At 38.1% G+C, this 115,343-nt stretch carries 108 protein-coding genes and 1 tRNA gene (1 of these 109 only partly in view); 48 read left to right on the top strand and 61 right to left on the bottom strand.

All coding sequences use genetic code 11. From position 1 onward, the window contains the following. Positions 1-87 precede the first annotated feature (87 nt). Complete coding sequence (locus HUS24_RS11790; protein ID WP_173912188.1) at positions 88-882, bottom strand: thioesterase family protein; 795 nt, start codon at positions 880-882, stop codon at positions 88-90. Between the two features lie 333 nt (positions 883-1,215). Continuing rightward, positions 1,216-3,015, bottom strand: a complete 1,800-nt coding sequence (uvrC, locus tag HUS24_RS11785) for an excinuclease ABC subunit UvrC (RefSeq protein WP_173912187.1) — start codon at positions 3,013-3,015, stop codon at positions 1,216-1,218. A 184-nt stretch (positions 3,016-3,199) separates the two neighbouring features. Between uvrC and HUS24_RS11780 the strand changes: the two genes are divergently transcribed. Together HUS24_RS11780 and HUS24_RS11775 are read left to right on the top strand one after the other, a co-directional pair. Further along, a complete protein-coding gene (locus HUS24_RS11780) occupies positions 3,200-4,246 on the top strand; it encodes an AAA family ATPase (RefSeq protein ID WP_173912186.1) in 1,047 nt (348 codons plus the stop codon). Positions 4,247-4,294: 48 nt separating this feature from the next. Then, positions 4,295-5,035, top strand: coding sequence for an AAA family ATPase (locus HUS24_RS11775; protein WP_173912185.1), 741 nt, complete (start codon positions 4,295-4,297; stop codon positions 5,033-5,035). Positions 5,036-5,219: 184 nt separating this feature from the next. Here HUS24_RS11775 and HUS24_RS11770 read toward each other — a convergent pair whose 3' ends face one another. The 5 genes from HUS24_RS11770 to HUS24_RS11750 all read right to left on the bottom strand — a co-directional run bounded on the left by HUS24_RS11770 (position 5,220) and on the right by HUS24_RS11750 (position 9,802). Further along, entirely contained in the window at positions 5,220-6,116 is an 897-nt protein-coding gene (locus tag HUS24_RS11770; protein ID WP_173912184.1) for an NADP-dependent oxidoreductase, read from the bottom strand. Between the two features lie 212 nt (positions 6,117-6,328). Continuing rightward, complete coding sequence (locus HUS24_RS11765) at positions 6,329-6,760, bottom strand: PH domain-containing protein (protein WP_173912183.1); 432 nt, start codon at positions 6,758-6,760, stop codon at positions 6,329-6,331. 151 nt (positions 6,761-6,911) lie between these two features. Beyond that, positions 6,912-7,535 carry a PH domain-containing protein gene (locus HUS24_RS11760; protein WP_173912182.1) on the bottom strand — a complete coding sequence of 208 codons (624 nt, stop codon included), beginning with the start codon at positions 7,533-7,535 and terminating at the stop codon, positions 6,912-6,914. Positions 7,536-7,686: 151 nt separating this feature from the next. Next, complete coding sequence (lpxO, locus tag HUS24_RS11755) at positions 7,687-8,604, bottom strand: lipid A hydroxylase LpxO (protein WP_173912181.1); 918 nt, start codon at positions 8,602-8,604, stop codon at positions 7,687-7,689. Positions 8,605-8,821: 217 nt separating this feature from the next. Next, positions 8,822-9,802: a hypothetical protein gene (locus HUS24_RS11750; RefSeq protein ID WP_173912180.1), complete on the bottom strand. Its 981-nt coding sequence runs from the start codon at positions 9,800-9,802 to the stop codon at positions 8,822-8,824. 439 nt (positions 9,803-10,241) lie between these two features. On the opposite strand from HUS24_RS11750, the gene fadB reads away from it, so the two are divergent. Both fadB and fadA read left to right on the top strand, forming a co-directional pair. After that, a complete protein-coding gene (gene fadB / locus HUS24_RS11745) occupies positions 10,242-12,395 on the top strand; it encodes a fatty acid oxidation complex subunit alpha FadB (RefSeq protein ID WP_173912179.1) in 2,154 nt (717 codons plus the stop codon). A 12-nt stretch (positions 12,396-12,407) separates the two neighbouring features. Beyond that, positions 12,408-13,580, top strand: a complete 1,173-nt coding sequence (gene fadA, locus HUS24_RS11740) for an acetyl-CoA C-acyltransferase FadA (protein ID WP_173912178.1) — start codon at positions 12,408-12,410, stop codon at positions 13,578-13,580. A 133-nt stretch (positions 13,581-13,713) separates the two neighbouring features. Here the strand turns inward: fadA and HUS24_RS17165 are convergent, their stop codons facing one another. From HUS24_RS17165 to HUS24_RS11720, 4 genes are all read right to left on the bottom strand, one after another. After that, a complete protein-coding gene (locus HUS24_RS17165; RefSeq protein ID WP_368033925.1) occupies positions 13,714-13,812 on the bottom strand; it encodes a KTSC domain-containing protein in 99 nt (32 codons plus the stop codon). 244 nt (positions 13,813-14,056) lie between these two features. Next, complete coding sequence (locus HUS24_RS11730) at positions 14,057-14,554, bottom strand: hypothetical protein (protein WP_173912176.1); 498 nt, start codon at positions 14,552-14,554, stop codon at positions 14,057-14,059. Between the two features lie 11 nt (positions 14,555-14,565). After that, complete coding sequence (locus HUS24_RS11725) at positions 14,566-15,699, bottom strand: XRE family transcriptional regulator (RefSeq protein WP_173912175.1); 1,134 nt, start codon at positions 15,697-15,699, stop codon at positions 14,566-14,568. 110 nt (positions 15,700-15,809) lie between these two features. Continuing rightward, positions 15,810-16,472, bottom strand: a complete 663-nt coding sequence (locus HUS24_RS11720) for an alpha/beta hydrolase (RefSeq protein WP_254433854.1) — start codon at positions 16,470-16,472, stop codon at positions 15,810-15,812. A 77-nt stretch (positions 16,473-16,549) separates the two neighbouring features. Between HUS24_RS11720 and HUS24_RS11715 the strand changes: the two genes are divergently transcribed. Beyond that, entirely contained in the window at positions 16,550-16,909 is a 360-nt protein-coding gene (locus tag HUS24_RS11715) for a MerR family transcriptional regulator (protein WP_173912174.1), read from the top strand. Positions 16,910-16,973: 64 nt separating this feature from the next. On the opposite strand, the gene HUS24_RS11710 is transcribed toward HUS24_RS11715, so the two are convergent. Beyond that, the gene (locus HUS24_RS11710; RefSeq protein WP_173912173.1) at positions 16,974-17,723 is read right to left on the bottom strand and encodes a hypothetical protein; all 750 of its coding nucleotides are present in this window, start codon (positions 17,721-17,723) and stop codon (positions 16,974-16,976) included. 186 nt (positions 17,724-17,909) lie between these two features. On the opposite strand from HUS24_RS11710, the gene HUS24_RS11705 reads away from it, so the two are divergent. After that, positions 17,910-18,614, top strand: coding sequence for a DsbA family oxidoreductase (locus HUS24_RS11705; RefSeq protein ID WP_173912172.1), 705 nt, complete (start codon positions 17,910-17,912; stop codon positions 18,612-18,614). 74 nt (positions 18,615-18,688) lie between these two features. On the opposite strand, the gene HUS24_RS11700 is transcribed toward HUS24_RS11705, so the two are convergent. Then, entirely contained in the window at positions 18,689-18,889 is a 201-nt protein-coding gene (locus HUS24_RS11700; protein ID WP_065993330.1) for a dodecin family protein, read from the bottom strand. 745 nt (positions 18,890-19,634) lie between these two features. Here HUS24_RS11700 and HUS24_RS11695 point away from each other — a divergent pair. Both HUS24_RS11695 and HUS24_RS11690 read left to right on the top strand, forming a co-directional pair. After that, positions 19,635-19,868, top strand: coding sequence for a hypothetical protein (locus HUS24_RS11695; protein ID WP_254433853.1), 234 nt, complete (start codon positions 19,635-19,637; stop codon positions 19,866-19,868). A 222-nt stretch (positions 19,869-20,090) separates the two neighbouring features. After that, on the top strand, positions 20,091-21,230 hold the full coding sequence (locus HUS24_RS11690; RefSeq protein ID WP_173912171.1) for a hypothetical protein: 1,140 nt from the start codon (positions 20,091-20,093) through the stop codon (positions 21,228-21,230). A 159-nt stretch (positions 21,231-21,389) separates the two neighbouring features. Here HUS24_RS11690 and htpG read toward each other — a convergent pair whose 3' ends face one another. From htpG to HUS24_RS11665, 5 genes are all read right to left on the bottom strand, one after another. Continuing rightward, complete coding sequence (htpG, locus tag HUS24_RS11685) at positions 21,390-23,315, bottom strand: molecular chaperone HtpG (protein ID WP_173912170.1); 1,926 nt, start codon at positions 23,313-23,315, stop codon at positions 21,390-21,392. A 91-nt stretch (positions 23,316-23,406) separates the two neighbouring features. Then, positions 23,407-23,736 (bottom strand): lysozyme inhibitor LprI family protein, encoded by a 330-nt coding sequence (locus HUS24_RS11680; protein WP_173912559.1) that lies wholly within the window; start codon positions 23,734-23,736, stop codon positions 23,407-23,409. Between the two features lie 194 nt (positions 23,737-23,930). Continuing rightward, positions 23,931-24,518: an OmpW family protein gene (locus HUS24_RS11675; RefSeq protein ID WP_173912169.1), complete on the bottom strand. Its 588-nt coding sequence runs from the start codon at positions 24,516-24,518 to the stop codon at positions 23,931-23,933. Between the two features lie 311 nt (positions 24,519-24,829). Next, positions 24,830-26,245, bottom strand: a complete 1,416-nt coding sequence (locus HUS24_RS11670) for a Na+/H+ antiporter family protein (protein WP_173912168.1) — start codon at positions 26,243-26,245, stop codon at positions 24,830-24,832. Between the two features lie 137 nt (positions 26,246-26,382). Beyond that, complete coding sequence (locus tag HUS24_RS11665) at positions 26,383-27,249, bottom strand: alpha/beta fold hydrolase (RefSeq protein ID WP_173912167.1); 867 nt, start codon at positions 27,247-27,249, stop codon at positions 26,383-26,385. Positions 27,250-27,368: 119 nt separating this feature from the next. Between HUS24_RS11665 and HUS24_RS11660 the strand changes: the two genes are divergently transcribed. The 9 genes from HUS24_RS11660 (at position 27,369) to HUS24_RS11620 (ending at position 37,557) form a co-directional block, all read left to right on the top strand. Beyond that, the gene (locus tag HUS24_RS11660) at positions 27,369-27,857 is read left to right on the top strand and encodes a PaaI family thioesterase (protein ID WP_173912558.1); all 489 of its coding nucleotides are present in this window, start codon (positions 27,369-27,371) and stop codon (positions 27,855-27,857) included. A gap of 143 nt (positions 27,858-28,000) precedes the next feature. Then, positions 28,001-29,500, top strand: coding sequence for a UvrD-helicase domain-containing protein (locus tag HUS24_RS11655; protein WP_173912166.1), 1,500 nt, complete (start codon positions 28,001-28,003; stop codon positions 29,498-29,500). A 36-nt stretch (positions 29,501-29,536) separates the two neighbouring features. After that, positions 29,537-30,925, top strand: a complete 1,389-nt coding sequence (locus tag HUS24_RS11650; protein WP_173912165.1) for an AAA family ATPase — start codon at positions 29,537-29,539, stop codon at positions 30,923-30,925. Between the two features lie 424 nt (positions 30,926-31,349). Continuing rightward, the gene (locus HUS24_RS11645) at positions 31,350-34,187 is read left to right on the top strand and encodes a monovalent cation/H+ antiporter subunit A (RefSeq protein WP_173912164.1); all 2,838 of its coding nucleotides are present in this window, start codon (positions 31,350-31,352) and stop codon (positions 34,185-34,187) included. Positions 34,188-34,190: 3 nt separating this feature from the next. Beyond that, positions 34,191-34,556: a Na+/H+ antiporter subunit C gene (locus HUS24_RS11640; RefSeq protein WP_173912163.1), complete on the top strand. Its 366-nt coding sequence runs from the start codon at positions 34,191-34,193 to the stop codon at positions 34,554-34,556. Then, the gene (locus HUS24_RS11635; protein WP_173912557.1) at positions 34,553-36,358 is read left to right on the top strand and encodes a monovalent cation/H+ antiporter subunit D; all 1,806 of its coding nucleotides are present in this window, start codon (positions 34,553-34,555) and stop codon (positions 36,356-36,358) included. Before HUS24_RS11640 ends, HUS24_RS11635 begins: the two co-directional genes overlap by 4 nt. After that, positions 36,359-36,883, top strand: a complete 525-nt coding sequence (locus HUS24_RS11630; protein ID WP_173912162.1) for a Na+/H+ antiporter subunit E — start codon at positions 36,359-36,361, stop codon at positions 36,881-36,883. It abuts the gene before it with no gap. Beyond that, a complete protein-coding gene (locus tag HUS24_RS11625) occupies positions 36,880-37,155 on the top strand; it encodes a monovalent cation/H+ antiporter subunit F (RefSeq protein WP_173912161.1) in 276 nt (91 codons plus the stop codon). The genes HUS24_RS11630 and HUS24_RS11625 overlap by 4 nt, the downstream gene beginning before the upstream one ends. 18 nt (positions 37,156-37,173) lie before the next feature. Further along, complete coding sequence (locus tag HUS24_RS11620) at positions 37,174-37,557, top strand: Na+/H+ antiporter subunit G (RefSeq protein ID WP_173912556.1); 384 nt, start codon at positions 37,174-37,176, stop codon at positions 37,555-37,557. A gap of 85 nt (positions 37,558-37,642) precedes the next feature. Here HUS24_RS11620 and HUS24_RS11615 read toward each other — a convergent pair whose 3' ends face one another. The 11 genes from HUS24_RS11615 to HUS24_RS11565 form a co-directional block, all read right to left on the bottom strand. Further along, positions 37,643-38,533, bottom strand: coding sequence for a metal-dependent hydrolase (locus HUS24_RS11615; protein WP_173912160.1), 891 nt, complete (start codon positions 38,531-38,533; stop codon positions 37,643-37,645). A gap of 295 nt (positions 38,534-38,828) precedes the next feature. Continuing rightward, complete coding sequence (locus tag HUS24_RS11610; protein ID WP_173912159.1) at positions 38,829-40,250, bottom strand: FAD-dependent oxidoreductase; 1,422 nt, start codon at positions 40,248-40,250, stop codon at positions 38,829-38,831. Positions 40,251-40,314: 64 nt separating this feature from the next. After that, a complete protein-coding gene (gltB, locus tag HUS24_RS11605) occupies positions 40,315-44,790 on the bottom strand; it encodes a glutamate synthase large subunit (protein ID WP_173912158.1) in 4,476 nt (1,491 codons plus the stop codon). 421 nt (positions 44,791-45,211) lie between these two features. After that, the gene (locus HUS24_RS11600; RefSeq protein ID WP_173912157.1) at positions 45,212-46,090 is read right to left on the bottom strand and encodes a hypothetical protein; all 879 of its coding nucleotides are present in this window, start codon (positions 46,088-46,090) and stop codon (positions 45,212-45,214) included. Positions 46,091-46,102: 12 nt separating this feature from the next. Then, a complete protein-coding gene (gene aroB / locus HUS24_RS11595; RefSeq protein ID WP_173912156.1) occupies positions 46,103-47,182 on the bottom strand; it encodes a 3-dehydroquinate synthase in 1,080 nt (359 codons plus the stop codon). Positions 47,183-47,207: 25 nt separating this feature from the next. Further along, positions 47,208-47,750, bottom strand: coding sequence for a shikimate kinase AroK (aroK, locus tag HUS24_RS11590; RefSeq protein ID WP_173912155.1), 543 nt, complete (start codon positions 47,748-47,750; stop codon positions 47,208-47,210). A gap of 36 nt (positions 47,751-47,786) precedes the next feature. After that, on the bottom strand, positions 47,787-49,955 hold the full coding sequence (gene pilQ, locus HUS24_RS11585) for a type IV pilus secretin PilQ (protein ID WP_173912154.1): 2,169 nt from the start codon (positions 49,953-49,955) through the stop codon (positions 47,787-47,789). A 20-nt stretch (positions 49,956-49,975) separates the two neighbouring features. Beyond that, positions 49,976-50,503 carry a pilus assembly protein PilP gene (locus HUS24_RS11580; RefSeq protein WP_173912153.1) on the bottom strand — a complete coding sequence of 176 codons (528 nt, stop codon included), beginning with the start codon at positions 50,501-50,503 and terminating at the stop codon, positions 49,976-49,978. Between the two features lie 2 nt (positions 50,504-50,505). Continuing rightward, positions 50,506-51,297, bottom strand: a complete 792-nt coding sequence (locus tag HUS24_RS11575) for a type 4a pilus biogenesis protein PilO (RefSeq protein WP_173912152.1) — start codon at positions 51,295-51,297, stop codon at positions 50,506-50,508. Further along, positions 51,294-51,926, bottom strand: coding sequence for a PilN domain-containing protein (locus tag HUS24_RS11570; RefSeq protein ID WP_173912151.1), 633 nt, complete (start codon positions 51,924-51,926; stop codon positions 51,294-51,296). Before HUS24_RS11570 ends, HUS24_RS11575 begins: the two co-directional genes overlap by 4 nt. Continuing rightward, positions 51,926-52,984 carry a pilus assembly protein PilM gene (locus HUS24_RS11565; RefSeq protein ID WP_173912150.1) on the bottom strand — a complete coding sequence of 353 codons (1,059 nt, stop codon included), beginning with the start codon at positions 52,982-52,984 and terminating at the stop codon, positions 51,926-51,928. The genes HUS24_RS11570 and HUS24_RS11565 overlap by 1 nt, the downstream gene beginning before the upstream one ends. Before the next feature lie 162 nt (positions 52,985-53,146). On the opposite strand from HUS24_RS11565, the gene ponA reads away from it, so the two are divergent. Continuing rightward, positions 53,147-55,729: a penicillin-binding protein PBP1a gene (ponA, locus tag HUS24_RS11560; protein ID WP_173912149.1), complete on the top strand. Its 2,583-nt coding sequence runs from the start codon at positions 53,147-53,149 to the stop codon at positions 55,727-55,729. 277 nt (positions 55,730-56,006) lie between these two features. Here ponA and HUS24_RS11555 read toward each other — a convergent pair whose 3' ends face one another. Next, positions 56,007-57,596, bottom strand: coding sequence for a TerC family protein (locus HUS24_RS11555; RefSeq protein ID WP_173912148.1), 1,590 nt, complete (start codon positions 57,594-57,596; stop codon positions 56,007-56,009). Between the two features lie 359 nt (positions 57,597-57,955). On the opposite strand from HUS24_RS11555, the gene HUS24_RS11550 reads away from it, so the two are divergent. Continuing rightward, the gene (locus HUS24_RS11550; RefSeq protein WP_254433852.1) at positions 57,956-58,579 is read left to right on the top strand and encodes a TIGR00730 family Rossman fold protein; all 624 of its coding nucleotides are present in this window, start codon (positions 57,956-57,958) and stop codon (positions 58,577-58,579) included. A 67-nt stretch (positions 58,580-58,646) separates the two neighbouring features. On the opposite strand, the gene HUS24_RS11545 is transcribed toward HUS24_RS11550, so the two are convergent. Further along, positions 58,647-60,494, bottom strand: a complete 1,848-nt coding sequence (locus HUS24_RS11545; RefSeq protein WP_173912147.1) for a choice-of-anchor I family protein — start codon at positions 60,492-60,494, stop codon at positions 58,647-58,649. Positions 60,495-60,671: 177 nt separating this feature from the next. Between HUS24_RS11545 and mdtD the strand changes: the two genes are divergently transcribed. The 9 genes from mdtD (at position 60,672) to HUS24_RS11500 (ending at position 69,287) form a co-directional block, all read left to right on the top strand. Beyond that, the gene (gene mdtD / locus HUS24_RS11540) at positions 60,672-62,063 is read left to right on the top strand and encodes a multidrug transporter subunit MdtD (protein WP_173912146.1); all 1,392 of its coding nucleotides are present in this window, start codon (positions 60,672-60,674) and stop codon (positions 62,061-62,063) included. Positions 62,064-62,138: 75 nt separating this feature from the next. Further along, positions 62,139-62,876 (top strand): GH25 family lysozyme, encoded by a 738-nt coding sequence (locus tag HUS24_RS11535; RefSeq protein ID WP_173912554.1) that lies wholly within the window; start codon positions 62,139-62,141, stop codon positions 62,874-62,876. Positions 62,877-63,010: 134 nt separating this feature from the next. Continuing rightward, positions 63,011-64,066, top strand: a complete 1,056-nt coding sequence (gene dinB, locus HUS24_RS11530; RefSeq protein WP_173912145.1) for a DNA polymerase IV — start codon at positions 63,011-63,013, stop codon at positions 64,064-64,066. Between the two features lie 365 nt (positions 64,067-64,431). Next, entirely contained in the window at positions 64,432-65,154 is a 723-nt protein-coding gene (creB, locus tag HUS24_RS11525; RefSeq protein WP_173912144.1) for a two-component system response regulator CreB, read from the top strand. 25 nt (positions 65,155-65,179) lie between these two features. Further along, a complete protein-coding gene (locus HUS24_RS11520; protein ID WP_173912143.1) occupies positions 65,180-65,488 on the top strand; it encodes a hypothetical protein in 309 nt (102 codons plus the stop codon). A 52-nt stretch (positions 65,489-65,540) separates the two neighbouring features. Then, a complete protein-coding gene (creC, locus tag HUS24_RS11515; RefSeq protein ID WP_173912142.1) occupies positions 65,541-67,019 on the top strand; it encodes a two-component system sensor histidine kinase CreC in 1,479 nt (492 codons plus the stop codon). Between the two features lie 144 nt (positions 67,020-67,163). Then, positions 67,164-68,594 carry a cell envelope integrity protein CreD gene (creD, locus tag HUS24_RS11510; protein WP_173912553.1) on the top strand — a complete coding sequence of 477 codons (1,431 nt, stop codon included), beginning with the start codon at positions 67,164-67,166 and terminating at the stop codon, positions 68,592-68,594. 59 nt (positions 68,595-68,653) lie between these two features. Then, entirely contained in the window at positions 68,654-68,869 is a 216-nt protein-coding gene (locus HUS24_RS11505; protein ID WP_173912141.1) for a hypothetical protein, read from the top strand. Between the two features lie 64 nt (positions 68,870-68,933). Then, a complete protein-coding gene (locus HUS24_RS11500) occupies positions 68,934-69,287 on the top strand; it encodes a RidA family protein (protein WP_173912140.1) in 354 nt (117 codons plus the stop codon). 92 nt (positions 69,288-69,379) lie between these two features. Here HUS24_RS11500 and HUS24_RS11495 read toward each other — a convergent pair whose 3' ends face one another. Together HUS24_RS11495 and HUS24_RS11490 are read right to left on the bottom strand one after the other, a co-directional pair. Then, entirely contained in the window at positions 69,380-69,913 is a 534-nt protein-coding gene (locus HUS24_RS11495) for a DUF2726 domain-containing protein (RefSeq protein WP_173912139.1), read from the bottom strand. Between the two features lie 393 nt (positions 69,914-70,306). After that, positions 70,307-71,659, bottom strand: a complete 1,353-nt coding sequence (locus HUS24_RS11490; protein ID WP_173912138.1) for an MFS transporter — start codon at positions 71,657-71,659, stop codon at positions 70,307-70,309. 110 nt (positions 71,660-71,769) lie between these two features. Between HUS24_RS11490 and HUS24_RS11485 the strand changes: the two genes are divergently transcribed. The 3 genes from HUS24_RS11485 to HUS24_RS11475 all read left to right on the top strand — a co-directional run bounded on the left by HUS24_RS11485 (position 71,770) and on the right by HUS24_RS11475 (position 73,566). Then, positions 71,770-72,669, top strand: a complete 900-nt coding sequence (locus tag HUS24_RS11485; protein WP_173912137.1) for a LysR family transcriptional regulator — start codon at positions 71,770-71,772, stop codon at positions 72,667-72,669. Between the two features lie 332 nt (positions 72,670-73,001). Further along, a complete protein-coding gene (locus HUS24_RS11480; RefSeq protein WP_065993358.1) occupies positions 73,002-73,229 on the top strand; it encodes a hypothetical protein in 228 nt (75 codons plus the stop codon). Positions 73,230-73,490: 261 nt separating this feature from the next. Beyond that, positions 73,491-73,566 (top strand) — tRNA-Thr (locus HUS24_RS11475). Positions 73,567-73,624: 58 nt separating this feature from the next. Here the strand turns inward: HUS24_RS11475 and HUS24_RS11470 are convergent. The 4 genes from HUS24_RS11470 to HUS24_RS11455 form a co-directional block, all read right to left on the bottom strand. After that, a complete protein-coding gene (locus HUS24_RS11470) occupies positions 73,625-74,044 on the bottom strand; it encodes a GFA family protein (RefSeq protein WP_173912136.1) in 420 nt (139 codons plus the stop codon). 19 nt (positions 74,045-74,063) lie between these two features. Beyond that, positions 74,064-74,897: a cyclopropane-fatty-acyl-phospholipid synthase family protein gene (locus HUS24_RS11465; RefSeq protein ID WP_173912135.1), complete on the bottom strand. Its 834-nt coding sequence runs from the start codon at positions 74,895-74,897 to the stop codon at positions 74,064-74,066. A gap of 6 nt (positions 74,898-74,903) precedes the next feature. Continuing rightward, on the bottom strand, positions 74,904-76,202 hold the full coding sequence (locus tag HUS24_RS11460) for an FAD-dependent oxidoreductase (protein ID WP_173912134.1): 1,299 nt from the start codon (positions 76,200-76,202) through the stop codon (positions 74,904-74,906). 468 nt (positions 76,203-76,670) lie between these two features. After that, complete coding sequence (locus HUS24_RS11455) at positions 76,671-77,546, bottom strand: pirin family protein (protein WP_173912133.1); 876 nt, start codon at positions 77,544-77,546, stop codon at positions 76,671-76,673. Positions 77,547-77,842: 296 nt separating this feature from the next. Between HUS24_RS11455 and ycaC the strand changes: the two genes are divergently transcribed. Further along, positions 77,843-78,469 (top strand): isochorismate family cysteine hydrolase YcaC, encoded by a 627-nt coding sequence (gene ycaC, locus HUS24_RS11450; RefSeq protein ID WP_173912132.1) that lies wholly within the window; start codon positions 77,843-77,845, stop codon positions 78,467-78,469. Between the two features lie 134 nt (positions 78,470-78,603). Continuing rightward, positions 78,604-79,527 (top strand): LysR substrate-binding domain-containing protein, encoded by a 924-nt coding sequence (locus HUS24_RS11445; protein ID WP_173912131.1) that lies wholly within the window; start codon positions 78,604-78,606, stop codon positions 79,525-79,527. Positions 79,528-79,611: 84 nt separating this feature from the next. Here HUS24_RS11445 and ahpC read toward each other — a convergent pair whose 3' ends face one another. Together ahpC and HUS24_RS11435 are read right to left on the bottom strand one after the other, a co-directional pair. Next, positions 79,612-80,175 (bottom strand): alkyl hydroperoxide reductase subunit C, encoded by a 564-nt coding sequence (ahpC, locus tag HUS24_RS11440; RefSeq protein WP_173912130.1) that lies wholly within the window; start codon positions 80,173-80,175, stop codon positions 79,612-79,614. A 143-nt stretch (positions 80,176-80,318) separates the two neighbouring features. Continuing rightward, positions 80,319-80,942, bottom strand: coding sequence for a TetR/AcrR family transcriptional regulator (locus HUS24_RS11435; RefSeq protein ID WP_173912129.1), 624 nt, complete (start codon positions 80,940-80,942; stop codon positions 80,319-80,321). 120 nt (positions 80,943-81,062) lie between these two features. Between HUS24_RS11435 and HUS24_RS11430 the strand changes: the two genes are divergently transcribed. Continuing rightward, the gene (locus HUS24_RS11430; protein WP_173912128.1) at positions 81,063-81,527 is read left to right on the top strand and encodes a hotdog fold domain-containing protein; all 465 of its coding nucleotides are present in this window, start codon (positions 81,063-81,065) and stop codon (positions 81,525-81,527) included. Positions 81,528-81,595: 68 nt separating this feature from the next. On the opposite strand, the gene ssb is transcribed toward HUS24_RS11430, so the two are convergent. The 3 genes from ssb to HUS24_RS11415 all read right to left on the bottom strand — a co-directional run bounded on the left by ssb (position 81,596) and on the right by HUS24_RS11415 (position 84,813). After that, entirely contained in the window at positions 81,596-82,177 is a 582-nt protein-coding gene (ssb, locus tag HUS24_RS11425; RefSeq protein WP_173912127.1) for a single-stranded DNA-binding protein, read from the bottom strand. Positions 82,178-82,228: 51 nt separating this feature from the next. Next, positions 82,229-83,593 carry an MFS transporter gene (locus tag HUS24_RS11420; protein WP_173912126.1) on the bottom strand — a complete coding sequence of 455 codons (1,365 nt, stop codon included), beginning with the start codon at positions 83,591-83,593 and terminating at the stop codon, positions 82,229-82,231. Positions 83,594-83,730: 137 nt separating this feature from the next. Beyond that, on the bottom strand, positions 83,731-84,813 hold the full coding sequence (locus HUS24_RS11415; protein ID WP_173912125.1) for a DUF475 domain-containing protein: 1,083 nt from the start codon (positions 84,811-84,813) through the stop codon (positions 83,731-83,733). 225 nt (positions 84,814-85,038) lie between these two features. Between HUS24_RS11415 and tenA the strand changes: the two genes are divergently transcribed. Beyond that, entirely contained in the window at positions 85,039-85,713 is a 675-nt protein-coding gene (tenA, locus tag HUS24_RS11410) for a thiaminase II (protein ID WP_173912124.1), read from the top strand. A 126-nt stretch (positions 85,714-85,839) separates the two neighbouring features. Here the strand turns inward: tenA and HUS24_RS11405 are convergent, their stop codons facing one another. Further along, entirely contained in the window at positions 85,840-86,181 is a 342-nt protein-coding gene (locus HUS24_RS11405) for a GlpM family protein (RefSeq protein ID WP_173912123.1), read from the bottom strand. Between the two features lie 186 nt (positions 86,182-86,367). On the opposite strand from HUS24_RS11405, the gene HUS24_RS11400 reads away from it, so the two are divergent. Then, a complete protein-coding gene (locus tag HUS24_RS11400; RefSeq protein ID WP_173912122.1) occupies positions 86,368-86,742 on the top strand; it encodes a hypothetical protein in 375 nt (124 codons plus the stop codon). Between the two features lie 78 nt (positions 86,743-86,820). Here the strand turns inward: HUS24_RS11400 and HUS24_RS11395 are convergent, their stop codons facing one another. Next, entirely contained in the window at positions 86,821-87,555 is a 735-nt protein-coding gene (locus HUS24_RS11395; RefSeq protein ID WP_173912121.1) for a hypothetical protein, read from the bottom strand. A 335-nt stretch (positions 87,556-87,890) separates the two neighbouring features. On the opposite strand from HUS24_RS11395, the gene uvrA reads away from it, so the two are divergent. Further along, positions 87,891-90,722, top strand: a complete 2,832-nt coding sequence (uvrA, locus tag HUS24_RS11390; RefSeq protein WP_173912120.1) for an excinuclease ABC subunit UvrA — start codon at positions 87,891-87,893, stop codon at positions 90,720-90,722. Between the two features lie 166 nt (positions 90,723-90,888). Further along, the gene (locus HUS24_RS11385) at positions 90,889-91,671 is read left to right on the top strand and encodes an AbiJ-NTD4 domain-containing protein (protein WP_254433851.1); all 783 of its coding nucleotides are present in this window, start codon (positions 90,889-90,891) and stop codon (positions 91,669-91,671) included. A gap of 47 nt (positions 91,672-91,718) precedes the next feature. Here the strand turns inward: HUS24_RS11385 and HUS24_RS11380 are convergent, their stop codons facing one another. Together HUS24_RS11380 and blaOXA are read right to left on the bottom strand one after the other, a co-directional pair. After that, positions 91,719-93,422 (bottom strand): GGDEF domain-containing protein, encoded by a 1,704-nt coding sequence (locus HUS24_RS11380; RefSeq protein WP_173912119.1) that lies wholly within the window; start codon positions 93,420-93,422, stop codon positions 91,719-91,721. Positions 93,423-93,775: 353 nt separating this feature from the next. Then, positions 93,776-94,627: a class D beta-lactamase gene (gene blaOXA, locus HUS24_RS11375; protein ID WP_173912552.1), complete on the bottom strand. Its 852-nt coding sequence runs from the start codon at positions 94,625-94,627 to the stop codon at positions 93,776-93,778. 991 nt (positions 94,628-95,618) lie between these two features. Here blaOXA and omp33-36 point away from each other — a divergent pair. From omp33-36 to HUS24_RS11360, 3 genes are all read left to right on the top strand, one after another. Continuing rightward, a complete protein-coding gene (gene omp33-36, locus HUS24_RS11370; protein WP_173912118.1) occupies positions 95,619-96,491 on the top strand; it encodes a porin Omp33-36 in 873 nt (290 codons plus the stop codon). A gap of 160 nt (positions 96,492-96,651) precedes the next feature. Next, positions 96,652-97,200: a glutathione peroxidase gene (locus HUS24_RS11365; protein WP_173912117.1), complete on the top strand. Its 549-nt coding sequence runs from the start codon at positions 96,652-96,654 to the stop codon at positions 97,198-97,200. Between the two features lie 164 nt (positions 97,201-97,364). Next, positions 97,365-97,988 (top strand): hypothetical protein, encoded by a 624-nt coding sequence (locus HUS24_RS11360; RefSeq protein WP_173912116.1) that lies wholly within the window; start codon positions 97,365-97,367, stop codon positions 97,986-97,988. A gap of 92 nt (positions 97,989-98,080) precedes the next feature. On the opposite strand, the gene HUS24_RS11355 is transcribed toward HUS24_RS11360, so the two are convergent. Continuing rightward, complete coding sequence (locus tag HUS24_RS11355) at positions 98,081-98,368, bottom strand: hypothetical protein (protein ID WP_173912115.1); 288 nt, start codon at positions 98,366-98,368, stop codon at positions 98,081-98,083. A 161-nt stretch (positions 98,369-98,529) separates the two neighbouring features. Here HUS24_RS11355 and HUS24_RS11350 point away from each other — a divergent pair, with 161 nt between their 5' ends. Continuing rightward, positions 98,530-98,982 (top strand): ATP-binding protein, encoded by a 453-nt coding sequence (locus HUS24_RS11350; protein WP_173912114.1) that lies wholly within the window; start codon positions 98,530-98,532, stop codon positions 98,980-98,982. 1 nt (position 98,983) lies between these two features. Then, a complete protein-coding gene (locus HUS24_RS11345; protein WP_173912113.1) occupies positions 98,984-99,739 on the top strand; it encodes a tRNA(His) guanylyltransferase Thg1 family protein in 756 nt (251 codons plus the stop codon). A gap of 71 nt (positions 99,740-99,810) precedes the next feature. Here the strand turns inward: HUS24_RS11345 and HUS24_RS11340 are convergent, their stop codons facing one another. From HUS24_RS11340 to HUS24_RS11295, 10 genes are all read right to left on the bottom strand, one after another. After that, positions 99,811-100,230, bottom strand: coding sequence for a F0F1 ATP synthase subunit epsilon (locus HUS24_RS11340; protein ID WP_065993272.1), 420 nt, complete (start codon positions 100,228-100,230; stop codon positions 99,811-99,813). A gap of 26 nt (positions 100,231-100,256) precedes the next feature. Continuing rightward, positions 100,257-101,651, bottom strand: a complete 1,395-nt coding sequence (atpD, locus tag HUS24_RS11335; protein WP_065993271.1) for a F0F1 ATP synthase subunit beta — start codon at positions 101,649-101,651, stop codon at positions 100,257-100,259. A gap of 26 nt (positions 101,652-101,677) precedes the next feature. Then, a complete protein-coding gene (atpG, locus tag HUS24_RS11330; protein ID WP_173912112.1) occupies positions 101,678-102,547 on the bottom strand; it encodes a F0F1 ATP synthase subunit gamma in 870 nt (289 codons plus the stop codon). Positions 102,548-102,635: 88 nt separating this feature from the next. Beyond that, complete coding sequence (gene atpA / locus HUS24_RS11325) at positions 102,636-104,180, bottom strand: F0F1 ATP synthase subunit alpha (RefSeq protein ID WP_173912111.1); 1,545 nt, start codon at positions 104,178-104,180, stop codon at positions 102,636-102,638. A 63-nt stretch (positions 104,181-104,243) separates the two neighbouring features. Then, on the bottom strand, positions 104,244-104,780 hold the full coding sequence (locus HUS24_RS11320; protein WP_065993268.1) for a F0F1 ATP synthase subunit delta: 537 nt from the start codon (positions 104,778-104,780) through the stop codon (positions 104,244-104,246). Between the two features lie 11 nt (positions 104,781-104,791). Further along, complete coding sequence (locus HUS24_RS11315; RefSeq protein WP_065993267.1) at positions 104,792-105,262, bottom strand: F0F1 ATP synthase subunit B; 471 nt, start codon at positions 105,260-105,262, stop codon at positions 104,792-104,794. A gap of 39 nt (positions 105,263-105,301) precedes the next feature. Continuing rightward, the gene (gene atpE / locus HUS24_RS11310) at positions 105,302-105,547 is read right to left on the bottom strand and encodes a F0F1 ATP synthase subunit C (RefSeq protein WP_000424060.1); all 246 of its coding nucleotides are present in this window, start codon (positions 105,545-105,547) and stop codon (positions 105,302-105,304) included. A gap of 83 nt (positions 105,548-105,630) precedes the next feature. Continuing rightward, positions 105,631-106,506, bottom strand: a complete 876-nt coding sequence (gene atpB / locus HUS24_RS11305; RefSeq protein ID WP_173912110.1) for a F0F1 ATP synthase subunit A — start codon at positions 106,504-106,506, stop codon at positions 105,631-105,633. 110 nt (positions 106,507-106,616) lie between these two features. Further along, entirely contained in the window at positions 106,617-107,009 is a 393-nt protein-coding gene (locus HUS24_RS11300) for an ATP synthase subunit I (RefSeq protein WP_173912109.1), read from the bottom strand. 171 nt (positions 107,010-107,180) lie between these two features. Further along, positions 107,181-108,023 (bottom strand): metal ABC transporter solute-binding protein, Zn/Mn family, encoded by an 843-nt coding sequence (locus HUS24_RS11295; protein ID WP_173912108.1) that lies wholly within the window; start codon positions 108,021-108,023, stop codon positions 107,181-107,183. A 139-nt stretch (positions 108,024-108,162) separates the two neighbouring features. Here HUS24_RS11295 and HUS24_RS11290 point away from each other — a divergent pair, with 139 nt between their 5' ends. From HUS24_RS11290 to HUS24_RS11275, 4 genes are read left to right on the top strand one after another with little or no spacing between them, the layout of a single operon-like run. Then, the gene (locus HUS24_RS11290) at positions 108,163-108,660 is read left to right on the top strand and encodes a transcriptional repressor (RefSeq protein WP_173912107.1); all 498 of its coding nucleotides are present in this window, start codon (positions 108,163-108,165) and stop codon (positions 108,658-108,660) included. Further along, positions 108,633-109,421: a zinc ABC transporter ATP-binding protein ZnuC gene (gene znuC, locus HUS24_RS11285; protein WP_173912106.1), complete on the top strand. Its 789-nt coding sequence runs from the start codon at positions 108,633-108,635 to the stop codon at positions 109,419-109,421. Before HUS24_RS11290 ends, znuC begins: the two co-directional genes overlap by 28 nt. 3 nt (positions 109,422-109,424) lie before the next feature. After that, complete coding sequence (znuB, locus tag HUS24_RS11280; protein WP_173912105.1) at positions 109,425-110,225, top strand: zinc ABC transporter permease subunit ZnuB; 801 nt, start codon at positions 109,425-109,427, stop codon at positions 110,223-110,225. A 52-nt stretch (positions 110,226-110,277) separates the two neighbouring features. Next, positions 110,278-110,586: a hypothetical protein gene (locus HUS24_RS11275; RefSeq protein ID WP_173912104.1), complete on the top strand. Its 309-nt coding sequence runs from the start codon at positions 110,278-110,280 to the stop codon at positions 110,584-110,586. 289 nt (positions 110,587-110,875) lie between these two features. Here HUS24_RS11275 and HUS24_RS11270 read toward each other — a convergent pair whose 3' ends face one another. Next, entirely contained in the window at positions 110,876-111,496 is a 621-nt protein-coding gene (locus tag HUS24_RS11270; protein WP_173912103.1) for a LysE family transporter, read from the bottom strand. A 163-nt stretch (positions 111,497-111,659) separates the two neighbouring features. On the opposite strand from HUS24_RS11270, the gene HUS24_RS11265 reads away from it, so the two are divergent. Further along, positions 111,660-112,583 (top strand): Dyp-type peroxidase, encoded by a 924-nt coding sequence (locus HUS24_RS11265; RefSeq protein ID WP_173912102.1) that lies wholly within the window; start codon positions 111,660-111,662, stop codon positions 112,581-112,583. Between the two features lie 142 nt (positions 112,584-112,725). Here HUS24_RS11265 and HUS24_RS11260 read toward each other — a convergent pair whose 3' ends face one another. The 3 genes from HUS24_RS11260 to HUS24_RS11250 form a co-directional block, all read right to left on the bottom strand. Beyond that, positions 112,726-113,259: a hypothetical protein gene (locus HUS24_RS11260; RefSeq protein WP_173912101.1), complete on the bottom strand. Its 534-nt coding sequence runs from the start codon at positions 113,257-113,259 to the stop codon at positions 112,726-112,728. Positions 113,260-113,345: 86 nt separating this feature from the next. After that, positions 113,346-115,046, bottom strand: a complete 1,701-nt coding sequence (locus tag HUS24_RS11255; RefSeq protein ID WP_173912100.1) for an NAD-dependent malic enzyme — start codon at positions 115,044-115,046, stop codon at positions 113,346-113,348. 173 nt (positions 115,047-115,219) lie between these two features. Continuing rightward, on the bottom strand, positions 115,220-115,343 hold the 3' end of the coding sequence (locus HUS24_RS11250) for a DUF2798 domain-containing protein (protein WP_173912551.1). It continues 161 nt past the right edge of the window; the window shows 124 of its 285 coding nt (coding positions 162-285); its start codon lies off the right edge, out of view; the stop codon is at positions 115,220-115,222.

The following is a 115,343-nucleotide window of genomic DNA, read 5'->3' as shown; positions in this document are numbered from 1 at the left end:
CTATTTACCTATGAACAAGGCAAACGATCATGTAGAGTGAAGCTCTATTTGTACTCATACTTTAAACGATTCACATGAAACTGTCGACTAGACAAAGACAGTAACAGTTTGTCTTGCAATCGCAATCAGGCGATTTTCTTGATCCCATAAGTAACTGTGTTCAGTCGCATAACCATGCTCTGCATGATCTGTGATCACTTGATATTTAAACCAATCATGCAATTGATGTTGCAACGGTTCAATAAACGTTAGGTGCCAAGTTAAACTACTTGCTGGTGCAGGTTGTTTAAACATAGGCAATACTCCCGGTGGCCATACATCCATTAAATTGACAATATCGGCAAGGGTCATGCTGCGTTGTGAATGTCGTTCAGGATCAAAACGACACCAGCCCGCAAAATCAGGTTGTTTACTGGCAGTAATCGGATAATTACCATGTGTCCAAGCCAATTGAAAATTTTGCACACATTCAGGAAAGGGTAAGTATTTCGGTACAATATTAATCTGATCTAATGCCGGAAAATCAGGTATTTGTGGCTCTAAAGCCACATGAATTTGTGACTCTCGCTGACTGCCGAAACTGGCAATTAAAATACTTTGTACCGCATCATTTTGCCAAAGTCGAACTTCAATGCTGGTGACAGATTTACCTTGTCGTAAAATTTCAGCGCTTAATTTTACAGGCGCTTGTTCCACAGGCCCAACAAAAGTGATGCTACAACTCAATAGTTTTTTCAATGGATCATTGATCGTGACTGTGGCTTTATGAATCAGCATGCCTGCAACCAAACCACCAAAAATAGTACGCCCTTGTAACCATCCTGTTGGCAATTCAATCCATTCTTGCTGTTCGATCTGAGTAAATAAATCCTTTAACTGCATGACCATTCTCATTGCATTTTTATTGCTAGACATCTTGCCTATTTAAACTTTACTTGTGAATGATCAATGACTGCTGAGTCAATGCACTTTATGGCAAATCATTTTTACAATCGGTCTAAATTTAAAGCTAAACATGGTGCTAACTAATAGGATGAATCAACACAGTAAATTTTACACAATAAAACCTTATCGCAATTTGGGAAATTAACTTAATGAAAAATTGCTTTAAATAAAACTCTCTCACCAGCATTACGATTATGTAAGTCGATATGGCGGAGAATTTACTACTATTAGCTTCTTAAATGCATCTAATGATCGATAATTATGACAGCTTTACTCATGTAAAACCTTATAAATCGTTCTCGCCATGACATCACCTAAGCCCGGAACAAGTTTCAGATCATTTTCAGAGGCTTTTAACACCCCCTGAATCCCACCAAAATGGGTCAACAAATCTCGACGACGCTTTGGCCCCAATCCGGGAATCGCTTCCAACACTGACCCACCACGACGTTTGTCGCGTTTTGCCCGATGACGTGTGATAGCAAAACGATGCGCTTCATCACGGACTTGTTGAATCAAATGCAAGGCTTTGTTGTCCTCAGGTAATTGAATCTTTGTACCATCAGTAAAATGTAATGTTTCTAGACCGGGTTTACGTCCTTCACCTTTGGAAACTCCAAGCATAAAAGCATCTAAACCAAGATCTTGCATGACTTCCATTGCCATGTGTAACTGTCCTTTACCACCATCAATTAAAAGCAAGTCAGGCAACATGGCTTTCTTATAACGTCGGGTTAAGGCTTGACGCATTGCCGCATAATCATCACCTGCGGTAATGTCATTGATTGCAAACTGACGATAATCCCGCTTCCTTGCACCCCCTGCATCAAAGACCACACAAGACGCAATCGTCGCCTCACCCATGGTATGGGAAATGTCAAAACACTCAATGCTGTCAATTGGACGGGCACAGACTTTTTCAAGTTGATGAAAGCGTTCATTCAGCTCTAAGTGATTGGCTAATTTACCTTTAATGGCATGCTGAACATTCATTTCAGCAAGTTCTAACCATTCTGCACGTGTTTCTCGGACATTGGGTTTGATTTGAATTTTCTTCTCAAATTGTTGCTGAAATGCCGCTTCCATTTCTTTTCTGTTGGGCAAATCAACATTAATAATCAATTCATTAGGCACTTCATCGGCGACTTGGAAATAAAAATTCGCCATAAAATCAGACAACATTTGCCCAAGATCATCGCCCAGCATATCTGGAAAATAACTTTTCCCACCCAACATTTTTCCGTTACGCACATGCATGATCTGGACGCAAGTTACTCCAGCTTGATAGGCTATCGCCAAAATATCTGCTTCGCCTTTGACTTTATAAATCGCTTGTTGTGCCTGTACATCTCGCAATAAAGCCATACGGTCACGATAAAATACTGCTTTTTCAAACTCTAGTTTTTCAGCAGCTTGCTCCATTTTCTGAATTAATTCTTGGTTCAGCTCTTTGGTATCACCATTTAAAAAACGAATCGAATTTTTTACATCTTCCTGATACTCTTCAGGGCTGATGAATCCGACACAAGGTGCAGTACAACGTTTGATTTGGTACTGTAAACATGGGCGTTTACGCTGCGAAAAATAGCTATTTTCACACTGGCGTACATTAAATAATTTTTGTAAAACCAGTAAGGTATCTCGAGCATTATAAGCACTCGGATAAGGTCCAAAAAATTTACCGGTTTGATGTTTGCCTTTGCCACGTCCTGATGCGATGCGTGGATAAGGCTGATCCGCCGAAACGAAAATATAAACGTAAGACTTATCGTCTCGAAGCATAATATTGTAAGGTGGGCGATGCAGTTTAATTAGATTTTGTTCAAGTAATAATGCTTCGGTTTCAGAACGCACCACCAAAGTTTCAATATCATAAATTCGAGCAACCAAAGCCTGTGTTTTGGGATGCTCAATCGTTTTGACAAAATAACTGGACACACGATTTTTGAGGTTTTTGGCTTTGCCAACATATAACAACTCGCCCTCTTTGCCCAGCATTTTATAAACGCCCGGCAAAGTAGTCATATTGGCTAAAATCTTTTCGATATTTTCTCGTGCGTTTTCGTTCACTGTCGACCTATTCTTTTCAATTCCATCTCATGATGTGATGTTTTTCAATCCAATTTCAAGCGCTTTATTGATAAACGCTGTAGAGTCAAACTATTTAGCAATGATCTGATTGTTACAAGCTATTAGTATCAAAAAATAATTTTGCTATGCTGAGCATGTCGATTGCTCCTAGGTTCAACGCTGAATGACCATTGAAAATGCTGCTATTCATTTCGTCAAATCACCCCCCTCAAACCAAACTCAGTCTGAAAAAAATCATTTGATGGGACAACCGCGTTTTCATTTTGAACCACAGAAGGTCATGCAACAGTTACGTCAAAAAATTATTGGACAAGATGCAGTACTGAATGAAATAGAAAAAATGTTACACGTGGTCAAAGCAGACTTTTCTGCACCAGACAAACCACTTTCAGTGACGCTGCTACTTGGACCTACAGGCGTAGGAAAAACCGAAACGGTGCGCTTAATTGCCGAAGCAATCTATGGTCGCCCTGATGCTTTTTGCCGAATCGACATGAACACTTTAGCACAAGAGCATTATGCAGCAGCAATCACAGGCGCACCTCCGGGTTATGTCGGCTCCAAAGAAGGTCATAGTTTATTTGATGAAACTGCCATTGCGGGTTCACATACCCGCCCCGGTATTATGTTATTCGATGAACTTGAAAAAGCATCCACTGAAGTGATTCGTGGCTTGATGAACATTTTAGATACAGGAAAACTGACTTTAACTGCAGGGACAAAAAGCATTGATTTTCGTAATTGTATGATCTTTATGACCAGCAATGTTGGAGCACACGCAGCACAACACTATTTAGAAAAATTGCAGTTTTTACCGAAGAAATTACAAGATATTTGCTTAAAACGAATACCGACCCAAACGGTGATTGAAAAGGTTATGTATCGTAAATTTGATCCTGAGTTTCTAAATCGGATTGATCGCATTTTACATTACCAAGCCGTGCAGGCGGATGCTTTACCTCAGCTCGTTGAGATTGAACTCGCAAAATTGAATCAACGCTTGCAACATCAAAAACGCAGTGTCATTTTGACAGACTCAGCAAAAGCCTATTTTTATCAAGATCATGATATTCGTTTTGGCGCACGGCATTTAGCTCGAAAAATGCGTATTGAGCTTGAACCGATTTTAGCGCTTTATTTTTTAAAGCATCCTGAAAAAATGCTTCTTCGCATAGACGCCGATACAGAAAAATTACTGTTGAAAGACTAAGTAGCTGATAATTTAAAATCGCTTTTTGTATATTTTACAGACAATCCTATGCTACAAAACTCTCCATTATTGATGAAAGTTGAATTGCTTCAGTCTATTCCAAATGATTTTCCTTTTTTACACCTCTACCCACTACACTTTAAGAAAAATATTACGATTATTATTGGTGAAAATGGTGTCGGTAAATCAACCATCCTCGAAGCACTTGCTGTTAAATTTGGCTGTCCAGCAGAAGGAGGATCGGTCAATTTTAACTTTAGTACAGAGAATACTCATTTAGACTATACCCAGCATTTACGTATCGCTAAAAATGGTAAAAAAATTAAAGATATTTTTTTCTATCGTTCAGAAACTTTTTATACATTTTTAAGTGAAATGCGTCGTTTAGATAATGAACCCTTTGGAGGAAGTAAAATAAACACCTATTATGGTGGGCGTGATTTACATACAGTTTCGCATGGTGAATCAATGATTGCGCTTTATTCTCATCGTTTTAAAGATCAAAGTTTGTATTTTTTAGATGAGCCAGAAGCGTCTCTTTCTATTGCGAATCAAATAAACTTTGCAGAACGCGTTTTACAACTTAGCCAGCAAGGTAGCCAATTTATTATAGCAACGCATTCCCCAATCATTATGGCAATACCAGAAGCAACATTACTGCAAATCACGTCAAACTCGAAATATGAAACCACTTTTGCAGACACCAATCAATATTATTTACTCAAAGAGTTGATTGATTCAAAAGGCGATTTTTTAAAAAATATCCTAAACAGTTCACACGAAATATAAAAATAAAAAGCATAAGTTAATTATTTTTTATAGATAAATAATTATTAACAATCAAAAGCTTAATTATTTTAATTTAATAATTCCACATGTAATAAAGCCCAACAACAAAGATGTGTTGAGCTTTAAAGTTTTAGCTAAGCTATTGTTGAATTAAAATAATGGCGAGTTTAATACAAGCAAGCGATTAAAATATCAACACGCTTTTACCTTGTGTATGTCCTTGTAAAATATCTGTATATGCTTGTGCTGCTTGTTCAAATGGATACTCACGACTTACTTTCCAACTTAGTCGTTGATCAGCAACACCTTTAACCACATAAGCTAAGTTTTCAGGATTACGCTTAACCCAGATCGGTTGAATCAATGCTGAGGATAATTTACGTCCTGCAATTGTTCCCATAAATCCGCCTGCCTTTACTGTCGCCAAACTTGCTTGGGTTGCTTCCTCACTTCCCACCATATCAATAGATGCATCAAATAGATTTGGATGTACAGCTTTTAAACGCTCTATCAGCCCATCGCCATAAACAACAGGAGTTGCACCTAATTTTCTGAGATAGTCCTGATTTTTTTCTGATGCAGTGGCATAAACATCCATTCCTTTTTCTTTGGCTAACTGCACTGTGACAGAACCAACACCACCAGCACCACCATGAATTAATAATGATTTGGCTTCACCCATTTCATTTAAAATCGTCATTGCAGTTTGAGCAACACCTGCAAATGATCCTGCTACTGCCCATGAAATATTGTTAGGTTTTTTAATCAAGTTAGCAATCGGCACATCAATCACTGTGGCATGAGTAAAAGCACCGCCTGAGCCTAATACCTCATCACCGATAGACCATTGAGAGTTCTCTTCAACTTCAATAATCACACCGCTAAACTCAGTACCGAAAGTTTGTGGCAATGCCGAATGTTTAAACTCGCCTGTCATACGACGTGCATCAATAGGATTAATACCCGCAGCTTTCACTTGAATACGTGCCATTCCTGTTGCAAGTTCAGGTAATTCAACTTGCTGAAACTCAAGCACATCTGATGAGCCATATTCATGTGCAACTAATATCGTACTTTTCATTTTTAAAATCCTAAATAATCATTTTGATTCAATATGAAAAATTTAGATGCTTTATCAAGGCTTGAACAGACTCATTGCTAGATCACACTTTTCTATTTTGGATACCAATCCAGTATTTTTTAAAACAGCTCTTAAAATATTCGGAGCTTATAAAGCTAAATTTAGCGCTTAAATAAGCTGTATTATTACAAAATGTTGATTTAGAAAATCTTTTATACAGTCGCTTCTATCTTGGAATTTTTCTGCTGTAATGCTTGGCAAAAGCCTTGCTGGTTTCGAGGAGAAACTAAAATATATTTGGATTTACCCTCTTTTAAATATTCAATTTTTAAACGATTTAAAGACAACGCAGGAGAGGAAATCGAATGATTAGTTTTAGTTATTTTTTCAATACTTACGACAGGAATCACCCATTTAAACAACAGACAATGGATGATTAAAGTATCTTCTTGCACGACATAACGTGTATTTAATATAGGCCACCACAGTACAGCAATGGTTAGGATATACACTGCGGTATGTTCGGTATATTCCTGCATCGTCCCCTTAGCATACATGGTCACCAAAAGCTGTAGTAACAACCCCGTCATGGCAATAATAAAACCTAAAACCCACCAATCAATTTTACTTCGAAATGTCTGCATGTTGTTTTGCTCTATTGGCATCATCAAATATTCAATACCTCTATTCTACCCAAATCCCTTAATATTTTCATGGGTTTATTTAAGTCCGTATCTACCATTTAAAATATAAAAAATGCCCTTTCGGGCATCTTCATTAGGTTCTATTGAATACTTAATTTTTTAAATAACGCTCAAAAATTTCAGAGAAATCGTAATTTTCAATTTCTTTAATACGTTGATTGGCATAGTCTTCAACTTGATGTGAAGTCTGATTGATAATTTCAGGTAAATTTAAAATCACCTGTTCACTCAGTTCACGTAGATTAAACATTTTCTGCACATTTTCATTGCTTTGCAGCAAAATATTACGCTTACGATTGATCTCTCGACAGGTTTCACCGATGGTAAATAAAGCCTTGTACAAATCACGTATTTTTTCAATTTGTTTTTTATCAATATCAATCGAGAAAGTTTGCTCACCCAATTGAAATTTGATTTCTGCATCCAAATCGACTGTACCCGCTGTTTCAAGCAGTACATTTTTGATTGGATGATGCTTATATAAATAACGATACAACATCCGTTTTTTACTCATGGCACTTTTACCATCTAGATGCATAAACGCAACATTGGTAAAACAATATTCATCCGTTTTACTTTTGATCACAAAGAAAATCTTTTCGTTATCTTCATGAAAAATATAATCATCAATATCGGTTTTATTAAACTCATGTGGTTCAACAATGACCCCAATATCACTTGTTCCCATGACTTCAGAGGCTAAATTTTTAAACATGTACAGATTCCATCTTATTGCTTTGTCTTAAAAATTTAGCAGTTTTTTAGGCGCACTCAAGTGGATAATTGTTATTCATTTATGTGGGTTTTAAAGTGATAAAAATTCATAAAAAAACGCCCCGAAAGGCGTTTCAATGATAAAGATCAATTTAGTCAAATACATAAGGGCGAATAAAAATGAGGAAGAATAAACCCAACATCAAAAACCATTTTAAAAAGTAGTACAGTTGACGATTGGCTTTTTTCAATGCTTTGGCTTTAATCCGAATTTGATAAACATAACCAAAAACTTTATTTAAACCACCTGTTTGATCACCAGCCTCATTGGGCGAACTTGCCGCAGTCATAACTTTTTTACCAAACCAATGATTAAAAGCTTCCATCCAACGCGCAGTTAATGGACGCTCAACATCTGCAAAGAAAATGATACGATTTTGATCGGTTTTATTTTCGGCATAGTGAATATAAGTTTCATCAAATACCACACTTTCACCATCTCGCCACGAGTACTTTTGACCATCCACATCAATAAAACAACGATCATCGTTCGGGGTCATTAAACCTAAATGGTAACGTAATGAGCCTGCATATGGATCACGATGACGTACTAAACGACTGTCTGGTGCCAGTTCAGTAAACATAGCCGCTTTGATTGACGGTAAGGTTTTTAATAGTGCAGTGGTTTTAGGGCAGAGTTCTGCTGCTGATGGATGTGCCGAGTCATACCATTTCAGATAAAAACGCTTCCAACCTGTTTTAAAAAATGAGTTAAAACCTAGATCGTCATAGCTACTTGAAGCTTTAATTCCACCTTGCGCATACAAAGCTTGAGCTTCATCTCGAATCATTTCCCAGTTATCATCAAGTACTTTTAAGTCTTTAAAATATTGTGTTTCGATATAGGGTTGGTTCGGTACTTTCGAAAACATATACATTAAGAAGTTAATTGGTGCGAGGAGCGTAGAATGGTCAAAAAATTGACGATAAAACGAATGACGCACTTTTCCGCGATTTTGAATATACAGCGCTGAAATCACAAAAATCGCCAATATGATCCATTTAATCATAACGTACTCTTTTCAAATATTCAGGGGGTGTCTTTCATCATAAACGAAGACAAGAGTTCAAAATATTAAACCCAAAGTATACAAATTTTAGCAAAACTAAAAAATTAAAACTTAGTTATTTTCTCACCCAGAGAGAATAAATTTAAAAATCCTCATTTCTAGGCTTAGAAATGAGGATTTTATTTCAAAATTTCATCATAATTTAATGATTAAAATATTACCAATCTAAGGCTTTTAAGCTAACCAAAGATTTTGCTGCAGTTTCATTATAGATGTAGCAACCTGATTGGATACTTGCCATACGTAATTGAATCTCACGTTTTTTCTGTTTATCCATATTTGTAGTAAGCAATTCACCTAAAATCTTATACTCTTGGGCTGATTTCTTTTCAATATTTGGTGTAAATTCAGCTTGATACAGTTTATTTTGAAATTCAACTGCAGTACCTTCATTCGGGTTAATTCCAAAATCAAGATCATAAATTGTTGACCAAGGAATTGACTGCCAGATTCCACTTGCGTAGCGATAACTTAGACCATTATTTTCGGCATTTAAACCGTCAACATACATCATATTGTCATCATCAAAATCTTCGAAAGACTGATTAATTTCATAATCAGCACCGACATCAAAACTTAACGAATCTACAAGATTTTTTTGTGACACAATTCGATAACAACTACTACCATTTGGAAATTTTTCTTTTCCATAGGCATTTAAGAAAACTCGAGCATTAGCATAAGTATTTTCTTGATCAAAACCGAGCTGACGATAACCAGGTAATACCGTATCAAACATATTGCGACCAGATAAATTAACCTTTTCTAACCGCCAATCTGATTTAACATTACCAATCAAATTTAGTGTCCAATGTGTTAAACCATCTAAGTCAATCGTTCTTTGTGCAATATCATTCGGCGTATAGAGCTTCGTTTCAGTCAATATGTAATGATTTAATGCTTTATTACTGAGTAAGTCTTTAAACTGTTTATTTTGAACTTCAACATACGAGACCTTGAATTTATCCGTTATGTGAGAAGTAGAATAATTTACATAATAGTAGCGTGTACCATTTGCAAGAGAATCTTTTGATTCTGATGAATAATGATCATCTGAGTCACTTCCACCGCCGCCCCCGCAGCCTGTTAAAATTAATGAGGTAGCGACCATAGAAAGCAATAATTTTTTTACTGGCATTTTCATTCAACATAATTCTCGTTATTGAGCATAAAATAATATATATGTCACAAAAAAAGTACAATTTAATTTTTAGATTTTCTTAATAAAAAGACATTATTTTTGTATCTGATATTGACCTAAATGACTGGCACAAGATAAATAAATATCCAGTATTGCATGTAGAAAAAACCTTAAATTCATTTTTAAAACCCATAAATTTGCAATAAAAATAAGCTATTAAAACTAGAAAGCTATTCCACAACTTAACCATAATTTCAACTACAATTAAAAAGTATAAAAAAATTCATGACCCTTGCGTCACGGCTTGATACAACTTGTTAGGTTATTTTTGGATATAGTTATCGTAAGATTAGAGAAGTCGAAATGTGTGTAGAAAAAACACACACGCACTTCAAAACATCAACTTAGAAGTCCTCCAAAAAAAGGAGATCAGGGCATGATCCACGCTGGCAATGCCATTACCGTCCAAATGCTTTCGGACGGAATTGCAGAATTCCGCTTTGACTTACAAGGTGAGTCGGTTAACAAATTCAACCGTGCAACGCTTGAAGACTTTAAAGCTGCTATCGAAGCTGTAAAAAATAACAGCGAAATAAAAGGCTTAATCGTAACAAGTGGCAAATCTACATTTATCGTGGGTGCAGACATCACTGAATTTGGTGAAAACTTTGCACAAGGCGAACAAGCCATTGTCGATTGGGCGATGCCTGTACACGACATTTTCAATGCTTTTGAAGATTTAGAAATTCCTAAAGTTGCTGCAATCAATGGCATCGCATTAGGCGGTGGTTTTGAAATGTGTTTAGTTTGTGACTATCGTGTGATGTCAGAAGCTGCAACCGTAGGCTTACCTGAAGTTAAACTCGGGATCATTCCTGGTTTCGGTGGTACTGTTCGTTTAAGCCGTGTGATCGGTATCGACAATGCAGTTGAGTGGATTGCAACATCTGCCAACAAACGTCCTGATGCTGCATTAAAAGATGGTGCTGTAGATGCTGTTGTTGCTGCTGATAAATTACAAGAAGCTGCGATTGATCTTGTAAAACAAGCTATCTCTGGCCGTTTAGACTGGAAAGCAAAACGTCAAGAAAAATTAGAGCCTGTTAAACTCGACATGCTTGAACAAATGATGGCGTTTAATTCATCTAAAGGTGTGGTACTGGCAAAAGCAAATCCTGCACAATACCCTGCACCAAAACTTCTTCTTGATTCACTTCAAGCGGGTGTTAGCCAAAAACGTGATGAAGCGTTAAAAGTTGAAGCTGAAGCATTTGCTAAAGCTGCAGTAACGCCACAAGCAGGCGCATTGATTGGTTTATTCATCAATGACCAAGTTGTGAAAAAAGCATCGAAAAAACATGAAAAAGGTGCACATCCTGTAAACCAAGCGGCTGTTCTTGGTGCGGGCATCATGGGTGGTGGTATTGCTTACCAAGCGGCAAGCAAAGGCACACCGATCATCATGAAAGACATCGGTAACCCACAACTTGCATTGGGTATGTCTGAAGCGAACAAATTGTTGACTAAACAAGTTGAACGTAAAAAGATGACACCTGCAAAAATGGGTGAAACCCTTGCACGTATCCGTCCAACTTTAAGCTACGATGAGTTTAAAGAAGTGGACATCGTGATTGAAGCAGTGACTGAAAATCCAAAAATTAAAGAAGCTGTATTAAAAGACACAGAAGCAAAAGTACGTGAAAACACGATCATTGCATCAAATACGTCGACGATTTCAATTACACGTCTTGCAAATGCATTGGCTCGTCCTGAAAACTTCGTAGGTATGCACTTCTTTAACCCTGTTCACATGATGCCTTTGGTGGAAGTGATCCGTGGTGAGAAAACTTCTGAAGAAGCCATTGCAACGACTGTTGTTTTAGCGCAAAAAATGGGTAAAACACCGATCGTGGTGAATGACTGCCCAGGTTTCCTTGTTAACCGTGTATTGTTCCCTTACTTTGGTGCATTTGACCTTCTTCTGAAAGATGGTGCTGACTTCCAACAAGTCGACAAAGTGATGGAAAAATTCGGCTGGCCAATGGGTCCTGCTTACTTGATCGATGTTGTCGGTATCGATACAGGTGTGCATGGTGCAGAAGTAATGGCAGAAGGTTTCCCTGACCGTATGAAGCCAGACTTCAAAGGTGCGATCGAAATCATGTATGAAAACAAACGTCTTGGTCAAAAAAATGACGTTGGTTTCTACAAATATGAGTTAGATCGTAAAGGCAAAAAAGCCAAAACTGTTGATCCAACGGCATATGAACTTGTTGCAACAATGGCAACAACTGAAAAGCATGAGTTTGATCCACAAGAAATCGTTGACCGCATGATGCTTGCATTCTGTAACGAAACAGTACGTTGCCTAGAAGACAACATCGTAGCAACGGCTTCTGAAGCAGATATGGCGATGATCATGGGTGTAGGTTTCCCTCCATTCCGTGGTGGTCCATGCCGTTATATCGACCAAACAGGTGTTGCTGAATACGTTGCGCTTTGCGACAAATATGCACACTTAGGTAAAGCTTATGAAGCGCCACAAATGTTGCGCGACATGGCTGCTAACAACAAAAAATTCTACGGTTAAGGAGCAACGTGAATGGCTACTTTAAATCCACGTGACGTTGTCATCGTTGATGGCGTACGTTCTGCAATGGGTAAAACCAAAAACGGTATGTTCCGTAATGTACGTGCTGACAGCTTATCTGCTGAATTAGTACGTGCTTTAGTTGCTCGTAACCAGTTTGATGTGAATGAAGTTGAAGATGTCGTTTGGGGCTGTGTAAACCAAACTTTAGAGCAAGGTATGAACATTGCTCGTAACATCGTGCTTTTAGCTGATCTTCCTAAAACTGTTGGTGGTCAAACGGTTAACCGTCTATGCGGTTCATCTATGCAAGCAATCCACACTGCTGCTGCTCAGATCGCAACGAATCAAGGTGATATCTTCATCATCGGTGGTGTAGAGCATATGGGTCACGTAGGCATGATGCACGGCATCGACCTCAACCCTGAAGCATCTAAACACTATGCAAAAGCATCTAATATGATGGGCTTAACTGCTGAAATGTTAGGTCGTATGAATGGCATTAGCCGTGAAGAGCAAGACAAGTTTGGTGTTGAATCTCACGTACGTGCTTGGACTGCAACACAAGAAGGGCGTTTCAAAAACGAAATCGTTGGTATTGAAGGTCATGATGCAAATGGCTTCAAAATCCTTTGTGATGTCGATGAAGTGATTCGTCCAGATGCAAACTTAGCTGCATTTGAAGCGTTACGTCCTGTGTTTGATCCTAAAGGCGGTACAGTAACGGCTGCGACTTCTTCTGCATTGTCTGATGGTGCATCTGCGATGTTACTTATGTCTGCTGAACGTGCGCAAGCTTTAGGTCTTAAGCCTCGTGCTGTGATTCGCTCTATGGCGATTGCAGGTTGTGATGCTGCGATCATGGGTTATGGCCCTGTTCCTGCAACGCAAAAAGCGCTTAAACGTGCTGGCTTGAGTATGGGTGACATCCAAACCATCGAGTTGAACGAAGCTTTTGCTGCGCAAGGTCTTGCAGTTATGAAGGGCTTGAACATTTATAATAAGCAAGACATCATCAACCACAATGGTGGTGCGATTGCGCTTGGTCACCCATTAGGTTGTTCTGGTGCACGTATCACAACGACATTATTAAACGTGATGGAACAACAAGATACGCAAATCGGTCTTGCGACCATGTGTATCGGTCTTGGTCAAGGCATCGCGACAATTATCGAACGTGTTTAAGATTTAAATACGTGAGAAAAAGAACCCCGCTTATTGCGGGGTTTTTTATTGTAATCAAGTGATTTTTATGCATCCTATATCCTGCCTTTTTAATATATCTTTCAAAAAATTTGCCGTGTGAGGATGCACTCATTTACTCTAAAAAAAGATTTTTAGATATATTAAAATACTGATATAGACTGCCATTCAGAAATTGGATTTCCAACACCCAACACTGAAGATTCAACTTCATATCCTATAGAAAAAATATTACTAGATAACACTTTTTGTCTGTTCATATTAGACCTGATAGTATTCTAAGTTAAAAAATTAACCGTAAAAAACTATTTGCACACACATACGAGCGTACAAGTACTAATTATGAGATTGAAAGAATTCTCAGAAAATTATAGGATATAGGTTCTCAAGCTTTATCTTTAAAGTTCTGGAATTTTTAATTCTCAGGCTTTGACCATGAAAACCGATATAAAAATATTTTATATCGGTTTTTCATTTCCAGTTTGTTGCTTTAAGGGTACAGTTGCATTCTTTCTCTCTTCAACGTCTTCAGTAAAATCTAAAGGAATATTAATTGGTTCTTCAGTTGGATTAATACTATTCCAGTGATCTAGATCAAGTGATAGTTGGTAAGCATCGCCAATAATTTGATCACGCCTCTTAATTAATGATTTATGCATAAGTTTCCTTGGTGCTTCATCAATATCAATCCAAAGAGACTGCTGAGATCCTTCTTTTTGGACAGCATGATTTGCTCTATAAGTTCTACCTGTCTTTTTATCAGTACGCATTTCTTCACGAGCAGCGATACTAATTTTTTTCGCTAGTACATCAAAGGGATCAGTCGGTTCAGGTAACTTAAACCCTAAATGATCAACCATAAATTTAGCGACTTTTTTTAGGTCAACTTCTGTTTCACCAGTTTTAGCCTTATATAATCTAATGGCTTGTTGAAAAGCCTCATTTTGTGTAACCATCCATACTCCTTTTAATCATCAAGTGGATATACATTACCCCATCCATCACTCATCGCACTTGGTATCACGATGTTCCGAATCGAGACTAAATGTTTACGAAATAAATTGTATTTTTGTGTGTAGTGTTGTAGTTTTCCAGCCAAAATGCCAGGATGGATTCTATGAGTGTTTGAAAATCCAATAATGTCAATTTCAGCGAAGAACGGAGATTTTCTTGCAATAAAACTATTTAACTTTTGTTCAGATATAGCAAATGTTGATGCAGCAAGATTTGCAATTTTTTCTTCTTCATCATCCATATCTAACTGCTTTAAATCATAATCAATTTTAATATGAGATTTACCGTGTCCTTGCAGGACATGCTCTAGCTCATGTCTTAATACAAACCAAAAATTGTCGATTCTATCAAATCTTAAAGACATACCAATGACTGGATAAGTTTGATCAAGCCACATGCATACGCCATCCATTTTTGAACCTTTTAAAGGTTCGACTAATACAAATCGAATACCATTCTCAGCCAAAATCCTAGGAACTTTTCTAATTTCTTCAGCTGACCAAAGTAATGATTTCAATTCATCAATTGCCTTCTGAGCCGAACTTGCCAAGTACGGAGCAACTATCATCTCTTCAGCTATTCTTTTTACTCTATTAACCCAAGCTAATTGAATTTGAGTAGGTTTATCCAATTCATTGGTCTTTTTAGCTGAATGCAATAAATTGGTTTCAATATCGTCTAAAGAATTCACTTTGAAAAACTTTAATAACTCTTTTTCAATTTTTTGAAAATCTTTTTTATTTTCAACATCTAACCAACCCCTATTGATCATTTCAGCTATAGGTAAATTACCAAAAAGTTTTACTCTCGATTGTCTTTCAGGATCAGGTATATCTTTTATTCTTGCCTTTGCTAAATCATATTTCATTTGTAATGTCAGAAAATTTTCAGCAGGTATTCCAAAAATATCTTCGAGAACTATTGCTAACTGCGCATTTACACTTTTTTTATCCTGAAGCAACCTATTTACACCAGACTCATCAATTTTGAGAATTCCTGATAAAACTCTTCCGTTCCAGCCTTTATCTTCTAGAAGAGAATGAATTAATTGCCCAGGAGAGCGGTATTGTTCAATATTTATACTCATAAGATAAAAGATACTTCAGTTTGCGCAATTCTGCAAGTTTATTAATATTTAGTTAAGTACTCAATTATTATTTGAAAAATCAATTAATATCTAAAGGTATTAATTTTTTACTATAGTCTACCATTGATTTTAATATTTAGCTTCTGCATTAACAGCCGTTCTACCTGTGGAAACTCCACATACCCATCACTTGCTAAAAAATGCCCTGCATCAGGAATCACGGTATAGGCAGAATTTAACTGCTGTGCCAATTCCACACTATAAGACATCGGTACAATACTATCATTACTCGATATAAATACATGTTTATGTTTAATTTTCGAGAGCTTAGAAACATCTACCTGACTCTTGACAATAAATTCATCTAAAGTATCAAAACCTTGAATCGGTTTAGAAAAACCTGAAACCAAAATCACGCCGCCAATCTCAGTGGTTTCATGTCGTTCCAAGAATTTTAATAAAGTGATGACTCCCAAACTATGTGCAATGAAATAACTATTTTGATCAATTTTGGAAATAGATTGATCCAAAGTTCTTTGCCATTTTTCCATATCAGGATATTTTGAATCAGGGAAAGCAATCAAAGTAACATGTGTACGATCATCCTCCTCTAACTGTTGTTTTAAATACTGAAACCAATGATCATCTACCGATGCTGAATAACCATGTAAAACATAAACTTGACGAATATTTTCTGTATTTTCCGCATAAGATTTGGAAAGAAAAAATGCCAAACTACTGATCGCAATCAAAGCAAATATTGTTTTTTTCATTTTCTAGCCATTGCATACTGATTAAATTATCATCATGCTAAGCTATGACAGTACTGTTAAGGTCAATAGGTATCCTGATGTATCTTGCAAAAGTTGCCAAACTCACACAGATCAGCCCTCGTATGCTCCGTTACTACGAAGAACAAGGCTTAATTTTTCCCAAAAGAACTGCCAAAAACTATCGAATTTATAACACATCAGATGTACAAACCATCTTAAAAATTAAGGTGTTAAATGATGCTGGAATCACATTAGATGATATCCGTGTATTATTGCCTTGTTTTGATATAGAACAACAAAACTTTTTATTGTGTCCTGTAGTAAAAGCAAAATTAGAACAAGAAATTGAAAAACTCACTCAACAATTAGCACGATTAACACATTCACATACTCTACTTATTTCATTTTTAGAAAAAAGTAATCCTCTTTCATCTTAATCCGTGATCTTATTTCATAGAAATGATAAATTGGATCAACAACTGAATTAAAAATTCTATATTTTTACAACTCCCCTTCTATCTCTGCTGCATTCTGTTTTTTCTTCTGCTCAATCTCTTTATTTAACTTTAAAACGTCCTGATACAACGCGTTAAACTGCTTTACCTCTGCATCCTTTTGAAACATGATTTTGCCATTTTCCTTATGCCAATCATTTTCTTTCAATAACGCAAACATCTGCTCCGCTTTATCCAAGATTTGTAACTCTAACAAAATTAAAGCACTTTCCTGATCCACTTTTAAATTTTGCTCTAACTTTTCCTGCATAGACTGCTGCAAATCATTATCAATATCTAAAGTTTTTACTTTTGCCAAAGCTTCTTGCTTATCTAATTGATTTTGTTTCTGATACTGCGTGGTAATTCTGCGTACTACCTCTAACATCTGCTCAGTTTCAACAAATTTTTGCTTACGGTCCTTATCCAGACGATTTACATCTAAAAAATGATTCCACTTTGCAGCCTCGAGATCACGCAAATAAATATTACGTGTTTCAATATTTTTTAGCCAATAATTTAAAACAAACTCAGACAAAATCTTATAATCACCACTTAAACGTGGATCATGCACATCCATGCTGACAGGTTTTGACCAATCCTGAGCTTTATCATACAACTGTTGCATTTTTTCAGTCATCACAACATCAAACATTTGACGTTGCGCCTCATGCTTTTTTAGCTGGGTCTGCTCATAAAAAAAATACGCAGCAATACCGAACAAAATCACAATAACAAGCAAAATGACTCGACGCATAAATGACTCTACAACAATGGATTAGCATTAGATTAACTGATATTTTCTTTTATTTGTATAATATTTATGCACTTTTTTATTTTCATATTATTTATTCTTAATAATACCCAGCTAACCAAAAAAGGCTTTAAATATAAAGATAATAACGCTACCCTCAAAGCCAAGACAAAAATACGAGGAACTCCCATGCGTGTAGATATTTGGTCAGATGTGGTCTGTCCTTTTTGTTATATTGGTAAAAAACGCCTTGAACATGTTGCCAACGATGCAGGCATAGATTTAGACATTATTTGGCACAGTTTTGAACTTGATCCTGATGCACCTATCAAACATGATAGTAGCAATACCGAGCGTTTAGCGAAAAAATACGGACGTACGATTGAGCAAACCGTAGAAACACAAAAAAATATTGCAGAGATTGCAGCAAGTGAAGGGATTGAGTTTAATTGGGAAAAAGCCAATTCAGGCAATACCTTTAATGCGCATCGTATTATCCACTTGGCGCAAAGTAAAGGTTTAGGAAACGAAGCAGAAGAAGCTTTTTTTCATGCTTATATGACTGAAGGTTTAGCGATCGGTGAGCGTGAAATTATCGAAGATATTGCCTCACGTATTGGTTTAGATCATAACGAAGTCGATTACGTGCTAGACTCAGAAGAATTTGCAGATTTTGTTCGTCATGATGAAAAAATCGCACATGAGCAACTCAAAGTCACAGGTGTTCCCTTTTTTGTATTTGATCAACGCTTAGCATTATCAGGGGCTCAACCTCCTGAGGTTTTTCTACAAGTTTTACAACAAGCACTCTCCACTGCGCCAAAACAAGAGATTGAAAACGCACAAGGCGCTGTTTGCAATGATGACAGTTGTGAGATACCAGATCAAAAATAATCTAACTGCGTATAATCAAAAAAGCCCACAAAATTGTGGGCTTGATGTTCAAAATCATTTTGGTATTTATTTGATTATTCAACCAAGAAACTTACTTTTAAATTCACACGATATTCAGTGATTTTATCCTCTCTCACGATGACTTTTTGTTCGTTGATCCAAGCACCTTGGACATTTTTTACAGTTTCAGTGACTTTTTGAATACCTGTTTGAATAGCATCTTCAAAACTTTTATTACTACTTGAATTTACTTCAACAACTTTTGCTATTGCCATGATTTATACTCACTTTTTTTATTGATAAAAACTTATCATAATCGATTGTTTTGCTATTTTTATTTTGTTTAAAAAATAAACACTTTTTAGCAACAAGACTGTCACATAAACTCAAATATGCCATCTTTATGTAAAGTTAAACGACCAAATTGTACATTTAGTATGCAATTGATTTTTTTATAAATGTGCTTTTTTTGGTCAGATTGCAACAAAATTTTGTTAAATAACAATAACTTTTAAAATAGAGTTTTATAAAAAAACATCGTTAAATCAACTATATTTTTATAATATATATCTAAAATACATTTTCCTATTGTGCCAAAAATTGCTGAAATTTGTCAGTTCTCGCCATTTATTCAACATTGATGAACATTTTTAAGACTGTTCATCACATGCAAGTTGATATATTCTATGCAACAGAATTTAGTTAACCAAATTCATGCGCTGTAAGTTTTCTTTTATTTTTTTCTTATTTTATAAGACTATGAATCCTCCTTTATGGAGGATTTTTAGTTTCTACGCTTTTAAAATAAAAATCATCACTTGCTTTATTTATAGTATTCATGATCTTTACAGCTTTATATATCTTGTTTACGCAATGCAATTTAGCTTAACCAAAAGGCGGAATAACTTACAGCTAAACTACAGCTTAGTAAGTCCATTTCATCTTATGCTGATTACATCGGTTCATGTGAATAACAATCTCAGCATGAAATTTTTTCATCCATTAACGAAGAGAGATATTATGACTGATGTAAATCCAAATTCAGATCTATTGACCACAGATTCAACTCATACTTCCAACTCAGAAAGCACACAGCCCAATAAGAAATCACGTTTTTCACCAACAGTTAAAGGTGCATTAATTGGCGCAGTTGCGGGGAGTGTTCTTCCTGTATTTGGCACATTTAGTGGTGCATTGGTGGGAGGTATTGCAGGCAAAGTTTATGAAAAGAAATATTGCCCTCATTCCGCTTAGCTTTTAAAAGTTGTTGGTTCGACCAAACCTCTTATATTTAAAACATAAGAGGTTTTTTATAGACTAAATCCCAACGAAGGTTCTAGTTTTGTAACCAACAGGCAAATTGTAAGGAATTATTCAATACTTGGTTGAAAAATCAACTATAATTTCTGTATTCATTCTAATTCTTGGATTGAACCCATATTTATTTTTAAATCAAAGCGTTGAATACAGAACATTATGGAAAAAATTATATATTCGGTTCCATTTTATAAAAGCTCTATCCTTTTACTTGCTTGTATAGCGAGCACATACGGTTACGCGGAAAATACAAGCTCAACGGCGGCAAGTAACACTGCACCGATTTATATCCCTTCTCCACAGTTTGAACGTGATTTTAATGTATTAGAATATATTCCAAAGCTATTAGATGCTACGCCTACCCTGCTGCCTGAACAATCAGATGAACCTATCGTCCCTTCTACACAAGAAACAGAAAATGCCACATGGGTGGATCAAAAGCAAAAAGGTATTCGAAATTGGGCTGATCGAACAGCAGATCGAATGAATAATTGGTTTGGTGAAACCGATCCAAGTGATCCAGCATCAGCCACTTTACGAATTTTGCTCGATAATCGTTGGAATGAGCATGATGGTTATGAAATCAAACCTCGTATTCGAGGAAAAATAAAACTACCTGCATTAGAAAATCGTCTGAGTTTGGTATTTGGTGATGACTCATTAGACAATGAAATGACGAACAATATTGCCATTACCAATGAAAACCCTAGTGGCAATCCAGATAAATCTGTGGACGGTAAACGCATCCGTGATGACAACAGTTCTATTGCATTACGTTGGTCGCAGCTATCGAAAAGATTACCTTTTGATCTCGATGCCGATCTTGGTATCCGCTCTGGTGATGACGTTTACGCACGCTTAAAAGCAGAAAAAGACTGGCAATTAAGTCATGATTTTACTTTTCATGCTGAACAAATTTATCGCTATGGCATCGACAGTGAAAATTATCTGCGTACCAATTTAGAATTAACTCATGCACGTCCCAATCAGGCGTTTTTATCTAATCAGTTTTATATTACTTATGCCGATGAACAAGATGATGATTTGACTTGGGATAATCGTACGTATCGCCAACATCAATTTTTTAAAGGCAATCGTTTTAACTACGGGATTTATACAGGTGGTTTTTATAATAATGACGATTTACGTTTAAATAGTTGGGGACCATTTGTTTCTTGGCGCCAACCTTTAGGGCGTGAATGGTTTTATATCCAAGGTGATTTAAACTATTTCAATGAGCATCGTGAAGACAAAAGCCATTATTTAAGCACTTTAGTCCGTTTAGAAGCATTATTTTAAAAGCTATTTTGAGCAGCTGTGGATAAGTGAAGACTTATCCACTGATCTTTTTATGTTATCCACAATTGCATTTTTTTGCTTAAATTTTCAACATAAATTAATGGAAACACATAAAAAAAGCCCATCGCTCACGACAGGCTTTCTTTCAGTATAACTCGTTTATTTTAACAATAAGTTATTAATACGTTTTACATATTCCGCAGGGTCATCAGGTAAACCACCTTCTGCTATTACTGCTTGATCAAAGATCACATTGGCAAGATCATCAAACTGTGCTGAACCTTTCAATTTCTTCACCAATGGATGCTCTGGATTGATTTCAAGAATCGGTTTTGACTCAGGAACAGCTTGACCTGCTTGTTTCAACATACGAATCAATTGTGGAGAAAGCTCACCCTCACTGGTCACCAAGCATGCTGGTGAGTCAACCAAACGTGTCGTAACACGCACTTCTTTGGTTTTTGCTTTAAGCGAATCAGACAATTTTTCAACGACAGGTTTAAATTGCTCTGCTGCTGCTTCAAGCGCTTTTTTCTCTTCTGCATCTTGTAAATCACCTAAGTCCACCGCACCTTTTGCCACATTTTGCATTGGCGTGCCGTCAAACTCATGTACAAACTCCATTGCCCATTCATCTACACGATCTGCCATGAGCAAGACTTCAATGTCTTTTTTACGGAACAATTCAAGCTGTGGAGAATTCTTCGCTGCAGCCAAACTATCTGCTGTCACGTAATAAATGGCTTTTTGCCCTTCTTTCATACGTGATTTATAGGCTTCTAATGAAGTCGAAACCTCATCATTGCTTGATGTTGCAAAACGTAATAATTTTAAAATACGTTCACGATTGGTAAAGTCCTCACCCAAACCTTCTTTAATTACCGAACCAAACTCAGCATAGAAGGTTTTGAATTTTTCTTGGTCTTTTTCATCGTCTGATTTTGCCAAGCTATCCAACATGGTAAGAATACGACGAGTATTTCCCTCACGAATGGTTTTAACATCACGACTTTCTTGTAAAAGTTCACGGCTGACGTTAAGCGGAAGATCAGCACTGTCCACCACGCCTTGTACAAAACGTAAATAATTTGGAATCAGATTATCCGCATCATCCATAATAAATACACGTTTTACATAGAGTTTAATCCCTGCTTTGGCTTCACGCGTGAAAAGATTACCTGGTGCTTTGCTCGGCACATACAGCAATTGTGTATATTCCGTGCTGCCTTCGACACGGTTATGCGCCCATGCCAATGGTGCTTCAAAGTCATGCGTTAAATTTTTGTAGAACTCGACATATTGTTCTTCACTGATCTCATTTTTATTCCGTGTCCACAATGCACTTGCAGAGTTAATCGCTTCCCACTCATCAGTTTTTACATACTGACCGCCGCTTGTAGCATTATCCTCCTCACCCTCGGTAACTTCTTCCTGCCAAACTTCTTTTTGCATTTCGATTGGCAAGCTGATGTGATCAGAATATTTATTGATGATTTGTTTAACCTTATAAGATTCTAAATATTCAAGTGCATCATCACGTAAATGTAAAATAATGTCTGTACCACGGCTCTCTTTGTTGATTTGCTCAACTTCAAAATCACCTGTTCCTGTGCTGATCCAACGCACACCATCAGTCGCTGGCTCACCTGCACGGCGTGACTCTACTGTGATTTTCTCAGCAACGATAAAACCTGAATAAAAACCTACCCCAAACTGACCAATCAACTGCGCATCAGATTTCTGATCACCAGTAAGTTTTGACATAAAGTCTTTGGTACCCGATTTTGCAATGGTTCCTAAGTTATCAATCGCTTCTTGTTGAGTTAAACCAATCCCATTATCAGAAATGGTAATGGTCTTTGCCTCTTTATCTAAGCTGACACGGACATGCAAATTTGGATCATTTTCATAATAATCAGGATGATTAATACCTTCAAAACGCAATTTGTCACATGCATCTGAAGCATTTGAAATCAATTCACGTAGAAAAATTTCAGGGTTTGAATAAAGTGAATGCGTCACTAAATGTAAAAGCTGTGCAACCTCAGCTTGGAAACTATGCTTTTGTGCGCTTTGCTCACTCATAAATCACTCCTTAAATTCATAACACTTTTTTATTGAATGCTTTAGAAATGGAGTGACTTAAGAATATTTCAATAGCACAAGCTAAAAAAAATTAAAATGGTCCTTGTTGATAGACACGTTCCATGTATATATCGAGTTTTTGTTGACGCATTTTATAGACATCACTTAAGCAGGTCACATTGTCTTGGCACTGATCACGTAAACGTAACCATTTGACTTGCTGATCCTGAATCACACCACGCGTTCCCATCGGCACTAAACGTTTAATGATGTTATAGGTTGTTGCCATTTTTACATCAGCATCATTTAAAGTACGATGTTCACAAATGGCATGTTCTGTTTTGGTATGTGCATTTTCACATTTAAAACTTGCGGCTTGTGTATTGGAAAATAAAAATAAGCCACTTAATAGCACAGTCATACCTAAAAATTTATTCATCATTTTCACAGTGCTCTTTTCAAAAATTATTGAATTTAGCATAAGAAAATTCATTGTTTTTGAATATGATTTTTTGTTTCATTCTAGTAGTTTTAACTCAATTGCTTAAATTTCCTTTCATAAAAAAAACCCCAGAAAAATCTGAGGTTTTTTGAGAAGCAGCTTAATTCTAAGACTTAGAATCTGTAGCTATAACCTAATGTATATACCATTGGGTCGATGTCTAAATCAAATTTACCACCACCTAACTCATCAATTAAAGTCACTTCTGGACTTAATTGTGCATAACGGGCATCAAAGAATACACCCCAGTTTTTCGCATCAGCAGGTTTAAAGTTCACACCAATTTGACCTGCAAAACCAAAGTCTTCTTTTACTTTCTTCGCAGCACCAGACTCATCCCATGCAATAAAAGCAGTACCACCTACACCAACATAAGGTGTGAATGGAGTAGAGTTCTTCAAGTTATATTTGAAAGTCACTGTTGGTGGAAGATGTTTAATTTTCGCAGCTTTATTACCATCTAATAAAACATCATGACCAATTGGTGCTGCCAATAACACTTCAGCAGAGAATGGAGTTTCACCAAAGATATATTCCACTGAAGGCGTAAATGCAAACTCATGATCAGCTTTCACTACACCTAAAGCTGTATTCGTATCTTGAGTAGGAGAAATAACAGAGCCACCCACTTTTACTTGCCAATCAGCAAAAGATAAAGTTGAAATTCCCATTAAAGAAACTAGAGCAATTTGTTTTAACATTTTTAAACACCCCAAGAAAAAAATAACCCTTAGCATTATTAAACACAGCATTTAGTCATGTTGCAAGCAACATTTTAAAATAAATTGAAATAATATTTTCAAGATATTGAAAAATATAAAATTATATTTAATTCATAGCTTAAAGGTTGGTTTTTAATTCCTAGTGTTTTAATAAACTTTATTATTATATTTTGAAAGCTAATTAAGTATGATTATATTAATTGAGATGACTTCCTCTATAAATATTTTTCAATATCTTATATCAAAAAATAATAAAAAAGTCATCTCCTATTCTCATAGTATTTCTAGGCTTATAGCACCATGGCTGCAATCCAGCCAAAAATCAACAATGGAATATTGAAATGGATAAAAGTTGGCACCACAGTATCCCAAATATGATCGTGCTGACCATCCACACCTAGACCTGCTGTTGGTCCTAAAGTTGAATCAGAGGCTGGTGAGCCTGCATCGCCTAAAGCTGCGGCTGTACCAATCAAAGCCACCGTTGCCAAAGGTGAAAAACCGAATTGCACACATAAAGGTACATAAATCACGGCAAGCACAGGTACACTGGAGAAAGATGAACCTATTCCAATCGTTACAAACAGACCAATAAATAGCATTAAAAAGGCAGCTAAGGCACGATTATCGCCAATGATATTTACAACGCCATTGACTAAACTATTAATATCCCCTGTATGGGTCATCACTGATGCAAAACCTGCGGCTGAGATCATAATAAATCCAACCAATGCCATCATGCGCATGCCCTGTACAAAGACATCATCTGCGTCTTGCCATTTAAAAATACCTGATGCAGAAAGAACAGCAAACCCAACTAAGCCACCCAAAATCATCGAACCTGAATAAAGCTGTGCTGCTAGGGTTAAGCCAATTGCAAGTACTGCCATAAAAATAGTTTTTGGTGCAACACTAGGTGCTTGCTTAGCTTCATGTTGCAGTTCAATGGCATCTGCTTTTAATTCATCAGCATTCACTGCACGTAATGGTTTATCTAAGTCAATATTTTGTACAGTTTTAACTTGGCGATCGACATATATTCTTGGTTTGCGATAACTGATAAATACTGCCACCAATGTACCAATAACCATACCTAAAACAGGAATCGCCATACCCATTGGCATCATCCAACGGTCTACATGCAAATGATATGCTGCACCAATTTTGTTAATATTTCCCATCAAAATTTGTTCAAGGAAAATCGCACCAAAACCGACAGGTAAAAAGATATAGGTTCCAACCAAACCAAGTGTTAACACACATGCTGCTGCACGACGATCTAGTTTTAAATGATTCATCACTTTTAAAAGTGGTGGCACTAAAACAGGAATAAAGGCAATATGTACAGGAATTAAGTTTTGCGAAAAAATCGCAGAAATCAGCAAGATAAATAACAATAAATATTTTACTTTTCGTGCTTTACTATGGGTCGCTTCCCCACCCAATAAGCCAATTAACTTATGTGCTAATAAGTCAGGCAACCCAGACTTTGATAGAGCCAAAGCAAATGCCCCTAATACAGCATAAGCAAGTGCAACTTCAGCACCATCCCCCAAGCCTGCATTAAAAGCTTCTACAGTTTCTTTTAAACTCAGACCTGCAACCAAACCACCTACAATTGCTGAAATAACTAAAGTCAAAACAACAGAAACGCGTGCCAGTGACAGTATAAACATCACGGCAATTGCAATAACAACAGCATTCATGGGAAAAATTTCAGAATTTTCGAAGCGGCTATTTTAACAGATTAGAGATATTCCGAGTTGAATTTAGCTGAATTATCAGTTTGGTTTGTAAAGCACATTTAAATTAAATACTTACAAACCAAACTATAGATTTAATTTTAATTTTTTTGTGCAAAATTACGAATATAATTCGCAATCTCTTGTGGACGACTCAGTACAGCCCAGTGGTTAGCATCGACTTCTACACGTTCAAATTGACTTGCCCATTTTGGCATTTCATCAATCAGCTCAGGACTCACAAATTTATCACGCTTTAACACCACTGCTTGCACAGGACATACTGCATGACGTTGACGAGGCTTAAGTAAACGTGGCGCAAAATTAGCACGATAAAGCGCAATGCCGTGTTCACCATCTTTGGAAATATTTGGATTGAGTGGTAGATCTTTAGTTTTCTCTAATTGGCTCAGCACCATGCCCCAACGCTCAGGATTAAAGAAATGCCAAACGGTTGGTGCGAGTACAGGTAGTTGAAAAGCCACAATATACCAAGATTTAAATAATTGTTTGAAAAATTTACTTTTTTCATTTAAAAATTGATCACGCATCCAAAATGCAGCATGGTCTAAACACGGCCCAGAAATAGTGGTATAGGATAAGATGCGATCTTTAAATTTTGCTTCAGTCACTGATTCCCATGACTGAATCGAACCCCAGTCATGCGCTGCCAAGTGAAAACTACGATTTGGTAATAATTCATTGACCACACATTCTAAGTCTAAAGATAAACGTGGCAAAGCATAATCACGGATGCGTTTTGCCACTGAAGACTGTCCTGCACCACGCACATCATAAGTCACAATGTAAAAATCTGTTATTAATTGTTCAATAATTGGTTCCCATACTTCTTGATTATCTGGATAACCATGCACCAAAACCAAAGCAGGGTTTTCAGGCTTACCCCATGTTTTTGCAAAAAGTTTTTGTTGATCCTGAGTCGAAATCCAGTGAGTTTGTGCTTGCATTTAAAAATACCTTTTTATTTTCACATTGACTGAGCAATAACAATATGGTGCATTTTGATCAATGTCACATCAGCATTGATTATTTATTATGGTCTAAAAATATTAAACTAGAATTGACCATGATCAACGTTATCAAGAAACTACAGACAATCCCACTGGTTGCTAAATTTTTTCTCAATCATTATTCACCTTATAAAGGTGCAGGGATTGAGATCGAAAAGATTGATCTTAAAAATTATTATGTTCGGGTCAAAATGCCGTTAACGCATAAAAATCAAAACATTGTCGGTACACATTTTGGTGGTAGTTTGTATTCGATGATCGATCCATTTTATATGCTGATCTTGATGCATCACTTGGGTGATAAATATATTGTTTGGGACAAGTCTGCGACTATTCAATTTTTACTGCCGGGACGCAGCACCGTTTTTGCAGATATTCGCTTAGATTTTGCTGAGATTGAACACGTTAAATCTTTGGCTGAAAATTTTGCACCTGTGCATCGTACTTATGTATTGAATATTTTTGATGAATCAGGCTCAAGAATCGCTGAAGTGCATAAAACCATTTATATCCGTAGAAAGAAACCACGTGCCTTTCAGCGATAACTGATCTTAGCCTAAATTTAAGAACTATTATTTTTGTTTAAATCTGGGGGTACTGCACTCATCAAATTTAAGCATTCTTCTTGGTTAATTTTTGCTATGATGGTGTATTCCATTTTTGCATCATTCAAAGAATTTTTAATACTGTGCCTGATATTTTCAAACCCACCTCTGAACAAAATTTTGCAATCGCAGAAGCTCAAAAAGGTCAATCTTTTAAAGTGATTGCTTATGCAGGCACAGGGAAAACCACCACTTTAAAACTGATCAGTGATGCCATGCCACAGCGTCGTGGTATGTATTTGGCGTTTAACAAAGCCATTGCCAGTGAAGCGCAACATAAATTTCATCGCAATGTCGACTGTCGTACTTTTCACTCTTTGGCTTTTCGTAGCGTTCCACGTGGAGTCACCGATAAACTACGCTTACCTCGTTTGAGTCCAAGTTTTATTGCCAAAGAATATCGTTTAGAGCCGATTACATTACGCAGAATGATGGGTGGACGTTATGAAAAATATGTTCTGATGCCGAGCCGTTTGGCGAGTCTGGTTGCCAATGCCGTTAGCTATTTCTGTTCGACCAGTTCACAGTACCCCGCTCCTCGACATATTCAAGCACCGAGTTGGTTGCATCCTGATGATGTGGAAAGCTTGCAAAAGCATTTGTATCCTGCTGTTGAACGTCGTTGGTTGGAATCGATTGATCAAAATCATCAAGCAGGTATTGGACATGACATTTATTTAAAATTATGGGCGTTGTCTGATCCTGTTATTCCTGCGGATTATGTGTTGTTTGATGAAGCGCAAGATGCAGACCCTCTTATGCTCGGTATTTTATTGCGTCAGCGCAGTACCCAAGTGATTTACGTGGGCGATGCCCATCAACAAATCTATGCGTGGCGTGGTGCTGTAAATGCCATGCAGCAAATGCCTTTACCTGCATCTCGCTTAACCACCTCATTTCGTTTTGGTGAATCGGTTGCCGACGTTGCCAATAGTTTACTGGGTGCATTGAATGAAACTGTCCCGTTGTTGGGCAATCCAGATTTAAAATCGGCTGTGGTCAATAAACCACATACGAAAATGCGTGATGCAATTTTATGTCGCACCAATGCCCGTGCGATGGAGTTGTTATTGTCAGGTTTGGTACAAGGTGACAAAGTCAGCTTACAAGCCGATCATGCACGCCTAAATCGTTTTGTGGATGCAGCAAGTTTGCTCAAACAAGGCAAACGTGTTACCGATGTACCTGAATTGGCGTGGTTTAATTCTTGGCATGATGTACATGAATATTGTGAAACCAACGATGGCAGTGATATCAAGCCCTTAGTGAAATTGGTTGATGATCATGGTACAGACCCACTCAAAAAAGCACTTGCCAAAATCACCCCGATAGAGCAAGCTGATTATGTCATTTCGACTGCCCATAAAGCCAAAGGTTTGGAATGGAATCGGGTACATCTTGAAGATGATTACCAGTTTAAAATCAATGGACTTGAACATAAAATCAGTGATGAAGAGCTGCGTTTATTGTACGTTGCCTGTACGCGTGCCAAAATGAGTTTGAATATTCATCACATTTATGACCTGATTCAACAGTTAAAAATCAAAAGTCCGTTAATTTTAAGAAATCAAGCGACTGCATAGCCTTTAAAAACGCTCATTGATATTTGCAGGTATAGTATGAAACTTCTCTCCATTCATCTGCGTCACGTTTATCATTTTGCAGATCTAAAATTAGAGTTGCGCCCAGCACAGCAACCACTTACTGTCATTTTAGGTGCGCAGGCTTCGGGTAAGACAGCCATTTTAAAAAATATCTACCAATCTTTAACATGGTTTGCAGCTCGTTTTAAAGATTTACGCACACCCGGCGTAGTCATGTTAGATCAAGACATTATGCAAAACCGCTTACAGGCTAAAATCGATATTGCGATCCAAATTCCGCATGAATTAGGCAGATTGCCTGAAAGTAGTGATTCAAACGCACAAGATCATTCGATTTGCTCATGGCAACTGTATAAAACCTTAAATGCCAATGGCGTAGGTGTCAGTCGCACGGAAATTACTCAGCTTGAACAATTGGTCGCTTTATATTTAAAAGCTATTCAGCAAGACCCTTTGCAGGGTTTACCCATGATTGCCTATTATCCTGTAGATCGTTTTATTAATGAGGTTAATTTACTCAATAAAAACAATCCTGCAGTGATGCAAAGTAGCGCAGCCTATGAATTAACAGCGATTCCATTTACCACTTTTGCACGTTTTTTTGAGTGGTTTCGAGAAATCAGCGATATTGAAAATGCACAAGCAGCACAGTTATTTCAGCAAATTTTAAATAAAAGTGAGCGTTCAACGCTGCCAAGTGATTCAGTTAAAACCGACTCAAATTTTCAAAGCGCTTTGTTGCAAGCACGTAGTCATTTACACAGCCCAAACCTGCAAGCACTTAAACAAAGTTTAAATACCGTTCTGCCTGAACTCACTGATATTTTTATAGAATATCAACCAAAACTGCAATTAATGGTGACTTATCAACATAAAAACCAACCTTTTCAGCAACTTTCGAACAGTATTAAAAACTGGATCGCTTTAGTCGGTGATATTGTACGGCGCTTATGTTTGCTTAATCCTTTGAGTTTATATCCATGTTTAGAAGGTGATGGGATTTTATTGATTGACCAGATTGACATTGGTTTAGATCAAGATCATGCGCAACTGATTTTGCCTCGCTTGCATCAAGCTTTTCCACAGCTTCAAATTATTACGAGTACCCTGCATGAATATTTATTTGAATCTGGTGAAAATATACAGTGCTTGCAACTTCAACAACAAAAAATTCAAGAACTTCAACTGGAACAATATCAGGCAGATTTAGAACAGCTTTATGTCAGTTTACAAGACCAAGCTTCTGAAGATAATGAAGCAGAAACTATTATTGAAGAAGAAACCGTATCAGCCGTAGATCAACTTTTTGCTCAATTCCAAAAACTGTCAGCCCAAGAGCAGCAACAATTGCGTGCATTATTGCACATTGATGATGACCAGACTTCGCCAAAGTCAGTGTTGTAATTGATATATTCTAATGAAAGAAATAGGCTTATTTCTCAAATCATGAATATCGCCTGAGAGACAGTTGCGCTAAGTAAAAATCAACTTTTGGCAACAGCACATTAAAACTTTACGCTTGTTGAATAATTTTTAAACAAATTTATTGTTGCATAAGACGTATAATCATACGTGTTTGTGCAAAAACTAACAAAATAAATTGATGTTGAACTGCTCATGTAATAAGATGAAAAAATCAATATGAATTAGATTTTTCAATTCATATCGATTTTTCAATCGTTTTATCAAGTTGTGCAATACAACTTATTTTTTTGTTTTTCTAACATATTTTTCGGCTTTCAAGATTTAAGTCATTGGATAGTTCTTTGCTTTCCTCAAATCCTTGAAAGATAAAATTCACTATAGGTTTCATCACCTATTCAAGACAATGGACATACGTGTGCTACCGATTATCATCTTGCTACCGTTAATACTCGGCACTACCCTTGTCTCATGGCTGAAGCGCTTTTCTCGTGGGCTAACAGCTTTAGGGGCAATAGGAGTCAGTTTAACCAGTTTCATCTTGTTACTGACTCAAGCAAAGCAAGTCTTTCAGGGTTCTGTGATTTCACAAAGTTGGCAATGGTTGCCGCAAGTAGGGATTGATTTAAGTTTCCGTCTTGATGCGCTCGGTTTGATTTTTGCGCTGCTGATCACTGGGATTGGCACACTGATTTATATTTATGCTTATTATTATTTAAGTCCTAAAAATTCTTTAAGTAAACTTTATTTTTTACTCATGCTGTTTATGGCAGCCATGTTGGGTATTTCATTATCAAATAACTTAATTATTTTATTGGTGTTTTGGGAGCTTACCAGTATTTCTTCATTTTTATTGGTTGGGTACTGGAGTAATTATGAAGCAGCGCAACGTGGTTCACGTATGGCGCTGACCATTACAGGCATGGGCGGTCTTGCCATGTTAGGTGGTTTTGTTCTGCTCGGTCAAGTTACACAAACCTATCAGATTGACCAAATTTTAACGATGACTGATACCGTTCAAAATAGTCATCTATTTGTTCCTATTTTATTGCTAATTTTGCTTGGCGCATTTACCAAAAGTGCGCAATTTCCCTTTCATTTTTGGTTGCCAAATGCCATGGCAGCACCTACTCCTGTTTCGGCTTATTTGCATTCTGCAACGATGGTCAAAGCAGGGATTTTCTTATTAGCTCGTTTATTACCGATCTTTGTTGGTTCGGCACTGTTTCATAATATCGTGACTAGCATTGGTTTATTTACTCTGTGTATGGCAGCATTTTTTGCCATTTTCAAAGAAGATTTAAAAGGTTTATTGGCTTACTCGACCATCAGCCATTTAGGTTTAATTGTTTGCTTGCTTGGAATCGGTTCACCGCTTGCAGTTGCCGCAGCTATTTTCCATATCATTAACCACGCAACATTTAAAGCTGCGTTATTCATGATCGCAGGCATTATTGACCATGAATCAGGTACTCGTGATTTAAGAAAGCTCAGTGGCTTGTGGCAGTTGTTACCTTTTACAGGCACATTGACCATGATTACCGCTGCCGCAATGGCAGGTGTACCTCTGACCAATGGTTTCTTGTCTAAAGAAATGTTCTTTACTGAACTTTTAGCCAATCTTTCTGGGGCTTATGTGGTATTGGCAGCCATCGTTGCAACCTTAGCAGGTTTATTTGCCGTCGCCTATTCAACACGTTTAGTACATGGCGTATTTTTTGATGGCGGTCTAGGCAAAGATGTTCCCAATAAAGATGCACATGAGCCTGCATTTGGTATGCGCGCACCTGCAACACTTTTAGCAATTTTATGTATTGCAGTGGGTTTATTACCTGCGTTATTGGTTGAAAATATTGTCAATGCTGGCACACGTGCTAGCACCCAAGCAACTGATTTTGCGGGGGTGCATTTAGCAATTTGGCATGGTTTTAATTTACCTTTACTGATGAGTGCGATCGCCTTAGTCGGTGGAGTGATTTTCTATTTTGCTTTGGCAAAAGGCAGTCGTATCCGTGAAATTGACCTTGATCCAAAACTTGGCCCACTACAAGGTGCTTTTATCTTTGAAAATTTCCTAAAGCATTTATTGCTTTATGCTCGAAAAATCAAACGTGTTACCGAAACAGGTTCGCTACAAACATATTTATTTTGGATTGTGGCATTTAGTATTGTTTCAGTTGCAACACCGATGCTAAATCAAGGCTTAAGCACAGGAACACGAGAGCTGACCCATGCACCATTTGTTGCAATTGTATTGTGGTTAGTGTTGTTCTCGGGTTGCTGGATGATGTTGTGGTTTCACCATGAGCGCATCAAAGCTGTTTTGATCAGTGGTGCAGTCGGTTTAGTGGTGACACTCGTCTTTGTCACGATGTCTGCACCTGATTTGGCTTTGACGCAGATCACAGTTGATGTCGTGACCACAGTGCTTTTATTAATGAGCTTATCGTTATTGCCACAGCTCACGCCTTATGAATCAAGCCGTACACGTCGTTGGCGAGATGCTATTTTAGCCATCGGTGGTGGTTTAGGAGTGGGTTGGATTGCGTGGTTACTTTTAACCCGTGACCATAATTCGATCTCTTGGTTCTTTGCACAACAATCGATTCCATTGGGCGGTGGTTCAAATATCGTCAATGTCATTTTGGTCGATTTCCGTGGTTTCGATACCTTCGGTGAAATAACAGTACTGGGCATCGCTGCGATTGGTGCATTGTGTTTGATGGATGGTATGCGTGCACACGGAACAACCATGACCCAAGGCTTAACTTTCCGCTTTAATCCTTCACCGTTAATGTTTCGTATGACTGCATCATGGGTATTGCCGCTGGCTTTGGTTGTAAGTCTATATATTTTTCTACGTGGACATAACTTACCAGGTGGTGGATTTATTGCAGGCTTGATTACTTCGATGGCATTGGTGATTCAATATATCGGTTTGGGGCAAGACAAAGCTGAGCAATTATTGCGCGCTAAGTCAGGTCGTTTATATGAAATCTGGATTGGTACAGGCTTAGTGATTGCAGGTTTAACAGGACTTGCCGCATGGCTTTGGGGACGTCCATTTCTCACCAGTGCGCATATTTATGTTGAAACCAGTATTTTCGGTAAATTCCATCTCGCTTCCGCAGCAGCATTTGACTTAGGGGTCTACATCTGTGTAGTAGGTGCAACAATGTTGCTTATCTCAGTTCTTGGCGACTCTCGACATTCAAGCATGTCTGGCCCTGTACCTAAGGAGTAAATCATGATCAGTTTAGAATTTTTACTCGCTTCTTCTATCGGTTTACTGGTCGCCACTGGTATTTATTTACTGTTACGTGCGCGTACCTTTCCTGTGGTTTTAGGTCTAGCCATGATTGGTTATGCTGTGAACTTATTTTTGTTTGCCATGGGCAGAGTACATATCAATGCACCTGCGGTTTTAACAGACCCATCAAAAATCACAGACCCTTTACCACAAGCTTTAGTTTTAACTGCAATTGTGATTGGTTTTGCCACGACTGCTTATATCGTGCAACTTGCTTTACGTAGTCGTTATGAATCAGGAACAGATCATGTGGACTCCAAAGATGAACCGAGTAACTTTGACCCACGTGAGGATACGCCATAATGAGTTTTCTTGATTTTTGGCTGTCTCATACTCCTATTTTCAGCATTTTAATTCCTGCATTTACAGGCTTTATCCTGATTTTATTAGGCAATCCTGGTTCTGGCTCTTTAGCCCATGATTGGCGACAACCTTGGCGACGCAGTATCAGTTTAATTTCTGCAGTGTTGGGTTTTGCCACCGCACTGTACTATCTCTATCAAGCAAATACTGGACAAATCTTTGTTTATCAGCTCAGTGAGTGGTCTGCGCCATTTGGGATTGTGTTGGTCTTAGACCGTTTATCCGCTTTAATGCTGGTGTTAACTTATGCACTTGCTACCCCACTCCTCTGGTTTGCAAGTAAGGAATGGGATGAGCGTGGACGTTATTTCCATGCCATGTCACATCTGTTACTTATGGGGGTGTGTGGGGCGTTCTTAACAGGCGATTTATTTAACTTATTCGTCTTTTTTGAAATTTTGCTCATGGCATCTTATGTCTTATTGTTACATGGGCAAGGGAAAGCACGTTTCCAACTTGGTATTCATTACGTCACCATTAACCTTTTGGCTTCAGCACTGTTTCTGATTGGTTTAGGCGTGATTTATGGCAGCGTGGGTAGCCTAAATATGGCAGATGTTGCTCGTATTATTCCAACACTGGAAAATGACCAACATACACTGGCTGTTGCAGGTGGTTTACTACTGTTTGTGGTCTTTGGTATCAAAGCAGCGATGTTGCCTGTCGGTTTTTGGTTGCCTAAAACCTATGCTGTTGCTGCAACACCTGTTGCCGCATTATTTACCATCATGACCAAAGTTGGAATTTATTCGATCTTAAGGGTAAATGGTACAGTTTTTCAGGATGCGTGGGCACAACAAATTTTCAGTAATTATTTACTGCCTATCGGACTGATTACCTCGTTATATGGTGCAATTGCAGCCATTGGTGCGGAACGCTTAAGACGCTTTGTTGGTTTTATGATTTTGTCTTCAGTGGGGACGATTCTCGTTGCAGTTTCATTGTTAAATGAAGCAGCATGGTCAGCAGGCTTATACTACATGGTACACAGTACCATCATTGCCGCTTCTTTTTATCTGCTTTGTGGCTGGATCACCTCACAACGCGGCTCATTCAAAGATCATTTGAAAGTTGCGCCTAAAATGAAGCAAGAAAAAGTGCTGTCTATTAGCTTCTTTATCATTGCACTGATGATGGCAGGCTTACCGCCTTTTAGTGGCTTTTTAGGTAAGGTATTTATTTTACAAGCGACTATGGATTCTGCTTATCAAATCTGGATTATTGTGATTATTCTTTTGGTAAGTTTATTCAGTATCATAGCTTTTACCCGTGTCGGTTTTATCTTGTTTTGGCGAGCAACCACACCTGAAAATAACCCCAAAGAAGAAGCCTTTGCAGCCTATCAACAATTACCTGAAAAAGCGCCAGCACGAAATGATAAAACCATTTATCTTTTATTGTTGGGTTTGATCTTGTATGTGGCATGTGCGCAGCCGATTGTGCACTATTTAGAGTTAACTGCAAAACAGCTAAAAGATGCAGAGTTATATCAACATAGCATCTTAAAAACGGATGAAAAAAATCAAGTTATTAGCGTACAGCCATTTGATCCGAATTATTTACCAGAAACCAAATATGGTGGCGAAAGCCCTGATGCCAATGCTCACGTTATACCGCATATCGTTTCACCGAATACATTAGAAGGTGAGCATATTTCTGAGTATAAAAAACGTCAAATTCAGCACCAAGCGCAAGAAGAAACACCACTTGGTGACAGCAAACTACAGCCAATGGAGCAATAAATGGAAAATAAAGTTTCATTCCTTGACCGTTGTTTTCCCCATCCTTTTGTTTCATTGGTGGTGGCTTTAAGTTGGCTCATGCTTGGACATAGTTTTGAGCTGTTTGATATTTTCTGTGCACTAGTTTTAGGGGTGATTATTCCTAAATTGGTACAGCCTTTTATTGTACGCACACCTAATATTCACTGGGTTTTAGCTACAAAACTGTTTTTCGTCGTACTGTGGGATATTATTATTTCTAATATTCGTGTAGCGAAACAGGTGCTTGGCCCAACCAAAAATCTGCATCCAAAATGGTACCGTGTGCCTTTAGACACAGATCATGAACATGTCAATACTTTGCTGGCGATGATCATTACCACAACGCCAGGCACAGTGACTGCAGGAATTGATCAAGAACGTGGTGATATTCTGGTTCATTCATTAAGCTCAGATGATCCTGATGCTGAAATCCATGATATTAAAACACGTTATGAAATGCCTTTAATTGCCATTTTCAATGCAAATCAAGGAGATAATTCATGACTATTTTGCCATTTGCGTTGGGAATTAGTTTATTGGCATTGACCATTTCCATGTTATTTTGTCTGTATCGCTTAATTATTGGGCCATCTATTGTTGATCGCTTGTTAGCCTTGGATACTTTATTTTTAAATGCAACCTGTTTGGTGGTACTTTTAGGTATTTACTGGGCAAGTACCAATTTATTTGAAGGTGCGTTATTGGTGGCGATGCTTGGTTTTGTTTCAACCGCAGCATTGGCACGCTATTTTACCATTGGTCATGTGATCGATTAGGAGCAAATGATGATGAATATGCAACTAATCATGGAAATTATCGTATCGTTCTTCTTAATTGTAGGCGCATTCTTCCTCTTGGTTGGAGGAATCGGTATGGTTAAATTACCCGACTTATTTATGCGACTGCATGCCCCGACCAAATCCAGTACTTTAGGATTAGGGAGTTTCTTATTGGCAGCGATGATTTATGCTGCTTTTCAAGGGCGTTTTGGTTTTGCGGAGTTATTGATTACCTTATTTGCTTTTATTACCGCACCCGTATCTGCAAATTTAATTGCGCAAGCAGCGATTCATTTACGCTTACGTTCAACTTCGGGGGACGTTCCTGAAGCGCTTGATCGCCCTCTACCTTGGCAACGTCAACGTAAAATCAAACAGTTTAAGGATGATGAGCTTTAACTCATTCCATCGAATTTTAAACTTTCAAACAAAAAAGCCAATGAACAACATTGGCTTTTTTTAAATCAATATTTATATCAAAATCTTAGCTGTACAAAGGTGGATGAACTTCTTCTTGGAAACTTTCCATATGATATTCATCTGCTAATTTTTCCTTCCAATATGCCACAATCTTGCTGTAATCAATCTCTGAAGGATGAAAATCTGCTTTGTAATAAGACAAATACTCAGGAATCAATGAAATCAACATTTTTGAAATCATATAAAATCCATATGCGTTTTGTGTCACTTTCGGCAAACTCTTACGCCAATCCTGCATAAACAAACGTGTTGCAGAATAGAAAGTTAAACTTGCAAAACCTGTTGTCACATTACGCATGACCACTCGACGCGTTTTATCATCATGATAAACAGATTGATAAACATCAAAAGCGACTGCACGATGTTCAATTTCTTCAATCGCATGCCACACCCAAAGTTTAATCGCATCTTCATCTAAGCTTTGCAACACTTCAGGATGACGTAAAATATAACCACCTAATAATGCAGTAAAATGCTCAAAAGCACAGGTCACGGCTAACTGTAGTTTCGGATGAACACTTTTGATAAATGCATCACGACGACCTAACCATGCTTGGAAACTATCTAGATTATAATCATCACGACGCCAAGCATCATTAAACTCGGCATGTGCTTTAGAGTGCATCGCCTCTTGTCCAATAAAAGCCGCAATTTCAGCTTGCAACTTTTCATCAGTGATTTTGTCACGTACATTACGCACGCTATGCACAAAAAACTGCTCACCAATCGGAAATGTTGAGGAAAGTGCAGTCAATAAATGCGACATCACTGGAGAGTTCGCAAAGAAATGTCTACGAATGTTTTTAGGGTTAAAGCTAGGCTTGCGTACTTTAATCCCAATCGCTTTTGGGCGGTTTAAATATGATTTTTCTTTCGCCACTTGTGCAACTGTCATCGGGATAATCCTACATTTGTTGGAATTTAAACCTATACTGACAGATCAATTAAAATTGTATATTGCCGAAATGATCACACAATTGACCAAAATGTTAATTTTGTCATTTCAGCCAATTTAGTATTATTTACTCTCTTAGAATTAAAAATATAAGCCATTGAAAATAAAAATCATTTATAAAATATTCAGGTGCAAATATTTTTACATTTTACCTGACCTTTTATCGTAAAAAACAAAACCCGCATTACTGCGGGTCTTGGAAATGGGTCTTTGGAATTTAAACGTTATCTTCCAATCAAACGTCAAGGTAATCCAAAATACCTTCTGCTGCTTGGCGGCCTTCCCAGATAGCAGTCACTACCAAGTCCGAGCCACGCACCATATCACCACCCGCAAAAATTTTCGGGTTTGAAGTCTGGAATTTATACTGTTGCTGTTCAGCAGCAATCACACGACCTGAACCATCAAGATTGATATTTGAAGTGGTAAACCAATCTGCTGGCGAAGTACGGAAACCAAAAGCCAGTAACACAGCATCAGCAGGCAAAATTTCCTCTGAACCCGGTACAGGCTCTGGACTACGACGACCACGACTATCAGGCTGACCGAGTTGGGTTGTGACAAATTTCACACCTGTGACTTTGCCGTTTTCACCCACGATCTCGATAGGTTGACGATTGAATTGGAACTCAACCCCTTCTTCACGCGCATTGGTTACTTCACGACGTGAACCCGGCATGTTCTCTTCATCACGGCGGTAAGCACAAACAACTGACTCAGCACCTTGACGGATTGAAGTACGGTTACAGTCCATCGCAGTATCACCACCACCCAGTACAATCACCTTTTTGCCTTCAACACTGATGTATTCTGATGGGTCTTTTTCCCAACCTTGACAACGGTTAACGTTAGCAATCAGGAAATCCAGTGCATCGACCACACCATCCAAATCTTCACCAGCAAAACCGCCTTTCATGTAGGTGTATGTTCCCATTCCCATGAATACAGCATCATAGTCTGCAAGTAGTTGATCAATGGTGATATCTGTACCAATTTCAGTATTTAAGCGGAACTCTACGCCCATTCCTGAGAAAATCTCACGGCGACGTTTCATTACATCTTTTTCCATTTTAAATTCTGGAATACCAAAAGTCAGCAGGCCACCGATTTCAGGACGTTTATCAAATACAACTGGCTTAACACCATTACGCACAAGGATATCTGCACAACCTAAGCCCGCAGGTCCTGCACCAATGATCGCTACTTTTCTGTTGGTCCATTTCACATGTGACATGTCTGGACGCCAACCTAAAGCAAAGGCCGTATCGTTGATATATTTTTCTGCATTACCAATCGTGACTGCACCAAAACCATCATTTAAGGTACATGCACCTTCACATAGGCGGTCTTGCGGACAAACACGACCACACACTTCTGGTAAAGTGTTGGTTTGATGGCAAAGTTCTGCTGCTTGGAAAATACGTCCTTCAGCGATCAATTTTAGCCAGTTTGGAATGTAATTATGTACTGGACATTTCCATTCACAATACGGATTACCACAACCTAAACAGCGATGTGTCTGATTTGCAGCCACTTCTGCAGTAAAAGGTTTATAAATTTCCACAAATTCTGCTTTGCGGACAGTTAGATCTTTTTTCTCTGGATCTTGGCGTGCTACATCCAGAAATTGAAAGTCATTGTTTAGGCGCTCTGCCATGTCTCTCTCCGTGGGTAGGCGCAGTGTTGATGCTGCACCTGCCTAGTTGTCTGCAGTCGTAGAATTATTGTGGATCAGCTTTGGTTGTTTTTAACAAAGTCTGCAAATTAGCAGCTTTTGGTTTCACAAGCCAGAATTTACGGCTATAGAAATCAAACTCATTGCGGATCTTATACGCCCAAGCACTGCCTGTTTCAGCAATATGTTCATCTAAAATACGAGTTAAGAATTCTTGATGTTCTTCCATCGCTTCAGTTGAAATACGATTTAATTCAATCAATTCATGATTGTAATGGTCAACAAAGTCATTATCCAAGTCAAGCACATAAGCGAAACCGCCTGTCATCCCTGCACCGAAGTTATGTCCGACTTTGCCTAGTACAGTCACGATACCGCCTGTCATGTATTCACAGCAGTGGTCACCTGCACCTTCAATTACCGCAAATGCGCCTGAGTTACGAACCGCAAAACGCTCACCCGCTGTACCCGCAGCAAATAATTTACCGCCTGTTGCACCATATAAGCAGGTATTACCGATGATTGCAGTTTCTTGTGTTTGGAATGGCGAACCTTTTGGTGGGAAGATCGACACACGACCACCTGCCATACCTTTACCGACATAGTCGTTGGCATCACCTTCAAGTTTGATATGCAAACCACCTGCATTCCATACACCTAAAGACTGACCTGCTGTACCTGTTAATTTGACTTTAACTGGGTGATTTTCCATGCTCAAATTGCCATAGCGTTTGGCAATTTCACCTGAAATACGCGCACCAATTGAACGGTCACAGTTACCAATTGTGAAACTATATTCACCACCTGTACCTGCTTCAATCGCTGGTAGCATTTCTTCTACCATTTTTTCAGCAAGAATACCTTTGTCAAACGGTGCATTGCCTTGTACTTGGCAATATTGTGCTTTGCCGTCTGCGGCTGGATGAGATTCTAATAATGCACTTAAATCAAGATGTGCATGTTTCTCAGTTTCGCCCGGTAAAACTTCAAGTAAATCTGTGCGACCAATCAAATCTTTTAAACTTGCCACACCCAATGCTGCTAACCATTCACGGGTTTCTTCCGCGATAAAATGGAAGAAGTTGATCAACATTTCAGGCTCACCGATGTAGTGCTCCTGACGTAAATGATCTTGTTGAGTTGCAACACCGGTTGCACAGTTATTTAAATGGCAAATACGCAGGTATTTACAACCCAAAGCAATCATTGGTGTAGAACCAAAACCAAAGCTTTCTGCACCTAAAATCGCTGCTTTAACGACATCTAAACCTGTTTTTAAACCGCCATCAGTTTGGACACGAACTTTACCACGTAGATCATTGACTCGAAGCGCTTGGTGGGCTTCTGAAAGACCCAACTCCCAAGGTGAGCCTGCATGGTGAATCGATGATAATGGAGATGCCGCTGTACCACCGTCATAACCCGAAATGGTAATGAAGTCCGCATAAGCTTTCGCAACACCCGCAGCAATTGTGCCCACGCCCGGCTCAGAAACCAATTTTACTGAAACCATCGCTTGAGGATTGACTTGTTTTAAGTCAAAGATCAATTGTGATAAATCTTCAATTGAATAAATATCATGATGCGGCGGTGGAGAAATCAAGGTTACGCCCGGAACAGAGTAACGTAAACGCGCAATTAAGCCATTCACTTTACCACCCGGTAACTGACCACCCTCACCCGGTTTTGCACCTTGTGCCACTTTAATTTGCAATACTTCAGCAGAAGTTAAATACGCAGGTGTTACACCAAAACGACCTGATGCAATTTGCTTAATTTTTGAGTTACGAATCGTACCATAACGTGCAGGATCCTCACCGCCCTCGCCTGAGTTTGAACGACCACCGATGGTATTCATAGCAATCGCAATCGCTTCATGTGCTTCAGGAGATAAAGCACCCAAAGACATTCCTGCTGAGTCAAAACGTGGCAGAATTTCTTCAACTGATTCAACCGCTTCCAAAGGAATAGAATTGTCTGTTTTTAATTTAAATAAATCACGAATAGTCGCAATCGGACGTTGATTCACAAGTTCTGCATATTCTTTAAAGTCAGCATAGTTACCTGAACGTACAGATTTATGCAAAGCATTGATCACGTCAGGGTTAAACGCATGATATTCTTTGTCAAATACGAATTTTAGCAAACCACCCTGATCGATTGGTTTACGTGATTTCCACGCAGTTTCAGCGAGTTTTTTCAAATCATTTTCAAGGTCAACAAATGTCGCACCTTTGATACGGCTTGGCACGCCTGTGAAGCATTTCGCAACCACTTCATCAGATAAACCGACTGCTTCAAATAACTGACCACCACGATAAGAAGCAACGGTTGAAATGCCCATTTTAGACAGGACTTTCAATAAACCTTTTTCAATGCCTTTACGGAAATTTGCTTGGGCATGGATTGGATCACCTAACAATTCGCCTTTGGCAATCAAATCATTAATCACATCATAAGCAAGGTAAGGGTAAATCGCAGTTGCACCAAAACCTAAGATCACCGCAAATTGGTGTGGGTCGCGTGCAAGCGCAGTTTCTACAATGATATTGGCATCTGTACGCAAGCCGACACTGATCAGATAATGATGGATCGCACCTGTCACCATTGCTGCATTGGCAGGTAAGAAACCTTCACGGATTTTCTTATCGGAAATCACCAATAAAGTTTTGCCATCACGAATGGCTTGTGCTGCCTCTTCACAAATACGTGTAATTGCAGCTTCCAAGCCTTCATTTTCAGCATAGTTCAAATCAATGTCTGCAATTTCGTAACCTTTACGACCAAGAGTACGAATTTGGTGCATTTTTGAATTTGACAATACAGGGCTTGAAATAATCAAACGGTCTGCATGTTCAGGGCCTTGCTCAAAGACATTTTGCTCACGACCTAAACAAGTTTCCAATGACATTACGATTGATTCGCGTAATGGATCGATTGGTGGATTGGTTACCTGAGCAAACTGCTGACGGAAATAATCAGTGACATGACGTACTTGACGAGACAATACTGCCATAGGTGTATCATCACCCATTGAGCCAACGGCTTCCTGACCGCTTTCAGCGATTGGACGAAGTAATTGATCACGTTCCTCAAAGGTCACCATGAACATTTTTTGTGCCGCTTTTAAAGCATCGCCTTTTAAGCCTTGGTCACATAAATATTCTTCTAACTCTGGGCTACCTTGTACACGTACAGAGTTTTCACGCAACCATTCACGATATGGACGCATTTTTTTCAGATGATTGCTGACGTCTTTGGTATCCAGCATTTTGCCTGTAAAAGTATCAACAACTAAAATTTGACCTGGTCCCACACGACCTTTAGACACCACATCTTCAGGCTCATAACCCCATACACCAATTTCTGATGCAAGTGTGATATAGCCATTTTTAGTAATCACCCAACGTGCAGGACGTAAGCCATTACGATCCAGCATACAGATTGCATGACGACCATCCTGAATCACAAGACCCGCTGGACCATCCCAAGCTTCCATATGTTTTGAGTTAAACTCATAAAACGCACGTAAGTCAGCATCCAAAGTTTCTACGTTTTGCCAAGCAGGCGGCACTAACATACGCAGCGCACGGAACAAGTCCATGCCCCCACCAACTAAGATTTCAAGCATATTATCCATACTTGAAGAGTCTGAGCCTGTACGGTTAACGATTGGATTAAGCTCTGTCAAACCTGGTAATAATGGATTTTCAAATTTTGGCGTACGCGCTGCTGCCCAATTACGGTTGGCAGTGATGGTATTGATTTCACCATTGTGTGCCAAATAACGGAATGGCTGTGCCAATGGCCAACGTGGTAAGGTATTGGTCGAGAAACGTTGATGGAATACCACAATATGTGAATCCAAACGTTCATCTGCAAGGTCTGTATAGAAGTCTGCAATATATGCAGGCATCATCAAACCTTTATAACTGATCACTGTTGAACATAAAGTAGTCACATAAAAATATGGATCATTACTAATTTGCTGTTCAGCACGACGACGTGCCATAAATAACTTACGGTTGAATTCAACTTCATTTACGCCCATTGGGCAGTTCACGAAAATTTGCTCAAATGCAGGTAAAGACTGCATCGCAATTGAACCTAAGGCATCATTATTGGTTGGAACAACACGCCAACCGATGACACGACAACCTTCTTCTTCGATTTCTTTGGTTAATACTTGTTTTGCGTGTGCAGCAAGTGCTGGATCTAAATTTAAAAATACTGTGCCTACAGCAAAGATTTCCGTTAGGGTAATGTCGCTGATTTTTTTTGCTTCTTCACGGAAGAATGCTTTTGGCATAGCCAATAACAAACCGCATCCATCGCCAGTCTTACCATCTGCAGCAATACCACCACGATGCGTCATACAACTTAAACTATGAATTGCGGTCTTAACTAAGTCATGACTTGCATCACCCTGCATATGGGCGATCAAACCGAAACCACAGTTATCTTTAAACTCATCAGGTTGGTATAAACCTTGAGCGGGAGCTACAGTATTAGGCGATGGCATGTGCATAGCGTACCCTTCTTTTAACAGAGGCCCATCAGGGCAAATTTCTAATATCTAAAACCAGTGAGAGTATTGGCTAATCATTAGTCATACACTTTCGGTTATTACTACGTCCAGTCTGTTTTAAATTTAATTGCAAAGCGTTTCTATGATATGACTTTTGCACTTATTTAAAGCAATACAACTGGTTTATATCAAACACTAATTCAACTCTTTTGCGCCAAAACAGGGACAATTCACTCAATTAGCGCACCAATAAAGCAATAAATATGCCAAAACTTATTTCATTCACTAAATAAAGTAAATCTTATAAAAATAAAGCATCTTTAAAAAATTCTTTTTAAATCGGTTTATACAATATCGCACCAATGCTGTGCAAATATTTTTATTTCACTTCAATTTCGCTCTATTTTAGTACCATTTAGTTAAATGGGTCACTAATTTCATTATTACTCGGTTTTCTTTCTGTCGTTGGTGTTGGATTCGTGGTAGCAGGTGCTGTTGTTGTATTGGTCGTTGGTGCTTTTGTGGTTGCAGGACGTTTTGGTTCTGTTGTTGTACCACCTGACGCTACTGGAGTGGTCGCAGTCGAAGAACTTGGTTGAGTTATGGTTTGTGGTTGTTGCACCACTGGTTTAGGCTGTACAAGTAGTGTTTCATCTATAATAGGCAAAGCTGCTGGTTTTAAATTAATCCCATAAAGCTTATTGCCACCTAGCATTTCTTCTGAACCTAAGTCATTCACTAAACTTGCATATTTCTCTAAGTGAATCACTTGAGGTTGAATGGTATTTGGTAATTTTAATGTATTCAGTTGTTGTAACGCAGCTTTCGCAAGATCGGCATTTTTATAAACACCATAAGCCATCACATATTGCTCTGCTTGATCTTCTTCACTTAAACGGAAATAAATCAAATTCTTACGGTCTGCTTGTTTGACTAAAAAACCACGAATTACGTCTTCATTCGATGATTTGAATAATTCAACAATATAGTTTTTCTTATTTTCTTCAAAAAATTTAGTGCCTCGAAATTCAGGCTCATGATTACCTGATGCAACCACACGTGTTGTCATTTCAAGCGGTCGGACTTCATCCATTAATGCACCAAGATGGGTCGTTGCTGCCACTTTTTCAGGCTGAATCTGTACTTGAGTTTCTTCAATAGGATTACTGACCTCAACCAACTCTTTGGTGTCTGTCATTGCCCAAAAAATGACTGCTGCAAGAAAGCACAGCAATCCTAGAATTAACCAAATATATTGTTGAATATTTTGCCAATTTGAACGAATTGCTGCCATTACTTTAACCTTTTACGCTTGGTTAGCAAGAATTGCTTGTTTCATCAATTCCACATCGAAATCTTTAGTAATTACCGCTTGCCCAAGTTGCTTCATCAACACCAAACGCAACTGACCATTCAGCACTTTTTTGTCATGAGACATATATGCTAAAAACTCATCAAGTGGAATTTGAGGACATACTATAGGTAATTTTGCACGTTGTATGATTTTTTTTGTACGTTCTAAATCATCCAGCGAAATCCACCCCATACGCTGTGATAAATCAGCAGCCATCACCATACCTGTTGCGACCGCTTCCCCATGCAACCATTCCCCATAACCTAAATATGACTCAATCGCATGACCAAAAGTATGACCTAGATTCAATAATGCACGCTCGCCTTGTTCTTTTTCATCATTGGCCACAATACGTGCTTTATGCGCACATGAGCGATAAACTGCTTCTGCCAATAATGTAGCATTTTGCGCAAGTAAAGCCTCCATATGCTGTTCAAGCCATAGTAGAAACTCTGCATCACCTAACAAGGCATACTTAATTACTTCCGCTAAACCTGCTGATAACTCACGCGGAGCTAAAGTACGCAGTTGTGCCATATCTGCTAAAACGACTTGCGGTTGCTGAAAAGCCCCGATCATATTTTTTCCAAGCGGATGATTAATCCCTGTTTTACCGCCCACACTCGAATCAACTTGTGACAATAATGTGGTTGGCACTTGGATAAAATAGACACCGCGTTGGAAACATGCGGAAGCAAAGCCCGCCATATCCCCGATGACACCACCACCCAATGCCAACACAGTTGCATCGCGGTTAAATCCATTTTCCAGCAAAGCATCAAAAATTAAATTTAAGTGTTCAATATTTTTGTACTTTTCACCATCTGGTAAAATACACGTCGCAACTTTTTTACCTAATTTTTCAATTGACTCAACATAATACTGCAAATACAAAGCCTGTACAGTTGTATTGGTTACCAACATCACTTGCTGTCCTTTAATATAAGGTGCGAGTAATTCTTGAGGTTTTAAATAACTCCCAATAAAAATAGGATAACGACGATCACCAAGTTCAACATGTAAAGTTTGCATGAATACCTATACCTAACCAGCAGTATTAAATAATTTCTTTAGACATAATCAATTGTAAAATGCGTTGCGCTAAATCTCGTGCTGCACCTTGATTGGTTTCAATAATATAATGTGCAACTTCACGATATAAAGGGTCGCGAATATTTAGAAGATCTCTTAATTTTTGCTCAGGATTTTCAACTTGCAATAGAGGACGGTTTTTATCTCGATATGTGCGTTGTAATTGAAGTTCAACAGGGGTATATAAATAAATAACAATTCCACGTTGCTTTAAATATTCTCGATTTACTGCTTGTGTGACTGCACCACCACCTGTAGCAAGTACCAAATTTTTCTTAGTGGTTAACTCATTAATAACAACGGATTCACGGGTACGAAATCCTTGCTCACCTTCTTTTTCAAAGATCCAAGGAATCGTTGCACCTGTTTTACGCTCAATCTCATGATCACTGTCTAAAAATTCACGACCTAACAGATCAGCTAAATGTCGACCAACAGTGGTTTTTCCTGCTCCCATGGGCCCTACCAAATATAAATTTGGTAGGGAATCAAACTCTTTGCTTGGCAAGGAGTCACCTATTGAATTGCTTTCATTAAAAGTATATTAATGATTTCTCGCACTGCTGTCATTAATAATTCGAGGTGTTACAAAGATTAACAGCTCTCGTTTATTTTCAACTTTGGCATCATTACGGAATAAACGCCCGATATATGGCAAATCACCAAAGAATGGAACTTTGGTTGTTGTATTTTGGGTTTCTTGCTCAAAAATACCACCAAGTACCACAGTTTCACCATTATCAACCAAGACATTGGTATTGATTTCGTTTTTATTCAAAATCACTTCACCATTGGGTGCAGTATCCCCGCGAGAGTCGCTACTAATATTCAATTGCATTTGTACTTTACCATCAGGTGTGATGCTTGGTGTTACATCCAAACTTAACAATGCATCTTTAAATTCAGTAGTTGCTGTTGAACCAGCTGCAGAGTTTGTGGTAGTGGTATAGGGAATCTGTTGACCTGAAGATACTTTGGCTTTTTGTTTATCTGCAGTCATCACTTTTGGTGTCGAAATTACCTCACCATAACCATCTGCTTGTAATGCAGATAACTCAAGGTCTAACATAAAATCAGATAAACTGATGAGACCAAAAGCGATTTTACCTGCAGCATTGGCCACACCTAAGTCAACGTTTAGGTTATCTGGACGAGTAACGGTAATTTTTCCATCATCATCAGGGGTTTTTAAATCCCAAAGCGATTGGTCACTCCCACCAACCAACAAATCATTATTACGAGGTACGCCTTGCGATAAAATCCCCCATTTTACGCCCATTTCTTTAGAAAAACCTGTGGAAGCTCGAACAATACGTGCCTCAATCATGACTTGCTTGACTGAAACATCGAGTAAATCCACCATTTTTCGAACTTTATCAATATTCTTTGCAGTATCGTTAACAATTAAAGTATTGGTTCGAATATCAGCCACTGCACTACCACGTGAGCTGAGTAAGCTTTCTAGAGCCAGTGAATCTGTGTTGGCAGTTCTATTACCTTCGGCACCTTTTGCATCTCGGGAATCTTCCAAAAGCTTCAATACATCAGCCACTTTGGCATAACTTAACTGGATGTACTCCGTTTGAATTGGTGCAAGTTTAACGCTTTGCGCAATCGCTTTGGCTTCATCTTCTTCAGATTTAATCAACTCTGGAACGGGTGCTATCCAGATCACATCACCATTACGACGTTTATCCAAATTTTTCGTTTTAAGAATAATATCCAGTGCCTGATCCCAAGGAACATCTTTTAAACGTAAGGTAATATTGCCTTGTACCGAATCGGCAGCAACCATATTTACTCCAGTAAAATCAGCCAATAACTGTAATACTCGGCGCACTTCAATATCTTGGAAATCTAGTGAGATTTTTTTGCCCGTATAAGATTGACTTGATGCAGGTTTATTTGGACGAGTATCTTCTGGGCGTTTTAAACTAATCGTTAACTTATCTTCAGCTTGATAAGCCATGTATTCATAGCTACCTGTAGACTGAATGGTAATCACACCGTTATTGCCATCATTATGCGCATCAATCGTTGCAACTGGTGTAGCAAAATCATTGACATTTAAACGACGAATAAGATGTGTTGGAATTTTATTACCCAATACACGCACCACAACTTTACTGCCTTGTTGTTGTACATCCACAGGAGTGTTCACACCTGCTAGATTAATACTCACCTGACCTTCACCTTTGCTGCCACGCTGGAAGCCAATATCTGCTACACCTTGAGCAGGTTTAGCAACCGTAGTTGGTCCTAAGTTTTCAAGGCTACCATTTTGGTTTGCATTATTTATTTTTAAAATAAATGTATTGCCTTCTACGCGAGTAGTAAAAGCACCACTATTATTTAAATTTACCGTCAAGCGTGAGCGCTGTGCATCCGAAGCGACATTGATTGAAGACGCTTCTGAGCTTGACACTGGAATTGAGGTTTGTGTTAGACCTAGTTTTGTATCGTTAAAATCCAGCACCAAACGAGAAGGCGATTCTAATTGATACGCTTGTGGTTGTGGAGGTAAACCATTGAACATGACACGCACCTCAGTACCTTGTCCTGCTAATTGCATTGGTACCACATTGGTCATTGTCACTTGTGCAGCTGCGGCTTGCATCACCGCAATCGATACTGCCGCCATTGAAAATTGACGTAAATAAGTGTTCATAAAGATGCCGTCCCCACCCCAAAAGTTTTTAATGCTCTTTTTCATTTTTATTCCTTCATTCATTCTCAATCTAATTGACCGATCAATACTAGACTTCGTGGTCTTTCGATATACCCGTCTCGTCCATCTGGTACGATCTCTAAAAGATCAATTCGAGTTGGAGTGATTGAAATAATCCGCCCTTGATTCATCCCCAAATAGTTGCCTGTTTGCACACGCTCAACTTCTTTATCTGGCGTCTGAATCAGACCAACAATTTGCCCATTGTTTGATTTCATGCTGCCTTTAAAACTCAAAGTTTCAAGCGCATAATTTTCTAAAGGTTGTTGCTGTCTAGAGAAGTTTGGATAAACACGTTTCCCTGACATAATTCTCAACTCATTTGCCAATGAACTTGGTAAAAATGGGCTACGTAATTGCTGTGCTGAATAATTAAAACTTGGCACAGGATCAAATGTCGGTGCAGGTTCAATCGGTAAAGGCGGCTGACTACGGATTGTTGCCATTTCCTGATTGACTGCATCAATCCTTGAATCGCATCCGACCAGTAAAACAACAAGAGAGATTCCGCTCATTAATTTAAGTAAATTCATGCTTATCTTCTCCCCTTTTTACTAGTTGTTTGTGAAGAGTTATTTGAGCTTGAAGCTGTACCTGTAGCCACTGCATTGGTATTTTGTGAAGTATTTTCAGCTGTTGCTGTTTCTGCTGTTTCAACATCTGTACCGATATAACGGTAGGTTTTTGCGTTTAAAGTATAATTTACCAAAGGTACATCAGATTTGGCATCTTTTGGTGCTTCAGCTGTAATAGTAAAATCATGCAAAGTAACAATTCGTGGTAAAGCTGCAATTCCACTCACAAAACCACCAAATGAGTGATAATCCCCTGTTGCTTCTATTGAAATGGGTTGCTCAATAAAGAATTCTTGCTGTACTTCATTTTCTAGTTTGATATTTTTAAATTTCAAACCTGAACTTACACCAGTCACGTTAATGTCTTCAACCAAACCTGGAATTTCAGTTTCTTTTGGCAACTGTTCCAATTGTTGTGTAAAGTCCATTTGCATTTGTTGTAACTGTGCTTGATATTGCTGAAGATTTCTAAGTTTCGAATCTTTTTCCTTAAACTCATTCAGCAAAGTTTGCTCTTGTGCACGTGCTGAATCTATGGCATCCAGCTTTGGTTTAATGACAAGAAAATAACCGATTGCACCCACTACGAATAAGATAAATAACCAACAGGTAATCTTGACCGATATTGGCCAACTCCCATAGTTATTCATATCTAAGGTATTAAATTGCTGGAAGAATTTATCTACCGTCATTTTTTTCTTTGGTGGTGCATCTTTGACTGAATCTGCTTTTTCAAGATCTAGACGACTCATTTAGCACCCCCATTCGCTTGCGCTTGATCTGCCTCAGGTTTCGCTGCCTGTGCAATTTCCCCAATATCAACGCTCACAACAAAACTTCCATAAGACTCTTCAGCACGTGGTACCACTGAAGTTGCTGGTTTATTTTTATTTTCTTCTGCTGCCAAGAACGAATTCATGAACGCATTTCTATACCATTCTGATGCTTCTAAACCACGCAATAAATCTGCAACAGTGTTTGGACTCTCCGCTTTCCCTTCAATGGTAAATTTATCTCCAGTGCGGCTAAATTTAGTGATATACATTGCTGGCGGAACCACGCGTACCAACTCATCCACTAAACGTACAGTCACAGGTCGCTGACCTTGTAAACCTTGAATTAACTTCATACGTTCAATAATGGCATTACGCTGTTCTTGTAACCCATCTAGTGTTTTCAGTTGTGTGTCTAAATTTTGATTGGTACTTACAACCAACTGATTTGCTTGTTCTTGGTCTTCTAATCGTTGATTAAAATACATCCAAGCCAATAATACAATGATAAACCCCAATACAGCGATGCCAATACTAATCGCAACAAATTGTTTTTTTCGTTGTTCTCTTAGTTCTTCACGCCATGGGAGTAAATTAATCTTTGCCATTAATCAAAACTCCTCATTGCTAAGCCACACGCAATCATTAACGATGGTGCATCATTTTCTATTTTTTTCAGGTCGATTTGTGGTGAAAAGCCCATTTGTAAAAATGGATTTGCCACAGTCACACGATAACCTAGTTTTTGTTGTAATAATTTTGCAAGTCCTGGAATATTAGCATTTCCTCCTGCCAGCAAAATATGATCAATTTCATTAAACTGCGAAGAGGAGAAAAAGAATTGTAGGGAGCGAGCTGCTTGTTGAACGACAGCATCCAAGAATGGCATGAGGACTTCAGTTTCATAATCATCAGGCAAGGTCCGATCTTTTTTCGCACGACCCGCTTCTTCATAAGACAAACCATAACGGCTTTGTACATCCTGAGTGAGCTGTTTGCCACCAAAGACTTGTTCGCGCGTATAGATGATTTTGCCGTTTTGCATGACCGAAAGCGTGGTCATAGTATGACCGATATCTAAGATCCCTACCATATTGGCACCGATTGGTAGCGTATCTGAGAACACTTCAAAAGCACGTTCAATACAATAACTTTCTGTGTCAGCAACTTTTGCGGTCAAACCTGTCATCTCAAGCACTTCAACCCGTGAATCTACATTCTCGGTTCGCGTTGCGACAAGTACAACATTGACTCGATTTGGATTAGGCAGTTTGTCAGGTAAAACTTCAAAATCTAGACTCACCTCATCCAATGGAAATGGAATATATTGCTCTGCATCCATACGAATTTGAACTTCACGTTCCTCATCGTTCATGTCTGCATCCATCTCGATGACTTTTTGAATCACCATAGAGTTGGTTACTGCAACAGCCGCATTCATAGATTGGGGATTAGCAATATTAATCGCACGCTCTAAAGCATCCGATACTGCTTCTGGGTTGAGAATATTCTTCTCTACCACACTTCCGTCTAACAATGGACTTAATCCATAGCTTTCCACCCAATAACGACCGTTTTTAACAGAGAGTTCTAATATCTTTACAGAGGTCGAACTAATATCTACCCCTATAAGCCCCTTAGCTTGCTTACGACTGATTCTAAGCACGATTAAATTCCTATTATTTTTATCCCCAAAAAACGTCACAAACTGATTGCAATTGGTCTAAATTTTTTATAGATACAATAAGTCATCTAACAATCTGCTAAATGAAAAGCTATACTGACCGTCAATTAGTTTGCTATTAGCTCTTATTAAAACTTACTTGTTATGAAAAAGCTATCTCGTTCAGGGTATGTTCACCCATTTTTTTTGCTGATTATCATTATTTTAATAGCAATACCGATGGGTTTTTATGGAATGTACCTCTATATTGCACCATCTTTACCAGAAATGAGCTCCTTAAAAAAGGCGCCATTACTTAAGCCTTTGCAAGTATATACTGCGGATAATCAATTAATTGCGGAATATGGAGGCAAACTTTCTGTCCCTGTTGAGTACAACCAAATACCCAAAAATTTTATTCATGCATTCTTAGCAGCGGAAGATTCATCTTTTTTTGAACATAGTGGTGTAAGTTTTAAAGGTTTAGGACGTGCAGTAAGTGAGTCTGTAACTGGTGGTGCACAAACTGGTGGATCAACCATCACCATGCAGGTTGCAAAAAACTATTACTTAACCCCTGAACGAACATTAAAGAGAAAATTAACAGAAGTTTTTTTAGCAAGAAAAATTGAACAAAATTTATCCAAAGAAGAAATTATGACACTCTATGTCAATAAAATCTTTTTAGGTAAAAATGCTTATGGTATTGCGGCGGCTGCAAAAATTTATTATGACAAAAGCTTAGACCAGCTTAGCATTGCCCAAATGGCAATGATTGCAGGCTTACCCAAAGCACCTTCAAAATACAACCCTGTCGCCAACCCTGAACGTGCCTTAGAACGCCGTAACTGGATTTTGGGTCGTATGCTACAACTGGGTTATATCAACCAAGTACAATACAATAAAGCCGTTGCTGAACCTGTCAGTTTAAGTATGCCTGACCGTGGTATAAGCAATAAATTTCCTTATGTGGGCGAAATGGTTCGCTCTGAACTGGTAGAAAAATTTGGCGAGCTTGCAATAGACTCAGGTTATAAGGTTTATACGACGATTGACAGTAAACGCCAGCAATATGCAGAAGATGCTGTACAAAAAGGCTTAGAGGATTATGACCGCCGTCACGGTTGGCGTGGCCCTGAAGCGCATGACAAACCGCTGAAAGATTTTCTACCTTATGCCAACACCTATCCTGCAGAAGTCGTAAAAGTTTATGCAAATAGCTTTGATGCCTTAATGCAAGATGGCTCTAAGGTTACTGTACCGTGGTCAGGTATGTCATGGGTTCGTCCATACCATAATGCTAATAGTGTCGGTGGTGGTTTTAGTCGTGCTTCACAAATTGTCAAAGTCAAAGATATTATCCGTTTGCGACCAAATGCTGAAAAAACCGCTTGGTCACTGGTTCAAGTACCTAAAGTTCAAGGACAATTGATTGCGATTAATCCAAACGACGGTGCAATTGAAGCTGTTGTGGGTGGTTATAATTTTTATCAGTCTAAATTTAACCGAGCATTACAAGGTTGGCGTCAACCGGGTTCAACCATTAAACCATTTATCTATGCGCTAGCGCTTGAACGTGGTATGACACCTTATAGCATGGTCAATGACAATCCAATCACGATTGGACGTTGGACACCTAAAAACTCTGATGGTCGTTATTTGGGTATGATTCCACTACGCCGAGCTTTGTATTTGTCACGAAATACCGTTTCAGTACGTTTATTGCAAAGCGTGGGTGTAGAACGTGCACGTCAATTGCTAATGGACTTTGGTCTACAAGAAGATCAAATTCCTCGTAACTTCACGATTGCACTCGGTACACCGCAAGTTTTACCTGTACAAATGGCCACAGGTTATGCAGCAATCGCCAATGGTGGATATCGTGTACAACCGCATTTCATCAGTCGTATTGAAGATGCATATGGCAAAACTATCTATGAAGCAAAACCTGAGTATGCTTGTATTTCATGTATTAATGAAAAAGATGATGTAGCAGATACCGAAGCAACCACACCAGATGATGAAGTTATTGAAATGACCAATCAAACACTGGAACAAGAAGCTGAACCAACAAACACCAAAGCGTTAAGCAAAGAAGAACAAAGCCAGTACCGCCAAGCACAACGTATTTTAAAATCACAATCTGCTTATGATATGGCTAATATTCTACGTGACGTAATTGTACATGGTACTGGTCGTGCGGCTTTGAAAATTGGTCGTAGTGACATCGGTGGTAAAACAGGAACAACCAATGATGCCAAAGATGCATGGTTTGCAGGCTTTAATGGTAAATTGGTGACGATTGCTTGGGTTGGCTTTGATAAACCTTCAACGCTTGGTCGTCGTGAATATGGGGGGATTGCAGCCTTACCAATTTGGACAAACTTTATGGGTAAAGCGCTTGAAGGGACACCATCAGCTTGGGTACATTTTGATAAAAATGCCAAAGATCCTATTTCACGAGAACAACGTGGTCATGTTGCAACAGAAGACACATCTCAAGCGAAGAAAGATGAATATCGCACCTCACCACCATTGGCACGACCAATTTATCGTCCTGCGCCAGTTGCACCTGCACGCAATCCATCGAATGACTTTGATGATTTGCCTGGTGAAAGCAATGATGTGGAAAAAATCCTGAATCCAACCCGTCAGGCACCACCAGCAATGAATAACCGTCCTCAAGCAACGACACCTCGACAAGAACCTCATGATTCTTTAGAAAGTTTGATTAATGAAGTGCAATAAAGCTTTTTAAAATAATCCGCAAAAAGAGCGTATTTGATATACGCTCTTTTTATTTCTCCGCCTTTTTCTGTAAGAGGATTTGTAAATAGGCTAATTTACGCTTAGAAATTATTTAATGTAGCTATCTCATTTAATTTAACCAAATAAGTTAAAAGATGAAGCTTTCTCATTAATTCCCTAAGAAAAATAAGAATGGATAAAACATTTTCCATCGACAAAAAATAAGCTGCATAATGCAGCTTATTTAATCAATCCTATTTTTTAAACAGTATGCCTGTTAGTCATCATCTTGTGGTTTTTGCAAAGCAACAATATGGACTTTATCAATCTTATGCCCATCCATCGTGACGACTTCAAACAGATAACCATCTGCTTCAAACTTTACACCATTTTCAGGCAAACGACCTAAGTGAAATAAGATATAACCTGAAAGTGTTGAGTATTGTTCAGACTCATCGACTAAATCACACCCTAAAAGTAAAGAAACATGACGAATATCTGTTGAGCCTTCAAGCATCAATGAACCATCTTCCAAGCTTTCAGCAGCAGCTTCCATTTCATCTTCGTCAGGGAACTCACCTGCGATCGCTTCTAATACATCAATCGGGGTTGCAATCCCTTCAATTGAGCCATATTCATTCAGTACAATCGCCATTTGTAGTGGGGCTTGACGGAGTTGCTCCATCACCATGAGTACTTGCGCATTTTCATGCACAATCACGGGTTCACGAAGATGTTTGTCAAAATCCAACACACCTGTTTCAATATAGTCATTCAACACTTTATGTGTCGGTACAATCCCTGCGATATTGTCCAACTCACCATGCGCTAAAATTAAACGCGAATGCGCCATCGACATTAAATTTTCTTTTATTGTCGCTTCATCTTCATCTAAATCTAACCATTCCAATTCTGGACGAGGGGTCATCACCGATTTTACAGGACGTTCCGATAACCCTAAAACACCCTGTACCATCACACTATGATATGCACTATTTTCAGAGTCAAAAATCTCATCTGCCAAAGCTTGTGTCGCCAAAACATCTTCAGACTTGCTGTTTTGACTATCAGAACTTGCAGCACTTTTGCCACCTAACATCCGCATCACAGCCGATGCAGTACGGAAACGCAAGTCTGTGGTGGTAACTGTTTTTTCTTGGTTTTTACGCATGGTTTGGTTAAAGAACTCAATCATGACTGAGAAACCAATCGCTGCGTATAAATAACCTTTCGGAATATGATAACCAAAGCCCTCAACAATGAGTGAGAAACCAATCATCATCAAGAAACATAGACATAAAATCACGATGGTTGGATGTTTGTTTACAAACTCCATCAATGGTTTAGATGCCCACAGCATGATCCCCACTGCAATCACCACAGCGATCATCATGACTGACAGTTCTTTGACCATCCCCACAGCAGTGATCACACTGTCCAAAGAGAATACGGCATCAAGCACCACAATTTGAACGATGACCATCCAAAAAGCTGCATGCACAGGGTTTTCTTCTTTAATCGGACCATGCCCTTCCAACTGTTCACGCAACTCCATCGTGCCTTTGAACAATAAGAAAATACCACCAAACAACAGGATCAAATCTCGTCCTGAAAATGGATGTTCCAAAATATGAAAAAGAGGTTTTGTGAGTGTAATCACCCATGCAATAGATGCTAACAGCACCATACGCATACAGAGTGCCAACATTAAACCGATAATACGTGCTTTATTTCGTTGTTCAGGCGGTAATTTTTCCGCAAGAATGGCAATAAAAACGAGGTTATCAATCCCAAGAACGATTTCTAGAATTACCAGTGTTGCCAAGCCCACCCATGCCGATGGGTCAGACATCCATTCTAAAATCATGATTGCGCCTCCCTATTCAAGAGAGACAAGCGACTGTTGAATAAAATAGACGTGAGCTTCAATTGATAGAATGCTTTTGTTATATGAGAAAAATGTATTATTTCGGAGCGACGACAACCACTACCCATGTTGATTCATTTGTTTGTTGTAAAACAGATTTCAATTATATCAAGACTATTTGGGAATTCATCCTTTTTTTCAAAATCAATAAAAATCTCAGCAAATCGCAGGTATTGCAGCCTTTTACATTACAAAACATTGCAAACAAAACATAACCATATCTCACCTTGTCATATTTATGCCGTAGAATCATAATGAAAAATAAAGATTTAATGATCATGAAGGTGAAAGAATAATTTATGAATAATGCATTTATGAATCCGTTAGAAACTATTTTAACCACAGAAAATAAAGCAACTCAGGTTCTCATTGCCCTATATTGTGGCTCTCGTTTTGGCAATAATCCCATTTATCAAGAAACAGCGATTCAATTGGCACAAGGGATTGCTGAACATGGTTTTGGGATTGTGTATGGTGGTGCGAGTATTGGCTTAATGGGACAAGTCGCTGATACCGTAACCGAGCATGGCGGTGAAGTGGTTGGTGTCATTCCTGAGTTTATGTTGGACTATGAAGTTGCCCATAAAAATTTAACTGAGCTGCACATTGTCACCAATATGCACGCAAGAAAAGCCATGATGGCGGAACGTGCCAGTGCTTTTGTTGCGCTTCCTGGTGGTTTAGGTACTTTTGAAGAAATTCTTGAGATTGCCACTTGGGGACAGCTGAATCAGCATCAAAAACCAATGATGCTTTATAATGTAAATGGCTTTTATAACCATATGATCGCCCAACTTGATCATGCGGTTCAGGAAGGTTTTTTACCTCCGCAGCATCGGGCAAAATTAATCGTATGTGAAACGGAAGATGAGATTTTCTCTGCTATTCGAAATTTACATACACCTAAAAGATTTGTGATCTAAAACGACACATCATAAAAAATCGAGCATTTAGCTCGATTTTTATTTTATGAATGTTTCTTTAATCAGCTTATTTTAGATTGATTTGGTACACCGCAGTAGAACCACTGACTTCATTGCCCACAATCAACATTGGCTTAGCATTTGGTGAATCTTTGGCTGCGACAAAAGTTAAACCTTCTGGTCCCAAGTCACCTTTTTCAATCAAAATCTGTTTGCCTTTCTTATCTAAAATCGGTTGACCTTTGCTGTCTTTGAGTACTTGATCTTGCTTAAAGCTACGATCATTAAAGTATTGTACAAACATTGGTTTTTGCGGATTGCTGATGTCATACACCATAATGCCACTTTGACGCTCTAAGCCAATAAAAGCAAAAGTCTTTTTGCCAATTTTACCAATAGTCAAACCTTCTGGTTCAGGCCCTTTATTGTCACTACGATCATCAAATGCCACAGCAGCATGATCAGTATTAAAAGTATTTGGGAAAAGTTCAGCTACTTTACGCTCAAACTCGCTCCCCGAATCCCAAACCAATTGACCTTGTGCATCCCAAATGCTGAATGAGCGTGCGCCATAGGCATAAAGCTTTTTATAGGTTAATAATCCATTTGCATCTAATTTTGGCGAACCATCCGCATTGGTTTCATACCCCATATTCCATGCGATATTTAAACGTCCAAGTTGCTCATCATCACGGCATTTACCTGCTTCATTTGCTGTTGCACCACAATATGCAAAAATCGTTGGATCGAGTTTTGCACCTTTTGCCCCCTTGGCGATTTGTGCGAGATGTGCAGGATAATCCCCTTCAGCATTGAAACCTTTTTTGTTAAATAAGTGCTTCATACGAATGGATTCAACATAGCCTTTGCTCGCATCTCCTGCAAAATAGGCAGCTTCATCACTGAGCCATTCACGGGCATCGCCTTCATTGGCCGTAACTAAATAGGTTTGATTATTTGCAGTATATTGTGCAATTGCGTCAGGCTGATACATGCCGACCAAACCTTGCCACGCTTGGATATTTATTTTCTTGTCTTTATCACTAACATCTAAAGCATTTGCCGTCAGCCCATGATCTTTAAAACCCAGTGGATAAATGTTTGTCACTTTTTTTGCTGCAATATCAATTTTTGCAATCGCATTATTTTCTTGCAAACTTGCCCAAGCTGTTTTGCCATCATCACTAATGGTAATGTATTCAGGCTCTAAATCTTGTGCAACAGTTGCATTGGGTCCAAAAATGCGGACGCCTGATTGGATCAATTCTGCTTTTTTGGTATTCCACGCTTTAAAGTCAGCAGTGCTCGCCACAGGTTTATTGATATTTGAAACATCAATAATGCTCACCGAACCTTCTGGATCAATACTATAGTCATCATTCGGTTCCGCTTCATTTGCAACCAATACCGTTTTACCATCTGGGCTAAATGTCAACATATCGGGCAATGCCCCAACATTGACTTTACTAATAAACTTCAAATCCTTAGCACTAAAAAATGCCACGATGCCTGTATCAGTTTTCTTTTCAGCCTGTACTGCCAGCGCTACAATGCCATTTTTAACAGAAACAGAATTCACTTCAGAATTTGCCAAATGTTCACGTGCTGATAATTCACCGATATGTACTGGCTGTTCAGGTTTAGATGCATCTAAAACATCAATTACACCTTTTTTAGCATTCACAACAAAAATGCGTTTTGATGCAGCATCGTATGCAGGAATTTCTGCAGCGCTTTCTTCAAACACACCCGTTTCATAATGACCTAAACGGCTTAAACTGATGGTTTCAGGTGTTACTTCTTCAACGACAGGCGGCTTGGTATTGTCATGGGTTGAATTGTCTTTATCATCATTACATGCCACCAACCCCATCGAAAGCATTGCCAAACACAATGCTGAAATTTTAAATTTCATTTAATTTTTTCCATTCTTCGTTTAAATTTTCAGTAATTTATGCAACTTGAATGAAATTCTTATGACAGATCAGTGACAAAATGATTGCAGTTTATTGACCAACAACAAAACAAGCTTTTTACAGATTTAAAATGACGATTACTTTAGAATATTGAAAAATTAAACTTTTGAAGAGACATGACAGCCACGCCATTACATCAAAAATTACAACCCGAGTTTTACCTATTGGTCTTTTTGGTGTCCATTGGCTTTTTCATGCAAGGTTTAGATACCACCATTATCAATACTGCCCTACCTGCAATGGCGGCCAGTCTGCAAGAACATCCTTTGCGTATGCATGGTGTGGTGATCAGTTATGTACTTTCTGTAGCCGCATGTATTCCTTTAAGTGGTTGGCTCGCCGATCGTTTTGGGGTAAGAAATACCTTTTTTGCTGCCATCGTGATTTTTACCCTTGCCTCTCTTGGCTGTGCTTTATCCAATGATTTCAATCTATTAATTGCATTTCGCGTATTACAAGGTATTGGTGGTGCATTGTTACTGCCTGTCGGGCGGTTGGCGATGCTACGCATTATTCCACGTGAACAATTTTTGTCCGCAATGAGTTTAATGAGTTTGGCGGGTTTAATGGGACCTTTAATGGGACCAACATTGGGTGGCTGGTTGGTTGAGTATGCCTCATGGCATTGGATTTTTTTGATCAATCTCCCCATTGGGCTATTGGGAATGTTTGTGACCTTTAAAGCCATGCCAAATACCACCGAACCCTCAGTGAAAAAGTTTGACTTGAGTGGTTTTATTTTACTGGTGATTGCGATGGTCGGGATGGCGTTGGGCATCGAAAATATTGCCAGTCGAGAGGTATCCAGAAGCTTTAGTCTTAGTTTATTTATCACAGGCTTTATTGCTGCGCTGATCTATGCCTATCATGCACATACTCATCAAAATGCTTTGTTTCGTAGTAAGTTATTTAGAAACAGAATCTATGCCATTGGGATTTTAGGTAACTTTTTTGCCCGTTTCGGAAGTAATGCTATTCCGTTTATTTTGCCTTTGATGTTGCAAGTTGCCTTTCAGATGGAGCCGTTCATGACAGGCATCATGCTAACGCCTATGGTGTTAGGTTCATTATTTTCAAAACCCATTATCCGCCCGATTATTTCCAAAGTCGGCTATCGTAGACTGTTACTGATCAATACGTTTTTGGTCGGGGCATGTATTGCAAGTTTTGCGCTGACTACAGCAGATACCCCAACGTGGCTTAGGGCTCTGCATTTCTTTGTATTTGGAACATTAAACTCCTTACAGTTTGTTGCGATGAATACATTAACGCTCAAAGACCTACCACAACAAGATGCCAGTAGTGGCAACAGCTTTTTGTCGATGATTATGATGCTGTCGATGAGTATTGGAATTGCATTGGCAGGGACTTTACTGAATGTATTTACAAACCATTTAGGTGAAGCACAAATCACGCAAGCATTTCATTACACCTTGATTTGTTTAGGTTTAATTAACATTATTACTGCGATTATTTTCTATCAGATTCCCAAAGACCAAGAGATTTAAAATATACACATATCTCGCATAGTCTTGCGATGAAGTTCACATTAAAATGATTACTTCTCTCTATTTAAAATGATGATGCCAAAACATTTAACCAAGATTTCAGCAAATTTTAGTCGCAATCGTGTCGCGTTGACGATTGCGATCGTTGGCTGCCTGATCAGTTTGGCTTTGGCAATTGTTCATTATAATGCGGCTTCTGCTGAACCTTATCCAATCAAAGGTTTTGATGTGTCACATCATCAAGGTCAAATCAACTGGAAACAAATTTCTCCGCAGCGATATCAATTTGTCTATCTGAAAGCCACTGAAGGTGGGGATTTTAAAGATACGTTATTTCAAAATTATTGGCTCGAAGCACGTGAACGTGGTATGCGTGTAGGTGCTTATCATTTTTTTCGTTTATGTCGTGAAGGCGACATCCAAGCGCAAAATTTTATCAATACTGTGCCAAATAAACCCGATGCACTACCGCCTGTGATGGATTTAGAATATGACAGCAAGTGCATTAATACCTTTACCAAAGAACAATTACTGAAACAAATCAAAATCATGCATGATCGTTTGCAAGCTCATTATGGCAAACAACCAATTTTTTATACCTCAAAAAATTTTTATAACATTATTTTGCTTGGTGAGTTTAAAAATACGCCAATTTGGATTCGTGAATATTACGATCAGCCAGATTTGAAAGACCAACGGGCTTGGACATTTTGGCAACAGACCAATCAAGCTAAGATTTCAGGGATACATAAAAATGTCGATTTAAATGTATTTTATGGTGATGAAAAACAATGGCAGAAATTTTTGCAGTAAAATCATCTGCAACCTTGAGATGAAGATCTAAAGTCGTATTTTGTCGCAGAAATTTTTTTAAATCAGATTTAAAGATGAGTCCGCTCTCCAATTCAGTTAAGATAAAAATGATCTGGTCAATTTGACTCGAAAATATGAGAAAAATCATTCATATCGACATGGATGCTTTCTACGCTTCAGTAGAACTACGCGAACGTCCTGACTTAAAACATTTACCTGTGGTGATTGCCTCGCATCATCCACGCGCAGTGATTGCGGCTGCATCTTATCCTGCACGTGAGTTTGGTTTACGCTCTGCCATGTCTATGTCACAAGCCAAAAAATTGTGTCCCCACGTGATCGTGATCGAACCAAATTTTGATAAATATCGGGAAGTTTCTGCACAGATTCACCATATTTTCCAACATTACACGCCTGTGATTGAACCGTTGTCCCTAGATGAAGCTTATTTAGATGTCACTGAAAATTTACAAAATATCCCAAGTGCAACTGAAGTTGCTGAACGCATTCGGACAGATATTTTTACCCATACAGGACTGACCGCCTCCGCAGGTGTTGCACCCAACAAATTCCTTGCTAAAATTGCCTCAGATTGGCATAAACCCAATGGTATTTGCATCATAAAACCCAGCCAAGTCCAACATTTTATTCGCGATCTTCCACTCAAAAAAATCCCAGGTGTGGGTAAAATTACCCAAGAAAAACTGAAAAGTTTGAATTTAGAAACATTGGGAGATTTACAACAAATTGATGAATTTTTTTTGATTCAGCATTTTGGAAAATATGGCAAGCAACTGTTTTTATATGCGCAAGGCATTGATGAACGTCCTGTACAAGCAGAACGACAACGCCAACAAATTTCAAAAGAAATCACCTTTGATGATGATTTTACGTTGATGCAATGTACGCCCTATTGGGAGGGTTTAATTGCACGTGTTTGGCAAAGTTTAACCAAAAAGCAAATTCAAGCACGTGGAGTTACGGTCAAATTAAAATTAAAAAATTTCCAAGTTCTTCAACACAGTAAAAGCTTTAAACATGCATTAAATTCACAACAAGATATGCAAAAAGTGGTACACATCCTTTTATCAGAAATGCAAATACCTGAACATTTTCAATTTCGTCTAATCGGTGTAGGGCTGTACCAACTCTCCGAACAGCAAGATGAGTCACAACTCTCATTGTGGTGAACTATCTATAAATATTGAAGTGAAAAGAATTCGTTTATTTTTCAAACAAAAGAATTAATTTTAATCAAATATTCTCCCACCTTCGCCAAAATTAGAGTACTCTATTTCCCGCAATACATTATCCATGTATCTGCTGAGTGAGTAAAAGTCACCAATACTTTTGCCCTGCTGTCCTGTGATTGGCGTGACGATCAAATCCGAATATTACAGGGCGCTCAGAATGTCACATGAATAATTGCCCTCATCTTTTTTCAAACGCTGCACAATCCCTCTCTCAAAGTTCACATAAACTTCACTTAAATTTCATTCGCCTAAAAGTCTGATTTTCAGTACACTCAAAACGATGCCGTGAAATTTGAAATCCGATGAATAATAAAAAACATATTTTGTGTGTTGAAGATGATGCCGCAATTTTAATGCCTTTACGCTATGCGCTTGAGCGTGAGGATTGGCAAGTGACTTGGGCAAATACAGGTACACAGGCGATTGACTATGTTCAAGAAAAAAACTTTGATTTTATTATTTTAGATGTGGGTTTACCCGATCTCAATGGCTTTGACGTCTGTAAAAAAATTCGCCATTTTAACCATACGCCTTTGCTTTTTTTAACAGCACATGATGATGAAATTGACCGAATTATAGGCTTAGAAATTGGTGCTGACGATTACTGCGCTAAGCCTTTTAGTTCTCGAGAAATTGTGTCAAGGATCAAAGCCATTTGGCGCAGAATGGAAATTCAAAATCAATTAAAAAACTCTCAAGCCAATGAGATAAAAGACAATCCAAAACAAATATCTCAAGTTTGGCAATGTCAGGAAGAGTGCTTACAAATTCATTATTTTAGTACGTTGCTGCAACTGACCCGTTATGAATATCGTTTGTTAAAATTGTTAATTGATCATCCTGAACACGTGTTTAGCCGTCAACAATTGATGGATCATATTTGGGAACATCCTGAGCATAGTTTGGAACGTACTGTAGATACACATATCAAAAGTTTAAGACAAAAACTCAAACACATTTCAAGTGAACACGACCCGATTCAAACCCATCGAGGCTTTGGTTATAGCTTAAAGAGAATGGATTAAAATATTCGTCAAAGGATAGATAAAAGTGGCTATTGATTTGATGAATCTTGGATTATGTATTTTAGTTCCTGCACTTTCTAGCCTTTTCATTTGCTTATTATTTTTTATCTCGCAAGTGTATAACGAGGATTGGTATTTTGAGGATGATGAAGAACCACCTCAAACCAAAATGGAAAAGTTCATGGATAAAGCTTTTAAATTTAGTCTTGTGGCGTGTTGTTTAAGTGCTTTTATTTTTTCTTTAGCCATGTATTTCAAGGCATTTTATTTACTGTCAATTTTTCTGATACTTGCACCACTATGGATATTGTGGGGATATTTCAAAAGTGAATAAATATATCCGATGTTTATTTGAATTATTTATCAAATTAAATGGGTAATGCGCGATGTCCATTTTTATACGCATCTGGTTTTTCTTTGGTTTAATCATTCTGCTCGGACTGTGGTTTATGTCCTACACTTTTAACCAGCAAGTAAAACCCAATGTGCGCCAAGTGGTTGAAGATACACTCGCTGAAAATGCCAATATTATTGCGATGTTGGTGGCTGAAGATGTGCATGAAAATAAAGTCGGTACGCCCCAATTTGATCAAAAAATTCAACAAGCTTTAAATCGCAAACTGAATGCCACGATTTGGCAACATAATAAAAAGGAAATTAACCAACAAATCTATATTACTGATGCAAAAGGCATTGTCATTTATGATTCACAAGGGATTGCCACGGGGCAGGATTATTCACAATGGAATGATATTTATCTGACTTTAAAAGGAAAATACGGTGTACGTTCTACACGTAGTTATGACTTGAAAGGCAATGATTTGGGGAGCAATCACAGCACTATGTTTATTGCAGCACCTATTTATTATCAGGTCAATCAACAGCAGCAACTGATCGGTGTGGTGAGCATCGGCAAGCCCAATCGTTCTGTACAACCTTATATTCAACGTTCAGAAAATCAGCTTTTTCGTCAAGCAGCTTGGATCGCATTATTGAGTTTGTTTCTTGCCAGTTTGGTGGCGTATTGGCTAAAACACAGTATTGACCGTGTCCGTAAATATGCCCAAGCACTCGCACCGGTCAATCAAGCGCCACACTTTCGTTCTGCGCAAGAGCTTAATCTGGTTTCACAAGCGATTGAAACCATGCGAGAAAAACTTGAAGATCGTGCCTATGTTGAACACTATGTCAACACGTTGACCCATGAACTGAAAAGCCCGCTCACCGCCATTCAAGCCAGTGCCGAATTGCTCAAAGAAGACTTACCTTTAGCAGATCAACAACAATTTGCCACACATATTCATGAACAAAGCCAACGCTTAAAAACCTTGATTGATCGGATGTTACTATTGACACGTTTAGAAAAATCCAAACATCAACTTGAGCTACAAAATTTTGATCTTTCACAACTGATCAAACACGTTTTAGACCAATATGCCAGTCAAATTCAAAATAAAAAAATCCAGTGTTTACTGGATATTGAAAATGAATGCTTGATTCAGGCTGATCGTTTTTGGCTACAACAAACTTTTGCAAACTTACTGGATAATGCCTTGGATTTCACTCCACATTCAGGCAAAATTTTGCTTCAATTGCATAAAAATCAGCAACAAACTATTGAATTTAAAATCTTTAATGAAGGTGAATGGATTCCTGAATATGCCCTCAAACAAGTTTTTGATACTTATTTTTCCTTGCCCCGCCCTGTTTCACAACAACGCAGTTCAGGTATTGGCTTAAGCATCGTGAAACAAGTGATTGAACAACATCATGGACAAATTAAGATTGAAAATATTGATGAAAATCAAATTGATTTAATCCAGCCCCATCAGCAAGGTGTTTGTGTCACCATCCGACTAACTTGATTTTGTAATGTCTTTCTAAGCTCATGCCTACATGCATCATTTTCAACTTCACCTAGACTTCACATAAAACTCAAAAGCAACTCAAATAAAAAACATCTACTTTTTACACACTATTGAGATCTACATATATTTAAGGAAATTATGATGAGATCTCATTTTCTTACATTTAAAATCATTGCCATTTTTATATTGATTGGCATATTTGGCATTGGTTTACTTTTTATCCAAAACCTCGTTTCCGAACGTCAAAGTTATCAACAAGACTTCATTCGAGATATTTCCAGCACTCAAATTAGACCACAAACCATTATTGCGCCCTATGTGCAAGTTCCCTATACAGAACAAAAAACCTGCCTGGATGATCAAAAAAAGCCATTTCCATGTACCGAACAATATTTTATGTATTTAGGTGCTGACAGTACCGATTGGACAGCTAATTTTAATGTATCGGATAGCAATTACAGACGAACGATTTATCGTGCGATTGATTATCAAGCAAATTTGTCGGCGAAAGGTGCTTTTTATAAACCTGAACTGGATCAAAAAAATTATGAATGGAATAAAGCACAAATCATTTTTCCTATACATGATCCACGTGGCTTAGAAAAACAGCCTTCCATTAAAATTAACAATCAAAATTACACATTTCAAATAAACGAACAAGCGAAGGATCAATCAGGCTTTGATTTTATGACAGTTTCTGTGCAAAAACATCCTGAAATCTTGCAAGCGATTCAAAATGGTTTTGAATTTAACTTACAACTTCAAACGAAGGGTTTAAGTAAATTCAACTTGATTCCAACCAGTCATCACGTCACTTATAACGCAAAAGGTAATTGGGCAGATACCAAATATGATGGACAAAGCCTACCTTACGCAAAAATGAGTCAAACTGAACAATTTAGCGCACAGTGGAAAAATATCGCACTGGGACAACAAAATCTCAATAAAATCGCCAATTGTGAAAATAGTGATTGTATGCGCCAACTCAGTCACGCTTACTTAACTCGCAGTAGTAATGAAGCAGTTGCAGCCTATGAAAGTGGACAAAATATAGAAAAAATTGGACTTTCAACCGAGTTTCTAGAATCTGTCAATGTCTACACCCAAACTGACCGTGCAATTAAATACGGTATCGTTATTATCATCATTACTTTTGGCTGTTTCTTCTTATTTGAAGTCATGAAAGGCTTGCGAATCCACCCAATTCAATATGCTTTAGTGGCAATGGCACAAGGCATTTTCTTTGTGCTATTACTCTCAATTAGTGAATATTATGCCTTTGCTTGGGCTTATATAGTCGCAGCAATCGCCTGTGTAGGTTTGATGACATGGTATCTATTCTTCGTGATGCGAGGAATCAAAGCTGCTGCAATCTTTAGCCTGATTTTAAGTACGCTTTATGCAGTAATGTACTTATTATTGCAATCATCAGGAAAAACCTTCCTCATCGGCTCAGTGATTTCCTTCATTGTGCTTGCTGCTGTGATGTTCATCACCCGACATATCGACTGGTATCAAGTCGGTACAAAACCCAAATCTGAGCTTAAAAATTACACCCCTTCACAGTACTAAAAACAGTTAAAGATGGATGCGTTTTCGCATCCATTTCCATTTCATTTGTAGGTGAGAACATGAAAAATATACCTTTAAATAGCACCAATACAGCAGTACTTCCTCAACTTTGTCCTATTCAAAGTTCCATTGCATTTTGCTTAAATCAGCTTCGCCAAGCCCAAATTTCCTTTTTAAATTTAGGTAATATTGTGGTGTGCCCAGAACAACGCTTGATCCTCATTTTTCAAGCAAAATACCTTAAGCAAATACAACCACTACATGAATTTGCATAAAAAACCATATTCATGCGGAGCATGTTCACGTAAACTTTAACAATAAAAATTTGTGAGAATCCGCATGACTGTACAACGTATGCACGTTAGCCCACGCTTTTCAGAAATTGCAATTTCGGGAAATTTAGTTCATTTAGCAGGTCAATTGGCCACTGATCTGAGCCTCGATATCCGAGGGCAAACACAACAAACTTTAGCTGCAATTGATTCTTTTCTTGCAGATGCAGGCACAGATAAAAGTCACATCCTGTCTGTGATGATTTTTTTAAAAGACATCGAAAATGATTATGCGGATATGAATGAGATTTGGGATGCTTGGTGTTCTGATATCCAAACACTTCCACGTACTTGCGTTGAAGCAAAAATGTATAAACCTGAAGTTTTAGTTGAAATGACAGTAGTTGCGGTTAAACCTTAGTTGAAGCACTGTATTTAAAATAATTTTATTTTCTGAGTTTGCTCACTAATCACCCACTTACTTAGCGCATGATGAACATGCGCTATCTACAATTAACCATAAACACGTGAGCGTGCTAAACGCTCTGCATAAGCTTCTAGATTGACTGCAGCTTGGGTGGTTAATGTATCGTGAATATTTGCATAATCTTGCATAAAATCTTCACGTAATTGTTGATACTCTGGCACACCTTGATAGCGAATCACACGATAACCTGCCATTTCTAGCAGAGTGTCTTGATTTCGATCGGTATTTATCCATTTCATCGCATTTGGATCATCTAAAGTAATCACTGCGATCACTTTAAACTCTTGATCTAAGACTACAAAATCTGCAAACATTTTTTGATATTTACGACGGGTATGCAAATATTTTGTGGTGAGCAATGCATCGAAAGATACATGCGCTAAAATATTTGCAGTCGGTAAAATTTCTTTAATACGCGCATAAGTTATTAATTCATTTGAATTAAAAACCGCACGTTGTCTTAAAGCACTATCTAGTTTCTGCTTATTTTTCAGTCCCTTATAAGCAATCATACTGACTACTGCAAGTATGGCGAGTGTCGCAAGAAACATTAAATCCATGAGTTGCCTTCCTTATCTATTTTTATAATTTGTCTCTTTTTATACCGCTTTTTATTTCACTTTTCCACAAATAAGTTGAATTATTCAGCTAAACTAGCAAAGTTTATCATCGCTTTTAAATTAGACGATTGACTTATTGTGAATAAGAATTTTGTTTCGCTATTTCACAAGTATATTTCCCAAGCTAAAAATACTCATTTCTTATGACAAAGAGATGACTATTTCTTCTACCATTTATAACGATAATTATAAAAAGATTCAACTTTTACCGATAAAAGATGTTCGATTTTGTCTGACAATTTATACCTTTAGTTTTAAAAGGAGGCTATCTATCACATTAGAAGACACTGATAAAAAGACATTTCTCCTCATCGACGTCTAATATAGAAAATTCTATTCCTGATCATTCTCCAAATTAAATTTACGATAAAAACTTACAACTGCTGCCAATAAAGCAAGCAGCGCAGCAAGCCATAACATCATACTGTCACTTTTTTCAGTGAACTGAATAGATACAGCAACTAGTGCCGCGCCTACAGCCTGTCCTGTAGTGCGAGCAATATTCAGCATTCCACCAGCGACCCCACTTCGTTGTATTGGTGAGCTTGCCATTAACATGCGTTGATTAGGTGTTAAAAACACACCAAAACCTATGCCACAACACGCCATACATAACATGATTAGTCCATGTGTAAGATTTGCCTGAAAATAAATCAATACAACAATCGCCCCACTTAAAATCACCAATCCAATTGCCCCCAAATATGCAGATGAAATTCGATTAGATAATATCCCTGCAACAGGTGCCATAATTGCTCCCATGACAGGCCAAGGGGCGATCAAAAAACCTATTTTAGCGACTGAATATCCAGATCGAAATAAAATATAAGGCACAGCAATTAACATCAGTCCTTGTACAATAAAAGCAAGAAATGCAGTTAAAATTGAAAGTGAAAAAATAGAATGCTGAAATAAATCAAAAGGAAAAATTACATAGTTTTGTTTAGTTTCACGAATGTATAAGACAACTGCAGATAAGGCCCCCAGCCCCATAAATAAGCAAAATAATAAAACCGAACCAGATAATGCAAACGCTGCAAGTGCATAAATAATACTTGCAAACATCACCATACTTAAAAGCGCTGAAATAAAATTAAAAGCTTGGTTTTTCTGTTTGTTAGAGATTGGCAATGCGTATGCAGCGACCAAAGCCAATACACCCACTGGAACATTAATGAAAAATAACCAATGCCAAGTTAGCTTAGACAAAATAACTGACGCAATCATCGGGCCACCCGCCAAACCAAGCGCAACGATAAGTGCATTTATGCCTAAGCCCACACCTAAATTTTTAGCTGTATAAATTAATCGCACTAAGGCAATATTAGTCCCCAAGATTGCGGCTGCACCTACGCCCTGCAAAGCTCTTGCGAAAATTAACTGATCGATTGAACTTGCTAAACCACAGCACCACGATGCCACTATAAAAATCACTAAGCCATTTAAAAAGATCTTTTTATGACCAACTTGGTCGGCAAGTGCTGCCAATGGTAATATGAGCGCCACCATCACCAATTGGTAACTGTTTACGATCCAAATTGCATCAGTAAAAACAATGTGCAAGGCTTGGCTGATTTGTGGTAACGCAGTATTGGTAATTGAGCTATCCAGACTGGCAATAAATACCGCCAAACTTAGACCTAAAACAGAATAAATAACGGAAAATGATTTTTCAGATGAAGACATGGCGAGACACCATTTCAATCAGTGTTGATTTAAATTAGCATGTTGGCTATGTTGTGATAATAGGCAAAATTGAATGATACTTTTGCAAATATGCAAAAATAGATAGAGCTATGAATAATAAAATCGATGCTATTGAATTATTTACTCAAATTGTAGAAACAGGCAGCCTATCTGCAGCTGCCAAGCGAAGTGGCTTATCTATCTCAACCATTAGCCGTCAGATTACTGCCCTAGAACAACGGCTAGGTTTAAAATTACTGATTCGTTCCACGCGTAAAATCGTTTTAACCGAAGATGGCAGTGCTTACTATGCCGCAGTCAAAGAGATTTTAAATGAATTAAATCAAGTTGAAAGCCAACTCAAAGAGCATCATCAAGAGCCTTCAGGTAATTTACATATCAGTGCACCCACACTATTTGGACGTCACTACCTCGTCCCAATTTTGACTGAATTTATGTTGCGCTATCCTAAAATTAATTTAGAAATCACTTTATTAGATCGACCTGTAGATATGTTAAATGAAGGCATCGACCTCGCTATACGGATTGGAGAACTTGAAGATTCTTCATTACTATGTCGACAATTAGGACAGATTCAATGGGTTTTATGCGCTTCACCCCTGTATCTTGCTAACAATGGAATACCTGAACATCCGCTAGATTTATCAAAACACCAATGTTTAATTTATAGTCAAAGTAAAATTGCCAATGAATGGGAATTTCTCGATCATCAAACAAAACTTAAAGTTAAAGTCCCTGTAAAAATGAGATCCAATACCTTGGACACGGTGGTTGCAGCAGCGCTCAAAGGTATTGGGCTAACCATGACACCACAATGGTTCATTCAAGAAAATATCGAAAAAGGTGAACTTATACCGCTCATGCCCACTTATCAGCGTCCAGCCAGACCAATTTATGCGCTATTTACTCACCATCATTTTCTAGCGCATAAAGTTCGGCTGTTATTAGACTATTTAGTTGAGCAACTTGCAGCACAAAAATTTAGATAATGTATTTTAAAGTTTAATTTTTGATCACTCACTCAATTTCTTTATTTTTATACAGATACCTATGCCTTACTTACTTAAAAAATGTATTAAATATATAGATACAAATCATCCTATGCCTTAACTGCTTAAAAAGACAATCATTTTTATAAAAACTAATGTTATCCAGTTGATTAAAATAAATATTTTGGTATTAGTATGAACTACAGCCTTTAGGAGAAAAATCGAATTAAATATCATTTAGATGCAATGTTTCATGACTACTATCAAAGATGCGGTACCAACAAGCGAAAAAAGCAGACTCAACACATAGATTCTGGTATTCGGGAGTTAGAATGAATAACAGCGCAAATTATGTAAAACAAATCAAAAATGCTAAACGTGGTGGATACACCCCAACCATCGCAAAGGACATCAATAAACATAAAGTACAAAAAGCCATCCGCTTAATTGAACAATGGAGAAAACTGGCAAATGAGCTGAAGCCACAAATGCAAATAGACATGGCACTCACCCTAGAAGAATGCGCTCAAGACCTAGACCAAGTTTTAAGGAGCAAATAAATGCCGAATTTAATGATTTTGACAACTGACTTTATTTTTAAAGCATCCTTGACTATTTTTTGATTAAACAGTTTAAAATGACTTAAATATCAACATAGCTCTTATGAAAATAAGGGCTATTTTATTTCATGTAGTTTTAATCATGCATTCAATGATTTTAGCTTTTAAAATACATAGTCAAAAATAAATCATTCACATCATTCAAGTGCTTATTTTTTGGCTTGCAATATCGTCATTTTTCTGTAAAATTCTCGCCACATTGCCGGCATAGCTCAGTTGGTAGAGCAACTGACTTGTAATCAGTAGGTCCACAGTTCGAATCCGTGTGCCGGCACCATTTTACTTAACCTTACTTTTTAGTGAGGTTTTGTTGTTTTTGAAGACTGGTTTTTATTTTACTTTTTCTTTTCTATGGCATGTGTAAAGTGCTGAATATCTTGATTTAAAATATCCCATTGATTTGCATGACTGGTAAATATTTCAAATTTAGGTCGAAACATATTAGGATCATCCAAAGTTCCGGCACGAATTGAAATCAATTCTACCGCAATTTCTGGTAAACCAAATAAATTTGAACCACAATTGCCACAAAAACCACGTTTTATCATTTTCCCTGAAACACCCAAAGATTGATAATACTTTACATCGCCCTGAATATTGAGTTGTGATTGAGCAAAGAATGCGATTGGTGCATAGGCTCCACCACTCGACTTTTGACAATCTCGACAATGACAATTAAAACTGACTTTCGGTTCAACTTCGGCGTGATAACGAACTGCACCACACAAACAACCACCTGAATATTTTACTGACATGTTATTGCCCTTGTTATTCTCATTGCTCATTTTGAGCTGTAATTTGAATATAACGTACTAAGCCATCCGCATGCAGTTTATTACAGAGCTTGGCGGTCATTTTTATTTTAAAACTATCGAGGAAATGCTTATATTTTCCAGAACGTTTTTGCTGTGACATATAGTCAGCAAAGCCCAGTAAAACACGCTCAGACAAATCATCAATCTGTATATGCTCAAACTGATAGTGCTGCATGATCTGTTGAATATCAGTCTGAGTATGTAAATGTTCGATCTGAACATCTGCTGATTTCAGCAACAAACGGTATTTTTCTTGTTCAAAGCTAGACAAGTTTTGCCATTTGTCGGTCAACATTAAGTAATGAAAACCGATTCGCCCTTTTGAATTTAAAAAAGGTCGCACAGACGCTAGAAATAAATTTAAATTACTGTGATAAGCGGCATCAATGCAAAGCACGACATCAAAATGCGTATCAGGTAAAATATTTTTTAAATTTAAAAATGAACCTGAGTAAAACTTAATGTTTGAATTTAGATTGTGTCGTAGCTGATCTATGCAATGTTGTTGCATGTCTACTGCACTGAGTTTTTGAATTTTATAATGATTTTTCCAGTGCAAAATACTTGCACCTCGTCCACAGCCTAAATCTAAAACCTCATCATTTGAATTTAAACCAACTGCTTGCGCCAACTGATCTGCCAATTGGCGACAAGCTTGTGGATAGGATTGCGTGGTTGCTGTCCAATATCCTAAATTTGTCCAAGCATACAGCGCATCATCACCTAAGATTTTTGCATTAATAGCATATTTATGTTGTGAAAATTGTTGCTGTATTGCTTGAATCCAGTTCATAACACATCAGTAGCCAAGTTGTGGTGCAACCTCAACTTTAGGTTTTAAGCCTACAAATGGCAATGGCGCACCAAAAATTTCTGCAATATGCATCGCTGAAGTGACTGCTGACTCTAAAATCGGTAAACCATCACATGACCAAGAACCACAATAGAAGACTTTACGGTTGACTTGATGATGACGTTGTTGCAACTCTTTGTTTAATGCCACTGTTTCAGAGTTCACCACTGCACGGCTCAAAGTCACACTTGAGATGACTTTTTTCGGATCAATTGGGGTAATTGGTCGCCAAGTTTGGAACACCGCAGACTTCCCAACCAAGCTCGGCTCAACTGAGTTTAACCATACTGTAAATTGTTGCTTGGTAAATTTACGGTCCATCATATAACTGAGCACACACCAATCTTTGCGGTTGGGTGGCATCACTGTTGCATCGGTGTGCATGACCAACTTACCTTGTTCAAACTTGAATTGTTTTAATAAGGCAATGTCTTCTGCAAATTGTTCAGCATTTAAAAAGCTTTCTAACTTTGTGGTGGGGGTGGCGACGATCACACGATCAAAATAAAGCTGCTCACCCTGCTCATTTTCTACCAAGACTTGTTCACCTTGTTGCTCAACTTTGGATACTGCTGAACCACTATGAACATCAATCCCTTCTACCAACTTATCCACCAAAGCAGGTGTCCCACCATGTAAGCGTAATAAAGCATCACCATCCGTCAGTTGTCTTAAAAATACCAACAATGGTTTCGCAGGCCACTCACCAATAGTTTTTGGATCACAAGTACAAATGGTATACAGCACAGGCATCACCGCCCCATGCCAAAATACTTCTTCAATATCATTATGATTAATAAATTCAGCCAACGTAATATCTTGATTTTTGGATTTAAAAAATTGGTGAATCGCTGTTTTGAGTTGCAACATGCCTTTGACCAAACGCCAGCCGTATTGCTTAATACCTTTGCGATTATTGATAATCGGAAAATTACCAATCCGTGAACGTGTAGTGGTTAACCATGTTTCAGTTTTATCTTCAAATAACCAACTGCATGCCATAAATGTGCGTACAGGAAATGTTTTAATACCCAAATGTGTGGCTAAACTTAAAGTATTTTTCCATAAATGTGGGTTCATCACACGTAATGGCGCATCAATCAGCCCACCTTCAAACGCTAGACTATGGCTATCCATTCCACGACCAGGTAAAGCTTCAAAGATGGTAATGTTATGTCCTGCATCTTTCAGAATTCTTGCGGTAGCAAGCCCAGCCATGCCACTACCAATCACTGCAATATTCAAAGTTATTATCCAAGCGTTAACCATTTTTTTTATTATGAATGAAGCACCTTAAAAATAGGCTATTAAAAAGTTCCAGTTTTCGCAGTTTTTCACTTTTAGACCATTTTTAACTCAACCATTAGAAAAATATTTTAGTTTAAATTTCCACTAAATAAAGGATAACTTATTTTTTTATAAAGATATTTTTCAATTTAGAATAAAATCCATTTAAAAATATGCAGATAAATTCACTTTTTTACCCTTTATTCTATTTACAAATAAAAACACATTCAGTATGATGAGCGGCATAAATGATAACTACTTCACACATTTATTTTGATAAATAGGTGAAAAGTATAAAGATAACTTACAGCGTAATAGAGCTTCTATAGTGTGGGATAGAAGCTCTTTTTTTTATCTAAAAATTTCATCTGTTAGAACTTAAGTATTGATACATAAAAAAAGCGGATCATTTGATCCGCCTTAGTTTTAACTTTGTACAGGAATTGCACCAAATTTGCCATTATTAAAGTCACTAAATGCTTGAATAATTTCATCTTTCGTATTCATCACAAATGGACCATAACCTTGAATTGGTTCATTCAGAGGTTTACCTGTTAACACCAAAAATTTAGCATCTTGGGTCGCTTCAATTTGAATATGTGCTTCAGCATCTTTTGCAAACATCACAATCGAATGATCTTCCACATGCTGAGTTGCATTTATCATCAACTCACCTTTAAGCACTACAAGCAACGTATTATGATCCACAGGCACAAAAATGTTTTCAACATGTCCTGTATTTAGCTCAACATCCCAAACATTGACTGGGCTAAAGGTCGAAGCTGCACCTTGATGCCCAGCATATTGCCCTGCGATCACTCGAAGTTGTCCTGCGTTATCGTCAAATTTCACCACAGGAATATCTTTAGCTTCAATCGCTTGATATTTTGGTGCAGTCATTTTATCCGCCGCAGGTAAGTTTACCCAAAGCTGTACCATTTCAAACAGACCACCTTTTTCAGCAAAATCGTGTGAATGAAACTCTTCATGCACTAAACCTGCCCCTGCTGTCATCCACTGTACATCACCTGTTTTAATGGTTCCACCACCACCCGCAGAGTCTTTGTGGCTGACTTCACCTTGATAAGCAATAGTAACTGTTTCAAAGCCACGATGCGGATGGGAACCTACCCCATGTTGTGTAGTCGTTGCATCAAAATGATACGGTGCTGCATAATCTAACAATAAGAATGGGCTAATCGCTTGACCTAAGCGATCATAAGAAAATAGGTTTTTTACTGGAAAACCATCACCAACCCAATGCATATTTTTATTGCGATAAACGCCTATAACTTTCTTCATTTCAAACTCCTATCTCTAGGACTAAACATGGGTTTATCTTAATTATTTTCAATCTGATTACCCAGTGCTATGCCGATACGCTCTATCTCATCGGTAGGACAATTCAAAGTAAAATAACCATTTTAAGAAGAGATTCAAACCATTAGCCGATTATCTTATTTATAAGATAATTTGTCTTATCAAAGCGTCTTCATTTCTAAATATTAAAGCCCTAGTATAAAACGGTATTCACAAAGATACTGACAAAATCTTTGCCCAGTATCTCATTTGTTTCATCACAATCAGGAAGAATTCTAATGGGAAAACCATACGTACGTTTAGATAAAGACAACGCTGCAGTATTACTCGTTGACCATCAAACAGGTCTTTTATCATTGGTTCGTGATATTGATCCAGACAAATTTAAAACTAATGTTTTAGCCGTTGCAGCAGCAGCAAAATACTTTAATTTACCAACTATTTTAACCACCAGTTTTGAAAATGGCCCAAATGGCCCGCTGGTGCCTGAACTCAAAGAAATGTTTCCAGATGCACCTTTTATTGCTCGTCCAGGTCAAATCAATGCATGGGACAATGAAGAGTTTGTAAAAGCAGTCAAGGCAACAGGTAAAAAACAGCTTATTATTGCAGGTGTAGTCACCGAAGTTTGTGTTGCATTTCCTGCACTTTCAGCACTTGAGGAAGACTTTGAAGTTTTCGTCATCACCGATGCTTCAGGTACATTTAATCCATTAACACGTGATGCTGCTTGGGATCGTATGTCAAATGCAGGCGCACAACTTATGACATGGTTTGGTATGGCATGTGAATTGCACCGTGATTGGCGTAATGATGTCGAAGGTTTAGGGGCTTTATTTTCAAATCATATCCCTGATTATCGCAACTTGATGAACAGCTATAGCTTTAATACCGCAGATAAATAACCCATCATTTGATATCTTATAAAGCGATCTTCGGGTCGCTTTTTCTTAGTGATCTGATGGCTTATCGGTTAAATCACACCCTGTAATTTATCCGTTATGATAGGATTTAAATTTTACTAAATTTAGGATAATCCATGCATTCATTTGATGATTACTATTATTTTTATTTGGTCGTCAAATACGGTGGCTTTAGTGCTGCCAGTGAAGCTACTGAGATTACCAAATCCAAATTAAGTCGACGTATTTTAGATTTAGAAGCCAAATTTAATGTGACCTTGATTCAACGCTCTACCCGTCACTTTAAAGTTACGCCTTTGGGACAAGAGTTTTTTGAAGAATGTAAAAAAATCATCGAACATGCAGACAATATTGAAAATATATTATTAAAACAAAATGTTGAACCTCAAGGTTTAATTAAATTTAGCTGCCCTCCGATGATGATGGAACGACAAATTCAACCCCTCCTGACGGAGTTTATGAATAAATATCCAAAAGTAAATATTGAGATGGAACTGAGTAGCCGCCGAGTAGACGTGCTAAATGATGATATTGATTTGGCGATTCGTACTAATTTTTCTGAAAATGAAGACTCTAGTATTATTGTACGAGATGTTATTAAAACTACGCATTGCTTAGTCGCAAGTCCAACACTTTTGCAAGGACGTGAACTGACACATATCACTGAATTATACGAATTTCCAAGTGTTGCTTTAGGCATGCAAAAACAGCAGAATCAATGGCATTTACATAATTTGACGCATGCTGAGCAAATTGATATTCATTTACAACCACGTGTAAAAAGTAATGATTTATCAGGTGTTTATTTTGCAGCTTTAGAGGGTTTGGGCATTGCAGATTTGCCCTATTTAGCTGTTGAAAAAGATATTCAAACAGGTCGTCTCATCCATATATTACCTGAATGGTGTTCTAATATTGGCACCGTACAATTGGTGTATGCTTCACGTAAAGGACAACGTGTCGTGATGGACAAATTTATTACGCATATTATTGAAGGAATGCGCCAATATGCGCAGCAACATCAAGGTTATTTAAGCTAAGAATCATCCGAGCAAAAATAAAAATCCAGACACTTTGTTCTGGATTTTTATGTTTAAAACTATTTGTACTTTTAAAACTTAAGTTTAGATTTTACCGATTAAATCAATTGATGGTGCAAGCGTTGCATCACCTTCTTTCCATTTTGCAGGACATACTTCACCTGGATGTGCATGTACATATTGCGCTGCTTTTACTTTACGAAGAAGCTCTTGCGCATCACGACCAATACCGCCTGCATTGATTTCGATAATTTGGATTTTACCTTCAGGATCAATCACAAAAGTACCACGATCTGCCAAGCCATCAGCTTCGATTAAAACTTCAAAGTTTTTTGCCAATGTCCATGTTGGATCGCCAACCATTGTATATTGAATTTTTTTAATCTCATCTGAACTGTCATGCCAAGCTTTATGGGTGAAATGGGTATCGGTTGAAACTGAATAAATCTCTACACCCATTTTTTGGAATTCAGCATAATTATCTGCTAAATCACCTAACTCTGTTGGGCAAACAAAAGTAAAATCAGCAGGATAGAAAAATACCACTGACCATTTACCGATCATGTCTTTTTCAGAAACTTCAATAAATTCACCATTTTTATAAGCAGTTGCATTAAATGGTTTTACTTCAGTATTAATCAAACTCATGTTATTTTCCTTCAATTCGTTTCAGGGATTGCTTGTCTGTGAAACTAGAATACGAAAAATCGTTGAATCGGTAAAACAGAAGTTTTTTATTAAATTAATCTATTTTTTAGATCATAAATACAAAGATTGATCGTTTTCATAGATCACTTGGGAAAATAAGCAATCGCACTCCATGCGGTTTTTGCGAATACATCTTTATAGACTTGCGGTGAGTTTTTCACTTTATGAGATAACCATGCACGGCAATAATTCTCTGTTGAACCGATCACCAAAGACAGTAACAAATCATGAGGAATATGGGCTAAAAGCTGGAAATCCTCTTGTTGTTGTAGCCATTGCAATAGACTTTTATTACGCGATTGATTGCGTTGTTGCAAATCTTGATCTTGTGCAGTTTGCGTTATTGTAAATCTGGCTGCATATAAAAAACGAGCAAAATCAGGGTAATCCGTCACCCAATCAATATAGCTTTCTACCATTGCCATAATACCGTGTTGCATATTTTCAGCATTTTTCAAAGCATCTTCTCTGCGCTGAGCTTGATCATCTAACGCTGCAAAAAATAACGCTGCAATGATGCCTTCTTTATTTTTAAAATGATGATAAATAGCCCCGACGCTGGCATCTGCCTGTTCACGGATCATTTCAATGGTGGTCGTTTCTAACCCATTTTCCAAAAAACAGTACAAAGCTTGATTTAGAATTTGGCGTTTTAAGTGCGCACGTTTCCCAGTATAAACGCGCTCTAATAATTCTATATTTTCCAATCTTCAGTTCCACCGCTGTGCTTTGACCAACTTTAAGCTAAATTTGTCTACCAAGCCAATAACAGAATATTATTCTGTATTAGAATCATATCGGATATGCAATGAAAATAGGAAATAACAATGAGCCAAGCATTAAAAATCTGGAAAACCCTCGCCAACAAACCTGCTGGAAAATGGACTTTTTCCAAACTGATTTGTCTAAAAGCCCCTTATTTCAGTAGTATTTCACCTGTATTTGAAACACTAAGACCAAATTATTGCGAAATTAAAATCAAGAAACAGCGTGCCGTACTTAATCATATCGGAACGGTGCATGCGATTGCGATGTGTAATATGGCTGAACTTGCAGGCGGCACCATGACCGATGCTACTGTTCCCTCTACCCACCGTTGGATTCCTAAAGGCATGACGGTTGAATATTTGAAAAAAGCTGAAACTGATCTGACTGCCATTGCCACGCCTGTTGAGGCAGATTTTCAATGGAATCAAGGCAGTGATTATTTGGTGAATGTGGAAGTTCGCAATACGGCAAATGAAAAAGTGTTTAATGCGGTGATTACGATGTGGGTATCAGCTAAGAAATAGCGTTCACTACAAAGTAAAAACCCTCTGCTTTTACAGAGGGTTTGGATAATGATTTACCATTTTAAGGCTTAAAACGGAAGATCATCATCTAAATCAGCAGGTGCTTGTGCAGGTGTCGCAGCAGGTGCTGCTGGCTTAGGTGATTGGAAACCTTGATTAACATTGTTGCCTGCATTGCCATAGTTACCTTGATTGCCTTGATTACCATAGCCGCCTTGGTTGTTATTAAAACCACCTTGCTGATTATTGTTGTTAAAACGTGGTTGCGCATAACCGCCATTATCACCACCAAAGCCTTGACCTTGTTCGCCTTGTTGACGTGAGTCAAGCATTTGCATCTGTTCGCCACGGATTTCAGTCGTGTAACGCTCTTGACCATTTTGGTCTGTCCATTGACGAGTACGCAATGAACCTTCGATATAAACTTTTGAACCTTTACGTAAATATTGCTGTGCAATTTCACCTAAACGGTTGTGCAATACGATACGGTGCCATTCTGTTTGTTCTTTTCTTTCGCCCGTATTTTTATCTGTCCAAGATTCACTTGTCGCAATTGAAAACTGAGTGAGAGAGCCTCCATTTGGGAAAGTTTTCGTTTCAGGATCACGACCTAATGTACCCACTAAAATGACTTTATTTACACCACGCATCAGATATTATCTTCCTATTCGATTCTATGTTTTACTTTATAAGAGTTATGTTTAAATGGCTACCTCTTTGCCAAACAAGTGCGTTAAATGTTGTCGCCCAGCATCATCAATTTGCTGTTTATCAACCTTTATATATGCCACTTGTTGATCAGACATCACCACGACCTCTTCAATACCACGAATTGCCAGCAATTGAGAAGTCCAATCATCGGTTTGTTTATCCTCAGGTAAACGCAAAACAATTGAGGTTAAATAACGCGGTTGTGCCAAACCGAAACTGATTATTAGCCAAATTATAGCAATAGCAGTTAAGACACTCCAACCCATCGCGGTATTATTTAACAAAATCAGTTGACCACCCAAAGTTCCCCCAAAAAATGCGCCTAAGAACTGCCCACTGGCATTTACACCCATTGCTGTTGCTTTGGACTGGATCGGTGCAGCTTTAGAGAGCCAAGATGGCAATAATGCTTCCATGACATTAAAAGCAATAAAAAATAAACCTAAACCCAGTAACAGAATATATTTAGATTCGTAACCAAAAATTAAAATCGCTAAACCTGCAATAATCCCAGCAATCGCTGTCAGAAAAATCCCCCGCATTTTGCGATATTTTTCAGCCAAAATAATACTTGGAAATGCAAAGAATAAACTCACCACCAATAAGGGCAAGTATACAACCCCATGTTTTGATAAAGGAATATTCGCAAAATCAATTAACTGTGAAGGGATGTACACAAACATCGCTGTGAGTAATAAATGTAATGAAAATACCGACACATGCAGACGATTTAAATCACCCATTTTCAAGACTTGTTTGAGTTGTTTGATATAGCCTTGTTTAAAGTTTCTATGATGACGTGTAGTTTTAGGCACTAAAAATAAAGTCAAAATCGCCAACAACCCCATCAAGGTCGTCACCCAAAATAAACCTGAAATTCCGACCAATGTGGTGAGCCAAGGACCTAAGCTAAAAGCAACTGTAAAGGATAAACCGATACTCATGCCCATCACCGCCATGGCTTTGGTTCGGTTTTCTTCACGCGTGACATCGGCTAAAAGTGCCATCACCACTGCTGACACTGCCCCTGCACCTGCAATAGCACGACCAATAATCACACCATAAATGGTTTCAGACATCGCCGCCACAGCCCCACCTAAGGCGAATAATAATAAACCAAAGACAATAAGTGGTTTACGACTAAAACGGTCTGCCCAAAGGCTAAAAGGAATTTGTAAAAGTGCCTGACTTAAACCATACACCCCCACTGCCAAACCGATCAATGTTGGCGTTGCATATTGATATGACTGTCCTGCGATGGCAAAGACAGGAATGATCATGAACAACCCCAACATGCGTAAGGCAAAAATACTACTTAATGCAAAAGTGGAACGACGCTCTATGGAATTCATCATATCAATAAACTTTTCAAAACTTTTTTCACTTTATTTGTGCCCTATCATCGCATATTGCCACCAGTTTGTGGGAGTTCTACGCATAAAAAAGGACGTATAAATACGTCCTCATGATATTCATTTTTCTTAAAAAAGCATTAATGCTGTGCAACGCGTTTATTGTATTGAATCGATGCAATCACCGCCCACACAATAAATGCCACACCAATCAGACCTGTAACCACTTCAGGCACATGCACACCTGTACCACTGGCAATCATGATAAATGCCAATGCACCAATTGCATAATGCGCACCATGTTCAAGGTAGATATAAGCATCTAAAGTACCTTTTTCAACCAAATAAATGGTCATCGAACGTACGAACATTGCACCAATTGCAAGACCAAGCATGATGATCACAACATCTGATGTAATCGCAAATGCACCAATTACGCCATCAAAACTAAAAGAAGCATCTAAAACTTCGAGGTAAATAAAACCACCGATCCCTGCTTTGATTGCACCCGTTGGTGCGCCAGAAGCATCATGACCAATCGCATTGCCCTCTTCATCCACTTCAGGCTCACCACCAAGTAAATGACTGAGTACTTGCACCCCGATATAAATCACAATTCCCCAAATGCCTGCCATGGTAACCACAAGGCGCTTGGCTTCTTCAACATTGGCAGCCATGATTAATAAAGCAATCAATGCTAAGAAAACAGACATCGCAGGCACATTGGCTAAGTTGGCTAAACGTGCTTCAAGCCATTTAAACCAATGGGTATCTTTGCCTTCATCCAAGAAGAAATTTAGAAAAACCAACAATAAAAATGCGCCACCAAAGGCCGCAATTTCAGCGTGATGGGCAATCAGACGTTCTGAATAATTTTTCGGATCATTGAGTGCCATATTCACCACTTCCATCATGCCCATGTCTGCTGTTGCAGCCACGATCACGATCGGGAAGATCAAACGCATCCCAAAAACAGCGATGAGAATACCCACGGTTAAGAAAATCATTTTCCAAAAATGATCCCAACCACGCAAAACCGAAGCATTGACGACAGCATTGTCAAATGAAAGTGAAACTTCCATCACCGCTAAAATCGCAGTAATGGTTAATGCCGTGAACATTGTCTTTAAGCCAGCTTCTGGACCATGGTGAAAACCCCAATATGCAGAAATAGCCAGACACACGACCGTAAAGATGATTGAGAAACCAAAATGTTTCCACATGATAGATCGACCTATGAATAATTTTTTATCTACTGATAAACGAAGAGTACTTAAAAGCAGGTTTAAGCGAGATAGGCTAATTATGACAACTTTTGTCTAGGATGCTTAAATTCTTGGTATGATTTTTTTAAATGTTCTCTTTGGTTTAAACGGTTTTTCAGGTCGTAATTTTTTTATTTATTGTTATAGTTAATCCATTTTTTATAAACAATTTGGAATCATTGTATGTCATTTTCTCAAGACGTTTGGCAGCGTAATCAAGCACTTTATCAAAAAACTTTGGCACTACCATTTAACCAAGAACTCGCAGCAGGTACTTTAGACAAAGCGGCTTTTTGTCACTATGTTATTCAAGATGCTCATTATTTAGTGGCATATGGTCGTGCTTTAGCAGTCTGCGGTGCCAAAGCCTATGCTGCCGATGACATTATCCAATTTACCCAAGGTGCAAAAGAAGCCATTGTGGTTGAACGCAGTTTGCATGATGGTTTTATGCAAGATTTTGGTATTAGCAAACAAGATTTTGAAAATACGCCTTTGACTTTGGCATGTCATCATTACACTTCATTTTTAACAGCAACAGCTTGGTCAGAAAGCTATCCTGTGGTTTTGGCTTCTCTCTTACCTTGTTTCTGGATTTATGCAGAAGTGGGCAAAGATATTGTCAATAAATCATCCCAAAACAACCCATACCAAGCATGGGTCGACACGTATTCTGGTGAAGAGTTTAATGAAGCAGTGAAAAATGTTTTACTCACCATTGACCGTATTGCAGCACGTTGTGATGCTGATACCATTGAGAAAATGCATCAAGCCTATACCAAAGGTGTTGAACTTGAATATTTATTTTGGGATAGCGCTTATCATCAAAGACAATGGTTGAGTCTAGATGAGCAATAAGTTGTAGCAGATATTCCGTCCCTGACCTTCTCCTTTCAAAGGAGAAGGAACGTCAACATCACTTCAAAGCAGCTTAAATCTCTTTTAGATTTTCAGATTTTAACCTTCTATTTTATTTTGAATTTCTCAAGAATAAATATAATTCCATCCATAAATCAAAGCTGCTGCGGCAATCACCCAACCCAGTGTTGCTACACTTAAACATGACCACACAGGCATTTTAGTTGCCAACAGATACACAACGATGAGATAGATAAAATAAGGAATTAAAGACCATATTCCAAATAATGCGGTTTGCTTCAATGCAACTGCACCTTTGTCATGTGCCACAATCACATGTGCAATCAATGCAAAAGTAGGAAACAAGGGGACTAAACCAGCGATATAAAATACTTTGCTTTTAGACAGTAAAGCAATCAATAACACCACTGCTGCCCCAAGTACACATTTCAATAATAAAGACAGCATTTCGATATTGCTCTGAACCTAAAATTTTAAATATTCAAATTTTAACGCAATGTTTTTCTTATGCGTAAATTTAGTAGGAAACATCCAATTAAAAACTCATGACTAGACATTTGACTAAAATTCACAGATAATTATTGATAATAATTATCATTATCAATTTTATATTTGGTCAATTGCGAGGTCCATATGCAAAATCCGACTTTAGGTACTGAGGCGATTCGCACATTTTTTACTTTACAATGTTGTTGGTTAAATAACGAGGAAATTTATCTTGAAAAAGGTTGCCAACATTGCGGTGCTGCTGCGACGTATTTGATTTATTTCACCAATTCACACATCCAAAAAATGATGTTGGCATTTATCGAACAATATCATTGTCATCTGTCCCAAGGTTGGGATTTGTTGGATCTGCATGATTTTGAAGATCACTATAATGATTTTTTACAACTACTTGAAAAAGAAATAAATTTCTATGCCAGACAGCATCATGATATCCCACGTCAGTTTGCTTTTGAGGAGCTTGATTCTATTTTTGAAAGACCTTATCCGATTGCCTGTTAAATATATTTGTGAAAAAGTAGAGGAAAGTACAAGTATTAAAATACTTTTTCTCTACTTCGTTTTATAAATTAAATGATATTAATTTCTGCGCCATTTTCCCCAATAGAGAAACATCATAAAGGCAGCTATTACTAAAAAAATCATGAGTCGTGTTTCCATTTTTATCAAACCGCTCTCAGGACTATTACTGGTTGCTCTAAATTTATCTTGCATTTCTTCTTTAGTTAAGTTGCTATTTTGGTTCATCAGATCAATGACTTGCTGAGGCTTATCCCCTTCACCAACAATCATATAAATCGCAAGAGGCTCAAAACCATTTTGCTCAGGCACACCAATACTGAGTTTAAAATCTTGAATACCATACTCAGGTACCCAGTCCATCACTTGTGCATAGGTACGGATCACATCACCATCCTTTACAACAGGATCTTGAATTTTTTTATCCGTTTGGTCTTCGATTTCATCTGCAATATCATCAAATTCATTCAATGAAAATTTTTTGCGTAATGGTAAATCATCTGCAACTAATAGCGTTTGGCTCAATTTTTCAGTGGGATTGGCTTTATTAATCAAACCTTCAGGTAAAATCACTAAATTCATTTGGGCTGTACGGTCAGGTACAGTCTGTTTACCAATCACATAAATTGCTGTCCACGCTTGGGTACTTGGGGTAACATCGGTAAATTCCATTTGAGCCGCATGTTCTACATCTAATTGTAGAAATTGCTCAAAGGTCACAATTTTACTTTCTTGTGCAAAAATACTACAACTTAACAGCAACCCCATTCCCAATACACATATCTTTTTTAGCATTTTATATACTCGTTGTTTCTAATTTTTTGTCTCACATCTATTATTTTATTATTTTTTAAACTATAAAAATTAAATATTTATTTAACTTATACTCCGAGATAAATTTTAGTCACTTTATGACCACTTTTATTTAAAAATATTATGCTTCAACTTTTCAAATACATAGTTATAAGTCGAAATATCATGAGTTCTCAGACTACATCTTCATTTTGATTATTGTATTTTTCACATGCTACTGACATAAATTGACGCTAAAAAATGATTTAATACAACTTGAACAAATTTAAATCGCTATCATATACACCCTACATTTGCACAATTCCGAGAAAGTCTTTATGAGCCAAAGTCATATCCGTATTCGAGGCGCACGTACCCATAATTTAAAAAATGTGAACCTTGATATTCCACGAGACAAGTTTGTGGTGATTACGGGGCTTTCAGGTTCAGGTAAATCATCTCTGGCTTTTGATACCTTATATGCTGAAGGTCAACGTCGTTATGTTGAATCGTTGTCTGCTTATGCACGCCAGTTTTTATCACAAATGGAAAAACCTGAAGTTGATTCGATTGAAGGTTTAAGTCCAGCCATTGCCATCGAACAAAAGTCAACCAGCCATAACCCACGTTCAACGGTCGGAACAATCACGGAAATTTACGATTATTTACGTCTACTTTATGCACGTGTAGGTACGCCCTACTGTCCTGAGCATGATCTGCCAATGGTGGCACAGACTATTTCGGAAATGGTCGATGCTGTAAAAGCCCTAGAGGAAGGTACAGCACTCATGTTGCTTGCGCCCGTAGTCCGTGAGCGTAAAGGCGAATACAGTAACCTCTTTGAGCAATTACAAAGTCAAGGTTTTGTACGTGCTCGTGTCGATGGTGAAGTGATCGACATTGACACACCACCTGAATTGGATAAAAAGAAAAAACACACCATTGAAGTGGTGGTGGATCGTTTTAAAGTGCGTGATGACTTAGGTAATCGTATTGCAGAAAGCTTTGAAACAGCCCTGCGTTTAGGTGGCGATATTGCAATTTTATCGTGGATGAAAGGTGAACAACCTGACCGTGTATTTTCAGCAAAACATTCATGTCCTGAATGTGACCGCGCTGTGGCTGAACTTGAACCACGTTTATTCTCTTTTAATAACCCATTTGGTGCTTGTCCTGTTTGTGATGGTTTAGGTACACGTAGCCATTTTAGTGCAGAAAAATTAATTCCAAATCCTGAAGTTTCTGTCAGCCAAGGTGCGATTCGGGGTTGGGACAGACAACGTCCATATTATTATTCAATGATTCAAAAAGTAGCGGATCATTTTAGTTTTTCTTTGGATACGCCATGGAATGAACTCGATGCCGATACCAAAAAGAAATTTCTCTATGGTACAGGCAAGGAAAAAATTGACCTCAGTTATGTCGATGAGCGTGGTCGCAAACATAATCGAGTACAGCCCTTTGAAGGAATTTTGCCGCATTTAGAACGTCGTTATCGTGAAACAGAGTCAAATTATGTCCGTGATGACTTGGCGCAATATTTATCCAATGCAGCGTGTGATGCTTGTGGTGGTTCTCGTCTCAATGAAATTTCACGCCATGTGCGTGTCAAAGACAAAACCATTGCCGAAATTACCAAAATGTCGATTGGTGATGCGGAAAGTTATTATCAAGATTTAAATCTTGATGGTGCAAAAGGTGAAATCGCCGATAAGATTTTTAAAGAAATCCGTGAGCGTTTGCATTTCCTTGTTTCGGTGGGTTTGAATTATCTTAGCCTTTCTCGTTCTGCTGAAACCTTGTCAGGCGGTGAAGCGCAGCGTATTCGTCTGGCTTCGCAAATCGGTGCTGGTTTGATGGGCGTGATGTACGTCCTCGATGAACCATCTATTGGTTTGCATCAACGTGATAATGATCGTTTGCTTGAAACCCTCGTGCGTTTACGTGACCTCGGCAATACGGTATTAGTCGTTGAGCATGATGAGGATGCCATTCGTGCAGCAGATCATATTATTGATATCGGTCCAGGTGCAGGTGTGCATGGTGGTCATGTGATTGCCGAAGGGACTTATGATGAATTGGCTGCGAATCAAGATTCACTCACAGGGCAATATTTATCTGGAAAATTAAAAATCGAAGTCCCGAAAGCCCGTGTGCAACCGCCTAAGCCTGAAGAGCAAATCAAACTGATGGGTGCAGCAGGTCATAATCTGAAAAATGTCGATTTGACGATTCCTTTGGGTGTGATGACCTGTGTCACAGGCGTGTCAGGTTCTGGTAAATCAACGCTCATCAACCGTACTTTATTGCCTTTGGCTGCGACCCAACTTAACGGTGCAACAACGTTAACGGCTGAAAAGTTTGACTCGATTGATGGTTTACAGTTCCTTGATAAAGTCGTGGATATTGACCAAAGTCCGATTGGTCGTACACCGCGTTCCAACCCTGCAACCTATACAGGTTTATTTACTCCGATTCGTGAACTCTTTGCTCAAACGCCTGAAGCCAAAGCCCGTGGTTATGCAGCAGGTCGTTTCTCCTTTAATGTGAAAGGTGGTCGCTGTGAAGCCTGTGAAGGTGACGGTATGATCAAGGTTGCGATGCATTTCTTACCAGATATGTATGTGCCTTGCGATGCGTGCCATGGCAAGCGTTATAACCGTGAAACTTTAGAGGTCGGCTATAAAGGCAAAAATATTTCTGATGTGTTGGAAATGACGGTTGAAGATGCAATGCATTTCTTTGATGCGATTCCTGTGATCCATCGTCGTTTGGAAACTTTAAACCAAGTGGGTTTAGGCTATATTCGTTTGGGTCAGTCTGCAACCACACTTTCAGGAGGTGAAGCGCAGCGTGTCAAACTCGCACGTGAGCTTGCAAAACGTGATACAGGTAAGACCTTGTATGTGTTAGATGAGCCAACCACTGGCTTGCATTTCCATGATATTGCAAAACTTTTGGATATTCTTCATGAGTTACGCAATAAGGGGAATACCATCGTGGTAATTGAGCATAATTTGGATGTGATCAAAACTGCGGACTGGATTGTGGATTTAGGTCCTGAAGGTGGTGCTGGTGGTGGTGAAATTATTGCGGAAGGTACACCTGAACACGTGGCGAAATCGAAAGTTTCTCATACAGCGAAGTTTTTAAAGCCGATGTTGAAGTAAGACTTTTCCCCTGCCATTATTTGAAAATGATGTTCCCCTCTTTTTAAAGAGGGGTCAGGGGAGATTAAAAAGAAGATTGAAAAATATAAATTTTATTGGGGAAATAATGCGCTTTTCAGAAAGATACGGATATAAACCTGTTCGGGAAATTATTCAAAAATAAAGTATGGATGATGCTTTAAAAAATGGATTATGGAATGCGATTAGTGAATGCATTTTTCAAAAATACTCTCCCCCCTATATTGCTCGAACTAATCTTATATCAGAAAGTAACCTAGAATCATTTTTTAAATTATTATTCCATAGTTGCTTCAAAAAAAGAATTGATCAAATTCCATATTTGATAGAAGCCACTATTGGAGAAATTGACACTTTATTTTTCAAAAAATACCGTTGGTATGAAATTTATGATTTTATAGAAGCTTGCATTCAATACTTTCCTTTTGATGAAAATAAAGAAGATTTCATTCTTTTATTAAATGATTGCTTAGAAGTTGAAAACTCTGCTTATAGAATAGTCGACAATCAAATTACAGAAATTACCTCAGAACAAGAAATCGAATCTATTGAACAAGCTTTAGAAAATACAAGTCCATATTCAGGGGTCCAACAACACTTAAATCAAGCTCTAAAATTGATATCAGATCGTCAAAACCCTGACTATCGAAATTCAATTAAAGAATCCATCAGTGCCGTTGAATCTATCTGTAAAATTGTGACTCATGACGAAAAAGCTACTTTAGGAAAAGCTTTAAAACTTGTTGAGGATAAATTTGGCTTACACCCTGCGCTCAAAGGAAGTTTAAGCCAACTTTATGGCTACACATCAGATAGTGATGGTATCCGTCATGCAATGCTTGAAGAATCTAATTTAACATATATCGATGCTAAATTTATGCTCGTTGCATGTACTAATTTCATCAATTACTTCATTGAAAAAACGAAATAACTATATTTTAAAATGATCAAAAAAACCTCTTTTGAGGTTTTCCATCCTCACCCATGCACCACATTCTTACCTTGTGCTTTTGCACGAAATAAAGACTGATCCGCCTGCATAAACAACTCATTCCATGAACTCGCCCCTACAGCAACACCAAGGCTCACCGAGATATGAATACTTTCATCTGTATCAGGAATAGAAATTTTTAAAGCAGCAATAGCAAAACGAATCTGTTCAGCAAGTGCAAGTAATTGCACCAAAGGCTGCCCTTGAACCAAGACTAAAAACTCATCACCACCAAAACGCACAATCAAATCTGCATTTTTCACACTATGTTGGACAGTATGTGCTACTAGCTCAATCACACAATCCCCCACAATATGCCCATAGTGATCATTTACCGTTTTAAAATTATCAATATCCACCATAATCAAACCTAACTGTGAAAATTGGCTTGGATTGATCGCAATAGTATTGAGATAATTTTCCAATGCTAAACGATTGGATACACCTGTTAAGCTGTCTGTATTTGCCATATTTTTCAGTTGAAACTCAAATTCGGCACGCTGATTTAACATATCCCCTAACCGATCAACAGCTTCATTCAACGAATGCGATGTCATTAATTTTTGTTCTACATCTGTATCAATATCATAACGTTGGATCAGTTCCAAAATTTTGTCACGTGCATGGATCAACGGTGAAAATACTCTTTTTTGTGCATAAACCATGGTAAATAATGCAGCAAATAAAGAAATCATAGAGATCAAACTCACCAAGATTAATTTTTGTTGTGCTTGAAATTCTTGCTGCTTTGCAACCTCAACACTTTGCGTTAATAAATACTTTTGCAGCTCGACAACCGTTAAAAATTTATCTGAGACGGCATGGCTGAGCTCAACTCCATTCATGTGATAAGGCACTTTACGGTTACTTTCCTCAATTAACTGGATAATGATCGGAATCCCTTGATCAATAAACTGTGTTTTTACCAATTGATAACGCTGCTCAAATTCAGGTGTTTTATATTTTTCTAGCTGAACCGCATTGACCAAATACCATAAATAATTAACTTGTTTCTGTGTTTGTAACGCTTGGGCAATATTATTACTCGGTAATGGCTGTTGATAAGACACATACGCCATAATATTAGAAGCAACTCGCCCAGCCTGATCACGCAAATCAGCTAAAATTAAAGTCAAAGTATAATAATTCGAGACCTCGCCTTGTTTATTTTGAGACTGCATGACCACATTTTTAAGTAGACTATACGCATGATCCCACGCACTAAACATGCTTTGAATGGCATGATCATATTGATTTGCATTACGTTGGTGTGCATCCATAGCCAGATATATATCTACCGCTTGGCGACCTTGTAACAAACTTGGGAGTACTTTTAATTTTAATTCCCCCGCCAATGCCGTTGCTCCAGATGCTTGTAAACTATTTAAGGTAGATACAACTTGTGCATCCACGGTCTGACGATATTGAACCAATTCTTGAATATTTTTTTGCTGATCCGCAGCTGCGCTCGACATCGCAACATTAGAAGGGCCACGTTCACGCGATATTTTATTGGCTAAATCAGCCACCACACTTAAGTTATGAATTTCCACCAATGTTTTTTGCGCTTTTTGATATTCAATAAAACTATTTACAATCAAAGGAATCGAAATAGATAAAAACAAGACGATAATGATGAGCATCGACAGCATTAATCGCTTCGTTATTTGTTCAGAATGTCGATTAAACATTGAAAAATGCTTTCCTTTGAGTAAAAAAATGAATGAATGCAGTCAAAAAATAAACAATATATCAAAGTAATGTAAAACATATTTGAGCATTGTGAAACACTTAGCATCGCTCAGAATGGATGAATTACCTGATATTTTTAAATAAAAGTCAATTTTGTTTAGCCATATTAAATAATTATCGTTTTTTCGAATCTTAATGATCAAAATTCTCTGTTTTACAGATATCAATAAACTGAATATAGTTATCACATCAAATTGATAAATTATTTTTTATATATCGCGCTGTAAGTTTCTTGTTATACCCTTTTCAGCCCAGTCACCTCTATCGACTGGGCATTTTTTTGCCTACGCTTTTACCTTAAGTAACTATAAATATTTAGCTTATCTAATACATCTAAGGTTAATGCTTTACGTTCTGCCACATTATCTGCTGCATGCATCTGCATATTTAAAGAAAAGGCAGTAATTTTGCCATGACCATTGTCTACCCAACCACTGTACCAACCCACTTGTGGCGAAACATCCATTCCCCAACCACTTTTAGCATAGAGTTTTAAGTCACCACGTTGCTCTATCAAAAGCATTTGTTTTACCTGTTGCTGTACTTTTATATCAAACGGCAATTGTTCAGTGGCTAAACGATAGACAAATTCTGCTTCTTGTTGTGGTGTAATTTTTAAAGGACCTTTTAACCAAAATTGATCAACTTGTGTACCAATTTCAGCATTACCAAATCCGACTCGTTTGACTTCGCTTTGCATTAAGTCTAAGCCAATACGTTTGGCTAATTCTTGATATACAGGTACAGCAGAAGCCTGCATTGCTTGTGCCAAAGTCAGGTCTTTTTCCCAACTCGGAAATGCACGTTTTTGACCGTCCCATTTAAAGATCTCAGTTACGCTAGACTTGTTATATTGTAAACCAATCAAGGCATTTAATATTTTAAAAGTAGATGCTGGGATAAATGCTGTATTGGCTCGGCTTAAATCATTACCTACCTGTTGAAACTGCTGTCCATCATAAAGCACCACAACTGCTTGGGTTTTTGCCTCGTCAAATAGATGAGGAATATCTTGCACTCGAGTATTAATTTGATCGGGAGGAGTCTTTATAGCCTCTTGTGAATGATGTACTAACCTTTGATGTGCACATGCAGTGCTTAATACTATCAGGCTCACAATAGCAATTTGCTTGATACCGCGCATTATTGTTCCATCATTTTGGTATATATCCGCATCATAGCTTGCATAGATTTGAAAGAATGTCGTGTTTTTCAGAACAGGATGTAAGAAAATATTTACAAGTGCAACAATTAAGTGCATAATGCACCCCATTAGGGCGATTTAGAAATATTCCTCAGCAGAATTTCTAAATTTTCCGAAGATTTTGGCGAAAAATCCCAATTTTGATAAAAAATTGGGATTTTTTTTGTCAAAATAAAATGCTCTAGTCCTTTATTTGCACCAAAATAAAGCATTAAAAATTTAAATCAATTCTTCCTTTAATTTCTAAATCTAGATTGAGCAATTTATTAACTTAAAGTTTAAAATAACTTCTATTATTTATATTTTTTTAATATTAATTAAATTCAAATTTAAAGAAAAAAAAAGCCCAATCTTGGGGAAAATCGGGCATTAAAAAGTAAAACCATGGAGAAAGTAATCAAATTTTTTATATAAATTTGATATAACAATTATGTAAAAAATAATCGATAAAGTAAAGCCGATTATTTTAGTATGAATTAACATATCGCACATTCAAAATAAAAAATGTGATATTTATCACCTATATTTTTTTATATGACTATTTTTTATCCAACGTGTCATTTTATTGCAAAAATCATGTGTTAAATTTACAAAAAAATATATTTATAAATATTTCAACAACTCATTAAAACAAAATTGAAATAATTAATTATTTCAATAGAAAATAAAATATTAATAGATAAAAACAATTAACATATAATGATAATTCATTGAATACTTCCCCATCTTATGTGAATTTTCACTATTTATTTACTTGTTCTGATTGATATTTTTATTCGGTTGACTTAAATTCTGCCATTTGATCATTTTTTAATCTTTAGCATATTCATTGGCTCAAATCAAAATATAATATCTTTATACATCATTGACTTAATATATTGTTACAATACAATGCAGCAAGTTTATCCCATTTCAACAACTGGAAATGATTATGAAAAAACTCGGTTTAGCCACTGCTTTATTATTAGCCATGACCGGTGCTCAAGCGTATCAATTTGAAGTTCAAGGTCAAACTGAATACATCGATACAACTGTAAATGACAAAGATTTTACAGGTGGTATTCAAGCTACTGTTTACCTAAAAGATGTTGACTCTTCAAAAGGTCCATTGGCTGAAGCTGCATTTTTAAACCAAGCTTCTAACATTTCGCTTGCTTATAACTATGGCGAAGTGGGTTCAAATGGTGTTGACATCATCGCACATAACTTTGGTGCTAAAGCGGAAGCATATCTTCCAACAAAATTCGTACCAGTTTATGCAAGTGCTGCTTATAGCCACACTATTTTAGACAGCAAAAACCAAAATCGTACTGACGACAATGGTGACCGTTATGCATTAGAAGTGGGTGCGCTTGCAACTAAAAACTTCTTGGTTGCTATAGGTTATACAAGTGTTGCAGACCAAACTGCGCTTGATGCATTCAATGTCATGGGCAATGGTGTTGCAAAAGCTGTTGCAGAAGCAGCAACAATTGGTGAAGACCAAGATGCTTTGACTGCACGTACTAAATATGTAGGCAACATCGATGGTACAAATATGGCGGTTGGTTTTGAAACAGGTATCGTTTATGGCGATGATACTGCGTATCAATTTAAAACTGATTTGTATTTGAACTCACAGTTAAGTGTTGGTGCATCTTATGCAGAATCTAGCTTTGATGCTACACCTGATTCAGCTTGGGGCGCAAACGTAAATTACTTCATCACACCTGCAATTGCAGTGGGTGCAAGCTACGTAAATGCAAACTCTAAAGCTGCAAATGACACCCAAACTGTTGGCGTGAATGCAAAATTCCGTTTCTAAGAATGAGTCTTTTATCGACTTAATTCTGAAAAAAGCAGATCAAATGATCTGCTTTTTTGTCTTAAATTGTATGATTCTAATCATTAGATCTTGCTGAAAATGTGAATAGTCGCTAAAACATTAACCCATAACATTTTCAAAATGACTTTAGGACAACAATATGAGCGCATCTGTTTACGATATTCCTGTCAAAACTATTCAAGGTGAAGATGTCACCTTAAATCAATATCAGGGTAAAGTCCTTTTATTGGTCAATGTTGCATCGAAATGTGGATTGACACCACAGTACGAAGGTTTAGAAAAACTCTATCAGGACAAAAAACAACAAGGCTTGGAAATTTTAGGCTTCCCTGCCAATAACTTCTTGGCACAAGAGCCTGGCACAAATGAAGAGATTCAACAGTTTTGCTCACTAACCTACGATGTACACTTTCCACTTTTTGCTAAAATCTCAGTTGCAGGGGATGACAAACACCCACTGTACGACACCTTGATTCACGCGATTCCTGAACGTATTGGTGAAGGACCATGGTGGAAAGACTTAGTGGACTATGGTTTAACGCCAAATCCAAAACCAGAAGTATTATGGAACTTTGAAAAATTCTTAGTCAATAAACATGGTGAAATCGTGGCACGTTTTGCCCCAGATATTACCGCCGATGACCCACGTATTGTACAAGTGATCGAAGCGGAACTTTCCAAAGCATAATTACTCACCTACTCAAAAAGATGACTACGGTCATCTTTTCAGTTTTTCGAATCCCTAAAATATAACTAAAGTAATAAACTGTTATTCATTTGCAATAATCCTATATTTATCCATAGTTCAGTTTTATATTAAAAATCATAAGATTATTTGTGAATTTGAATATTATGAAAAAGCTACTTCAAGGCGCCCTGCTCCCTTTTGTTATTTTTAGCTCGGGTATCGTTTTACTTGGCTGTAATCAAGCTGCTGAGCCACAAGAGCACATTGAATCCTTTGAACAAGCTGAAACTTTACAAGATAAATCCAATGCAAATGCCTCTTTAGCGACAGAAGTTGAAAATGAAGCTACGCAAGTACAAACGAATGAAAATTTAAAAAGCGGTAATATGTTTTATATTGCGCGTGACGTTGCGGATGTTCAGCTCAAAACAGGAACGTACATCGAAAAATTACAACAAGCGCAAACAGACTTACAAACTGCAATCAACAACAAAGACCAACAGCAATTACAAGAAACAGCTAAAAGTTTAAGCCGTGAGTTACAAGGTTTTAATACTGCACTGATTTCTTTAGATTTAAAGAGCCAAGAGATCGACAACATACGCCAACAAGTCTTATCTGCGAATAAACAAGTTTTGAACTCTGCGCTGTTAAATGGTGAAGTTGATTTTACAAAAATTGATTTTGATAAAATCGAAAAACAAATGGGAACAATCCAGTCTGAAATGATCAAGCTGGCAGGAATGATGATTCCTAAAGGTGGATCTACAGACAGTCAAAATAGTTAATTTTACATCATATCCAAATTTATCTTCTTTAAAATAGGATATCCGCTTCAATGCTGAATATCCTATTCTCATAATATTTTCAAATTCTAAATTTAGTTTTGTGCTTTAAATGCTTGTTGCATGGTTTGTTGAATTTGCTTAGAAACCTTACGTTGTTCTAAAAAAGAGAAATCACCACGATAGCTTTGTTGAACGATTTCTTGTGCAAGATCATGCAGAAACTGTCTTCCATTTTGTTGATATAACATTGCTTCTTTGGCATTTAAATGGATATACCAACATGACACCACCGAACTCATATCGATGGCAATAGCAAAATAATACTGTGCATCGTCCTGATACAATTCCCAAAAATGTGCTTGTTGTTCGATTATTTTCATCCTAAGAGATTCTACTTTTTACTATTTTTTCTAACATACGTGCAAACGCCTCAGCGTCCAATGCAACTTTAGCGGTATAACGGACATTTTCAAGCTTACATTGTATTTATAATTAGGTGTATGTTTTAATGCTCAATATATAAGAATGACTGAAATTAACCATGCAACTGATTATTTTCATAGGTGTACAAGCATCGGGTAAGTCGACATTTTATAAAGAATATTTTTATAAAACTCACTTGCGTATCAACTTAGATATGTTAAAAACTCGGCATCGTGAAAAAATATTGTTTGAAGCCTGTATCGCAAGTAAAAGTAAATGTGTAATAGATAATACCAATATGAGTAAAACAGACCGCAGTCGTTATATTCAAATGGCAAAAGAGGCTGGTTTTCTTATTGTGAGTTATTATTTCGAAACAGATTTAGACTGTGCTTTAGAACATAACAGAGAACGACAAGGTAAAGAGCGAATCCCAGATCAAGGTGTACGTGCAACCGCCAGAAAATTTGAACCGCCTTCAATTGAAGAAGGTTTTGATGAAATTTATAAAGTTAAAATTATAGAAAATCAGCAATTTTCTATACAGCTTTTAGAAACCAAAGAAGAATAGCATGAGATTTGATGAACTAGATCAAAGTTTAAGAATATTTGAAACTGCACATGACTTTTGTGTACCACCACAACATTATATTATTGTGCGTTTAGATGGACGTGGTTTTACACGGCTAACCAAAGATATTTGGCAATTTGAAGCACCTTTTGATATTCGTTTTAGGGATTTAATGGTTGAAACGACTGCACATTTGATGCAATGTGGTTTTAATATCATTTATGGTTATACCCAAAGTGATGAAATTTCATTACTTTTTCATTTAGATGAAAACAGTTTTAACCGTAAAACCCGAAAAATTATTTCGATTTTGGCTGCTGAAGCCAGTGCGAAATTTAGTATTTCACATGGGCAAATAGCCACTTTTGATGCTCGCATTTGTATATTACCCACTGCAAAAATTGTGGAAGATTATTTTCGTTGGCGACATGAAGATGCGCACCGTAATGCTTTAAATGCACATTGTTATTGGATGCTGCGTAAAGAAGGTGAAAATATAAATAAAGCAACCAATCAAGTAAAAGGCTTATCTCGCCAAGAAAAGCATGATCTGTTGTTTAGCCGAGATATTAATTTTAATGAATTACCTGCATGGCAAAAACGTGGCACAGGTTTGTATTGGAAAAATATGATAAAAGAAGGTTTTAATCCTCAAACGAATCAACCTATAACCTCAACTCGACGACAAATTTTTAAGGATTATGAATTACCTTTAGGTGATGAGTATAGTCGGTTTATACAGAGACAATTTCTATAGATCTCTGCTTTGCATCGATTTTACATTAAAAAACCACCCTTTCGGGTGGTTCTTTAATCTCAAACCGACAATTACATTGCGCGGTTTTTGATTTTGCGGATGGTTTCCAACTGTGCAGCAGTTTCTGCAAGTGCAGCCAAAGCAGCAGCTGAGTCCAAGTCGCTTTTTTGATTTGCAAGCAATTGTTCAGCATTTTTACGTGCTTCAATAATTGCAGCTTCATCTAAGTTTTCAGCACGAACAGCAGTATCTGCTAGAACCGTAACCACATGCGGTTGAACTTCAAGTACACCACCAGATACATAGATTAACTCTTCTGTACCGTTCTCAAGCAGAACGCGAATTGCACCCGGCTTAAGTAAAGTCACTAGCGGCGCATGACCAGGCATAATACCAAGTTCACCACCAGCACCTTTTGCGATCAGCATTGTTACAGTGCCTGAGTACAAAGACTCTTTTACACTCACAACGTCACATTGCATTGTAGACATGAGAATCTCCTAAATTAGGGAACTAATTAAAGTTTCTCAGCTTTAGCAATCACTTCGTCAATACCACCAACCATATAGAACGCTTGTTCTGGGATGTGATCGTATTCACCAGCTAAAAGACCTTTAAAGCCACGAATCGTTTCTTTAAGTGGTACAAGTTTACCAGGTGCACCAGTAAACACTTCAGCTACGTGGAACGGTTGAGAGAAGAAACGCTGGATCTTACGTGCACGGTATACAGTAAGTTTGTCTTCTTCTGACAATTCGTCCATACCAAGAATTGCGATAATGTCTTTCAATTCTTTATAACGTTGAAGAACATTTTGAACTGAACGCGCGATTTCGTAATGCTCAGTACCTACAACTAATGGATCTAACTGACGTGAAGTTGAGTCAAGTGGATCGATCGCAGGGTAAATACCTTGAGAAGCGATGTCACGGCTCAATACTACAGTCGCATCTAAGTGAGCGAATGTTGTCGCTGGAGATGGATCCGTTAAGTCATCGGCTGGTACATATACCGCTTGGATAGATGTAATCGAACCAGACTTAGTCGACGTAATACGTTCTTGAAGAACACCCATTTCTTCTGCAAGTGTTGGTTGGTAACCTACTGCAGATGGCATACGACCTAGAAGTGCTGATACTTCAGTACCCGCTAGTGTATAACGATAGATGTTGTCTACGAACAATAATACGTCACGGCCTTTACCGTTTTCGTCTTTTTGATCACGGAAGTACTCAGCCATCGTCAAACCAGTTAACGCTACACGTAAACGGTTACCAGGTGGCTCGTTCATCTGACCGTAGACCATTGCTACTTTGTCAAGAACGTTAGAGTCTTTCATCTCGTGATAGAAGTCGTTACCTTCACGAGTACGTTCACCAACACCAGCGAATACAGATAAACCTGAGTGCGCTTTAGCGATGTTGTTGATCAACTCCATCATGTTTACGGTTTTACCAACACCCGCACCACCGAATAAACCAACTTTACCACCTTTCGCAAACGGGCAAAGTAAGTCGATGACTTTAATACCTGTTTCTAAAAGGTCAGTAGACGCAGCTTGTTCAGCATAAGAAGGTGCTTGACGGTGAATCGGTAAACGATCTTCAGTTGCAACTGGACCAGCTTCGTCGATCGGGCGACCAAGAACGTCCATGATACGACCTAAACATGCAGTACCTACAGGTACAGAAATAGGTGCACCAGTACTTGTTACGTTTAGACCACGTTTAAGACCTTCAGTAGATCCCATTGCAATAGTACGAACTACGCCATCACCAAGTTGTTGCTGAACTTCTAACGTAGTTTCAGTACCGTCAACGTGGAGAGCGTCATAGATCTTAGGAACGCTGTTGCGTTCAAACTCGACGTCGATAACCGCGCCGATGATCTGAATGATACGACCGCTACTCATTGCTGTCTCCTCAATTCAAAATAATGTTAAACGGCAGCGGCACCACCAACGATCTCAGAAATTTCCTGAGTAATCGCGGCTTGACGCAGCTTGTTATAAATGAGTTGTAGGCTCTTGATAAGCTCACCTGCGTTATCCGTTGCAGCTTTCATTGCTACCATACGTGCAGATTGCTCACATGCGATGTTTTCAATCACACCTTGATACACCATCGACTCGATGTAACGAACCAATAAACCATTTAAAAGCTCTTCAGCTTCTGGTTCATAGAGGTAATCCCAACCGTATTGACGGTTTAGATCCTCACTTGTATCAGCCGCAGCCAAAGGAACAAGTTGTTCGATCTTTTGATTTTGAGTCATGGCATTGACAAAGCCGTTTGACACAAGATAAATACGATCTAATTCGCCTTTATCAAATGCGTCTAACATCACCTGTACAGAACCAGTTAACTGTTCAAGACTTGGAGCATCACCAACTTGTGTTGTCGCACCAAGTACCTTACCGCCGTAGTTTTTAAAAAACGAAACCGCTTTTTGACCAATCAAAGCAAATTGAACTTCAATTGACTGCTCTTGTTGCTGTTGGACATGTTTGACCACTTTCTTGAACAAGTTAATGTTCAAACCACCAGCAAGGCCACGATCTGAAGACACAATGATATAGCCAACGCGTTTTACAGGACGTTCAACCATATAACGGTGTTTATATTCAGGATTCGCTTGTACCAAATGAGCAATTACACGGTGCATATTTTCGGCATACGGACGGCCCTGAGCCATGCGCTCTTGCGCACGACGCATCTTAGAAGCTGCTACCATTTGCATCGCGCGAGTAATTTTCTGCGTGCTCTTGATACTAGCTACTTTGGCGCGAATTTCTTTTAAATTTGCCATACGCTTAACCTAGTATTCGAAAGCCCTTTCGAGCTTCCGAAGGTTGATCCGTGAACCAAACCTTAACTAGATTCAATCTGATTGAATCTTAGTAAGTTTGAGTCGCTTTAAAGCTTTCAATACCTGCTTTGAATGCAGCTTCGATGTCTTTGTTCCAATCACCAGTTTCATCGATTTGTTGCATTAACGCAGCATGTTCTGAACGGAAGTAAGAGATTAACGCAGTATCAAAGTCTACGATTTTCTTCACTTCAACGTCAGCCATATAGCCTTCGTTAGATGCATATACTGATACAGCTTGGTCAGCAATTGAATATGGAGCATATTGTTTTTGCTTCATTAATTCAGTTACACGTTGACCATGTTCAAGTTGCTTACGTGTTGCTTCATCAAGGTCAGAAGCAAACTGAGCAAACGCTGCCAATTCACGGTATTGCGCTAAAGCGGTACGGATACCACCAGACAATTTTTTGATGATCTTCGTTTGAGCAGAACCACCAACACGTGATACAGAGATACCTGCGTTCACAGCAGGACGAATACCTGCGTTAAATAATGATGTTTCTAAGAAGATCTGACCGTCAGTAATCGAAATTACGTTGGTTGGTACGAATGCAGATACGTCACCCGCTTGAGTTTCAATGATTGGCAATGCAGTTAAAGAACCAGTTTGACCTTTAACTTCACCATTCGTGAATTTCTCAACATAGTCAGCAGATACACGAGAAGCACGCTCAAGTAGACGTGAATGAAGATAGAACACGTCACCTGGATAAGCTTCACGACCTGGTGGACGACGAAGAAGCAATGAAATTTGACGATATGCAACCGCTTGTTTAGACAAGTCATCATAAATGATAAGCGCATCTTCACCACGGTCACGGAAGTACTCACCCATTGTACAACCAGCATATGGAGCTAAATACTGCATTGCTGCAGGATCAGCTGCAGCAGCTGCTACAACAGTGGTGTACGCCATTGCGCCAGTTTCTTCAAGCTTACGCACTACGTTTGCAATTGTTGATTGTTTTTGACCAATCGCAACGTATACGCATTTAATGCCTGATTGTTTTTGAGCAATGATCGCATCAATCGCCATTGCTGTTTTACCAGTTTGACGGTCACCAATGATCAACTCACGTTGACCACGACCTACTGGGATCATTGTATCTACTGATTTATAACCAGTTTGTACAGGTTGATCCACTGATTGACGCCAAATTACGCCTGGTGCTACTTTTTCAACAGCATCAGTAAGTTTTGCATCAATAGGGCCTTTACCATCAATTGGATTACCCAAAGCATCTACTACACGGCCTAGAAGTTCAGGACCAACTGGAACTTCTAATACACGACCTGTGCAACGTGCTTTTTGACCTTCTTGAAGGCTTAAGTAGTTACCTAAAACAACGGCACCCACTGAATCCTGTTCTAGGTTCAGTGCCATACCGTATAAGCCGCCGTCGAATTCGATCATTTCACCGTACATTGCATCAGCAAGGCCGTGAATACGCACAATACCGTCGGAAACCATAACAATGGTTCCTTCGTTCTTAGCGGTCGCGCTGGTGTCCAGATCGCCGATACGCTGTTTAATGAGCGCACTGATCTCGGATGGATTCAGTTGTTGCATTGCGCTATACCTCAATCTTTTTTAAGTTCAGTCTTCTTTTACGCTGTAATTCTTTATAAATAATTACGCAAGAAGACGAGTCCGCATTTTTTCAAGCTTGTTAAGCGCAGAATCATCTATCACTTGGTCGCCTGCACGAATAACAACACCAGCGATTAAAGCCGGGTTGACTTCCACTGTTACTTTCACAGCACTGTTAAAACGTTTTTCAAGTGCATGTGCAAGTTTTTGTTCTTGTACTGAATCAAGCGGAAAAGCCGATTCAATAACAACATCAACAGTATTGTTATTCTGTGATTTAAGCTGTTCGTATTCTTCAGCAATTTCAGGAAGCAGAAGCAAACGATCATTTTCAGCAAGTAAGGTCAAAAAGTTTGACACTTGCGTCGTTTGTACGTCACCTAAAAGTTTAGAGAACACACCTACTTGTTCAGTAGGAGTCAGCTCAGGGCGATTTAAATAAGCGGAAAATGCTTCGTCTTGCACCGCAGCACTTAGCATCTGTAATGCATTTGACCAAACGTCAGTTGCATTTTGTTCAGATGCATAAGCAAAAGCTGCTTTAGCGTACGGGCGTGCCAACGTCAAGAGTTCAGCCATATTCGCCTCTCTTAAAGTTTAGCAGCCAGCTGATTCAGCATGGCATTATGAGCTTCTGCGTCAACTTGTTGGTTCAGAATTTTCTCTGCACCAGCAACTGCAAGAGCAGCAACTTGTTGACGTAATTCTTCACGTGCAGAATTGATTTCTTGATCAACAGACTCTTTCGCTTGTTGACGAATACGCTCGCCCTCAGCAGATGCTTGAGTGCGTGCCTCTTCAACCAATTGTGCTGCACGACGGTTCGCTTGTTCGATCAATTGAGCCGCTTGTGCTTTTGCTGCATCAATTTCTTGCTTCACTTGAGCTTGCGCATCGGCAAGGTCAGCTTTTGCTTTTTCAGCAGCATTTAAGCCATCAGCGATACGACGCTGACGCTCACTAATCGCATTGATTAGTGGTGGCCATACAAATTTCATGCAGAATGCGACAAAAATCGCAAATGCAATCGCTTGGCCAATCAATGTGAGGTTGATATTCATTGCAAATTCCTCAATGGTTTAATTTAGGAATTAAGCTGATTAACCTACAAATGGATTTGCGAAGATGAAGAACAAACCAATACCAACGCCGATCATAGGCACAGCATCAAGAAGACCCGCAATTAAGAACATACGAGTTTGAAGTTGTGGAGCCAATTCTGGTTGACGAGCAACAGCTTCAAGGAAGCGACCGCCTAAAAGACCAAAACCAATCGCAGTACCTAAAGCACCAAAAGCGATCAAGATAGCAGATGCAATTGCAACTAGACCTAAAGTGAGTTCCATGATAATTCCTCAGAGGTTAGGTTTATACCAAATTAAGTTAAAAAAACTGTACCTAACCACCGATTGATAGTTAGGTAATACCATTAATGCTTTTCGCTTGCCATGCTTAGATAAACGATGGTGAGCATCATAAAAATAAATGCTTGCAGGGTGATAATCAAAATATGGAAAATCGCCCATGGCACAGACAATGCCCACTGGATCCAGAATGGTAATAATGCAATAAGGATGAAGATTAACTCACCTGCATACATGTTACCGAATAGTCGTAGAGCCAAAGAGATTGGACGTGCAAGGAAAGTTACCAATTCCAAAAGCAAGTTAAATGGAATTAAAAGCGCTTTAGCGATTGGATTCTTAGGATTAAATGGATTAAGTGCTAATTCACCTACGAAACCACCCACACCTTTTTCACGAATACTGTAGAAAATAATGAGAGCAAATACAGATAAAGACATACCGAGGGTAATGTTAGGATCTGTAGTAGGTACAATTTTGAAATACACGCTGTGCGGATCAACGCCCAACATCGCTCCAAATACATGCTGACCAAGATAAGGAATCCAGTCAACAGGAATTAAATCCATCAAGTTCATGAGGAAAATCCACACGAAGATGGTTAGAGATAAAGGTGCAATCAAACGTGACTTTCCGTGGAAAGTATCACGAACACTTGAATCTACAAACTCAATAATCATTTCGATTGCAGACTGGAACTTGGTTGGAACACCAGAGTTTGCAGCTTTCGCTACACACCAGAACAACAAACAGAAAATTAAACCAAGTCCGATAGACCAACCCATTGAATCCAAGTGAATAGCAGTGAACCCCATCTGTTGAGCTTCAGCACCACTTTCAGCCAATTTCCACGTACCGTCTGGCATTTTGCCATAGGTCATATTGGTCAAGTGATGCTTGATATACTCGGTCGAAGTAAGGGCATGTTCTTCAGCAGCCATAAATCACACCTGGTCAATGTAAAAAAACTAATAGAATAAAACGAATATCGCGTGCTGCTTGATATCTCGCCTATTCCTGAAAAACTTTTCAATTTTTGCTGTGCTTATACTCATTTTTGTAAACGGGTTGCCCAAAAAGGAGCGATCCACGTCATGGCTTGTACAAGTATAAAACCACAAAACAATGCAACCGGGGATAACGGCTTGACATTGCTTAAAATTAAAATGAATCCAACGATCACGATTGCAAATTTGCCCATCATGCCCCGATACATGTTCGAAAGAACTTGTTTCGATGCTCGCGCGCCTGCTGCTCGAAATGACTGCCAAGAAAAATAACAACTGGCTAGCCAACATAAGAATGCACCCAAAGCTGCACTGAGAGCCGCAGTCGAGTCTTTCAAGACCCACCCTATCAAGGCTGAAACAGGAATCATTAACGCTTGTAAATAGACCAAAGCTTTCGCTAATCGTCGGTCAATCATGCGACTAGTTCGGCTCATTTTTTATCCACTTACAGCATAAATGCTTGACAAGTTTAGCTGATGATCGTTTTTAATCGCAGGCATTATAGAGTTACACCCCTGAACATGCAATCTTTTCCCGACCTTAGTCGTGTTTTTTTCACATATTCAACTGCTTTTGATCTGTACAAGAGTTGCTTATTATTTGCATCATTTTCGTGCATTTAGTATACATGCTTGTGTTTGTGCTGCCAAAGTTTGCCATGCAACCACAAAATCTTGTTGTTTTGCCAAAGATTCATCAACAGATTGAAAAGAAATTGCCCCTAATTTTTTATATTGACTCGGGCTCGCGCTGGCTTCTGCAAGTAAGCACATTTTTTTGTAAGGGCGATTGTCATTTAGGTATTTAATCTGTGCAATGGTCGGCGCAACATGCGGATCATCCGTCATTGCACCTGCAAATTTTAGATTTAATGAACGTTCTAGATATTGATAGGCATCATGATATGCCCAATAAGGTCGCATTACCCCTTCTCGGCTATATTTTTGCGAAGCAAGCAGCATTTCGTTAGCAAATTTTTTGGCATTGTTCCAATACGCTGTTTTATTTTCAGGATGTTGCTGAGAACGCAGAGCGGCAATAAAAAAGCCAATCCGTACTGCATTGTTTGGATCAAGCCAAACATGGGTATCTACCGTATCTTTTAAGGCTGCGCCACGTGGACTTCTTAAGGGCAATGCCTGAATAATTCCTGACTCTAAAATAGAAATCGCATTCGGATTGTCTTTCAACACTTTTTCTAAAGGTGCTTCATGGGCTTTGCCCAACCAAATCACCAAAGACGCTTCTTTCATGGTTTTGCGATTGAGTGGTGTAAGTTGAACATCGTGTCCGCTTTGATTGTCCAAAAGCAATACAGGTTCTTCTATACCTTGTGTAACTTTTTTTGAAATCAAATAGATAGGATGTGTAGACACGACCAAAGGTGCTTGCGCCCAAGTGATACCTGCAAATAATGCACCAATACACAAAGCAAAAAAGCGTTTCATGCGGAGAGTTTTATCCAAGATGTTTAAATGTTATATTATAACAAATATTAAAAAAAACCTATGGTATTCGTAACATGATCGGGCTTCATGTTACTATTTGTGATTGTCCATTTCTTTAAAATGTCTTTCGAGGTGTGTAATGAACCTATGTTCACACGAGCATCATGATACTTTGCATGGCGTACATGACCATCAAAATGTCAAAACTCGCTTATTGGAAGCCGAGAGTATTTGTGCTGCTGCGGGCGCTCGTCTCACACCTTTACGAAAAGAAGTTTTGGAACTGATCTTGAATGCAACAGGTCCTGTGGGTGCTTATGATTTATTGGCGAAACTCAAAGGTGCCTCTGAACGTCCTGCTGCCCCACCTACCGTCTATAGAACCTTAGACTTTTTATTAGAAAAAGGTTTTATTCACCGCTTAACCTCGATCAATGCATATATTCCGTGTTGTCATCCTCGTGCTGGACATCAAGCGGCCTTTTTGATTTGTTCAGGCTGTCATACGGTGAAAGAAGCCTCAGCAAAAGGCTTAATCGAGCAACTTGACCAACTTGCGGATTCTGACGGATTTAAAGCGCATCACAGTATTATTGAGATTTCTGGACTATGTCAGCAGTGCTCGAGCAAGGCTTAACGCCAACGCTGGTTCAATTACAGCAAATCAATGTTCGAATTGATGAGCGTGATATTTTAAAAAATGTTGATTTCTCTTTACATGAGAAAGAAATTGTCACGCTGATTGGTCCCAATGGTGCAGGTAAATCCACCCTGATCAAGGTGTTATTGGGGATTGTCAAACCCAACTCAGGTAAAATCATTAGTCCTAAAAAATTAAAATTGGCATATGTACCACAAAAATTCAATCCTTCGCATAGTCTACCGCTACGTGTAAAAGATTTATTGAATTTAGAAAAATGCGACAAAGCAATCAAAGCTGAAATTATCCGAGATACTGGCATTGCCAAACTAAAAGACTCAAAAGTACAACAGCTTTCAGGGGGTGAGCGTCAGCGTGTACTTTTGGCACGTGCTTTGTTACGTCAACCTGATGTTTTGGTTTTAGATGAACCTATGCAAGGTTTAGACATTCAATCTGAAGCGGAGCTTTATGATTATGTGCGGAGTTTACCTGAGCGTTATGGTTGTTCGATTTTAATCGTGTCGCATGATTTGCAATGGGTCATGCAAGGTACACAACGTGTGATTTGCTTAAATAAACATATTTGTTGTAGTGGCTTACCTGAAAATATTCAGCAACATCCTGAGTATCAAGCGATTTTCGGCACAAATCGTGTTCCCTATCAACATCATCATGATCATTGTGCACATGGCGATACCGCTAAGACCTGTGAACATGATGCTCGCCCACACATTCACCCTGAACCGGAAGCCTAAAACATGATGGAATGGTTACAACTGCTGTTACCTGCATGGATTATGGGCACGCTTTTGGTTTTTTTAACTGCACCTTTAGGTTGTTTAATGCTTTGGCGCAGAATGTCTTTTTTTGCCGATACCATGGCACATGGAACATTGCTAGGTGTGGCTTTGGCTGCTGTACTGACTTTGCCACTATGGGCTGGCGTAAGCTTTACAGCGATTCTTTTGGTGGCGATTCTTTGGGTTTTACATGATCCTCGTTTACCGAATGATGCACTCCTTGCCTTATGCTCTGCGACTTTACTTTGTTCAGGTTTACTGTTGATTCAACATCTGCCTGCATTAAGACCTGAATTATTGAGTTATTTATTTGGTGATTTACTCACAATTGAATGGTCGGATTTACCTGTTTTTGTATTGATAATTGCTGCTGCATTGGCTGTGTTGTTTAAATATTGGCAAGCACAGATTCAAATTGCTATTGATCCTGACATTGCTGTCAGTGAAGGTGTCAATGCGAAATGGCAACGTTTAATTTTTATGTTGCTCTTGGCTTTATTTACCGTTTTGGCTCTGCGTGCGGTAGGTTCTTTACTTATGGGTGCATTACTCGTCATTCCTGCATTAACCGCACGTTTAGTTTCTCACTCTCCTAAACAAATGGTCATCGCTGCTTTTATCATTGCGCAAATCGGAGTTACTGTCGGTTTATGGTCGAGTGCAGGCTTAAATATTTCCACAGGTTTAAGCATTGTTTTAACCATGTCGATTTTATTTGCGGCTGTATTTATTATTCAAAAAGTTAAAAAAGTGACTTAAACACTTTGTCACTTATCCTGTGCAATCATAAAAACTCAAAACTTGATCCAATATGCCAACACATACTGAAGTTACTCAAAATCAAACGCATCAGCCTATCATGGAACAAGCAATTCAATTCGTAGAAGAATTACCATTGATTGCAGTCGATTGTGCTTGTGGCGCAGGCAATCAATCTGCATTTTTACTGAGTCAAAATTATCAAGTTTACGCTTTTGATGCCGCTGAAATCTCAGAAAATATTTGTCTCACACGTTTTCAAAATCATCAAAGCTATTATTTTACAAAACAGACTTTTGAGGAGTATCAATTTCCTAAAGCCAGTTTAATTGTTGCCCTACTGAGTTTATTTTTCTGCTAACCTCAGAATTTTCAAACTGTTTTTAACAACAAACATCTGTAATGCTTTATTTGAAAATGGTATTTTTGTTGTCGATCTTCTCGGTGATCAAGATGCTTGGGTTAAACACAGTCCACAACAGTTTATTGGTTTTAGCCAAACCGAACTTGAGTTGTTACTCAATAAGAATTTTGAAATACTGCATCAAGAAGAAATGCTAGGCGAATATCCATTAGCCAATGATCAACTTAAATTTTGGCATAAACATCGACTTATTCTTCGTAAAAAATCACAAGATTCTTCAACTTAATCATTGATGCACCAAACTCAACAAACCTGCGGCACAGCTAAACAATACAGCAAAAGTTCGATTCATATATTTCTGTTGCTTAGGTGATTTAAGTAAACGTAACACTTTGGCTGCCAAACCTGTATAACCTGCCATCACGATCAAATCAATCGTAATCATGGTCACCGCCATAATCACATATTGAATCCACTGTGGCTTTGATAAATCCAAAAATTGCGGTAATACTGCTAATAAAAATACGATTGCTTTAGGGTTACTCATATTGACCAAAAAACCATGCAACATCAGCATAGGAATGGTTTTTGGCTTAGTTTCGGTTTTAATGTCGATCGACTGAATTGGGGCATTCCACTGTAGATAGGCTAAATACAGCAAATACAATACGCCAAACCATTTCACCACTAAAAATGCCCAAGGCGTTGTTGCAAATAATACCCCAACCCCAGCCGCCACAATGCCGATTTGTACAATCAGTGCCAGTTGTAAGCCAATTGCATTCCAATAACCACGCCGAAAACCATAACTTAGACCACTCGACATCGAGGCAATCGCACCTGCACCGGGAGAAATACTAATCACCCAGCATGCCAACATATAGGCAAACCAAATTTGATAGGACATAACAATGTTAGTGCATTTTTTAAAAAGCGTATTATAACGATTTTGATACAACACTTTTCGATTAATTTAATCGGTAAAAAGTATCACTCTTTACTACCTTGTATGCACTGGATCATGCACAATAGTATGAGAATACACAATAATTTGAGGAGCCATCGTTAAAATGACAGCCCAATCCGTAATTTTGCCATTACCTTCGAATCATGCACGTTTTATTGTTTTAAATTTAAAAAATCTCTCTATTGATGCTTTAAAAGAACAACTGAATGATTTTTTTACCACACGAGATCGTTTAATCACCCAACATCCTGATGCAGAAATTAAAACCTCTGTCGCTTTTGGTCCTGAACTCTGGGCAAAACTTTATCCGCAAAATCCAGCAGGTTTTAAACAACTTGAACCAATTCAAGGTTCATTTACGATGCCTGTTGTTCCTGCTGACCTCCTAATTCACATTGCATCGGCACGTACCGATATTTGCTTTGCCTTAAGTCAGTCTTTTTTTGATGGTATTCAAGACCAAGTTGAAGTTTTAGATGAACGGGTGTGTTTCCGTTATTTAGATGGGCGTGATTTAACAGGTTTTATTGATGGTACAGAAAATCCACAATTCCCTGATGATCGCGGTGAGACAGCACTATTAGGTGACGATGCAGGCATTTTTACGGATGGTTCTTTTGTTTTTGCACAACGTTATGTTCATAACTTAGAAAGCTGGAAACGTTTAAAAGTCGATGCACAAGAGCATGTAATCGGACGAACCAAATTAGAAAGTATTGAACTTGATGATGATGTGAAACCTGAAAATGCACATATTGCCCGTGCAGTGATTGAAGATGATGAAGGCGAAGAGTTAGAAATCTTACGTCATTCGCTACCTTATGGCGATGGTCAAGGTGAGCAAGGTTTATTCTTTATCGCCTATACCAAAGATTTAACTCGTATTGATAAAATGTTGCTGCGTATGTTTGGTACCAGCGGTGATGGTATTCATGATCGTTTATTGCATTTTGTCACCGCAGTCGATGGCGCATATTTCTTTGCACCTAATGAAGACTTACTCGAAGAAATTTTAGACACAGAATAATTTTTAAAGTCTTATCTATCTCTCCTTTTTGAAAAAGGAGAGATTTTTCAATCATAAAGCTTTAGATTTATTTTTATTTCAGACAAGCGTTATCATTGTTAATGCATTCAAATAAATAAACTATTTTTCTAATTTTAATGTTTTATTTTTCATTGTCGTGATGTGAATATTGACTTAAATCTATGCCCTTTTGAAAAATATATTGAATCAAAATATTAGGTAATTTTGGATTATTGCCTATAGCCGCACATTTTAAATCCACCCCATGTTTATTTGCAGTTGCTGTAGGTTTAAATGCATCATCTATAAAGGAATATTTGCCTAAATCTCTGAAAAATCCATATAAGTTATTGGATGAATCTCGAATAATTTTAACATCACTCAAATCATTTTTATAATAGCCTTTATAAAGCGTATATTTTTGCTGCCCCACTTGGATCACATCACAGTCATCTGTTGCCATCCATTGTGGATTATCAGGATTTAAATGCAGTTTCTTTAATAATTGCACTACTTTTGCATCATCCCAAATAAAAGCACATGTTTGAGATTTTAGTTTTTGTATTTGAATAGTTTTTGCTTGTTCAACTTGCCACAATTTTTCACATAAATTTTCTTGTGAATAGACGTTAGAAACGAGAAAACTGGTGCTGATGGCTAAAATTATTTTTTTCATGAATTAATCACTATAAATATTGCACTAAAAGATAAAAATGGAGTCTATCTAGACTCCATCTTATTTAATTTTATAGCAAATTCAACTTAAAAAGGAATGCGCTTATACTGACGGTATTCAGGTGTCCAAAAGTTTTCCTCAATACGACGCTGCAAATGTTCATCACTAATCGCTAATGCCACACCATCCTCAATAGCCGCTTTCGCCACTTTAAAAGCAATGATTTTAGATACTTTTTGCAGTTCATTCAGATCGGGCAATAAATCTGCATGAATGTCTTGTAGTTTCGGTGAACAATCTGCTAACGCATTACTGGATGCCATAAGCATACGATCTGTAACACGTCTTGCTTGCACTGCCACGATTCCTAGACCAATACCGGGGAAGATATACGAGTTATTGCACTGTGAAATATTAAAAATCTGACCGTGATAATTCACAGGCGCAAATGGACTCCCTGTTGCGATCAATGCTCGCCCTTCTGTCCACTCAATAATATCCGCAGGTACAGCTTCCACACGTGAAGTTGGGTTGGATAATGGCAATACAATCGGATGTTCACAATTTGCGGCTAAAGTACGAATAATTTCTTCGGTAAATAAACCCGGCTGACCAGATACCCCAATTAAAACTGTCGGTTTAGCATTCTTCACTACATCAAGTAATGAAATCACTGACTCGGCATTGCCCCAATGTGCAACTTCCTCAGTTTTTTGTGCCAACTTACGTTGGAAATCCAATAAATTTGGCTGGTTTTCAGTGATTAAACCAAAGCGATCCACCATAAATACACGCGCACGTGCTTGTGCATCGGTCAAACCTTCTGCCACCATTTGTGCAATGATTTGCTCTGCGATACCGCAACCTGCTGACCCTGCACCTAAAAAGGCAACTTTTTGGTCTTTGAGTTGTTTGTCTGCCGCACGACTTGCAGCAATTAAACTTCCAACTGAAACTGCGGCTGTTCCTTGTATATCATCATTAAAACAGCAAATTTCATTACGGTATTTTTCCAATAAAGGCATTGCATTTTTTTGTGCAAAATCCTCAAATTGAATCAAAGCCTTTGGCCAACGGCGCTTGATTCCTGCGATCACCGCATCAACAAAGCTATAATACTCTTCCCCACCGATACGTGGCTGATTCCAACCCAAATATATTGGGTCATTTAACAACTGTTGATTGTTGGTTCCCACATCCAAGGTAATCGGTAAAGTGTAGGCTGGGCTTATACCACCACATGCGGTATATAAGGACAATTTTCCAATTGGAATGCCCATCCCACCGATGCCTTGATCACCTAAACCTAAGATACGCTCACCATCTGTGATCACAATGACTTTGACATTTTTTTTATTCACATTATGTAAGATATCATCAATACGATCACGGTCAGGATAAGAAATAAAAATGCCACGATGGCGACGATAAATATCCGAAAAACGCTGGCATGCTTCCCCGACCGTAGGCGTATAAATAATCGGCATCATTTCACTGAGATGATTTTCAATGAGGTGATAAAACAAAGTTTCGTTGGTGTCTTGAATATTTCTTAAATAAATATGTTTATTGATTGCATCATTAAAATCGCAATATTGCTTATATGAGCGTTGGCTTTGCTCTTCAATGGTTTCTATCACATGTGGAATTAGACCATCCAGATTAAATCGGCTACGCTCTTCTTCTGAAAAGGCTGAACCTTTGTTCAAAAGGGGGAGTTCGAGTAAGGTATTCCCTGCATAAGGGAGATATAAAGGTTTTTTAGCTTTCAAATTTTCTGCGGTCATGTCCTATCTCATTATGTTTAGATCTAGATGTAAATCCCGACAAAAATAGTAGAGTTTTATCTGTATCAGCGTATAGATTAGTCCTTTTTTGCAAGGTTTTGGCATTTAGCAAATTTATAATGATATCGGATAGATTTAGGCATTTAATAGCGCTTTAAAAACAATAGATCAGCTTACTTGTGTGGCTGATTAGGTGACATATCCACAAATAATCCTGTTATTTTTTTCACAATTGGTAATATGATCAAGATGATAGGATAAGCAACCAACCAAGACATCATCCATGCAGAAAAGAAA

The sequence above is a fragment of the Acinetobacter sp. Marseille-Q1618 genome (genome assembly GCF_902809855.1).
GTDB lineage: Bacteria > Pseudomonadota > Gammaproteobacteria > Pseudomonadales > Moraxellaceae > Acinetobacter.
This window is presented reverse-complemented; position numbering and strand designations above follow the sequence as displayed.

Excerpts from the sequence above, each read along its gene's own strand:
- HUS24_RS11790 (WP_173912188.1), bottom strand. The coding sequence starts at position 882 with ATGCAGTTAAAGGATTTATTTACTCAGATCGAACAGCAAGAATGGATT.
- HUS24_RS11780 (WP_173912186.1), top strand. The coding sequence starts at position 3,200 with ATGACCATTGAAAATGCTGCTATTCATTTCGTCAAATCACCCCCCTCA.
- HUS24_RS11775 (WP_173912185.1), top strand. The coding sequence starts at position 4,295 with ATGCTACAAAACTCTCCATTATTGATGAAAGTTGAATTGCTTCAGTCT.
- HUS24_RS11770 (WP_173912184.1), bottom strand. The coding sequence starts at position 6,116 with ATGAAAAGTACGATATTAGTTGCACATGAATATGGCTCATCAGATGTG.
- HUS24_RS11765 (WP_173912183.1), bottom strand. The coding sequence starts at position 6,760 with ATGCAGACATTTCGAAGTAAAATTGATTGGTGGGTTTTAGGTTTTATT.
- HUS24_RS11760 (WP_173912182.1), bottom strand. The coding sequence starts at position 7,535 with ATGTTTAAAAATTTAGCCTCTGAAGTCATGGGAACAAGTGATATTGGG.
- lpxO (WP_173912181.1), bottom strand. The coding sequence starts at position 8,604 with ATGATTAAATGGATCATATTGGCGATTTTTGTGATTTCAGCGCTGTAT.
- HUS24_RS11750 (WP_173912180.1), bottom strand. The coding sequence starts at position 9,802 with ATGCCAGTAAAAAAATTATTGCTTTCTATGGTCGCTACCTCATTAATT.
- fadB (WP_173912179.1), top strand. The coding sequence starts at position 10,242 with ATGATCCACGCTGGCAATGCCATTACCGTCCAAATGCTTTCGGACGGA.
- fadA (WP_173912178.1), top strand. The coding sequence starts at position 12,408 with ATGGCTACTTTAAATCCACGTGACGTTGTCATCGTTGATGGCGTACGT.
- HUS24_RS17165 (WP_368033925.1), bottom strand. The coding sequence starts at position 13,812 with ATGAAGTTGAATCTTCAGTGTTGGGTGTTGGAAATCCAATTTCTGAAT.
- HUS24_RS11730 (WP_173912176.1), bottom strand. The coding sequence starts at position 14,554 with ATGGTTACACAAAATGAGGCTTTTCAACAAGCCATTAGATTATATAAG.
- HUS24_RS11725 (WP_173912175.1), bottom strand. The coding sequence starts at position 15,699 with ATGAGTATAAATATTGAACAATACCGCTCTCCTGGGCAATTAATTCAT.
- HUS24_RS11720 (WP_254433854.1), bottom strand. The coding sequence starts at position 16,472 with ATGAAAAAAACAATATTTGCTTTGATTGCGATCAGTAGTTTGGCATTT.
- HUS24_RS11715 (WP_173912174.1), top strand. The coding sequence starts at position 16,550 with ATGTATCTTGCAAAAGTTGCCAAACTCACACAGATCAGCCCTCGTATG.
- HUS24_RS11710 (WP_173912173.1), bottom strand. The coding sequence starts at position 17,723 with ATGCGTCGAGTCATTTTGCTTGTTATTGTGATTTTGTTCGGTATTGCT.
- HUS24_RS11705 (WP_173912172.1), top strand. The coding sequence starts at position 17,910 with ATGCGTGTAGATATTTGGTCAGATGTGGTCTGTCCTTTTTGTTATATT.
- HUS24_RS11700 (WP_065993330.1), bottom strand. The coding sequence starts at position 18,889 with ATGGCAATAGCAAAAGTTGTTGAAGTAAATTCAAGTAGTAATAAAAGT.
- HUS24_RS11695 (WP_254433853.1), top strand. The coding sequence starts at position 19,635 with ATGACTGATGTAAATCCAAATTCAGATCTATTGACCACAGATTCAACT.
- HUS24_RS11690 (WP_173912171.1), top strand. The coding sequence starts at position 20,091 with ATGGAAAAAATTATATATTCGGTTCCATTTTATAAAAGCTCTATCCTT.
- htpG (WP_173912170.1), bottom strand. The coding sequence starts at position 23,315 with ATGAGTGAGCAAAGCGCACAAAAGCATAGTTTCCAAGCTGAGGTTGCA.
- HUS24_RS11680 (WP_173912559.1), bottom strand. The coding sequence starts at position 23,736 with ATGACTGTGCTATTAAGTGGCTTATTTTTATTTTCCAATACACAAGCC.
- HUS24_RS11675 (WP_173912169.1), bottom strand. The coding sequence starts at position 24,518 with ATGTTAAAACAAATTGCTCTAGTTTCTTTAATGGGAATTTCAACTTTA.
- HUS24_RS11670 (WP_173912168.1), bottom strand. The coding sequence starts at position 26,245 with ATGAATGCTGTTGTTATTGCAATTGCCGTGATGTTTATACTGTCACTG.
- HUS24_RS11665 (WP_173912167.1), bottom strand. The coding sequence starts at position 27,249 with ATGCAAGCACAAACTCACTGGATTTCGACTCAGGATCAACAAAAACTT.
- HUS24_RS11660 (WP_173912558.1), top strand. The coding sequence starts at position 27,369 with ATGATCAACGTTATCAAGAAACTACAGACAATCCCACTGGTTGCTAAA.
- HUS24_RS11650 (WP_173912165.1), top strand. The coding sequence starts at position 29,537 with ATGAAACTTCTCTCCATTCATCTGCGTCACGTTTATCATTTTGCAGAT.
- HUS24_RS11645 (WP_173912164.1), top strand. The coding sequence starts at position 31,350 with ATGGACATACGTGTGCTACCGATTATCATCTTGCTACCGTTAATACTC.
- HUS24_RS11640 (WP_173912163.1), top strand. The coding sequence starts at position 34,191 with ATGATCAGTTTAGAATTTTTACTCGCTTCTTCTATCGGTTTACTGGTC.
- HUS24_RS11630 (WP_173912162.1), top strand. The coding sequence starts at position 36,359 with ATGGAAAATAAAGTTTCATTCCTTGACCGTTGTTTTCCCCATCCTTTT.
- HUS24_RS11625 (WP_173912161.1), top strand. The coding sequence starts at position 36,880 with ATGACTATTTTGCCATTTGCGTTGGGAATTAGTTTATTGGCATTGACC.
- HUS24_RS11620 (WP_173912556.1), top strand. The coding sequence starts at position 37,174 with ATGCAACTAATCATGGAAATTATCGTATCGTTCTTCTTAATTGTAGGC.
- HUS24_RS11615 (WP_173912160.1), bottom strand. The coding sequence starts at position 38,533 with ATGACAGTTGCACAAGTGGCGAAAGAAAAATCATATTTAAACCGCCCA.
- HUS24_RS11610 (WP_173912159.1), bottom strand. The coding sequence starts at position 40,250 with ATGGCAGAGCGCCTAAACAATGACTTTCAATTTCTGGATGTAGCACGC.
- gltB (WP_173912158.1), bottom strand. The coding sequence starts at position 44,790 with ATGCCATCGCCTAATACTGTAGCTCCCGCTCAAGGTTTATACCAACCT.
- HUS24_RS11600 (WP_173912157.1), bottom strand. The coding sequence starts at position 46,090 with ATGGCAGCAATTCGTTCAAATTGGCAAAATATTCAACAATATATTTGG.
- aroB (WP_173912156.1), bottom strand. The coding sequence starts at position 47,182 with ATGCAAACTTTACATGTTGAACTTGGTGATCGTCGTTATCCTATTTTT.
- pilQ (WP_173912154.1), bottom strand. The coding sequence starts at position 49,955 with ATGAAAAAGAGCATTAAAAACTTTTGGGGTGGGGACGGCATCTTTATG.
- HUS24_RS11580 (WP_173912153.1), bottom strand. The coding sequence starts at position 50,503 with ATGAATTTACTTAAATTAATGAGCGGAATCTCTCTTGTTGTTTTACTG.
- HUS24_RS11575 (WP_173912152.1), bottom strand. The coding sequence starts at position 51,297 with ATGAGTCGTCTAGATCTTGAAAAAGCAGATTCAGTCAAAGATGCACCA.
- HUS24_RS11570 (WP_173912151.1), bottom strand. The coding sequence starts at position 51,926 with ATGGCAAAGATTAATTTACTCCCATGGCGTGAAGAACTAAGAGAACAA.
- ponA (WP_173912149.1), top strand. The coding sequence starts at position 53,147 with ATGAAAAAGCTATCTCGTTCAGGGTATGTTCACCCATTTTTTTTGCTG.
- HUS24_RS11555 (WP_173912148.1), bottom strand. The coding sequence starts at position 57,596 with ATGATTTTAGAATGGATGTCTGACCCATCGGCATGGGTGGGCTTGGCA.
- HUS24_RS11550 (WP_254433852.1), top strand. The coding sequence starts at position 57,956 with ATGAATAATGCATTTATGAATCCGTTAGAAACTATTTTAACCACAGAA.
- HUS24_RS11545 (WP_173912147.1), bottom strand. The coding sequence starts at position 60,494 with ATGAAATTTAAAATTTCAGCATTGTGTTTGGCAATGCTTTCGATGGGG.
- mdtD (WP_173912146.1), top strand. The coding sequence starts at position 60,672 with ATGACAGCCACGCCATTACATCAAAAATTACAACCCGAGTTTTACCTA.
- HUS24_RS11535 (WP_173912554.1), top strand. The coding sequence starts at position 62,139 with ATGCCAAAACATTTAACCAAGATTTCAGCAAATTTTAGTCGCAATCGT.
- dinB (WP_173912145.1), top strand. The coding sequence starts at position 63,011 with ATGAGAAAAATCATTCATATCGACATGGATGCTTTCTACGCTTCAGTA.
- creB (WP_173912144.1), top strand. The coding sequence starts at position 64,432 with ATGAATAATAAAAAACATATTTTGTGTGTTGAAGATGATGCCGCAATT.
- creC (WP_173912142.1), top strand. The coding sequence starts at position 65,541 with ATGTCCATTTTTATACGCATCTGGTTTTTCTTTGGTTTAATCATTCTG.
- creD (WP_173912553.1), top strand. The coding sequence starts at position 67,164 with ATGAGATCTCATTTTCTTACATTTAAAATCATTGCCATTTTTATATTG.
- HUS24_RS11505 (WP_173912141.1), top strand. The coding sequence starts at position 68,654 with ATGAAAAATATACCTTTAAATAGCACCAATACAGCAGTACTTCCTCAA.
- HUS24_RS11500 (WP_173912140.1), top strand. The coding sequence starts at position 68,934 with ATGACTGTACAACGTATGCACGTTAGCCCACGCTTTTCAGAAATTGCA.
- HUS24_RS11495 (WP_173912139.1), bottom strand. The coding sequence starts at position 69,913 with ATGGATTTAATGTTTCTTGCGACACTCGCCATACTTGCAGTAGTCAGT.
- HUS24_RS11490 (WP_173912138.1), bottom strand. The coding sequence starts at position 71,659 with ATGTCTTCATCTGAAAAATCATTTTCCGTTATTTATTCTGTTTTAGGT.
- HUS24_RS11485 (WP_173912137.1), top strand. The coding sequence starts at position 71,770 with ATGAATAATAAAATCGATGCTATTGAATTATTTACTCAAATTGTAGAA.
- HUS24_RS11480 (WP_065993358.1), top strand. The coding sequence starts at position 73,002 with ATGAATAACAGCGCAAATTATGTAAAACAAATCAAAAATGCTAAACGT.
- HUS24_RS11470 (WP_173912136.1), bottom strand. The coding sequence starts at position 74,044 with ATGTCAGTAAAATATTCAGGTGGTTGTTTGTGTGGTGCAGTTCGTTAT.
- HUS24_RS11465 (WP_173912135.1), bottom strand. The coding sequence starts at position 74,897 with ATGAACTGGATTCAAGCAATACAGCAACAATTTTCACAACATAAATAT.
- HUS24_RS11455 (WP_173912133.1), bottom strand. The coding sequence starts at position 77,546 with ATGAAGAAAGTTATAGGCGTTTATCGCAATAAAAATATGCATTGGGTT.
- ycaC (WP_173912132.1), top strand. The coding sequence starts at position 77,843 with ATGGGAAAACCATACGTACGTTTAGATAAAGACAACGCTGCAGTATTA.
- HUS24_RS11445 (WP_173912131.1), top strand. The coding sequence starts at position 78,604 with ATGCATTCATTTGATGATTACTATTATTTTTATTTGGTCGTCAAATAC.
- ahpC (WP_173912130.1), bottom strand. The coding sequence starts at position 80,175 with ATGAGTTTGATTAATACTGAAGTAAAACCATTTAATGCAACTGCTTAT.
- HUS24_RS11430 (WP_173912128.1), top strand. The coding sequence starts at position 81,063 with ATGAGCCAAGCATTAAAAATCTGGAAAACCCTCGCCAACAAACCTGCT.
- ssb (WP_173912127.1), bottom strand. The coding sequence starts at position 82,177 with ATGCGTGGTGTAAATAAAGTCATTTTAGTGGGTACATTAGGTCGTGAT.
- HUS24_RS11420 (WP_173912126.1), bottom strand. The coding sequence starts at position 83,593 with ATGATGAATTCCATAGAGCGTCGTTCCACTTTTGCATTAAGTAGTATT.
- HUS24_RS11415 (WP_173912125.1), bottom strand. The coding sequence starts at position 84,813 with ATGTGGAAACATTTTGGTTTCTCAATCATCTTTACGGTCGTGTGTCTG.
- tenA (WP_173912124.1), top strand. The coding sequence starts at position 85,039 with ATGTCATTTTCTCAAGACGTTTGGCAGCGTAATCAAGCACTTTATCAA.
- HUS24_RS11405 (WP_173912123.1), bottom strand. The coding sequence starts at position 86,181 with ATGCTGTCTTTATTATTGAAATGTGTACTTGGGGCAGCAGTGGTGTTA.
- HUS24_RS11400 (WP_173912122.1), top strand. The coding sequence starts at position 86,368 with ATGCAAAATCCGACTTTAGGTACTGAGGCGATTCGCACATTTTTTACT.
- HUS24_RS11395 (WP_173912121.1), bottom strand. The coding sequence starts at position 87,555 with ATGCTAAAAAAGATATGTGTATTGGGAATGGGGTTGCTGTTAAGTTGT.
- uvrA (WP_173912120.1), top strand. The coding sequence starts at position 87,891 with ATGAGCCAAAGTCATATCCGTATTCGAGGCGCACGTACCCATAATTTA.
- HUS24_RS11385 (WP_254433851.1), top strand. The coding sequence starts at position 90,889 with ATGGATGATGCTTTAAAAAATGGATTATGGAATGCGATTAGTGAATGC.
- HUS24_RS11380 (WP_173912119.1), bottom strand. The coding sequence starts at position 93,422 with ATGTTTAATCGACATTCTGAACAAATAACGAAGCGATTAATGCTGTCG.
- blaOXA (WP_173912552.1), bottom strand. The coding sequence starts at position 94,627 with ATGCGCGGTATCAAGCAAATTGCTATTGTGAGCCTGATAGTATTAAGC.
- omp33-36 (WP_173912118.1), top strand. The coding sequence starts at position 95,619 with ATGAAAAAACTCGGTTTAGCCACTGCTTTATTATTAGCCATGACCGGT.
- HUS24_RS11365 (WP_173912117.1), top strand. The coding sequence starts at position 96,652 with ATGAGCGCATCTGTTTACGATATTCCTGTCAAAACTATTCAAGGTGAA.
- HUS24_RS11360 (WP_173912116.1), top strand. The coding sequence starts at position 97,365 with ATGAAAAAGCTACTTCAAGGCGCCCTGCTCCCTTTTGTTATTTTTAGC.
- HUS24_RS11355 (WP_173912115.1), bottom strand. The coding sequence starts at position 98,368 with ATGAAAATAATCGAACAACAAGCACATTTTTGGGAATTGTATCAGGAC.
- HUS24_RS11350 (WP_173912114.1), top strand. The coding sequence starts at position 98,530 with ATGCAACTGATTATTTTCATAGGTGTACAAGCATCGGGTAAGTCGACA.
- HUS24_RS11345 (WP_173912113.1), top strand. The coding sequence starts at position 98,984 with ATGAGATTTGATGAACTAGATCAAAGTTTAAGAATATTTGAAACTGCA.
- HUS24_RS11340 (WP_065993272.1), bottom strand. The coding sequence starts at position 100,230 with ATGTCTACAATGCAATGTGACGTTGTGAGTGTAAAAGAGTCTTTGTAC.
- atpD (WP_065993271.1), bottom strand. The coding sequence starts at position 101,651 with ATGAGTAGCGGTCGTATCATTCAGATCATCGGCGCGGTTATCGACGTC.
- atpG (WP_173912112.1), bottom strand. The coding sequence starts at position 102,547 with ATGGCAAATTTAAAAGAAATTCGCGCCAAAGTAGCTAGTATCAAGAGC.
- atpA (WP_173912111.1), bottom strand. The coding sequence starts at position 104,180 with ATGCAACAACTGAATCCATCCGAGATCAGTGCGCTCATTAAACAGCGT.
- HUS24_RS11320 (WP_065993268.1), bottom strand. The coding sequence starts at position 104,780 with ATGGCTGAACTCTTGACGTTGGCACGCCCGTACGCTAAAGCAGCTTTT.
- HUS24_RS11315 (WP_065993267.1), bottom strand. The coding sequence starts at position 105,262 with ATGAATATCAACCTCACATTGATTGGCCAAGCGATTGCATTTGCGATT.
- atpE (WP_000424060.1), bottom strand. The coding sequence starts at position 105,547 with ATGGAACTCACTTTAGGTCTAGTTGCAATTGCATCTGCTATCTTGATC.
- atpB (WP_173912110.1), bottom strand. The coding sequence starts at position 106,506 with ATGGCTGCTGAAGAACATGCCCTTACTTCGACCGAGTATATCAAGCAT.
- HUS24_RS11300 (WP_173912109.1), bottom strand. The coding sequence starts at position 107,009 with ATGAGCCGAACTAGTCGCATGATTGACCGACGATTAGCGAAAGCTTTG.
- HUS24_RS11295 (WP_173912108.1), bottom strand. The coding sequence starts at position 108,023 with ATGAAACGCTTTTTTGCTTTGTGTATTGGTGCATTATTTGCAGGTATC.
- HUS24_RS11290 (WP_173912107.1), top strand. The coding sequence starts at position 108,163 with ATGAACCTATGTTCACACGAGCATCATGATACTTTGCATGGCGTACAT.
- znuC (WP_173912106.1), top strand. The coding sequence starts at position 108,633 with ATGTCAGCAGTGCTCGAGCAAGGCTTAACGCCAACGCTGGTTCAATTA.
- znuB (WP_173912105.1), top strand. The coding sequence starts at position 109,425 with ATGATGGAATGGTTACAACTGCTGTTACCTGCATGGATTATGGGCACG.
- HUS24_RS11275 (WP_173912104.1), top strand. The coding sequence starts at position 110,278 with ATGCCAACACATACTGAAGTTACTCAAAATCAAACGCATCAGCCTATC.
- HUS24_RS11270 (WP_173912103.1), bottom strand. The coding sequence starts at position 111,496 with ATGTCCTATCAAATTTGGTTTGCCTATATGTTGGCATGCTGGGTGATT.
- HUS24_RS11265 (WP_173912102.1), top strand. The coding sequence starts at position 111,660 with ATGACAGCCCAATCCGTAATTTTGCCATTACCTTCGAATCATGCACGT.
- HUS24_RS11260 (WP_173912101.1), bottom strand. The coding sequence starts at position 113,259 with ATGAAAAAAATAATTTTAGCCATCAGCACCAGTTTTCTCGTTTCTAAC.
- HUS24_RS11255 (WP_173912100.1), bottom strand. The coding sequence starts at position 115,046 with ATGACCGCAGAAAATTTGAAAGCTAAAAAACCTTTATATCTCCCTTAT.